General features: G+C 71.6%; 94 protein-coding genes and 2 pseudogenes (2 of these 96 only partly in view). 45 read left to right on the forward strand and 51 right to left on the reverse strand.

The features are described from left to right. Together ACFYNL_RS19690 and ACFYNL_RS19695 are read right to left on the reverse strand one after the other, a co-directional pair. On the reverse strand, nt 1-1004 hold the 5' portion of the coding sequence (locus tag ACFYNL_RS19690; protein WP_388804881.1) for a sulfite oxidase. Its footprint begins 178 nt before the window's first position; only the first 1004 of its 1182 coding nucleotides appear in the window; the start codon lies at nt 1002-1004; its stop codon lies beyond the left edge, outside the window. A 213-nt stretch (nt 1005-1217) separates the two neighbouring features. Then, nucleotides 1218-1718 carry a DUF5709 domain-containing protein gene (locus ACFYNL_RS19695; protein ID WP_388804884.1) on the reverse strand — a complete coding sequence of 167 codons (501 nt, stop codon included), beginning with the start codon at nt 1716-1718 and terminating at the stop codon, nt 1218-1220. A gap of 310 nt (nt 1719-2028) precedes the next feature. On the opposite strand from ACFYNL_RS19695, the gene ACFYNL_RS19700 reads away from it, so the two are divergent. Together ACFYNL_RS19700 and ACFYNL_RS19705 are read left to right on the forward strand one after the other, a co-directional pair. Next, nucleotides 2029-3501, forward strand: coding sequence for an APC family permease (locus ACFYNL_RS19700; protein WP_388804887.1), 1473 nt, complete (start codon nt 2029-2031; stop codon nt 3499-3501). 11 nt (nt 3502-3512) lie between these two features. Next, nucleotides 3513-4484 carry a hypothetical protein gene (locus ACFYNL_RS19705; RefSeq protein WP_388804890.1) on the forward strand — a complete coding sequence of 324 codons (972 nt, stop codon included), beginning with the start codon at nt 3513-3515 and terminating at the stop codon, nt 4482-4484. A 416-nt stretch (nt 4485-4900) separates the two neighbouring features. Here ACFYNL_RS19705 and ACFYNL_RS19710 read toward each other — a convergent pair whose 3' ends face one another. Together ACFYNL_RS19710 and ACFYNL_RS19715 are read right to left on the reverse strand one after the other, a co-directional pair. Then, nucleotides 4901-5845, reverse strand: coding sequence for a lysylphosphatidylglycerol synthase domain-containing protein (locus ACFYNL_RS19710; RefSeq protein WP_388804893.1), 945 nt, complete (start codon nt 5843-5845; stop codon nt 4901-4903). After that, nucleotides 5842-7338 carry a hypothetical protein gene (locus tag ACFYNL_RS19715; RefSeq protein ID WP_388804896.1) on the reverse strand — a complete coding sequence of 499 codons (1497 nt, stop codon included), beginning with the start codon at nt 7336-7338 and terminating at the stop codon, nt 5842-5844. The genes ACFYNL_RS19710 and ACFYNL_RS19715 overlap by 4 nt, the downstream gene beginning before the upstream one ends. A gap of 214 nt (nt 7339-7552) precedes the next feature. Here ACFYNL_RS19715 and ACFYNL_RS19720 point away from each other — a divergent pair, with 214 nt between their 5' ends. Continuing rightward, the gene (locus ACFYNL_RS19720) at nt 7553-8236 is read left to right on the forward strand and encodes a nucleoside/nucleotide kinase family protein (protein WP_388804900.1); all 684 of its coding nucleotides are present in this window, start codon (nt 7553-7555) and stop codon (nt 8234-8236) included. 9 nt (nt 8237-8245) lie between these two features. Here ACFYNL_RS19720 and ACFYNL_RS19725 read toward each other — a convergent pair whose 3' ends face one another. The 6 genes from ACFYNL_RS19725 to ACFYNL_RS19750 all read right to left on the reverse strand — a co-directional run bounded on the left by ACFYNL_RS19725 (nt 8246) and on the right by ACFYNL_RS19750 (nt 14986). Continuing rightward, nucleotides 8246-10078, reverse strand: coding sequence for a hypothetical protein (locus tag ACFYNL_RS19725; RefSeq protein ID WP_388806224.1), 1833 nt, complete (start codon nt 10076-10078; stop codon nt 8246-8248). A gap of 26 nt (nt 10079-10104) precedes the next feature. Continuing rightward, complete coding sequence (locus ACFYNL_RS19730; protein WP_388804903.1) at nt 10105-10335, reverse strand: hypothetical protein; 231 nt, start codon at nt 10333-10335, stop codon at nt 10105-10107. 2 nt (nt 10336-10337) lie between these two features. Then, nucleotides 10338-11240: a carbohydrate ABC transporter permease gene (locus tag ACFYNL_RS19735; protein ID WP_388804906.1), complete on the reverse strand. Its 903-nt coding sequence runs from the start codon at nt 11238-11240 to the stop codon at nt 10338-10340. Beyond that, a complete protein-coding gene (locus tag ACFYNL_RS19740) occupies nt 11237-12148 on the reverse strand; it encodes a carbohydrate ABC transporter permease (protein ID WP_388804909.1) in 912 nt (303 codons plus the stop codon). Before ACFYNL_RS19740 ends, ACFYNL_RS19735 begins: the two co-directional genes overlap by 4 nt. Before the next feature lie 119 nt (nt 12149-12267). Further along, nucleotides 12268-13590 (reverse strand): ABC transporter substrate-binding protein, encoded by a 1323-nt coding sequence (locus ACFYNL_RS19745; protein ID WP_388804913.1) that lies wholly within the window; start codon nt 13588-13590, stop codon nt 12268-12270. A gap of 274 nt (nt 13591-13864) precedes the next feature. Next, nucleotides 13865-14986, reverse strand: a complete 1122-nt coding sequence (locus ACFYNL_RS19750) for an ROK family protein (RefSeq protein ID WP_388804916.1) — start codon at nt 14984-14986, stop codon at nt 13865-13867. Between the two features lie 311 nt (nt 14987-15297). Here ACFYNL_RS19750 and ACFYNL_RS19755 point away from each other — a divergent pair, with 311 nt between their 5' ends. The 5 genes from ACFYNL_RS19755 (at nt 15298) to ACFYNL_RS19775 (ending at nt 21893) form a co-directional block, all read left to right on the forward strand. Then, nucleotides 15298-16206: an N-acetylglucosamine kinase gene (locus tag ACFYNL_RS19755; protein WP_388804919.1), complete on the forward strand. Its 909-nt coding sequence runs from the start codon at nt 15298-15300 to the stop codon at nt 16204-16206. A gap of 199 nt (nt 16207-16405) precedes the next feature. Beyond that, the gene (locus ACFYNL_RS19760) at nt 16406-18328 is read left to right on the forward strand and encodes a phosphatase PAP2 family protein (protein WP_388804921.1); all 1923 of its coding nucleotides are present in this window, start codon (nt 16406-16408) and stop codon (nt 18326-18328) included. Nucleotides 18329-18424: 96 nt separating this feature from the next. Beyond that, nucleotides 18425-20125 (forward strand): ArnT family glycosyltransferase, encoded by a 1701-nt coding sequence (locus ACFYNL_RS19765; RefSeq protein ID WP_388804924.1) that lies wholly within the window; start codon nt 18425-18427, stop codon nt 20123-20125. A gap of 81 nt (nt 20126-20206) precedes the next feature. Beyond that, a complete protein-coding gene (locus ACFYNL_RS19770; protein ID WP_388804927.1) occupies nt 20207-21130 on the forward strand; it encodes a MurR/RpiR family transcriptional regulator in 924 nt (307 codons plus the stop codon). Between the two features lie 394 nt (nt 21131-21524). Then, nucleotides 21525-21893 carry a hypothetical protein gene (locus ACFYNL_RS19775; protein WP_019757057.1) on the forward strand — a complete coding sequence of 123 codons (369 nt, stop codon included), beginning with the start codon at nt 21525-21527 and terminating at the stop codon, nt 21891-21893. Between the two features lie 115 nt (nt 21894-22008). On the opposite strand, the gene ACFYNL_RS19780 is transcribed toward ACFYNL_RS19775, so the two are convergent. Both ACFYNL_RS19780 and ACFYNL_RS19785 read right to left on the reverse strand, forming a co-directional pair. Further along, on the reverse strand, nt 22009-22836 hold the full coding sequence (locus tag ACFYNL_RS19780; RefSeq protein ID WP_388804931.1) for a cellulose binding domain-containing protein: 828 nt from the start codon (nt 22834-22836) through the stop codon (nt 22009-22011). Nucleotides 22837-22995: 159 nt separating this feature from the next. Continuing rightward, a complete protein-coding gene (locus tag ACFYNL_RS19785) occupies nt 22996-23829 on the reverse strand; it encodes a hypothetical protein (RefSeq protein WP_388804934.1) in 834 nt (277 codons plus the stop codon). A gap of 157 nt (nt 23830-23986) precedes the next feature. Between ACFYNL_RS19785 and ACFYNL_RS19790 the strand changes: the two genes are divergently transcribed. Both ACFYNL_RS19790 and ACFYNL_RS19795 read left to right on the forward strand, forming a co-directional pair. Next, entirely contained in the window at nt 23987-24727 is a 741-nt protein-coding gene (locus ACFYNL_RS19790) for a TetR family transcriptional regulator (RefSeq protein WP_388804937.1), read from the forward strand. A gap of 188 nt (nt 24728-24915) precedes the next feature. Continuing rightward, nucleotides 24916-25329 (forward strand): Zn-ribbon domain-containing OB-fold protein, encoded by a 414-nt coding sequence (locus tag ACFYNL_RS19795; RefSeq protein ID WP_388806226.1) that lies wholly within the window; start codon nt 24916-24918, stop codon nt 25327-25329. Here ACFYNL_RS19795 and ACFYNL_RS19800 read toward each other — a convergent pair. Then, the gene (locus ACFYNL_RS19800) at nt 25311-25481 is read right to left on the reverse strand and encodes a hypothetical protein (protein ID WP_388804940.1); all 171 of its coding nucleotides are present in this window, start codon (nt 25479-25481) and stop codon (nt 25311-25313) included. The genes ACFYNL_RS19795 and ACFYNL_RS19800 overlap by 19 nt on opposite strands. 324 nt (nt 25482-25805) lie before the next feature. On the opposite strand from ACFYNL_RS19800, the gene ACFYNL_RS19805 reads away from it, so the two are divergent. Then, nucleotides 25806-28607 (forward strand): hypothetical protein, encoded by a 2802-nt coding sequence (locus ACFYNL_RS19805; protein WP_388804943.1) that lies wholly within the window; start codon nt 25806-25808, stop codon nt 28605-28607. Nucleotides 28608-28927: 320 nt separating this feature from the next. Here ACFYNL_RS19805 and ACFYNL_RS19810 read toward each other — a convergent pair whose 3' ends face one another. Beyond that, entirely contained in the window at nt 28928-29320 is a 393-nt protein-coding gene (locus ACFYNL_RS19810) for a PPOX class F420-dependent oxidoreductase (protein ID WP_388804946.1), read from the reverse strand. 91 nt (nt 29321-29411) lie between these two features. Continuing rightward, on the reverse strand, nt 29412-30590 hold the full coding sequence (locus tag ACFYNL_RS19815; protein ID WP_388804949.1) for a MalY/PatB family protein: 1179 nt from the start codon (nt 30588-30590) through the stop codon (nt 29412-29414). A gap of 371 nt (nt 30591-30961) precedes the next feature. Here ACFYNL_RS19815 and ACFYNL_RS19820 point away from each other — a divergent pair, with 371 nt between their 5' ends. Continuing rightward, complete coding sequence (locus tag ACFYNL_RS19820; protein ID WP_388804952.1) at nt 30962-32326, forward strand: S1 family peptidase; 1365 nt, start codon at nt 30962-30964, stop codon at nt 32324-32326. Between the two features lie 285 nt (nt 32327-32611). Here ACFYNL_RS19820 and ACFYNL_RS19825 read toward each other — a convergent pair whose 3' ends face one another. Both ACFYNL_RS19825 and ACFYNL_RS19830 read right to left on the reverse strand, forming a co-directional pair. Continuing rightward, a complete protein-coding gene (locus ACFYNL_RS19825; protein WP_388804955.1) occupies nt 32612-32797 on the reverse strand; it encodes a hypothetical protein in 186 nt (61 codons plus the stop codon). Between the two features lie 100 nt (nt 32798-32897). After that, a complete protein-coding gene (locus ACFYNL_RS19830; RefSeq protein ID WP_388804958.1) occupies nt 32898-34058 on the reverse strand; it encodes an ROK family protein in 1161 nt (386 codons plus the stop codon). A 185-nt stretch (nt 34059-34243) separates the two neighbouring features. Here ACFYNL_RS19830 and ACFYNL_RS19835 point away from each other — a divergent pair, with 185 nt between their 5' ends. Continuing rightward, nucleotides 34244-35446, forward strand: a complete 1203-nt coding sequence (locus tag ACFYNL_RS19835) for a Gfo/Idh/MocA family protein (RefSeq protein WP_388804962.1) — start codon at nt 34244-34246, stop codon at nt 35444-35446. Nucleotides 35447-35487: 41 nt separating this feature from the next. On the opposite strand, the gene ACFYNL_RS19840 is transcribed toward ACFYNL_RS19835, so the two are convergent. Both ACFYNL_RS19840 and ACFYNL_RS19845 read right to left on the reverse strand, forming a co-directional pair. Next, complete coding sequence (locus ACFYNL_RS19840) at nt 35488-36189, reverse strand: L,D-transpeptidase family protein (protein ID WP_388804965.1); 702 nt, start codon at nt 36187-36189, stop codon at nt 35488-35490. Between the two features lie 164 nt (nt 36190-36353). Then, nucleotides 36354-37151 (reverse strand): SDR family NAD(P)-dependent oxidoreductase, encoded by a 798-nt coding sequence (locus ACFYNL_RS19845; protein WP_388804968.1) that lies wholly within the window; start codon nt 37149-37151, stop codon nt 36354-36356. Nucleotides 37152-37200: 49 nt separating this feature from the next. Between ACFYNL_RS19845 and ACFYNL_RS19850 the strand changes: the two genes are divergently transcribed. Then, nucleotides 37201-37749, forward strand: coding sequence for a hypothetical protein (locus tag ACFYNL_RS19850; protein WP_388804971.1), 549 nt, complete (start codon nt 37201-37203; stop codon nt 37747-37749). On the opposite strand, the gene ACFYNL_RS19855 is transcribed toward ACFYNL_RS19850, so the two are convergent. The 3 genes from ACFYNL_RS19855 to ACFYNL_RS19865 all read right to left on the reverse strand — a co-directional run bounded on the left by ACFYNL_RS19855 (nt 37740) and on the right by ACFYNL_RS19865 (nt 40517). After that, on the reverse strand, nt 37740-38654 hold the full coding sequence (locus ACFYNL_RS19855; RefSeq protein ID WP_388804974.1) for an SDR family oxidoreductase: 915 nt from the start codon (nt 38652-38654) through the stop codon (nt 37740-37742). The two genes, ACFYNL_RS19850 and ACFYNL_RS19855, sit on opposite strands and share 10 nt — an antisense overlap. Before the next feature lie 145 nt (nt 38655-38799). Further along, complete coding sequence (locus tag ACFYNL_RS19860) at nt 38800-39429, reverse strand: MBL fold metallo-hydrolase (RefSeq protein ID WP_388804977.1); 630 nt, start codon at nt 39427-39429, stop codon at nt 38800-38802. Continuing rightward, entirely contained in the window at nt 39429-40517 is a 1089-nt protein-coding gene (locus ACFYNL_RS19865; protein ID WP_388804980.1) for an S-(hydroxymethyl)mycothiol dehydrogenase, read from the reverse strand. Before ACFYNL_RS19865 ends, ACFYNL_RS19860 begins: the two co-directional genes overlap by 1 nt. 192 nt (nt 40518-40709) lie before the next feature. On the opposite strand from ACFYNL_RS19865, the pseudogene ACFYNL_RS19870 reads away from it, so the two are divergent. Next, nucleotides 40710-42462, forward strand: a pseudogene (locus tag ACFYNL_RS19870) (ABC transporter ATP-binding protein). A gap of 393 nt (nt 42463-42855) precedes the next feature. On the opposite strand, the gene ACFYNL_RS19875 reads toward ACFYNL_RS19870, so the two are convergent. Then, complete coding sequence (locus ACFYNL_RS19875; protein ID WP_388804983.1) at nt 42856-43098, reverse strand: hypothetical protein; 243 nt, start codon at nt 43096-43098, stop codon at nt 42856-42858. A 170-nt stretch (nt 43099-43268) separates the two neighbouring features. Between ACFYNL_RS19875 and ACFYNL_RS19880 the strand changes: the two genes are divergently transcribed. Beyond that, nucleotides 43269-43634 carry a nuclear transport factor 2 family protein gene (locus tag ACFYNL_RS19880; protein ID WP_388804986.1) on the forward strand — a complete coding sequence of 122 codons (366 nt, stop codon included), beginning with the start codon at nt 43269-43271 and terminating at the stop codon, nt 43632-43634. 105 nt (nt 43635-43739) lie between these two features. Here ACFYNL_RS19880 and ACFYNL_RS19885 read toward each other — a convergent pair whose 3' ends face one another. Further along, nucleotides 43740-44924 (reverse strand): alanine--tRNA ligase-related protein, encoded by a 1185-nt coding sequence (locus tag ACFYNL_RS19885; protein WP_388804989.1) that lies wholly within the window; start codon nt 44922-44924, stop codon nt 43740-43742. Between the two features lie 338 nt (nt 44925-45262). Between ACFYNL_RS19885 and ACFYNL_RS19890 the strand changes: the two genes are divergently transcribed. The 4 genes from ACFYNL_RS19890 to ACFYNL_RS19905 all read left to right on the forward strand — a co-directional run bounded on the left by ACFYNL_RS19890 (nt 45263) and on the right by ACFYNL_RS19905 (nt 47601). Continuing rightward, nucleotides 45263-46396, forward strand: a complete 1134-nt coding sequence (locus ACFYNL_RS19890; RefSeq protein WP_388804992.1) for a YihY/virulence factor BrkB family protein — start codon at nt 45263-45265, stop codon at nt 46394-46396. Nucleotides 46397-46487: 91 nt separating this feature from the next. Beyond that, complete coding sequence (locus ACFYNL_RS19895; protein WP_388804995.1) at nt 46488-46904, forward strand: phage holin family protein; 417 nt, start codon at nt 46488-46490, stop codon at nt 46902-46904. Continuing rightward, nucleotides 46901-47338, forward strand: a complete 438-nt coding sequence (locus ACFYNL_RS19900; protein ID WP_388804998.1) for a DUF3618 domain-containing protein — start codon at nt 46901-46903, stop codon at nt 47336-47338. Before ACFYNL_RS19895 ends, ACFYNL_RS19900 begins: the two co-directional genes overlap by 4 nt. After that, the gene (locus ACFYNL_RS19905; RefSeq protein WP_388805001.1) at nt 47335-47601 is read left to right on the forward strand and encodes a DUF4235 domain-containing protein; all 267 of its coding nucleotides are present in this window, start codon (nt 47335-47337) and stop codon (nt 47599-47601) included. The genes ACFYNL_RS19900 and ACFYNL_RS19905 overlap by 4 nt, the downstream gene beginning before the upstream one ends. Before the next feature lie 29 nt (nt 47602-47630). On the opposite strand, the gene ACFYNL_RS19910 is transcribed toward ACFYNL_RS19905, so the two are convergent. Both ACFYNL_RS19910 and ACFYNL_RS19915 read right to left on the reverse strand, forming a co-directional pair. Continuing rightward, entirely contained in the window at nt 47631-48764 is a 1134-nt protein-coding gene (locus tag ACFYNL_RS19910; RefSeq protein WP_388805004.1) for a CU044_5270 family protein, read from the reverse strand. Next, a complete protein-coding gene (locus ACFYNL_RS19915) occupies nt 48757-49290 on the reverse strand; it encodes an RNA polymerase sigma factor (RefSeq protein WP_388805007.1) in 534 nt (177 codons plus the stop codon). The genes ACFYNL_RS19910 and ACFYNL_RS19915 overlap by 8 nt, the downstream gene beginning before the upstream one ends. 105 nt (nt 49291-49395) lie before the next feature. Here ACFYNL_RS19915 and ctaD point away from each other — a divergent pair, with 105 nt between their 5' ends. The 3 genes from ctaD to ACFYNL_RS19930 all read left to right on the forward strand — a co-directional run bounded on the left by ctaD (nt 49396) and on the right by ACFYNL_RS19930 (nt 52714). Beyond that, entirely contained in the window at nt 49396-51042 is a 1647-nt protein-coding gene (ctaD, locus tag ACFYNL_RS19920; RefSeq protein ID WP_388805010.1) for a cytochrome c oxidase subunit I, read from the forward strand. Then, the gene (locus ACFYNL_RS19925) at nt 51039-51389 is read left to right on the forward strand and encodes a hypothetical protein (protein WP_388805013.1); all 351 of its coding nucleotides are present in this window, start codon (nt 51039-51041) and stop codon (nt 51387-51389) included. Before ctaD ends, ACFYNL_RS19925 begins: the two co-directional genes overlap by 4 nt. A gap of 113 nt (nt 51390-51502) precedes the next feature. After that, nucleotides 51503-52714: a glycosyltransferase gene (locus tag ACFYNL_RS19930; protein ID WP_388806228.1), complete on the forward strand. Its 1212-nt coding sequence runs from the start codon at nt 51503-51505 to the stop codon at nt 52712-52714. Nucleotides 52715-52798: 84 nt separating this feature from the next. Here ACFYNL_RS19930 and ACFYNL_RS19935 read toward each other — a convergent pair whose 3' ends face one another. After that, on the reverse strand, nt 52799-53461 hold the full coding sequence (locus ACFYNL_RS19935) for a TetR/AcrR family transcriptional regulator (RefSeq protein WP_388805016.1): 663 nt from the start codon (nt 53459-53461) through the stop codon (nt 52799-52801). Between the two features lie 182 nt (nt 53462-53643). Between ACFYNL_RS19935 and ACFYNL_RS19940 the strand changes: the two genes are divergently transcribed. Then, nucleotides 53644-54894, forward strand: coding sequence for a YncE family protein (locus ACFYNL_RS19940; RefSeq protein WP_388805019.1), 1251 nt, complete (start codon nt 53644-53646; stop codon nt 54892-54894). Nucleotides 54895-55002: 108 nt separating this feature from the next. On the opposite strand, the gene ACFYNL_RS19945 is transcribed toward ACFYNL_RS19940, so the two are convergent. From ACFYNL_RS19945 to ACFYNL_RS20010, 14 genes are all read right to left on the reverse strand, one after another. Then, entirely contained in the window at nt 55003-56865 is a 1863-nt protein-coding gene (locus ACFYNL_RS19945) for a cellulase family glycosylhydrolase (protein WP_388805022.1), read from the reverse strand. Nucleotides 56866-56938: 73 nt separating this feature from the next. Further along, complete coding sequence (locus ACFYNL_RS19950; RefSeq protein ID WP_388805025.1) at nt 56939-58963, reverse strand: GTP-binding protein; 2025 nt, start codon at nt 58961-58963, stop codon at nt 56939-56941. A gap of 235 nt (nt 58964-59198) precedes the next feature. Beyond that, on the reverse strand, nt 59199-59468 hold the full coding sequence (locus tag ACFYNL_RS19955) for a ferredoxin family protein (protein ID WP_388805028.1): 270 nt from the start codon (nt 59466-59468) through the stop codon (nt 59199-59201). Between the two features lie 89 nt (nt 59469-59557). Beyond that, nucleotides 59558-60799: an NAD(P)/FAD-dependent oxidoreductase gene (locus tag ACFYNL_RS19960; protein ID WP_388805031.1), complete on the reverse strand. Its 1242-nt coding sequence runs from the start codon at nt 60797-60799 to the stop codon at nt 59558-59560. A 46-nt stretch (nt 60800-60845) separates the two neighbouring features. Beyond that, nucleotides 60846-61796, reverse strand: coding sequence for a DUF1702 family protein (locus ACFYNL_RS19965; RefSeq protein ID WP_388805034.1), 951 nt, complete (start codon nt 61794-61796; stop codon nt 60846-60848). After that, nucleotides 61793-62800, reverse strand: coding sequence for a DUF1702 family protein (locus ACFYNL_RS19970; RefSeq protein ID WP_388805037.1), 1008 nt, complete (start codon nt 62798-62800; stop codon nt 61793-61795). The genes ACFYNL_RS19965 and ACFYNL_RS19970 overlap by 4 nt, the downstream gene beginning before the upstream one ends. After that, complete coding sequence (locus ACFYNL_RS19975) at nt 62797-64107, reverse strand: cation:proton antiporter (protein WP_388805040.1); 1311 nt, start codon at nt 64105-64107, stop codon at nt 62797-62799. Before ACFYNL_RS19975 ends, ACFYNL_RS19970 begins: the two co-directional genes overlap by 4 nt. A gap of 33 nt (nt 64108-64140) precedes the next feature. Beyond that, nucleotides 64141-65061 (reverse strand): DUF1702 family protein, encoded by a 921-nt coding sequence (locus tag ACFYNL_RS19980; protein WP_388805043.1) that lies wholly within the window; start codon nt 65059-65061, stop codon nt 64141-64143. Further along, the gene (locus tag ACFYNL_RS19985; protein WP_388805046.1) at nt 65058-66014 is read right to left on the reverse strand and encodes a DUF1702 family protein; all 957 of its coding nucleotides are present in this window, start codon (nt 66012-66014) and stop codon (nt 65058-65060) included. Before ACFYNL_RS19985 ends, ACFYNL_RS19980 begins: the two co-directional genes overlap by 4 nt. Further along, the gene (locus tag ACFYNL_RS19990) at nt 65998-71637 is read right to left on the reverse strand and encodes a type I polyketide synthase (protein WP_388805048.1); all 5640 of its coding nucleotides are present in this window, start codon (nt 71635-71637) and stop codon (nt 65998-66000) included. The genes ACFYNL_RS19985 and ACFYNL_RS19990 overlap by 17 nt, the downstream gene beginning before the upstream one ends. Further along, nucleotides 71630-72517: a thioesterase II family protein gene (locus ACFYNL_RS19995; RefSeq protein ID WP_388805051.1), complete on the reverse strand. Its 888-nt coding sequence runs from the start codon at nt 72515-72517 to the stop codon at nt 71630-71632. The genes ACFYNL_RS19990 and ACFYNL_RS19995 overlap by 8 nt, the downstream gene beginning before the upstream one ends. After that, nucleotides 72514-74238 carry an NAD(P)/FAD-dependent oxidoreductase gene (locus tag ACFYNL_RS20000; protein ID WP_388805054.1) on the reverse strand — a complete coding sequence of 575 codons (1725 nt, stop codon included), beginning with the start codon at nt 74236-74238 and terminating at the stop codon, nt 72514-72516. The genes ACFYNL_RS19995 and ACFYNL_RS20000 overlap by 4 nt, the downstream gene beginning before the upstream one ends. After that, a complete protein-coding gene (locus ACFYNL_RS20005; protein WP_388805057.1) occupies nt 74235-75929 on the reverse strand; it encodes an NAD(P)/FAD-dependent oxidoreductase in 1695 nt (564 codons plus the stop codon). The genes ACFYNL_RS20000 and ACFYNL_RS20005 overlap by 4 nt, the downstream gene beginning before the upstream one ends. Next, entirely contained in the window at nt 75922-77769 is a 1848-nt protein-coding gene (locus ACFYNL_RS20010; protein WP_388805060.1) for a tryptophan 7-halogenase, read from the reverse strand. Before ACFYNL_RS20010 ends, ACFYNL_RS20005 begins: the two co-directional genes overlap by 8 nt. Before the next feature lie 382 nt (nt 77770-78151). Here ACFYNL_RS20010 and ACFYNL_RS20015 point away from each other — a divergent pair, with 382 nt between their 5' ends. Next, on the forward strand, nt 78152-78529 hold the full coding sequence (locus tag ACFYNL_RS20015) for a nuclear transport factor 2 family protein (protein WP_388805063.1): 378 nt from the start codon (nt 78152-78154) through the stop codon (nt 78527-78529). A gap of 94 nt (nt 78530-78623) precedes the next feature. On the opposite strand, the gene ACFYNL_RS20020 is transcribed toward ACFYNL_RS20015, so the two are convergent. After that, nucleotides 78624-79535 carry a BTAD domain-containing putative transcriptional regulator gene (locus ACFYNL_RS20020; protein WP_388805066.1) on the reverse strand — a complete coding sequence of 304 codons (912 nt, stop codon included), beginning with the start codon at nt 79533-79535 and terminating at the stop codon, nt 78624-78626. Nucleotides 79536-79714: 179 nt separating this feature from the next. Between ACFYNL_RS20020 and ACFYNL_RS20025 the strand changes: the two genes are divergently transcribed. Continuing rightward, a complete protein-coding gene (locus tag ACFYNL_RS20025) occupies nt 79715-80560 on the forward strand; it encodes a TetR/AcrR family transcriptional regulator (protein ID WP_388805069.1) in 846 nt (281 codons plus the stop codon). Nucleotides 80561-80624: 64 nt separating this feature from the next. Here the strand turns inward: ACFYNL_RS20025 and ACFYNL_RS20030 are convergent, their stop codons facing one another. Continuing rightward, nucleotides 80625-81494, reverse strand: a complete 870-nt coding sequence (locus ACFYNL_RS20030; RefSeq protein WP_388805072.1) for a BTAD domain-containing putative transcriptional regulator — start codon at nt 81492-81494, stop codon at nt 80625-80627. A 685-nt stretch (nt 81495-82179) separates the two neighbouring features. On the opposite strand from ACFYNL_RS20030, the gene ACFYNL_RS20035 reads away from it, so the two are divergent. From ACFYNL_RS20035 to ACFYNL_RS20075, 9 genes are all read left to right on the forward strand, one after another. Next, complete coding sequence (locus ACFYNL_RS20035; protein ID WP_388805075.1) at nt 82180-82608, forward strand: VOC family protein; 429 nt, start codon at nt 82180-82182, stop codon at nt 82606-82608. A 17-nt stretch (nt 82609-82625) separates the two neighbouring features. Continuing rightward, nucleotides 82626-82955 (forward strand): SCP2 sterol-binding domain-containing protein, encoded by a 330-nt coding sequence (locus ACFYNL_RS20040; RefSeq protein ID WP_388805078.1) that lies wholly within the window; start codon nt 82626-82628, stop codon nt 82953-82955. A gap of 22 nt (nt 82956-82977) precedes the next feature. After that, nucleotides 82978-83763 carry a class I SAM-dependent methyltransferase gene (locus ACFYNL_RS20045; protein ID WP_388805081.1) on the forward strand — a complete coding sequence of 262 codons (786 nt, stop codon included), beginning with the start codon at nt 82978-82980 and terminating at the stop codon, nt 83761-83763. A gap of 36 nt (nt 83764-83799) precedes the next feature. After that, nucleotides 83800-84132: a YciI family protein gene (locus tag ACFYNL_RS20050; RefSeq protein WP_388805084.1), complete on the forward strand. Its 333-nt coding sequence runs from the start codon at nt 83800-83802 to the stop codon at nt 84130-84132. Nucleotides 84133-84170: 38 nt separating this feature from the next. Further along, nucleotides 84171-86666: a DHA2 family efflux MFS transporter permease subunit gene (locus ACFYNL_RS20055; RefSeq protein ID WP_388805087.1), complete on the forward strand. Its 2496-nt coding sequence runs from the start codon at nt 84171-84173 to the stop codon at nt 86664-86666. Between the two features lie 14 nt (nt 86667-86680). Continuing rightward, nucleotides 86681-87022, forward strand: coding sequence for a TfoX/Sxy family protein (locus tag ACFYNL_RS20060; RefSeq protein ID WP_388805090.1), 342 nt, complete (start codon nt 86681-86683; stop codon nt 87020-87022). Then, nucleotides 87012-87710, forward strand: coding sequence for a DUF2461 domain-containing protein (locus tag ACFYNL_RS20065; protein WP_388805093.1), 699 nt, complete (start codon nt 87012-87014; stop codon nt 87708-87710). The genes ACFYNL_RS20060 and ACFYNL_RS20065 overlap by 11 nt, the downstream gene beginning before the upstream one ends. A gap of 87 nt (nt 87711-87797) precedes the next feature. Next, nucleotides 87798-89651, forward strand: coding sequence for an asparagine synthase (glutamine-hydrolyzing) (gene asnB, locus ACFYNL_RS20070; protein WP_388805096.1), 1854 nt, complete (start codon nt 87798-87800; stop codon nt 89649-89651). Between the two features lie 660 nt (nt 89652-90311). Then, the gene (locus ACFYNL_RS20075) at nt 90312-91415 is read left to right on the forward strand and encodes an XdhC family protein (RefSeq protein ID WP_388805099.1); all 1104 of its coding nucleotides are present in this window, start codon (nt 90312-90314) and stop codon (nt 91413-91415) included. 71 nt (nt 91416-91486) lie between these two features. Here ACFYNL_RS20075 and ACFYNL_RS20080 read toward each other — a convergent pair whose 3' ends face one another. Further along, nucleotides 91487-91987 (reverse strand): metallophosphoesterase family protein, encoded by a 501-nt coding sequence (locus ACFYNL_RS20080; protein WP_388805102.1) that lies wholly within the window; start codon nt 91985-91987, stop codon nt 91487-91489. Nucleotides 91988-92204: 217 nt separating this feature from the next. On the opposite strand from ACFYNL_RS20080, the gene ACFYNL_RS20085 reads away from it, so the two are divergent. Together ACFYNL_RS20085 and rfbC are read left to right on the forward strand one after the other, a co-directional pair. Beyond that, nucleotides 92205-94142 (forward strand): glycosyltransferase family 2 protein, encoded by a 1938-nt coding sequence (locus tag ACFYNL_RS20085; protein WP_388805105.1) that lies wholly within the window; start codon nt 92205-92207, stop codon nt 94140-94142. 4 nt (nt 94143-94146) lie between these two features. Next, complete coding sequence (gene rfbC / locus ACFYNL_RS20090; RefSeq protein ID WP_388805108.1) at nt 94147-94758, forward strand: dTDP-4-dehydrorhamnose 3,5-epimerase; 612 nt, start codon at nt 94147-94149, stop codon at nt 94756-94758. A gap of 26 nt (nt 94759-94784) precedes the next feature. Here rfbC and ACFYNL_RS20095 read toward each other — a convergent pair whose 3' ends face one another. The 5 genes from ACFYNL_RS20095 to ACFYNL_RS20115 all read right to left on the reverse strand — a co-directional run bounded on the left by ACFYNL_RS20095 (nt 94785) and on the right by ACFYNL_RS20115 (nt 101056). Beyond that, nucleotides 94785-95588, reverse strand: coding sequence for a class I SAM-dependent methyltransferase (locus ACFYNL_RS20095; protein ID WP_388805111.1), 804 nt, complete (start codon nt 95586-95588; stop codon nt 94785-94787). Next, nucleotides 95575-96456 (reverse strand): dTDP-4-dehydrorhamnose reductase, encoded by an 882-nt coding sequence (rfbD, locus tag ACFYNL_RS20100; protein WP_388805114.1) that lies wholly within the window; start codon nt 96454-96456, stop codon nt 95575-95577. The genes ACFYNL_RS20095 and rfbD overlap by 14 nt, the downstream gene beginning before the upstream one ends. Further along, complete coding sequence (gene rfbB / locus ACFYNL_RS20105) at nt 96453-97442, reverse strand: dTDP-glucose 4,6-dehydratase (protein ID WP_388805117.1); 990 nt, start codon at nt 97440-97442, stop codon at nt 96453-96455. Before rfbB ends, rfbD begins: the two co-directional genes overlap by 4 nt. Continuing rightward, nucleotides 97439-98506 (reverse strand): glucose-1-phosphate thymidylyltransferase, encoded by a 1068-nt coding sequence (locus ACFYNL_RS20110; RefSeq protein ID WP_388805120.1) that lies wholly within the window; start codon nt 98504-98506, stop codon nt 97439-97441. The genes rfbB and ACFYNL_RS20110 overlap by 4 nt, the downstream gene beginning before the upstream one ends. 96 nt (nt 98507-98602) lie before the next feature. Then, nucleotides 98603-101056, reverse strand: coding sequence for a SpoIIE family protein phosphatase (locus ACFYNL_RS20115; protein WP_388805123.1), 2454 nt, complete (start codon nt 101054-101056; stop codon nt 98603-98605). A 188-nt stretch (nt 101057-101244) separates the two neighbouring features. Here ACFYNL_RS20115 and lanKC point away from each other — a divergent pair, with 188 nt between their 5' ends. The 4 genes and pseudogenes from lanKC to ACFYNL_RS20135 form a co-directional block, all read left to right on the forward strand. Beyond that, nucleotides 101245-103848, forward strand: a complete 2604-nt coding sequence (gene lanKC / locus ACFYNL_RS20120) for a class III lanthionine synthetase LanKC (protein ID WP_388805126.1) — start codon at nt 101245-101247, stop codon at nt 103846-103848. A gap of 63 nt (nt 103849-103911) precedes the next feature. Beyond that, nucleotides 103912-104028: a SapB/AmfS family lanthipeptide gene (locus ACFYNL_RS20125; RefSeq protein ID WP_019759682.1), complete on the forward strand. Its 117-nt coding sequence runs from the start codon at nt 103912-103914 to the stop codon at nt 104026-104028. Nucleotides 104029-104121: 93 nt separating this feature from the next. Beyond that, the gene (locus ACFYNL_RS20130; protein ID WP_388805130.1) at nt 104122-105813 is read left to right on the forward strand and encodes an ABC transporter ATP-binding protein; all 1692 of its coding nucleotides are present in this window, start codon (nt 104122-104124) and stop codon (nt 105811-105813) included. 380 nt (nt 105814-106193) lie between these two features. Then, a pseudogene (locus ACFYNL_RS20135) lies at nt 106194-107897 on the forward strand (ATP-binding cassette domain-containing protein); the annotation flags it as partial. A gap of 279 nt (nt 107898-108176) precedes the next feature. Here ACFYNL_RS20135 and ACFYNL_RS20140 read toward each other — a convergent pair. Next, nucleotides 108177-108785: a LuxR C-terminal-related transcriptional regulator gene (locus tag ACFYNL_RS20140; RefSeq protein ID WP_388805133.1), complete on the reverse strand. Its 609-nt coding sequence runs from the start codon at nt 108783-108785 to the stop codon at nt 108177-108179. Nucleotides 108786-109152: 367 nt separating this feature from the next. On the opposite strand from ACFYNL_RS20140, the gene ACFYNL_RS20145 reads away from it, so the two are divergent. Beyond that, nucleotides 109153-111303 (forward strand): SpoIIE family protein phosphatase, encoded by a 2151-nt coding sequence (locus ACFYNL_RS20145; RefSeq protein WP_388805136.1) that lies wholly within the window; start codon nt 109153-109155, stop codon nt 111301-111303. A gap of 81 nt (nt 111304-111384) precedes the next feature. Here ACFYNL_RS20145 and ACFYNL_RS20150 read toward each other — a convergent pair whose 3' ends face one another. Further along, the gene (locus ACFYNL_RS20150) at nt 111385-112713 is read right to left on the reverse strand and encodes a S1 family peptidase (RefSeq protein ID WP_388805139.1); all 1329 of its coding nucleotides are present in this window, start codon (nt 112711-112713) and stop codon (nt 111385-111387) included. 186 nt (nt 112714-112899) lie between these two features. On the opposite strand from ACFYNL_RS20150, the gene ACFYNL_RS20155 reads away from it, so the two are divergent. The 3 genes from ACFYNL_RS20155 to ACFYNL_RS20165 form a co-directional block, all read left to right on the forward strand. After that, complete coding sequence (locus tag ACFYNL_RS20155) at nt 112900-113313, forward strand: PaaI family thioesterase (RefSeq protein WP_388805142.1); 414 nt, start codon at nt 112900-112902, stop codon at nt 113311-113313. Nucleotides 113314-113790: 477 nt separating this feature from the next. Next, nucleotides 113791-114006: a type A2 lantipeptide gene (locus ACFYNL_RS20160; protein ID WP_194049189.1), complete on the forward strand. Its 216-nt coding sequence runs from the start codon at nt 113791-113793 to the stop codon at nt 114004-114006. A gap of 139 nt (nt 114007-114145) precedes the next feature. Next, nucleotides 114146-114768, forward strand: partial view of an HlyD family efflux transporter periplasmic adaptor subunit gene (locus tag ACFYNL_RS20165; RefSeq protein WP_388805146.1) — the 5' portion only. Its footprint extends 184 nt past the window's final position; only the first 623 of its 807 coding nucleotides appear in the window; its start codon is at nt 114146-114148; its stop codon lies beyond the right edge, outside the window.

Genomic DNA, 114768 nt, shown 5'->3' on the forward strand with positions numbered 1-114768 from the left:
TCCGTCGCCGTCCAGCTGTGCCGCCAGTGCCGCCACGCCCACCGGTGCCCGGCGTCCGCTTCCAGCTCGGCCTCCTCCCAGGTCCGCCCCGCGTCCACGCTGACCTCGACCCGTGTCACCGGTGCGTACCCGGACCAGGCGCGCCCCTCCAGTGGCACCGTCCCGGGCCGCACCACACGGGCCCGGGACATGAAGTCGGGAAAGCCGGGCGGGACGAGCAGGGCACGCGGCGCGATGCGCGTGACCGGCTCACCCACGTCCTCGGGGCGGTCGCGCAGCCGATACGCCACGGTGTGCTGGAAGCCCGTGAACGGCACGTCGGTGACGGTGATCTCGCGCAGCCACTTCACCTGGGCCATGCCGTACCAGCCGGGCACGACCAGCCGCAGGGGGTGGCCGTGCTGCGGGGGCAGGGGGGCGCCGTTCATGGCGTACGCCACCAGCACCTCGGGACGGCTGCCCGCGGCGACGTCCATGGGCAGGGCGCGCTGGTAGTCCTGCTCGACGCCTCGCTCCACACCGTGGTCGGCTCCGGAGAAGACCACGTCCACCGCTTCGGTCTCGGCGCCGGCCTCCGCGAGCAGCAGACGCAGCGGTACGCCCGTCCAGTCGGCGGTGGCGACCGCCTCGACGAGCCAGGGCTGGCTCACCGGCCGGGGTGTCAGCAAGGCTCGTCCGTTGCCCGCGCACTCCAGTGTGACCCGGGTGGTGACCTGCGGAAATGCCCGCAGTCCGGCCAGATCCAGGCGCAGCGGGCGGCGGACGCGGCCGCCGACGGTCAGATGCCAGGGGGTGCCGTCGGGGACGTACGGGATGTCGTAGTGGGTGAGGACGTAGTGCAGGCCGGGCGGGGTGACGTCGTGCCGCAGGGCTTCGAGGGGCAGCCCGTGGTTACGGGTCGCGAGCGCGAGTTCGTCCCGGCCGATTCCCTCGTCGGGAGCGGCCAGCCGGGCCGGTGCGCTGGTGTCGGCGAGCCGACGCCACGCAGCCGCGTTTCCTCCCATACCCGCATTATCGACCCGTTTGCGCCGGGGGCGCCGGTTCGTGCCACCGGCCGGGCGCCGCCTCACCGGAGCAGGCGCGGCCCCTCCACCGCCTGCCACCGCACTCACGGGACGGCTGCCCGCCGCCCTCTCCGGAAGGGGCTCCTCCGGTTCACAGCGGACGGCCGGTGACGGGGCGCGGCGGCACGGCCGAGACCAGCTGGTCGCCCCGGGTCAGGGCTCCTCGTCGCCCTCCGGCAGCCGCGTGTCGTCGACGACGTGCATCGCGGCCTCCTCCGCTCCGGCCGCTCCGCCGTCGATGCCCCGGTCGAACGCGACCTCCTCCTTCGTGGTGTCGCGGTGTGCGCCCTCGTCCGGGGCGACCAGGCGGCCCGCGCGCTCCTCGCCCGCCTCGGGGTCGACGGGTTCGCCCTCGCCGCCCGGCAGGTCCCCGACATCGTCGCCGATGGGCTCGGTGACGTCGGGGAGCTCCTGGGAGAGGCGTTGGTCGAGGGTCTCGCCGTCGTGCTGCTCGGCGGCCGTGGTGCCGTGCCGGGTGACCCCGAGCGGCTTCTCCGGCGGGGAATAGCCCTCGTCGAGGGTGTCGTCGTAGGTCCGCTCGTCCAGGGCGTCCTGCAGATCGAGCGGCGCCGCGTCCTCCTGCTCCTCGTTGCCCGCGGTGGGCTGGTACGCGTCGTCCGCCATCGGCTCGGCGGGCGTGTGTTCGGTGCCCATGGCTGCCTCCCTCACTCGAGCGCGCCGGATGGTCGGGCGCTGTGCATGTCCTGGACGCGTTTCCCGTTGCGGCCCGTCCAACCCCGTGGGATCCGGGCGCCCTTGAAGGCTCAATGAGTGGGGCTATCATCACTCGCACACACGGCGTGACCGTACGGCGACGCTACGGCGTACCGTGTCCGCCACCCCGTTGTGCCGCCCCTGCCCCGAGGTCACCCCTCTGCGGTTCGTGGCGTTGTTCCACCCACCCCCCACACGGCACCGGTGCCGGTCCGCCCGCGCGCCGTGCACGACGGAAAGCAGCGCATCCATGAGCGACAACAGGGGCAGAGGGCTGCAGGCCAATGCCCTCGGTACGTTGGACACGGTGGTGATGGCCGTCGCGGGCAGCGCCCCGGCGTACTCGATCGCCGCGACCACCGCGGTCCTCGTCGGCACGGTGGGCCTCGCCAGTCCGGCCGCGCTGCTCTACTGCGCGATACCGATGCTGGGCATCGCGCTGGCGTTCAGCTACCTCAGCAGGATCGACGTCAACGCCGGCGCCAGCTACTCGTGGGTGGGACGTACGCTGCACCCCTTCCTGGGGTTCATCAGCGGTTGGGCGCTGGTGATCTCGGCGACCATCTTCATGGTGGCCGGTTCCCTGCCGGCCGGCGCGCTGACGCTGGCCCTCTTCGACGAGGAACTCGCCGACGACACCGCGCTGTCCACGCTGGTCGGGGCCGGGTGGTTCCTGCTCATGCTCATGGTGGTGCTGGGCGGCGCCCGCCTCACCGTTCGCGCCCAACTCGTATTGTCCGGTGTGGAACTGGCCATACTGGCCCTGTTCGCCGTGCTCGCCCTCCTCCACTCGGACGGTGCCCGGGCGTTCGACTGGTCCTGGCTCGGCTTCGGTCACTTCGACGGGGTGACGGGCTTCGCCTCGGGAGCGCTGATCGCCGCGTTCTACTACTGGGGTTGGGACGTCACCAGCAACCTCAGTGAGGAGACCCGCAACAGCCGGCGTACGACGGGACTCGCGGGCCTCATCGGGGTGGGCATCGTGTTCCTGCTGTTCGAGGTGTTCACGATCGCGGTGAACGTCATCCTCTCCTCGAAGCAGATCCAGGACAACGACGCCAACGTGCTTGCGGTGCTGGGCGAGGAGGTCTGGCCCGGCTGGGGCGGCAGGCTGCTGATCGTGGCGGTCATGCTGTCCACCATCGCCACCCTGGAGACCACGCTCATCCAGGTCACACGGTCGCTGTTCGCGATGGGCCGGGACCGTACGATGCCGGCCGCGCTGGGCCGGGTGCACCCCCGCTGGAACACGCCGTGGGTGGCGGTCGCGGTGGTCGGCGTGGTGGCGCTGACGATGCTCGTGGCTTCCAACGCCCTGGGCACGGTGGGCGAGATCCTCTCCGACGCCATCTCGGCGATCGGACTGCAGATCGCGGTCTACTACGGGCTGACGGGCCTCGCCGTGGTCGTCGCCTACCGCAGGATGCTGCTGAAGTCGGTCGGGAACTTCGTCCTGGGCGGTGTGTGGCCGCTGTCGGGGGCCCTGTTCATGTTCTGGGTCTTCTTCGAGTCGCTGGGCGAGCTGAGCGGTTCCGCGATCGCGATCGGCATCGGCGGGCTGGCGGCGGGGCTGGTGCCGATGCTGTGGTACTGGCGGCAGGGCAGCGACTACTACCGCCCGGCCGAGCTGGACGCCGCGCGGACCATCGAGGCGGACTACGTGCCGGCCGGTGCCGGCCGCTCCGACTCCCTTGTCCACGAGGGCCCTCCCACCGACTTCTGAGGGGACCCGCCATGGCGCGAGGAAGCTCCAAACGCGACTTCACCCCCGTCTTCGACCCCGACTGCGGGGACGCCGCCCTGACCTGTGCCCGCCAGGACATCGTCATCGGCCGCTGGCAGGGGCTGCGGGAGCTGCTGCGGACCACCGGACCCGACTGGCCGGCGCGCGGGCACCGGATCCGGCTGCTCGCGCAGGCCTGTGCGGGCAGTTCGACGGTGGAGTCGTGGCTGGCCGCCGAGCCGCACAGCGCCGACGCGCTGGTGCTGCGGGCGGCGACGGAGACGGCCCGGGCGTTCCATGTGGCCATCGCCGCGGGCCGGGGCGTACCGATCGACCAGCAGCGCATCGACACCGCGGTGCTGTCGTGCCTGCGGGCCGCCGACGCCTGTCCGGAGGATCCGACGCCGTGGATCTCGCTGATCTCCGTCGCGCGTCTGTACCCGGCGGGTGTCCGGCGGCAGGAACTGGGGCGCTGGTGGGACGAGTTGCACCGGCGCGACCCGTACAGCGTGGAGGGGCACCTGCAGGTGCTGCACTACTACTCCGCACGCTGGCACGGCAGCCACGGCCTGATGTACGACTTCGCCCGCGACGCGGCCGGTGTGGCGCCCCCCGGCTGCCCGCTCCCGGTACTGGTGCAGTACGCCCGGGTCGAGGAGTTCCGCTATGCGCTGGACGCGGCCAGGGGCCGGCACGCCTCCATGGGGCTCGGCCAGCACTGGAGCAACGACGGCGCCGTCAGTGACGTACGCCGGACCTGGCAGCGCTGGATCACGGGCCGCGCCGATGGCGACATCGCGCCCGGCGAGGTGCGCGACCTCAACCACCTCGCGCACGCGGCGTGCCAGGCGGGCATCCACGACATCGCCGAGGCGCTGCTCGGGCTGCTGGGGCGCCGGGCGACACGGGCGCCGTGGGCGTACACCGGCGATCCTGAGAAACAGCTCGTCAGGTGGCGCAAGGAGGTGGGGATGCGCGGGTGACCCGGCTCGGGTGCCGGCGGCCGACGGGTCGGATCCGCGTCCGTGAGCACCGTGGCCGCCACCCGGTCGGGCCCGAACCGGTGCTCGTCACCTGAGGGGTCGTCGGGTGGGCCACGGCGGTGGGCTTCCCGACGTCCTCGCCGTGAACGCCGCGTCAGGACGCCGTGTCCGGTCCGGCCGGGCGGCGACGCCGGAAACCCGGTCGAGGCTCACAGGGCTCCACGCCTGACCAGCACCCCGAGCACGACCAGCCCCGGAACCAACGGCAGCCACACCGTCAGCAGCCGATAGCCGAGCACCGCGGAGGCGGCCGCGACGGCCGGGGCACCGGCGGCGGCGAGGGCCAGGGCGAGACGCCGCGTCAGGACGCCGTGTCCGGTCCCTCCGGGCGGCGACGCCGGAAACCCGGTCGAGGCTCACAGGGCACCGCGCCTGACCAGCACCCCGAGCACGACCAGCCCCGGAACCAACGGCAGCCACACCGTCAGCAGCCGATAGCCGAGCACCGCGGAGGCGGCCTCGACGGCCGGGGCACCGGCGGCGGCGAGGGCCAGGGCGAGCGCGGCGTCGAGGGAACCGAGTCCGCCCGGTGTGGGCAGCAGGGCGGCCGCGGCGCCGGCGACGAGATGGAGCAGCGCCACTTGGGCGGGTGGCAGGGGAAGGCCGACCGCGCGGGTGACGGCGCCGAGCGCGACGCAGTGCAGCGTGGCGAAGGCGAGCGAGCCGCCCCACAGTGCCGCCGTCCTGGCCGGCCTGGCGTGGATCGCCCCGAGGTGCGCCCGCAGCAGCGTCAGGGCCCGTCGGCACCGTGCCGCCGCCGGCGCGGCCAGCAGGGCGAGTACGGCGAGGACGGTGAGGCACAGGGCGACCAGGTGGCCGGCGTCCACGGTCGGGACGCTCAGCACGCCGGGGCAGGCAGCGACGAGTACGGCGATCAGGGCACCGCGCGCGACCGCGCCGGCGGTGCCCTTGACGGCGATCGCGGCGGCCGCCCCGGCGAACGGTATGCCGCAGCGCGTGAGGAAGCGCAGGTTCACCACCCCGGCCCCGAGCCCGACGGGCAGCACATGGTTGGCGGCGGAGGCGGCGAACTGCGCCGCAAGGAGCCGTCCCGGAGGGAGTCTGCCGAGCACCGCGCCCTGCTGGGCGAACGCCGAGCAGGGCCATGTGGCGACCGTCGCGGCGGCGGCCGCCAGCAGCCACCCCTGGTCGGCGACGGCCAGTCGCGCCGCGCCGGTCTCCAGTACCGGCCAGTGCCGCCGGGCCAGCCAGGCCACGGCCGCAAGAACGGCGAGCGTGAGGGCGATGTGCCAGTGGATCTGTCGGCGCTGGGCCGGTGGGAGGATCTGTTCCGGCGTCATCCCGGTCCGCCCGCGCCCGGTGTCGGCGCGATGCGGACCTCAAGGCCGTCGAGGCGGTGCAGCTCCCAGGCACGGGCGTACCGGGGCGGTGTGCCGCCGGGCTCGGTCAGCGCGCCGACCGGGACGCTGCGAGCGGTCCGCAGGATCTCGGCGGTGGTGGTGTTGGCGTTGTGGCCGCGGGTCGCTGCGGAGTCGCAGCCCGTGTAGTAGGCGACGGGGATGGCCTCCTGCCCGGTGAGCAGACAGGGCGAGCGTACGCCGAGGCGGTTCAGTTCGGCGGCGGAGCGGGCCCATGCCTCCCGGTCGGCGGTCGTGCGGTCCACGGTGCGGTGCAGGACGGCGTACTGCACGGCCAGGTGTCCGGCCAGCCCGAGCGCGATCACCGTGGCGGCCATCGGGCGCAGGCGGCCGGCCGGCCCGGTGGCCAGGTGCCACAAGGCGTCCGCGACCGCGAGGGCGAGCAGGGCGTAGGCGGGCAGCAGGAAGCGGGGCGCGGCGTATCCGATCAGGAACAGGTACGGGAAGGCGGCCGTCGCGGCGCAGGCCAGCGGGATCAGGGTGCGGGTGGTTCGCCGGGCTCGGAAGGCGACGGCGAGGCCGTAGGCGGCGAGCAGCGGGAGGACGAACCACCAGGCGTAGACGACCGGGTGGGGCATCTCCCCGTTGCACGGCCGGCACAGGGCACTGCCGACCAGGCTGCGCAGTTGGTCGTCGACGGCGAGGTTCCAGCCCAGTCCGCCCTGGATGCGGGAGGCCTCGTGCAGTCGCTCCCGCAGGCCGCCGTAGCTGAGGAACGCCTCGATCACCCACGGGACGCCACCGGCCGACAGGCCCACCGCGAGGGCCGCGCCGGGCCGCCAGTGCCGGCCGACCAGCACGACGACGATCAGCGGCAGTGTGACCCAGACGGCGTCGGTGGGCCGCATCCACGCCATCAGCGCGGCACCGGCCAGGACGCCCCACAGGGCGCGCCGGTCGTGGCGGTCGCCGAGAGCGCGCAGGAAGCAGCCGACGCAGGTCAGGGCGCCGAAGGCGACCCAGAGGTTGGGCATGGCCTGCGGACCGTAGAAGAGGGTGACCCACAGGGTGGCGAACAGGGCGCCCGCGCCGGCCAGGACGCGGGGCGGGAAGAAGCCGCGCCAGGCACGCAGGGCCAGGTACAGGCCGAGTGCGGACAGGACGGCGAGGTAGACGCGCAGCAGCGTGGTGGACGACGACCAGGAGGCGACGGGCCACGCCAGCAGCGAGACGCCACGCGAACGTGGGGCGCTGAAGAAGGCCGCCGGTGCCTCGGTGCCGACCTGGCTGACGTACACCACCTCGTCCCAGCCGAGGCCCAGCGTGGGCCGTACGAGGAGGAGTTGGGCGAGACCGAACGCCCCGGCCACCGCGGCGAGCAGTCCTGCGCCGGGCGCCCGCCCGGACCCGCCGGACACGGTCGCCCGGAAGCGCCCCTCCATGCGCATCGGCATGGGCTTCGTGCCGTGGGTCATCGTCCACCCCTCTCCCTACGTGACGTAGGGTTTCTCGGTCCACCGTCGGCCAGTTGACAGCGATAAGTAGGGAAATAGCACCGTAAACACGCACAAACTAACCCGCAGCGAATGATCATGCAGTGCGGGATTCAGCCAAGTGCCTGAGGGCCGGTGGCCTGTTGTGCCCGGCGCGGAAGCCGGAAGCAGCCGTCCGGGTGACAGACTCGGCTCTGTGGCCGCCCTGACTTTCGACGTCCTGCTCACCTGCGCCCGGTCCCTCGCCCGGGACGGCCGCCGTGCCGTCCTCGGGATCGCCGGCAGTCCCGGTGCGGGCAAGTCCACGCTGGCCGAACGCCTGGTGCGGGAACTGAACGGTGCCGGGGAGCGATGGGTCGCGCATGTGCCCATGGACGGCTTCCACCTCGCCGACGTCGAGCTGGACCGGCTCGGGCGCCGGGACCGCAAGGGTGCGCCGGACACGTTCGACGCGGCCGGGTACGCGGCGCTGCTGAAGCGCCTGCGCGAGGAGGCCGACGACGGCACCGTGTACGCGCCCGGCTTCGAGCGGGTTCTGGAGCAGCCGCTCGCGGGCGCCGTGCCGGTGGAGCCGACGGACCGGCTCGTGGTGACCGAGGGCAACTACCTGCTGCTGGACACGGGGGCCTGGGCGCGGGTGCGGTCGCAGCTGGACGAGGTGTGGTTCTGCGAACTGGACGAGGCGGAGCGGCTGCGGCGGCTGATCACCCGGCACGAGCGGTTCGGCAAGTCGCACGAGCAGGCGGTGGCCTGGGTCATGCGCTCGGACCAGCGCAACGCCGAGCTGGTCGCCGCGACCAGGGACAGGGCCGACCTCGTGGTGCCGGCCACGGCCCTGCCCGGCCCGCACGAGCCACCGGCCGCCCGAGCGCGGAGCTGAGGCCCCGTCCTACCCGGCCCGCAGGGTCAGCTCGGGTTCCCCCCGCGCGTCGCCCGCCGCCTCGCCGATCACCGCCGTGAACGCCTCGGTGCGCACGGTCAGCGCTCCCCCGTCTCCTGTGAAGGCGGGCGCGAACGGCCCCTCAGGTCCGTACCGTACGGCGAAGACGTGCAGGTCCTCGGGGGCGCCGGGGGCGGGGTCGGCTTCCAGGGCCGTCGAGCTGACCAGGTGGCGCCAGCCCTCGTCGGGGTTGCCGTAGCCCCGAGGGTCGGCCGCGAGGGCGAAGGCCGCCTGCTCCTGGGTCCGGTCCGCGCGGGCGTCGAAGTGGTCCACGCCGTCCGACCGCGGGTGGGTCAGGCGCAGCCCGCCCGCCGAGGCGACCTCCGCGTGAGCGGTCCTGCGCACCCGGTCGCCGTCGTCGCAGGCGTAGGGCAGGCCCGCGAGCAAGTAGGGCGTGCCCGGGAGCCGCTCCACCGCGACCGTCGCCCACAGGCTCGTGCCGTCGGTGACGTACAGGGACCGGACATGGCGCAGGACGTGGTCGCGGCCGACGACCGGCTTGGTGACCAGCTTGGCGGTGAGGCCGTCGGCGCTGACGTCGCGCACCCGGACCTCGCCCATGGGGCGGCACAGCAGGAAGCCGTCGACGACCGGGCCGAAGCCGTGCTGCCGGTTCACGGCCGCGGGCAGGTAGTAGGTGCCCGCCGCCTCGACCAGCGACGGGGTCATACGACTGTCGAAGGCCACCGAGACCGTGCCGGAGCGCAGTTGGTGGCGGGCCGGGACCGGGGACGGGTCGCGGTGCCAGCGGGTGGGGTCCTGGATCTGCCAGACCAGCATCCAGGCGAAGTGGCCGTCGAGTCCGCCGTCCGGCTTGACCGCGTGCCGGCCCCAGCGGGTGTCGCCCCGGTAGCGGCCCAGGTCGGAGCCGATCCGGGCGCTGAAGTAGCGCAGCCCCAGCACCGACTCGAAGCCGCTGTGCTGCTCGCTGTAGCGCGGCCCGCCGTTGTCGAAGCCGCCGACCGTGAGGCGGGCGTCGATGTAGCGGGCGAGGGCGTCACCGTCCTCGGCGAAGATCTCCTCGCCGCTGATCCGGTGGGCCTGGGCGAGGAAGGACAGGGAGATCGGGCCGTAGTTGTTGTCGTACGCGCCGCCGTGCTCGGGGGGCAACAGGGCGCCGCGGTCCGCGACCCGGTGGGCTCGGATCTCCTCGACGTACAGGGCGAGGGCGCGCGAGCGCACCGGCCGTGCCTGCTCCGGGGGGAGGTGGCGGGCCAGCATCAGACCGCCGACGACGCAGCCGATGGCCTGGTTGGCCGCCTCCTGCGGGTTGAAGAAGGTCGCCTCGGTGAGCCAGCGCCAGTAGCCGTGCGCCACCTCGACGAGTTCGGCGCGCTGCCCGTCCTCGACGAGGCCCTCCGCCAGGTCCAGCACGTCGACCGCCTGGAGCAGCGCCCACACGGTGCTGGGCCAGTCGCCGATGGGGTGGGCTCCCGCCTCCGGCACGTAACGGGCGTACGGCAGACCGGTGTGGCGTGCCCTGAGGTTGGGGTAGCCGGGGTTGTCCTCGGTGTACACCCGCTCGCGCAGATGGAAGGCGAGGCTGCGGCGCACCGCCTCGGGCAGCCGCGGGTCCTTGCCGCGCTGCCAGGCCAGGGCGAGGAGCGAGGTGACCCCCAGGGAGGTGTCGCCGACGTCCTCCCCGCAGTCGGGGTGTTCGAGGCTGCCCTGCGGCGTGAGCCGGGCGAGGGCCTCCTCCACGACGCCGGCGAGGACCGCGTCGTACGCCTCGGGGGTGTCGGGAAGGTCGTGCAGGGCGCCGAGCTGCCGGGGCAGGTACACGGGAGGGGACGTGAGGTGCACGGGGATCAGCCCTTCATGCCTGAGACGGCCGTGGTGCGGTTCGTCGGGTTCGCGCGGCGGGCGCGGGCCGAGTCCGCGAACCGGTAGGCCGCGACCAGGGCCTTCACCCGCCGCGCCGGGCCCCGGGGCGGCACTCCGGCGGGTTCCTCGTCGGGGCCCGCCGCCGGCGGGGTGGTCGGCCGGTCGGCGGCGCGGGCCGCCGCGCGGACGCACTCGTGGTCGAGCGGGACGGGCAAGGTCAGTCCTTCAGTCCTGCGTTGATGTCGGCGTTCATGACGTAACGCTGGAACACCAGGAAGACGACGATCAGCGGGATCATGGAGATGACCGATCCGCCGAGCACCACCGACCAGTTGATGTTCTGCGCCCCGACAAGGCTCTGGATGCCGATCTGCACGGTGAACTTCTCGGGGTCGTTGAGCATCAGCAGCGGCCAGATGTAGTCGTTCCACCGCCACTGGAACGACAGGATGGCGAGCGTCAGCATGATGGGCCGGGAGATCGGCACCATGATCCGCAGGAAGATCGACAGCTCACGGGCGCCGTCGATGCGGGCGGCCTCGATGAGCTCGTCAGGCACCGTCAGGAAGAACTGGCGGAACATGAAGCAGCCGGTCGCGGTGAGCACGGCCGGGAGGATGATGCCGGCGAGCGAGTTGTACAGGCCGAGGTCGCGGACCACCAGGAACTGCGGGGCGAGCATGACCTCGGACGGCAGCATCGTGGTGGCCAGGATGCCGACGAAGAAGACCTTGAGCCACTTGTTGTCGTACTTGGCCAGCGCGTACCCGGTGCAGCAGCTGACGCCCACCGTGAGGATCGTCGCGATCACGCACACGATGGTCGTGTTGACGAAGTACTGGGAGAAGTTGGCGCTGTCCCACGCCGTCTTGTATCCCGACACGGTGGGGTCGTGCGGGAACAGCGTCAGCGGGAGGGAGAACAGGTCTCCGGCCGGCTTGAAGGAGCTGAGGACGAACCACAGCACCGGCACCGCGTAGAGGGCCGCCAGCACCCACAGCAGTGTCGTCGCGGGCACCGCGCGCCGCAGCCCGCCGGCGGCCGCGCCGCGGGGCCGCTTTCCTGGCACGGCCCGTACGGAACCGGCGTCGACCTTGCGCGGCGTGTCGGTGGTTGTCATCGGTTCTCCACCCGTCGGTTGACGATCAGCTGGATGATCGCGACGGCCATCAGGATGAGCATGAGCACGAAGGACGCGGCGCTCGCGTAGCCGATCTGGCCCGCCTTGAAGCCGGTCTGGTAGATGTACTGGACAAGCAGGTTGTTCGACGTTCCGGGTCCACCGTTGTTGAGAGAGGCGAACAGCGGATACTCCTTCATCGCGTGGATCGTGTTCAGCAGGATGACGATGAAGGACGTGGGCGCGATGCTCGGCAGGGTGATGCTGATGAACTGGCGCCACGGACCGGCGCCGTCGAGCGCGGCCGCCTCGTAGTACGACGCCGGTACGTTCTTGATCGCCGCGATGAACAGCAGCATGGAGAAGCCCGTCCAGGCCCAGGATGCCGCCACCACGACCACGATCAGCGACAGGTCCGCGTTCGACTGCCACGGCACGGCACTTCCGCCGAGCTTCTCGATGAAGTAGTTGACCAGTCCGAAGTTCTCACCGAACAGCCACCGCCACAGGACACCCACGACGATGGGTGACAGAAGCCACGGGATGAAGAAGAAGACACGGGCGACCGACACGCCCTTGGCGTGCTTGCTCACCAGCACGTTGGCGATGAGCAGCGAGAACACGAAGTTCAGCGGGACGAAGAGCACGGTGTACAGCAGCGTGCGGGTCAGCGCGTCGTAGAAGGTGGAGTCCCCGACCAGGTTGCTGTAGTTGTCCAGTCCGACGAACTGGAACGCCCCTACGCCCGTGTAGTTGGTGAAGGAGTAGACGAGCCCGATCACCGCCGGCCAGAGGAAGAACAGCGCGAAGAGCACGACGTTGGCCGCGATGAGGACGAGCGGCGCGAGGGTGTACTTGCTGCGTCTCCTGGGCGGGCTCACGGACACGTCCGAGGCGCGTTTGGTCATCTTCCTGACTCCGTGCTGGTGGAAGGGATTCCTGTGGGCTCATGGGCCCGGCGTCACGAAGGCGCCCGAGGCCGGGCAGCGGGGTGGGGGCACCGCCGCCCGGGCCTGCCGGCCTGCGCTCAGCCGCCGACCTGCTGGTTGTAGCCGGCCACGATGTTGTCCAGCGCCTTCTCGACCGACTGCTGGCCGTTGATCGCCTTGCCGAGCTCCGCCTTGGTCGGGTCCTCGGTGAGGGTCTTGCCCTTCAGCGCCCAGCCGGTCTGCGCGGTGTTGAAGTAGCCGGAGATGGGGGCGTAGCGCGGGATCGACTCGTTGTACAGCTTGAACGCCGCCTGCGCCGCCTCGGACTTGAAGGGGTACTCGGGGTTCAGGCCGCTCTCGACCGGCAGGAACCCGGACGCCTCGCACAGCTCGCGGTAGTTGTCCGGCTCGTACAGCCAGGACATGAACTTCTCCGTGGCGGTGGCCGCGGCGCCGTTGTTGTTGAAGCCCACCATCATGCCGCCGCTGTTGACGTCGCTGGCCTGCACCGGCTGGGCGGGGGTCGGGACGCTCGCCCACTCGAACTTCTTGATGCTGTCCGCGAAGGAGGCGACCTGCCACACACCGGACCAGTAGGCGACCACGTCACCGCTCTGGAACATGGCGGACGGGTCGGCGCCGCTGGTCCACACCGACTTCGGCATGGTCTTGTCGTCGTTCAGGCCGACGAAGTACTTCACGGCCTTCTTGGTCGCCGGGTCCACCGAGAACGTGCCGGAGGAGTCGGCGTGCACGTACTTGCCGCCCATCTCGTACACCATGGCGCGCAGTCGGGACGGCGACTGGTCGAAGGTGAGGGAGTACTTGGCATCGGTCTTCTCGCGGACCTTGTTCGCCGCGGCGATGAACTCGGTCCACGTCCAGGTCTTCGACGGCGACGTCGGGAAGGAGACGCCCGCCTTCTCGAACAGCGACTTGTTGATGAACAGGCCGGACGCGGTGACGTCCGAGGGGATGGACAGCACCTTCCCGGACGAGTCCTTGGCGATGAAATTCTGATTGATCTTGTTGGTCTTGTCGTCGGCGATGGAGCTGAGGTCGATGAGCTTGTTCGACCAGATCGGGTCCAGCTTCGGCACTGCCGCGACGTCGGGCAGCGAGTTCGCCTGCGCGGCGTTGCGCAGCTTCGCGTCGTAGCCGTCGTAGGGGATGTTGACGAGCTTGACCTTGACGCCGGCTTCCTTCTCGTACTGCGCCACCATCTTCTTCCAGCCCGCGTCCTGCCCCGGGACCGTGGAGATCCAGAAGGTCAGCGACTTCGAGGTCCCGCCCGAGTCGGATTCCGACCCGCAGGCGGAGAGCAGCAGGGCACCTGCCGTGGCCACGGCAGTCAGGGGGACGAGGCGGCCTATGCCGCCGCGGCCGAGTCGGCGGGAGCGCCGCACACCCACAGTGGTCATCTTCGATCCCTTTTCGTGGTTGGGGACGGAGCACGGCGCCGACCGAGGCGGCACGGGTGCATTTTGCAGGAGAAGGTGCTTTCCGAGGGCGCGGCCTCGCCCGGCCGCATCATCCTGACGGGTGAGGGTCCCCGGCCGCTGTGGCCGCCGCCGCACAAGCACGCCCTGGTGCGGTTGCCGTACGTCGAGTACGGGCGGGACGCTCGCCCGAGCCGACGTCCCGGTCGGCCTAGAAAGCGCTTGTCCGGACATTGGCAGAAGCGGGTGGAGTCCGTCAATGCTTCACCTGGACCGCACCGGTCACGGTTTGGATTCCATGCGCCACGGCCAAGCGGGTGGCTCCCACGACGGTGCCGGAGTCGCCGAGAGCACTGCTGACGACCTCGGTGGGCCAGCTCAGCCGGCCCAGCTCGGCCCGGACTCCCGGCACCAGCTGCGGGTTCGACCCCACGGCACCGCCCAGCACGATCATGCCCGGATCCAGGACGGCGGTCACGGCGGCGGCCAGGCGGCCGATGTCGGCGGCGTGCCGGTCGACGACGGCCCCGGCCGTGACGTGCCCCTCACCGGCGAGGGCGAAGAGCTGCTCGGCGGTGTCGGGGCAGAGCCCGTCGGCGTCCGTCCATGCCTGTGCGGTCCGGCGCAGCAGGGAACGTACGCCTATGTGCTCCTCCAGGGCCTCGTGGCGCGGTTCGCGACCCTCGCCCCACGGGTAGGGCAGCCGGGCCACCTCGCCGGCCGCGCCGTTCGCGCCGCGCAGCACCTGGCCGCCGACGACGATGCCGAGACCGATGCCGACGCCGATGCGCAGGTAGCCGAACGTCTCCCGGCCGCGGGCGGCGCCCTGGTGCAGTTCGGCGAGGGCGGCGCAGTTGACGTTGTTCTCCAGGTGGACGGGGACACCCGGCGGCAGGGCGACGGTCATGGCGTCGAAGACGGGGCCGGCCTTGGCGGTCGCGGGCCGCATGCCGGTGCGGTCCCGGTCCCAGGTGGTGACGTCACCGACGGCGGCGACGACGACCCGCAGCGGGGCGTTCGCGGGCAGCGCGTCGAGGACGTCGCGCACGGTGTCGGCGGCCTCGTCGCGGGAGCCGGTGCCCTGGGCCAGCAGGGTGCCGTCCAGGGCGCAGCCGCGCACCTGGGTCCGGGTGGGGCCGAGGTCGACGGCGAGTACGGCGCCGGCGGCCGGGCCCAGCCGGTAGACGGCGGCGGAGCGGCCGGTGGCACCGGAGGCGGTGCCGGAGTGCGCGGCGAGCCCGGCGGCCTCCAGTTCGGCCACAGCGGTGGAGACGGTCGGCTTGGACAGGCCGGCGCCGGCCGCCAACTGGGGGCGGGTCGCGGTGCCCGCCGCGGCCAGCACCGCGAACACCGCACGCGCACTCTCGCTCAGGTCCATGCTCTCCCCAGGTCGTGCCGTGGCGGACGTACCGCCCGAAGTGATCGATCGGGCACCGGGAATCCGCGGCCCTTGACGCGCACCCTACTTCGTTAGTTAACTTCCTAACGAACTCCTGCGGTACTCGCCTGCCGCACTCGACAGAAGCCCGTCCCGGGGCTTCCCGACCACCTTCGGCGCGGGTCCACGCCGCTCTCCCGCGATGTGCGCCCGGGCCGGTCCGTGGCACCTCGCGAGAGGTGCCGCTCCCTGCCCGCCCGGACGCGGTTCGCCCACCGTCGCAGCTCGGACGCAACGACGAAAGAGGATCCGTGCCGCACACCCCCCACCCGCCCACGCTCCTGGTGGGCGTCGACGTGGGCGGCACCAAGACGCACCTGCGCGCCTACGCGGGGGACGTCCTGGTCGCCGACCACGTGCGCACGAGCAGCGGCTGGCAGCCGCACGACCCCGTGGCCGCCGCCGGCTGGCTCGCCGCGCTGGTCGCCGCAGCCCTGCCGACGGGTGTACGCCCGACCGCTCTGGCCGTGGGCGGACACGCCTGTGAGACGCCCCGCCAGTGCTCCCGGATCCGTACCGCGCTCCGACTCCACTTCGACGCGCCCGCGTCGGTGGTGGGCGACGCCGAACTGCTCGTGCCGGCCGCGGGGTTGGACAAGGGTGTCGGCCTCGTCGCCGGCACCGGTTCGGTGGCGGTGGGACGGCTGGCCGACGGCACACCGGTCCAGGTCGGCGGCTGGGGGGCGGTCCTCGGGGACGAGGGCGGCTCCGCCGGACTCGTCCGTGAGTCGGCGCGTGCCGTGTGGGCGGCGCACGACCGCGGGGAGGAACCCGACGCGCTCGCCCGCGGGCTGGTCGCCGCCTTCGGCGTCTCCGAAGTGCCCGAGCTGGGAGCGGCGTTGGAGGGTGCCGGGGCCATGTCGGCCGAGTGGGGCCGGCATGCGCCGGCCGTGTTCGCGGCTGCCGAGGCCGGTTCGGCACTCGCCCGAGCGGTGATCGCCGAGGGCGGCCGTTCGCTGGCCGCGCTGGTCGCACGACTCGCCGTGCGCGGGGTCCCGGTGGACGACGTCGTGGTGGCCGGCAGCACCGTTCTCGCCCAGCCCGTCCTGTACGACGCGTTCACCCGCGCTCTCGCCGAGAGTGTGCCGGGAGCGCGGACTTCGCCGCTGCGGCAGCCCCCTGTGGAGGGGGCGGTGGCACTGGCCCGTTCACTTGTGTGACAGCCGCCGGACGTCGGGCCATCCCGCGTCCGACACAACCGGCCCGTACATCTTCGCTCGTACGACTCGATCTTCCGTGCCCGGTGCATGTCCACGCACAGCGGGCGACGCGCCCAGCGCTCCGGCGCGGCGGGCGGTCGGGTCGATCACATCGCATCCCCTCCCGGCCGTACGGCCGAAGAACTCAAGAGAGGCTCGCATGCCGTCATCCGCCGGGCACCAGGCCACCCCGTCCATGAACAGAAGGCGCTTTCTGGCGACATCGTTCGGTGGTGGGGCGGCCCTCGTGGCCGTCCCCGCCTTCGCCGGCTGGCTTCCCACGGCGGACGCCAAGTCCGCCGTGCGGGCCGCCGCCTTCGTGGACGACTACAAGACCAACGTCCTCGCGAACCAGACGCCCGAGACCAATGCGGTCGTCCGCGCGCTCGGCGGGTTCGCGCGGATCTGGAAGACCGGCGGCGCCTGGAACACCGGGACCCCGCTGATGCCCGAGGTGCTGCGCGCCAACGTCCGCTACTGCGCCCGGATCACGGCCGGGCGCACAAGCGCGCAGGCGAAGGAAGCGTTCATCATCGACCGTCAGCACCAGAGCTACTCGATGATCGCGGGCCTCGGTCCGCTGGCGGACCTGTACAGGTCGGGCGCCAAGGCGGTCACGTCGATCACCAGCGCCCCGGACGGCACCCCCGCCGGGAAGATCAGCGACGCCGTGCCCGCCGACGCGCCGCCCGGTTCCGCGCTCGGCGCGGGGTCGCACGACTCGGAACTCGGCACGGTGGCCAGGCTGGTCGACACCCTGCGCGGCAACTTCGCCTCCAGCAACCCCGCCAAGTTCGCCTACCAGTACCCGCGTCCGTGGCGGATGAACGAGGACAGCGAGGTCGTCGACACCGGCCGGAAGGACGCGTTCGGCTACCCCGTCTACGAGTCGGAGGTGATCGTCGCCCCGCAGCTGCTGCGGCAGCGCAGCGAGAACCCGGCCGAGGACGGTGGCTTCCCCAGCGGACACACCAACGCCGTCCACCTGGCCGCCCTGGCGTACGCCTACGCGGTTCCCGAGCGATTCCAGGAGCTGGTGACCCGCGCCTTCGAGCTGGGCCACACCCGCATCATGGCGGGCATGCACTCCCCGGTCGACGTCATCGGCGGCCGCATCATGGCGACGGCCCTCGCCGCCGCCACCCTCGCCGACCCGGCCAACGCGGAACTCAAGGCGGCAGCACGGGCCCAGGCGCTGGCCTACTTCCTGGAGCGGACCGGCACGACCGCCGACACCCTCCACGCCTACGCCCACGCGGCCGGCCCCGGCACCGACCCGTACGCCGACCGGGAGGCCAACGCCCGCACGGTCCGGCCGAAGCTGACGTACGTGCTGCCCCGGTACGGCCGGGACAAGCCCCTGTCCGTGCCGAAGGGCGCCGAGGTGCTGCTGGAGACACGCCAGCCCTATCTGAGTGCGGACCAGCGCCGCGAGGTGCTGCGCACGACGGCGGTGCCCGGCGGCTACGTCCTGCTGGACGGCTTCGAACAGTGGGGGCGACTCGACCTGTTCACGGCGGCGGACGGCTACGGCGCCTTCGACTCCGATGTGACCGTCACGCTCGACGCGGCGGCCGGGGGCTTCAAAGCGGCGGACGCCTGGCGCAACGACATCCGCGGCGAGGGCGGTCTGACCAAGCGCGGCACCGGCACGCTCACACTGACGGGCCACAACCGGTACCACGGCGGCACGGTCGTCGAGGACGGCCTTCTGGTCGCGGCGTCGGCCAACGCGCTGGGGCAGGGCGACGTGCGGGTGACGGGCGGCACGCTGCGCGCCGGCAAGGTGCTGCGGATACGCGGTTCGTACGCCCAGGAGGGCGGCGCCCGCCTGGAGCTGCTGCTCCGCAAGAACCACGGCCCGGCCCTGGAGGTGTCCCGCCGGGTCCTGCTGGGCCGGGACAGCGTGCTGTCGCTGCGCCTCGACGCCGAGCGCCCGCCCGTCGCGGGGAGCACGGTCCCCGTCATCGAGGCACGGCAGCTCCGCGGCCGGTTCGACCGGGTGGAACTGAACTCCGACACGCTTCGAGCCGTACCCGTCTACACGGCGGACGGTCTGTCGGTACGACTGCTGGAGCGGTGACGCCGCCCGGCGGCGGGAGTTGATGCAGAGTAGGCGCATGACCGGCTCCGGATCAGCTCCCGTCACCGCGGGGCCGACGACACCGCGGAGGGGACGATGACGCTCGAACGACAGCCGGCCCCCGCCCCGGCGCCGCACACGCGAACGGGTGCCGCCGGTGCCCGCGCCCAGGAACACCCCCTGGGACGGGCCCGCCGCTTCGCGGCGGTGCTCGTCCCGCTCCTGGTGGCCCTGCTGCTCTGCCAGATGGCCGTCGCCATGGTGACCACGGCGGTGCAGCAGACGCCGACGATCGACGAGCCGGTGTACGTGGGCACGGCGGCCGAGTACCTGCACGAGCACCGCCTGCGTCACAACCCCGAGCACCCCCCGCTGGGAAAGCTGGTCATCGCCGTCGGGGTCGCCGCGGCCGGCCCTCATGTCGATCCCTCCTTCCGCGGTGACCAGGGCGAGCTGGGGCGGCATCTGCTCTACGAGTCCGGGAACGATCCCTGGCGGCTGATGCTTTTCGCCCGCCTCCCGGTGATCGTCCTGACGCTCCTGTTCGGACTGGTCGTCTTCGCCTTCGCCCGTGAACTCGCCGGTAGCGCGGGCGGGTTGGCGGCGCTCGGTCTGTACGCCTTCTCCCCCGACGTCATCGCGCACGGCTCGTTGGCCACGCTGGACATGCCGGCGGCCGGGTTCGCGCTGACCTCGGCCTGGCTGCTGTGGCGGGCACGCCGGCGGCCACGGTGGTGCGTGCCGCTCGCCGGGGCGGCGCTCGGTGCGGCCCTGGCGACGAAGATGAGCACGCTCGCGGTGGTTCCCGTGCTGCTGGTGCTCGCGACCGTGTCCGTGTGGTGCGCGAGGCCGCCCGCCGAGTCCCGCCGCAGGGCACTCGGCCGGGCGGTCGTGGGCGCCGGCGTCGTGGCGCTGACCGCGGTCGCCGTCGTATGGGCGTCGTACCTGGTGGTCGATCCGCGGCTGCGCTGGACGCCGGAACAGCATGTGCCCGTCGTGCACGGGCTGCGGGGGCTCGCCGTGGAGCTGCTGCCGTTCCCGGAGGCGTACCGGGACGGGATGAGGATCCAGTTCGGCTTCGAGAACCACCCGTGGCAGGGCTTTCTCTTCGGCCGCCTCTACACCGGGTCGCTGTGGTACTACCTGCCGGCCGCGCTGCTGGTGAAGACACCGCTCGGCATGCTGGCCCTGTGGGCGGCGGGTGCCCTCACGCTGGTGAGCGTACGGCGGCTGCGGCCCGCGGCACCGTACCTGCTGCTCCCCAGCGGCGTGCTGCTGGCCGCGGCCATGCTCGGGTCGCGGGACTTCGGCACGCGGTACGCCCTGTTCGTGCCGCTGTTCCTGGCGGTGGCAGCGGGCTGTGTGCTCACGGTGCGACGGCGGTGGGCACCGCTCGCGGTGGGGGCGCTGGTGCTGTTCGTCGCGATCAGCTCGGTGCGGACGTACCCGTACTACCTGCCGTACTCCAACGAGGCCTTCGGCGGTCCGCACAAGACGCGTCTGCGGCTGCACGACTCCAACGTGGACTGGGGTCAGGACCTGGGCCGGCTCGCCGACCGGTTGCGCGAGCGGTACCCGGGTGAGCGGATCTGGCTCGTGTACAAGGGCTCCGGGGTGCCGTCGTTCTACGGGATCCGGGCCGCCGACCCGCGCCAGGTGCCCGTTCGAGAGGTGCGCGGGCTCCTGGTCGTCTCGGACTCCGCGGCGGCCAAGGCGACCGGGCGGCTGGCCGAACTGATCGACAGCAGTCGTCCGATCGACGCGGTCGGCCACTCGATCACGATCTATCACCGTTGAGCGTCGACCCTCTTCGCGCACTTGGTCGCCACAGTGTGTGAGCTATGTTGAAGCACTGTGGGAGACAAAGGAGGCGCACCGGTGCCATCGCCTCAGCAGGCACGCGCACAGGCATCCGCAATCACTTCGGGCAAGACGGTCCCGGAGGTCGAGGCATCCCCGACTTCCCAGCTCAGGACGCTTTTCGATCAGCCGAGGCTGTCGCCGGGGCAGCGGCGCATCGCCCAGTACCTGATCGAGCACATCACCGAGGCGGCGTTCCTGTCGATCACCGACCTGGCGGAGCGGGTCGGCGTGAGCCAGCCTTCGGTGACACGTTTCGCGGGCGCGGTCGGCTTCAGTGGTTACCCGGCGCTACGGGAGAGGCTCCAGGCGATCGCCCTGGGCGCCCTCGCCGGAGGCCCGGCACCGGCCGAGGAGAACGGCGCCAACGAACTGCAGTCCGCGGTGGACGCCGAGATCGAGAACCTGGAGAACCTGCGGCGTGACTTCGCCGACCCCGACCAGGTGATCGACATCGGCCGCAAGCTCTCCCGGTCGACCCCGCTGACCATCCTCGGACTGCGCATCTCCGCCTCCCTCGCCGAGTACTTCGCCTACGCGGCGCGCCGCATCCACCCGGACGTGCGACTGGTGACCCGGGGCGGCAGCGTCGCCTATGACGCGTTGCTGCAGTCACGCGAGGCCGGCGGCACCTGGGTGCTGGCGTTCTCCATGCCCCGCCACGCCCAGGAGACGCTCACCGCGGTGCGGGTCGCACGCAGTGCCGGGCTGCGGGTGGCCCTGGTCACCGACCTGGCGCTCGGCCCGGTCGCCGACACGGCCGACGTCGTCTTCGCCACCGGCACCGGCTCCCGGCTGGTCTTCGACTCCTACGCCGCCCCCGGCGTGATGGCGGCCGCGCTGCTGCAGGCCATGACCGACGCCGACCCGGAGCGCACGCAGGCGCGGCTGGAGGAGTACGAGCACATCTCCGACCAGCACCAGTTCTTCCTCCGGGACTGATCCTTCACGGCGTCCCCACATCAGGACGCGTCTCCCCACACACCAAATCCCACCGCAGGGGCATCATTCAGTTCAAAGCGCGCATGAATGTTTTCATACGTCTTGCAAAGCGGACGGCATATATAAATACTGCACACGCAACATCCGCCCGCAGAAAGCAGCCGGTCCGCTCATGCGCACGTCACCCCATCCGTCGTGCGAACTCCGCCTGCCTTCCGGGCTCCTCAACGGACAACGAAGTCGCCGTCTCCTACCCGCGTCGGCGCTGACGTTGTTCGGTCGGGCATCGCATGCGCGAGCGCCCGTGGCGGCGGCCCCGGTCATCCCCTAGGCCGGGGCCGCCCCGACTCCGTCGGACACCCCGAACGACGCCGCACACCGGAAGCGATGGACCATGCCCCTGACGACCACGCGCATCACCCCGGATTGGCCGTGCCAGGTCAAGACCCCCGGTTCCTATGACTGGGAGCGGTCGGCGGCCAAGTGGCTGCGCGAGCTGGTGCCGGCCCGCTACGCCAGCTATCCGGCACTCATCCGCCACCCCGTGCTGCTCGCCCGCCACGCCCAGATACAGGTACAGAACGAGATCCGGGTCGCCCGCACCGCGCTTCAGACCGCGCGCGCCGACCTGCCCGCGCTCGGCATGCCCGAGTCGGTGATCGAGCACACCATCAAGATGTACGCGGCGGAGGTGATGCAACTGCAGCACATCGCCCGCAGTGTGCGCGCCGTCTCCCGCGCGCTCGTCGACCACGGCCGCTGATCCCCTCCCGCCTCCACATCCCGCGCCACGTCCACCGGACCGCACACCACCGGCCTCGGAGCGCGGTCCCGGGACCGCGGGCCGTGCGTCGGTGCCGCGGACTGTCGGGCGGCCGTCAGGAGCCGTCGGCCGTCGCCGCACAGCTGACCTTCGCCGAGGGGGCGCCGGTCGCGGCGGAGGCGTCGGCGATGAAGCCGAACGTGACGCTCGCACCGGGCTCCAGCGCACCGTTCCACGACGCGTTGGCGACGGTGACCGCGCCCTCGCGTGCGGTGCCGAGGGTGCCGTCCCAGACCTGGGTGAGGCGGGCGCCGTCCACCGGTTCGACCGTCGCCGTCCAGCCCGAGGCGGCAGCGGCGGGGGCGTTGGTCACCGTCACCTCGCCCTGGTAGCCGCCCTGCCAGCTGTTGACCGTTCGGTAGGACGCGGTGCAGGCGGGCGGGGCGCCGGGTGCGGCGCCACCGGGCGCGCCGTCGCCGGGCCCACCGTCGCCGGGCCCGCCCGAGGCCGTCGGGGCGGGTGCGGCGGAATCGGAGCCCGTCGCGGACCGACCGGGCGCGGCCTCGGCCGACACGCCGTCGCCGCGCTCCGCGAACAGCAGAGCACCGCCGAAGCCCACGACCGCGGCCGCCGTGACGACGGCGACGGCGAGGGTGGTGTGGTGCGATCGTCGGCGGGTGGCGGGATCCGGGCCGAGGTCACCGCCGCGCGGTCTCGGCGCTTTTCTCGCACCGGCGGTCATGTGCTCGGCGACGGGCGGCAGTTCCTGTGTGGCGTCCTCGGCTTCGGAGGTCGGCAGGGGCACGGACTCGTAGTCGCCGCGCTCCTGCTCCAGTTCCCTGAACAACTCCGCGAGGGCGTCGGTGCGGCGCGGGCGCAGGACGCGGATCGGTTCCAGGGCCGGTTCGTCGTCCGGTTGTGCGGGATCGGGCCGTGTGGGCACACCGCTCTCCTTCCGTCCCGTGTTCACGAGGCTCGGGGCTTTGCCGCCCCCCGGAGTGATACGGGGCCGCCGTCCCACCGGTTCAGCGCGGCCCTTCGCCTACGGCCGGTGCGGCGAGGGGCCATGGCCGCCTTCGAGTCGCGGGACGCTCGGCAGCGCTCAGGCCCCCGCGGCGAGGAAACCGTGCAGGGACGTCCGCATCGCGGCGACGAAGGCGTCCCTTCGCCTGTCGTCCAGGGCGTCCAGGGAGAGATAGGGGTTGAGGTCCTCCAGCTCGACCAGGAGCAGCTCACCGCCCGGCGCACGGCAGGCGTCGACGCGCTGGATGCCGTGCTCGATGCCGTTCCACTCGATGAAGCACCGGGCGAACTCCAGGTCGTCGTCGCTGGGTTCGTACGGTTCCAGCTGCCAGCGGCGGTCGGGGTGCGGCGCGTGCAGGGCGTACTGGAAGGCGTGGTCGACGTAGTAGAAGGAGACCTCGTAGGCGAAGTCGACGCACGGCTGGACGAGGACGTCCCCGGTGACCAGCTCACGCGCCTCCTCGGCCGGCACGATCCGCAGCCCGATCGAGTCGGCGCCGAGTTTCGGTTTGACGACGTACCGGCCGGCCTCGGGCAGCAGGTGCAGGTCCTCGACACGGTCCACCGTCGGGATGACCGGGTACCCGGCGGCGGTCAGGTCGAGCAGGTACTGCTTGCCGGCCATGTCCGCCCTGCCGGAGAGCGGGTTGTACACACGTACCCCCGCACCGGTCGCCCGCCGCCGGAAGTCGTCGTAGGCGTCCTGGTACCCGAGGACCGGTCCGCTGTTGCGGACGACGACCGCGTCGAAGGCGTCCATGAGCGCGGCAGCGTCCCCGGGGTGGCACAGGGCGATGTCGAACGCGTCCCGCAGACGGGAGGTGAGGAAGACGTCCTCGTCGCAGTAGCGCCGCCCGCGGGCCTGGTAGGCCAGGTCGGTGACGTACAGCAGGCGAGGTCGGACGGGCGGCATGCGGGCTCCTCGGCGGGGACGGCAGCCGATCGTATGCGGACCGGCATCCGCCGAACAATCGCCGACGTCACCACGATCTCGCGACCGGCAGCACTCAGTTCCCTCCTGACACAGCACTGAGTGCCATCTGCGGCGCTCTGGTGCTACGTTCCCGTCCATGAGCTCCAGCAGCGCGGCGCCCGGCCGCGGCGAGAAGACGGATGCCGCGGCGGCGAAGCCCCCGATGCGGGAGGCCCTGGTCGCGGCGGCCTTCCAGTTGTTCCTGGAGCGGGGCTACGAGCAGACGACGGTCGACGACATCGTGGCGCTCGCCGGTGTGGGGCGGCGGTCGTTCTTCCGGTACTTCCCCTCCAAGGAGGACGTGGTCTTCCCGGACCACGAGCGGTGCCTCGCCGACATGACGGCCTTCCTGGCCACGAGCGGCGAGGAACACGAGCCGGTGCGCCGGGTGTGCGACGCGGCCCGGCTGGTGCTGCGGATGTACGCGGAGAACCCGACCTTCTCCGTGCAGCGCTACCGGCTCACCAAGCAGGTGCCCGGACTGCGCGCCTACGAGCTGTCGGTGGTGTGGCGCTATGAGCGCGCCCTGGCCGAGTACCTGCGCGAGCGCTTCGCCGGCCGGCCCGACGGGACCCTCCAGGCCGACGTGATCGCCGCCGCCGTGGTCGCGGCGCACAACAACGCGCTGCGCTCCTGGCTGCGTTCGGACGGGCAGGGCGACGCGAGCGCCGCGGTGGACCACGCCCTGGGATACGTGCAGTCCGCCTTCGGTGCCGCCCCGACCCCGCGCCCGGCCGGTGACGGGCAGCCCGACGACGTGGTGGTCGTGGTCTCCCGGCGCGGGGCGCCGCTGTGGCGGGTCGTCCAGGAGATCGAGACCACGCTCGGACGGGACTGAGCGGCCCGCCTCGTCGGCACGGGCGCTCCCCCGAGGTCACCCGCCAGATTAGGGGTACGGAGTGCCTTTACGAGTGGCACTGAGTGCCATACTCTGTGGGCGTGCACGGTGGCACGTGAACCGCGCACATCCGTGCACGGATGACCCGCGCACGTGGGATTCCGGCCGAGTGCAGGGAGTTGACCAGCGTGTACCACCACTCAGGAACCGTTGCTCGCCAGTCCGCCGGCTTCGGGGCGGGGGTCCTCGACCCCGCGGCTCCGGACACGGAGGCCATGCTCTTCCAGCGCTGCACCTGGTGCGGCACCGCCATGTACCACCGGCTGCTGTGTCCGGTGTGCCAGGGCAGTGACCTGCGCACGGAGCGCAGCGAGGGCATCGGGACGGTCCGGCACTCCACGGTCGTCCACCGCAACACCCCCGCCGCGCGCAATGTGTCGCTCGTCGAGATGGCCGAGGGGTTCGTCGTACGCGGCCGGGTGATGGGTCCGCCCATCGGCATCCACAGCGGCGACCGGGTCCGGCTGTCCACGGCGAAGGACCCGGTCCGGGGCGAGCCGGTGTTCCAGCTGATGGACGAGCCCTACCGGGCCTGGACCTGAGCGGCGCCCGGCCCCAGGCCGCCTGAGCGCTCCCCGACGCCGGGCACCGACTCCCGCACGGCGAAGGGCCGTCCGCTCTCGAAGCACGGGGTGGCGGCGAGCAACGACGGCGCGCCGTCGCGTACGGCGGCCGTGGGGTGGGCGATCGGCACCCCTCGAAGGCCGCCCCGGCGGACGCAGCGCGCGCCGGAAACCGCCCGCCTGCTCGGCGGCCGTGTTCCCGTGCGGCACGCCGCCGGCGGAGCCGGCCCGGGTCGGCGGCGGTTCTCCTCACCTCCCCGCCGGTACGTCGTCGTCGCGCCGCCGGCACAACAAGACGCCGTCCTGTCCGGCGTCCGGTTCAGCACGCGGACGGTGTCGTCGGCGGCCGGACTTCTGAGTCGACTCCCTTCACAGGCAACGCACATGTACCTCCTGCCCGTCCTCCCGGAGTGAGAGCCCCGGGGCCGTCCCGGGGCGTGCGGAAGGAGGGGCACGTGATCCGTGCCCGGCGACGGGGGTCACCCCGCGCGAGCAGAGTCGGAGTGTGGGCGAGGGTCACCGCGGTGGCGTTACTCGTGGGCGTGGGCGCCTCGCCGGAGTGGGCTCAGGCGCAACAGGCCCCGGAGGGACGGTCGTTGGGGAAGACCGCCGACGGGAACGGCGGTCTTCCGGCGGACTGGAGCATCACCGGTGACGGGGCCGCGCGCACGCTGCAGTGGCGGTCCGACGACCGGGTGCCCATGGGCGACGCCCGCGTGGAGTTCTACGCCGGCGACCGGCTCCTCGGCCGGCCCGAGCCCGCGAAGGACGGGCGCACGTTCCGGCTCCGCCTCGACGGCGTACGGCTGGATTCGGTGGGCGACCTGCAAGTACGGGCCGCGGGACGCAGGTTGGACGCGCCCGGTGCCCGCTCCGGCGCGCGTTCGGCGGTGACCGTGCCGCGGCGGCTGCCGGCCAACGAGGTCGATCCCGGCAAGCCGGGCACGTACCGGACGGTGACGGGCGAGTACGACCTCGACCCCGTACGGCTGCCCGGGTTCCCCGCGCCGGTCGAGATGCGGGCCGTGGTGGTGGCGCCCGAGGACGCCGACGGCACTCGTCCGCTCGCCCTGTTCCTGCACGGACGTCACGTCACCTGCTACACCCCGCAGGGCGAGATCACCGGCGACTGGCCCTGCGCCGACGGCGCCAAGCCGGTTCCCAGCCACCGCGGCTACCTGCGCGACCAGCGCCTGTTGGCCTCCCAGGGCTATGTGACCGTCTCCATCTCCGCCAACGGTGTCAACGGGCAGGACTGGCAGGCCGAGGACGGTGGCGCCCAGGCCCGTTCCTCGCTCGTTCGGCAGCACCTCGCCCGCTGGGCGGACTGGTCCGCGAACCCGGACTCCGCTCCGGCGGCCGTACGCCGTGCGCCCAGGGCCGATCTGTCGCAGGTGCTCCTGGTGGGGCACTCCCGGGGTGGCGAGGGCGTCAACCGGGCCGCGATGGACAGTCTCTACCCGCCGCCCGCGCAGCAGGACGGGTACCACGGCCCGGTGCGGTGGCACATCCGCGGCAACGTCCTCATCGGCCCGACGATCTTCGGTCAGAACCCGGTCGCCGATGTGCCGTCGCTGACGATTCTGCCGGGCTGTGACGGCGACGTCTCCGACCTCCAGGGTCAGGTGTACGTCGACGGCACGCGCCGCGTCAGCCGCGGAGCCGCACTGCACAGCGCGGTGTACATGGTGGGCGCCAACCACAACTACTTCAACAGCGAGTGGACGCCGGGGCAGGCCGAGGCGCCCGCCGAAGACGACTTCTGGCACGACGATGAGCGGCCCGACCGGGTCTGCTCCCCCGGCACCCGCACCCGGCTGACCGCCGACCAGCAGCACCGGGCCGGCGCCACCTACATCGCCGCGGCCGCCCGGCTTTTCGTCGCCGGGGACGACCGGGTGCGCCCGCTGCTCGACGGCACGGGCCGCCGGGCGCCCTCGGCCGATCCCGCGCAGGTCCTCACCCACGCGGTGGGCGCGGGTCGCGGCGCCGGGTTCCTGCCGGACAGCAGGATGGCCGTACGCGGGGGCCGGCTGTGCTCGGCCGTGGATCCCTCGCCCGCCAAGGCGTGCCTGTCGGAGGAGAGGGACGGGCCCTCACCCCACTTCGCACGCTGGGAGACCGACCGTGAGCCGGGCCGTCGCGCGGTAGCGCTGCGCTGGTCCGAGGCGGGGCACCCCGTTCGTATACGACCCGACCGGCCGCAGTCCCTGGCAGGCGCGAAGGCGCTGGCGCTGCGCGTCATCGTGCCGCCGAACACCACCGGGACGCGGCTGGACGTCACCGTCACCGACACCACGGGACGCCGGCGGACCCTCGGCCGGGTCAAGGTCGACGGGCTGCCGGGTACGGACCGCACCGCCTCCTACTGGGCACGTGAGGTGCGGGTGCCGGTCGGGGCGGACGACGCGGCCGCACTCGACCTGAGCCGTGTCAAGTCCCTGACACTGACGCCGCGCACGGGATCCGGCCGGGCGTGGCTGATGGACGCCTGGGCCTGGCGGCCGGGCACACCGGACGTGCGGGAGGCCCCGCTGTCCCGGGTCGACGTCGGCCGGCTGACCGTCAAGGAGGGCAACGCGGGGACGCTGACCCACCAGGTGCCCGTCCGGGTCTCGGGGCAGGCCGGTGGGCAGGTACGGCTGTTCGTCGTCGACCCGGTCACGGGCAAGGTCACCGACCGGCTGGTGACGGTCCGGCCCGGCACGCACGCCATCGACGTACCGGTGAAGGTCGAGGGCAACGGCCGCTACGGGTACGACGTGGCGCACGACGTGTTCGTGAAGGCGGTGCGCGACTCCGTGGTGGGCGCTCACCTGGGCGGGGTGACCGTGGAGAACGACGACCCGAAGCCCTCGATCTCCGTGACGCCCGTCGCCGACCGGGTGACCGAGGGGAAAGCGCTGAAGTGGCGCGTCTCCCTGTCCGCGGTGGCCGACGCGGAGGTCGGCGGGCAGCTCGCCGTGCTTCCCGTCACCGGAGGCCGGGAACTGTCGACGAAGGACGTCGACCCTGCCTGGCTGGAGGAGAACGCGGGTGTGTCCCCGGATCCGGAACGGCCGCTGTCCAAGCTGGACGGCCTCTATCTGTGGGCGGCCGTAGAGCCCGGCCGGACCAGCACGGAGGTACGGCTGCCGACGGTCGCGGACCGGGTCGCCGAACCGGCCGAGTCGGTGCGGTTCCGGCTGGAGGACGAGTTCGGTGAACCGCAGCCCGGCGCCTCGGAGATGAAGGGCACGGTGCTCGACGCGTCGTGATCCGCTCACCGGGGCGGCGCGGGGGTGACGCGGTCACCGCGGGCGACGGTCGCCGTCCGCTCCCCCGGTGAGTTCGTCGGGCCGCGCACGGCTAGGGCCTGTTGCGAAAGTGGCGCCTGCCGCGCGACGCCCGGCACGCACTCTCGCCGCACCGCCCGAAAGCCCGAGTACGCCCAGTACGAGGGCTTCCGGGCGGCACGCCGAGAGCACGCACCGGACGCCGCGCGGCCGCCCTTCGGGCGACGACGCCACTTTCGCAACAGGCCCTAGTCGTCGCCGTGCGCGGCCCGGCCGTTCGGTGCGGTGCCACCGCCCGCGCCTCAGTCCTTGGGCGACAGGGTCACACGGATGCCGACCGTGCCGTTCACGCCGCGGCGCAGTCTGCTGCCGAGGAGTGTGAGCCGGCCGGTGATCCCGTACTTGCGGGCGATGAGCGCGCGGTAGCGGGCGCCGGTGGCCTCGTCGCAGATCTCGGCGGTGGCGGGGATCTGCTCGCCGGTCGGCTTGCCCCGCAGGTCACAGGGACCCACGAGGACGTCCGAACGGGCCCGGATGCGCTTGACCTTCCACGAGTCGGCGACCGTCCACACGCCCAGCGCGTCGCCGTCGCGCACCACCCAGACCGGAGTGGGGACACCCGTGCCGTTCTTGCGGTAGGTGGTGATGAGCAGGTACTTGCCCGAGCCGAGCAGGTCGAGCGACGTGTCGTCCATGGCCGGAAGTGTAGGCAGGCGGGTGGGGGCGCCGCTCCGGGCCCCCACCTCCCCGTCCGGCCGGGTCCGGGCGGCCGTCCGGGGTGAGCGGTCAGGCGAGGGCCGCCGCCATCCGCCCTACCCCTTCCTCGATCAACTCCGGCGACGTGGCCAGGTTCAGCCGTACGTGCCCCGCGCCGCCGGTGCCGAACGGGATGCCGGAGTTCAGCGCGACCCTCCCGCGGCGCAGGAAGACCTCCGCGGGGTCGTCGCCGAGGCCGAGGGCGCGGCAGTCCAGCCAGGCCAGGTAGGTGGCCTCGCCCGGACGGTGGGTGATCGCGGGGATGTGCTCGGCCAGGAGGTCCGAAAGCAGGCGCCGGTTGTCGTCGAGGCCCGCGAGCAGGGCGTCGAGCCAGCCGATGCCGTCGCGCAGGGCGGCGGTGTGGGCGATGACGCCGAGGTGGCTCGGTCCGTGGCTGACCACGTCGGGCAGCCGGGCCAGGTCGGCGGCGGCCGCAGGGCCGGCGACGGCCAGGGCCGCCTTGAGGCCGGCAAGGTTCCACGCCTTCGAAGCCGACATGACGGACAGTCCGCTCTCGCCGCCCGGGACGCTCAGATACGGCACGAAGTCGACGCCCGCGGCGGTGAGCGGTGCGTGGATCTCGTCGGCGACGACGCGGACGCCGTGGTGGTCGGCCAGGGCGGCCACGGCGGCCAGTTCGTCGAGGGTGTGTGCGGTGCCGGTCGGGTTGTGGGGGCTGCACAGCAGGAAGGCCGCGCGTCGGCCGCCCGAGGTCGCGCGCCGGAACGACGCGTCCAGGGTGTCGAGGTCGATGCGCAGGTCCGCGCCCAGCGGGGCTTCGACGACCTGTCGGTCCATGTGCGCGACGAACTGGTAGAACGGCGGGTACACGGGCGAGTTCACCACGACGGGATCGCCCGGATCGGTGACCAGCTTGAGCATTTCGACCACACCGAGCATCACGTCGGGCACGATGACCGTCCGCTCCACGGCGAGCCCGGCCCAGCCCCATCGCTTGTCCGCGAAACCGGCGAGCGCCTCGGCGTAACCGGTGCCCGTCGGGTAGCCGGTGTCGCCGAGCGCGAGGGCGTCGGTCAGAGCGCGTACGACGGGTTCGGCCAGCGGTACGTCCATCTCGGCCACCCACAGCGGCAGCACGTCGTCGGGGTAGGCGCGCCACTTCACGCTCGTTCGGCGTCGCAGGTGGTCGAGGGTGAGGGCGCGAAGGGGGTTCGGTTCACCGGACGTGGCGTGCGGGATCCTGGTCATGGGGCACAAGATAGGGGGCTGTGCGGCTGCCGGGAACGGCGAGTACGGGACGGTGACGGCCGCGGGCTCCACCTCCGACGCGTTCGCCCCGCCGGCGTGCGGGCTGCTGTCCGTGGGTCCGGCAGCCGGTCAGGTACGGGAGCCCGGGGCGGATCGGCACACGACTCGGTCCCCGCGTGCGGCCGGCGGCCTGCCCTCCGGGCTCGCCCGCGGGATCCCGCGGCGGGGCCCGGCTCGGGCGGCGACCCGAGCAAGAACGATCAGCCGTGCGGTGAACACGGGCGCGCCGGGCCACGTATGGAGAGAGGGTGCTCAACCACGGGAGGGCCCCGCGGCGTTGACGCCGCGCTGTACTGGTTCGGGAGCCATGCATGAGGCACGCACGACGACGTCTCGTCCGGCGAGTGACACGGCTGGCGGCCGTCGGCGGACTCCTTCTCGGGGGAACGATGGTCACACGGGCCGTGGCGAGCGAGCCTCCCGATACCACCGTCCCGCGCACCTACGCCACCTCGGCCGCCGACGCCGGCAGCGATCTCGTCTCCCGTCTGGGCACGTCCCGTACGGCGGGCAGTTGGCTAGGTGCCGACGGCAAGCCGGTCGTCGCGGTCACCGACGAGAAGGCGGCCGACGAGGTCCGCGAGGCCGGCGCCGAGCCGAAGATGGTCGACCACAGCATGGACGAGCTGAAGTCGGCGACGTCCGCGCTGCGTTCGGCGCCGCGGGTGACCGGCACGGCGTGGGTCATGGACTACCGGTCCAACGAGGTGGTCGTACGCGGTGACAGCACCGTCTCGGCAGGGGACTGGTCCCGGATGACGAAGCTCGCCGAGGGCCTCGGCGGCTTCGTGCGCATGGAGCGCACCGAGGGGACGTTCACCACGCGGCTCAACGGCGCGCTGCCGATGCTGTCGACGGCCGGGCGTTGTTCGGCCGGTTTCAACGTCACCGACGGGAAGCGGGACTTCATCCTCACGGCCGGGCACTGCGGCCCGGACGGTTCCGTGTGGTTCGCCGACAACCAGGGCCGCCGGCAGCTGGGTCAGACCATCGAGCAGAACTTTCCCGGCGGTGACTTCTCGCTGGTCCAGTACGCGAGCGGGGACGCCGGTGCCGGGGCGGACGTCGTGTCGATCGGGGACGGCAAGGGCGTGCGGATCACCGGCGCCGCCGATCCCGCCGTCGGACAGCGGGTGTTCCGCAGCGGCAGCACGACCGGGCTGCGTGACGGCGAGGTGACGGCGCTCAACGCGACGGTCAACTATCCCGAGGGGACGGTGACGGGGCTCATCGAGACGAACGTGTGCGCCGAACCCGGGGACAGCGGGGGGCCGATGTTCTCGGAGGGGGTCGCGCTGGGGGTGACGTCGGGCGGCAGCGGGGACTGCACCGCCGGCGGTACGACGTTCTTCCAGCCGGTGACGAAGGCGCTGGCCGCGCTCGATCTGAAGCTGATCGTGGCGGCGCAGAACGGCGGGGGGCAGCAGGGCGCCGCGCCGGCTCCCTCGGGAACGCAGAGCGCGATCGAGCCGGGTGGGGCCTCGCCCGGCTCGTCGGCCCCGGTGACGGGCGTGGACGCCTCGACGCTGCTGTCCCGGCTCGCGGACCCGAAGAACGTCGGTCCCGGCCTGCTCGTCGTGGCGGGCAGCCTGGTCGCGCTGGTGGCGACCCGGTTCATCCGCGCGGAGCAGGACCGCAAGGCCTACCAACGTCATTACTCGGCGACCTGGGGGTGACCGGTGTCGCCCCGCCGACCGAGGGTCAGCAGGGCGACGACCACCGCCGCGCAGCGCGGACAGGGGTACGGACGTTACGGCGCTCACTGGAACGACGGTGCTCGTGGCACCCCGGCTCAGGGAGCGGTGAGGAAGTGCGTGCCGCCTGCGAAGTCGACGATGCCGTAGCGGGCGGCGGAGGTCGGTGCCAGAAGGGGCACCCATCGGATCAGGGGTGCCCCGGGACGGTCTTGCGATGCCTGACGAGGTGCGCCGAGGAGGGGGCGGGGTCGCCGAGGCGGGTGGTCAGGCTGCCTTCACCTGCTGCGGGACCGCGGCGGCCCACTCCAGGACGAGGCGCTGGTACTCCTCGCGCTGCTCGACACTCAGTGTCCCGCCCGACCGGCGCCACAGCGCCCGGATCTCCTCGTTGACCTCGTCAGCCGAGCGATCGGAGGCGATTTCAACACTGGTGGACATGTTGTGAAGCATACGACCCCCGAGGTGAAGGCCGCGTGAGCAAGTAAGAGCAAAGCGGGCATAACGGACAGTGGTGCTGATCACGTCCATGTACCCGCACGGGCGGCCGAGTTCACGCGTCCGCAGCGCCCAGCACCAGCACCTGGATGGCCAGAACGGCGGCGCCGCGCGCCCAGTCGTGAAAGTCGGACACCTTGGTCTCCAGGTCGACCGGCGCCGCGAGCGGGTGCCGGAGCGAGCGGATGGTCTTCGTCACGGTCTCGTCGGCGACGTCCATGAGCCCGACTCCCTCCCCGGCGAGAAGGATCTTCTGCGGCAGCGCGAAGTTCGCGATCTGGGCGACCAGCGTGCCCAGTGCGCGGGCCGCCTCGGCGATGACACGGGCGGGCATCGGCTCGCCCGCCGCCGCGAGCTCCAGGATCTCCTCGTAGGTCAGGTCGCGACCGGTGGCGGCCCGGACCTGGTAGCGGATGTTGGGGATGGCCAGCAGGGAGGCGGCGCTGCCCCGCTCCCCGTCGGGAGTGAGCGGACCGTTGGGATCGACGATCCAGTGACGGCCGAAGCCGCGGTCCTCCTCCGCGTACGGCACTCGCCTGCCGCCCAGGACCAGGCCGTACCCGATGCCGGCGCCGATGGTGAGGACGACGAAGCGGTCGAGCCCGCGACCGGCGCCGAACCACGTCTCGGCCTCGACGAGGGCGGCGACGTCGTTCTCGACGACTACCGGCAACCCCGTGCGCTCCTCGACCAGGTGGGCCAGCGGGACGTCGCTCCAGCCCAGGAACGGTGACTCCGCGACCACGGCACGGTCCTCGACGAGACCGCCCACACCGATGCCGATACCGGCGAGCCGAGGGTGATGGCGGGCGAGTTCGCCGGTCATCCGCCCCAGCAGGTCCGCCACTTCGACGGGGGCGTGGGTGGTGAGGGGGCGGTCGTAGCGGGCGACGATCTCGCTGCGGAGGGTGGTCACGACGCCGTAGACCATGTCGTCGGTGATCTTGAAGCCGATGAAGGAGCGCGATTCGGCGACGACGTCCAGCGGTTGCGACGGACGACCCTGACGCGCCTGCGCACACGAGCCCGCTTCGGGCACCTCGATCAGCAGTCCCGACTCGATCAGGGGCTTGGTCAGCCGGGTGAGGCTGCCCGCGGACAGATCGAGCCGCCGGGCGAGCTCGGTGCGCGACAGGGGCCCATCCAGGAGCACCTCGATCGCCACCGAGCGTTCACCGGGGCTGAGGGGGATCCAGCTGGCGGCTGCTGCGGTCATGGTCGTCAGGCTCCCACACGGCGTAGACGCCTCGTTTTTTCCTCTCCAAAAATAACACGAGCTAATGGACGGCAAACATGGCCGAGCTGAGGGGTCCGCGAAAGAAGAAGACCACCCCTTGACGGATGAATTCTTCCACTACGAAAGTAAGTCACCTGATCCTGGACCAGTGAAGGGCATCCCCCATGACGTTCTCCCTCGGCATCGTCGGCGCCGGGCAGTTCTCGGGCCAGTTCGCGAAGCTGTTCCTGGCCCACCCCGGTGTCAGCGACGTCTACGTCACCGACCTCCTGCCCGAGCGGGCCGAGCAACTCGCCGCCGCCGAGAGCCTCACCGGCACCTTCCCCTCGTACGAGGCGATGCTGGAGTCGAAGGCCGTGGACGCGGTCGCCATATTCACCCAGCGCTGGACGCACGGCCCGCTGGTCGTCCAGGGCCTGAACGCGGGCAAGCACGTGTACTCAGCGGTCCCCATGGCGATCACCGCGGAGGAGATCGCGGCGATCATCGACGCGGTCAAGGCGACCGGCCTGACCTACATGATGGGCGAGACCAGCCAGTACAACCCGGCCACCGTGCACGCCCGCAACCAGATCGCCGAGGGCGCCTTCGGACGGCTCTTCTACGCCGAGGGCGACTACGTCCACGACATGGACCTGGGCTTCTACGAGGCGTACCGGTACAGCGGCGGCGAGGGGTGGAAGTCGACCGCTAGCTATCCCCCGCTGCTGTACCCGACGCACTCGGTGGGCGGTGTGCTCGGTGCCTGGCAGACGCATGCCGTCAGCGTCTCGGCGATCGGGGTCGTGGACGATCGGGGCGACGGTGTCTTCGACCGGAGCGTGAGCCGGTTCGACAACGACATGTCCAACGCGACCGCGCTGTTCGAGGTGGCGGGCGGCGGCTCGTTCCGTACGAACGAGTTCCGGCGGGTCGGCTACCCCTCGCAGATCAGGGAGTCCCGCTTCCGCTTCTTCGGCACCGAGGCGAGCATGGAGCAGCTGGCCACGGTGGCCCTGTGGCAGGACAAGAACGGGGTGCAGGACATCAGCGAGCTGCTGGAGCCCAAGCCCACGATGTCCCCTGACGACCCGTCACTGCAGCACATCGCACCGGATCTGCGGGCTGCCTTCACCTCGGGTTCGGCCCCCGTGCACGACCGGTCGCGGCTGCCCCGGGCGTTCGACCACTTGCACAACGGTCACGAGGGCAGCCACCACTTCCTCGTCGACGACTTCGTGACCGCCGTCAACACCCGCACCCTGCCGTCGGTGAACGCGTGGGTGGCGGCCCGCTACACCCTGCCGGGCATCGTCGCCCACGAGTCCGCGCGGCAGGGCGGGGTCAGGCTGGCGATCCCGGACTTCGGGGACGCCCCCGCGCTCTGACGTCCCGGACGTCCCGGAGCGGACCGGGTGCCCGTGCCTCGTCAGGTGCCCGGCTTGCGGCCGTACACGTAGACGTCGTCGCCGTTCTTCAGCAGCGACCAGTACTTCTTCGCGTCGGTCTTGGTCATGTTGACGCAGCCGTGCGAGCCCGGCGGGTTCCACATGCTGACGCCGACCTGGTGGAACGCCTGGCCGCCGTCGAAGAACTGGGCGTAGGGCATCGGCACGTCGTAGATGCTCGACACGTGGTCGATGTTGCGCCAGTAGATCTTCTTCAGACCGGTGCGCGTCTCGTAGCCGTTGCGACCGGTGCGCACCGGTACCGGGCCGTGGACCAGCCTTTCCCCGTCCTGGATCCAGCTCAGCTGGAGCGTGAGGTTCACGCAGGCGATGCGGCCCTTGTTGACCGGGCACTTGCCGTCCCTGTTGGGGTTGTTCCCGACGGCCTTCTGCTTGTTCATCAGGTCCATCACGCCCCAGGTGACGGGCCCCGCGTAACCGGCGTTCGGGGTGATGCCGTGCTTGGTCTGGAAGGCCTGGATGGCCTTGCAGTCGGCGGCGGACTGCTTGCCGTCGACCGGGCGGCCGAGGAACTTCTCCACCTTCTTCTGATAAGGACCGGCTTGGGTGGTGCAGCTCGGAGCCGCTTGTGCCGGTGCGGCGGCGAGTGTGAGGCCGAGCGGCGCGACCAGCCCCGCGGTGATGCCGAGTGCGACGGCTCGCCGTCTGCGTATGTCCCCCATGCCCGGACCCTTCCCTAGCGTGTGTCTGTGGCGTGTCTCTGTGGACTTCAGCCAGGTAGACCCTTGTACGGGGGGCTCGGTTGTGGCCCGGAGCGGGCTGTGACCAAACGGTGAAGTTCGCCGGGCACCGGGGCGTGGCGCGGCGCACCGCGAGACCGTGCGTCTCAGTCGTCGTCGGGGTGCCGGACCGCCGTCCGGAAGCCGGTGTTCACCGCGGTGAGGCCGCCGTCGACGGTGAGAGTGGTGCCGGTGATCCAGGCCGCGTCACGGGATGCCAGGAAGGCGACCGCCGCGGCGACGTCCTCGGGTTCGCCGACCCGGCCCAGGGGGTACAGCGTGCGGATCTCGTCGAGTTCCTCGTCCCGTCCCTCCCAAGCCGAGGTGCGCACCGTCCCCGGAGTAACCAGGTTGACGCGGACACCGCGGGCCGCGGCATGGCCGGCGAGGGTGCGGGTGAGGGAGCCGAGGCCGGCCTTGGCGGCGCTGTAGGCGTGGTTGCCGAAGTCCTGGAGGCCGTTGACCGAGCCGATGTTCACGACGGCACCGCGCCCGCCGGCGGCCAGGTGCGGGAGGGCGGCCCGGCAGCAGCGGTAGGCGCCGGTCAGGGTGATGTCGAGGTCGCGGGCCCACGCCTCGTCCGGTCCGTCCTCGAACAGCGGGGTGTCCGGGGTGCAGGAGGCGGCGCTGTTGACCAGGACGTCGAGGGAGCCGCAGGCGTCGACGGCATGCGCGACGGCGGCCTCGACCGACGCACGGTCGGACACGTCGCACACCCGTGCCCACACCGCGTGCCCCTCCCCCCGCAGTCGTGCCGCCGTCTCCTCGGCCTCGGGCCCGTCCCGGTCGGTCACCAGGACCGTCGCCCCCTCCTCGGCGAACCGTCGGGCGGTGGCGGCGCCGATACCGCGGGCCGCGCCGGTGATCATGACTCCGTGACCTGCGAAGCGCGTCGTGTCCGTCATGGCCCGACCGTACTGCCACGACGATCACCCGGACGGATAACGTTCCTCCATGTCGGTGTTCCTTCAGCAACTCCCCGCGCTCATGGGCGTCGTGATCGGCGCGCTCGGTTCGTACGTGGTGGTCGTGCGGGGCGATCGGATGAGGTTTCGGCGTGAGCAGGCGGCGCGCTGGGAGGAGCGACGGCTCGCGGTCTACGCCGACTACGCGCAGTCGGTGAAGACGACGGTCACGGTGACGTACCGGGTCGCCGCCGCACTGGGCATCGACCCGCACCCGGATCCCCTCACCCTGGAAGAGGCCAAGCCGCTGCTGGCCGAGGCGACCTCGCGCCGGGACCCCTCGGGCGAGGCGCTGCTCATGCTGGGCAGCCCCGCTGTGGTGGACAGGGCACGGGCCTGGGTCGTGTCGGCGATGGACATGGAGCGGTTCGTGCGGGAGGAGAGGCGGGATCCGGAGGTGTGGCGGGCGCTCCTGGAGCGGCAGCGCGACGGACGGGAGGGGTACTACACGGCCGTGCGGGAGGATCTCGGCCTGCCGCCCGGCCACTCCGCGCGCTGGCCGCTCCCGGCGGCCGACCCGGTTCCGCGTCAGCGGTAGCCGGCCGTGTCCGCCGGCTTCCCCGCGTCCTGCACCTCCACGACGTACCGCCAGGCGTCGGGGCGGCTGCCGTCCAGGTCCGTGAAGCCGTAGACCCGGGCGAGCTGCCCGGCGGAGAGGGATGCGCCGTTCCAGCGCGCCACGTCGGGGTCGGCGGCGAGGGCGGCGACGGCGCGGCCCACGTAGCGCGGGGTCTCGGAGATGGCGAAGTGCGGGACTCGGTCGAGGGCGTCGCGCCAGTTGTCCTCCCGTACCCCGAACGCCTCCAGCATCATCTCCGAGCGCAGCCAGCCCGGCGTCAGGGCGACGGCCGTCGCGCCGCGGGGTCCGAGTTCGTGCCCGAGGGAGAAGGCCATGCGCAGGACGGATGCCTTGGCGAGGTCGTAGAAGAAGGAGTTGCGGTAGTGGTCGCGGTTGTAGTCCGCGGTGCCGTCGGTCATCTCGACCACCAGTCCGCCGGGCCGGCGCAGGAGCAGGGGCAGGGCGTGGTGGTTGGTGATGGCGTGGGTCTCGACGGCGAGCCGGAGCAGCCGGAGCCCCTTGTCGAGGTCGTGCTCCCACACCGGGCTGTCCCAGGCGAACAGTTTCTCGCCGCCCCAGATGTCATTGACGAGGATGTCGAGGCGGTCCTGTTCGTCCTCGATACGGTCGACCAGCGTGCGTACCTGTGCGGGGTCGAGGTGGTCGGTGGGTACGGCGACGCCGTGGCCGCCGGCCTCGGTGACCAGTTCGGCGGTCTCCTCGATGGTCTCGGGGCGGTCGTACTCCGAACGCCGGCCGCGCGTGCTGCGTCCCGTCACGTAGACGGTGGCGCCGGCCGCCCCGAGCTCGACGGCGATGCCGCGTCCGGCTCCCCGTGTCGCCCCGGCGACGAGTGCGACCCTGTCCTTCAGCGGTTGTGCCATGTCCGGCCTCCCGTACCCGTGTGAGCGTGGTCGCTCTTGAGGGTGCCGGGTAAGCCGGACATCTTCTGTCCTCTTTTGCAGAGAGTTCGTCCAAGCGGCGGAAGGGGCGGGCCGAGCGGCTCGCCCTCGCGCTCCGCCCTTCGCCTCAGTGGCCCCGGTCGATCCACTCCTGCAGGTGCGGGGCCTCCGCGCCGATGGTGGTGGCGTCGCCGTGGCCGGTGAGGACCCTGGTTTCGGGGGGCAGGGACAGCAGGCGGGTACGGATCGAGCCGATGATCGTCGGGAAGTGGGAGTAGGAGCGGCCCGTGGCGCCCGGACCGCCCATGAAGAGGGTGTCGCCGGTGAAGACGACACCCAGACCGGGGTCGTGCAGGCACACCGCGCCCGGCGCGTGGCCCGGGGTGTGCATGACCTTCAGGTCGGCGCCCGCGGCCTCGATGATCTGCCCGTCCTGGAGGTGGGCGTCGGGCTCTCGGTCCCGGTGGGTCTGCTTCCACAGCGGCAGGTCGTCGGGGTGCAGCCAGATCGTGGCGCCGGTGCGGTCGGCCAGGGCGGGCGCCGCGTCGATGTGGTCGTTGTGGGCGTGGGTGCAGACGATGGCGGTGAGGCGGCGGTCCCCGACGGCCTCGGCGATGGCGTCGGCGTCGTGGGCGGCGTCGATGACGACCACCTCGTGGTCGTCGCCGACGAGCCACACGTTGTTGTCGACGTCCCAGGTGCCGCCGTCCAGGGTGAACTGCCCGGAGGTGACGAGGCGTTCGATACGGGCGACCATCACAGCATCACCACCGAGCGCAGGACGTCACCGTGGTGCATCCGCTCGAACGCCTTCTCCACCTCGCCCAGTTCGATGGTCTCGGTCACGAACGCGCCCAGGTCCAGGCGGCCTTGCAGATGCAGGTCGATCAGCATCGGGAAGTCACGGGACGGCAGGCAGTCGCCGTACCAGGACGACTTCAGCGCTCCGCCTCGTCCGAAGACGTCCAGCAGCGGCAGCTCCAGCTTCATCTCCGGGGTGGGTACGCCCACGAGGACGACCGTGCCGGCGAGGTCACGGGCGTAGAAGGCCTGCCGGTACGTCTCCGGGCGGCCGACCGCCTCGATGACGACGTCCGCGCCGAAACCGCCGGTCAGCTCCCGGATCGCCTCGACCGGGTCGGTCTCCTCGGAGTTGACGCTGTGGGTGGCTCCCATGGACCGCGCCTTCTGCAGCTTGCGGTCGTCGATGTCCACGGCGATGATCTTCGCGGCCCCGGCCAGGCGCGCCCCGGCGATCGCCGCGTCCCCGACCCCACCGCAGCCGATCACCGCGACCGTGTCGCCGCGTCCGACGCCGCCGGTGTTGATCGCGGCGCCGATCCCGGCCATCACGCCGCAGCCCAGCAGGCCCGCGACCTGCGGGGCCACCGACGCGTCGACCTTGGTGCACTGCCCGGCCGCGACCAGGGTCTTCTCCGCGAAGGCGCCGATACCGAGGGCCGGGGAGAGCTCCTGGCCGGTGGCGGCGAGGGTCATCTTCTGCTGGGCGTTGTGGGTGGCGAAGCAGTACCAGGGGCGTCCGCGCAGACAGGCCCGGCACTGGCCGCACACCGCACGCCAGTTGAGGATGACGAAGTCGCCGGGCTCGACATCGGTGACCCCGCTGCCCACCGCCTCGACCACACCCGCGGCCTCGTGGCCCAGCAGGAAGGGGAAGTCGTCGCTGATGCCGCCCTGCTTGTAGTGCAGGTCGGTATGGCACACCCCGCACGCCTGCACCTTCACCACGGCCTCACCCGGCCCCGGATCCGGCACCACGACCGTCTCCACCCGCACCGGCTCGTCCTTGCCCGGTGCGATCACGCCGCGTACTTCCTGCGCCATGGCGCTCCACCCTTCCCTCGGCGGCTCTCCGTCCACTTCCGACCCTAGTCGTGGCCGATCGGTAAAGGCACCGAACCCTGTCCTTCACATCATCCGGCCAGGACGGCGGCACGTCCCGCGCCCGAAACCGGCACGCCCGCGCGGACGGTCCGACGTAGCCTGAGTGCTCCCGTCCGACTCCGAAGGAGCGCCGTGAGCCCAGCCCAGCCGCCCACCGACCAGCCCGCGTGGCGACTGCTCCTCGCATACGTACGCCCGCATCGGTGGGCCCTGCTGACGGGCGCCGCGCTCTCGCTGGTCACCGGCGCGACTGGGCTCGTCCTCCCGTTGGTGGCACGGGAGTTGATCGACGACCTGTCCCACGACCGGGCCGTCACGGGGGCGCTGCTGCTGATGTCGGCTCTGGTCGTGGCCAACGCGGCGTTGGGAGCGCTCGGTTCGTACGTGCTGCGGCGGACCGCCGAGTCGGTGGTGCTGGGCGCGCGGCGCTCCCTGTCGTCGTATCTGCTGCGGCTGCGCATCACCGCCGTCGACCGCAGTGAGCCGGGCGATCTGATGGCCCGCATCACCTCGGACACGACGCTGCTGCGCGAGGTCACCACCGACTCGCTGGTGGGCCTCGGCACCGGAGGGCTCACGCTGGTGGCGACGGTGGTGATGATGGGCCTGGTGGATCCGGTGCTGCTGGCGGTCACGCTCGGCGTGATCCTGGGCGCCGGCACCGTTCTCGGTGTGATCGTGCCGCGCATCAACAAGGCGAGCCGGCAGGCGCAGGACGCGGTCGGGGTGATGGGTGCCTCGCTGGAGCGGATCCTCGGCGCGTTGCGCACGGTGAAGGCGTCCGGCGCCGAGCACCGGGAGGAACGGACCCTGCACGAGGCGGCACAGGAGTCCTGGCGGCAGAGCGTGCGGGCCGCCAAGTGGTCGGCTGCGGCGGGCAACACGGCCGGGCTGGCCATGCAGATCGCCTTCATCACGGTGCTCGCGGTGGGCGGGGCTCGGGTGGCGACCGGGGCCATCGACATCGGCACGCTGGTGGCGTTCCTGCTGTTCGTCCTATCTGATGTCGCCGATACAGCAGGTCGTCGGCGCGATCACGCAGTACCAGACGGGGTCGGCGGCGCTCTCCCGCATCCAGGAGGCGCTGCGGCTGCCCGCCGAACCGGCCGCCGCGGCGGCGCCGTTGCCCGCTGCCGGGGCCGAGCCCGCCGCTGTGGCCTTCGAGGACGTCCGCTTCCGGTACGCCGACGATCTGCCGTACGTCCACCACGGCGTGACCTTCGCGGTCCCCGCGCAGGGCATGACGGCGTTCGTCGGCCCCTCGGGGGCGGGCAAGACGACCGTGTTCTCACTGATCGAGCGGTTCTACGACCCGGAGGCCGGGACGATCACCCTCGACGGACGGGATCTGGCGGACTGGGAGCTGCCCCGGCTGCGGTCCGCCATCGGCTATGTGGAGCAGGACGCCCCGGTCCTGTCCGGTTCGCTGCGGGACAACCTGCTGCTGGGCAATCCCGAGGCGGACGACGACACGGTCGCGCGGGTGCTGAAGACCACGCGCCTCGACGACCTGGTCGCGCGGCTGCCGGGCGGGCTCGACACCCTGGTCGGGCATCGCGGCACCAAGCTGTCCGGAGGCGAGCGGCAGCGTGTCGCCATCGCCCGCGCCCTGCTGCGCCGCCCTCGGCTGCTCCTGCTCGACGAGGCCACCTCGCAGCTGGACGCGGTGAACGAGGCGGCCCTGCGCGACACGGTCGCCGATGTGGCCCGTACGACCACGGTTCTGGTCGTCGCGCACCGGCTGTCGACGGTGACGATGGCCGACCGGATCGTGGTGATGGACGCAGGCCGGGTACGTGCGGTGGGCACGCACCGCGAACTCGTCGCGCGGGATCCGCTCTACGCGGAGCTGGCGGCGACGCAGTTCCTGGCGACGGCCGGCTGACGGCGCCGGGACGGCGAGCGGCACGGTCCCGGTGCCCCTCCCGGGGGGGGCGGGGGTCGGAAGCCGGTGCCGTCCGGTAAGGGGCGCAGGGCTCCGACGGCGGTCCCCTGAGCCGATGCCGGGACGCGGCCCGTCGCGAACGGGGGCGGGTCTCCTCGCGGGTCTCCTCCTGGCCGGTCGGCTGGGCACCCCGAAGGACGTGGTGGCCCGATGGCGGTCCCGCCCGGCCTCCCCACCCGCCCACGTGTCGGCCCCGCTGGGTGGAGGGGACGTCACTCTCGGCGCATCGCTCTCGGCCCATCGCTCCCGGCACCTCGCTGCGGGCACACGCGAAGGGCCGTCCGGCGCGATCCCGGACGGCCCTTGCTGTGAGTCGGTGACGCGGCGGTGTCCTCAGAGCCGGTTCAGCTGGTTGATGTGATCGAGGTGACCCAGCTGCTGCGAGACCCTCGGGACCCGGTGCTTGTGCTGCTCGGGGATCCCGGTCGTCGCGAGCGAGTCGAGCGCGGTGATCGGGTTCAGCTGGGGTCCCGCGTTCCGGGTGTCCGCGTGGGCCGGGGCCGCCAGCGGCGCGGCGAGACCGGTGAGGCCTGCGGCGAGACCAACGGCGGCGGCGAGAATCGGAGTTGAGATCATGTTCCAGGAACGGAAGGGCGCCGCCGCCGGACACGGCCACCCCGCGGGGCTCACCCGTCAGGCCCAGCGATCGGGCTGCGCTTGCCGAGTCCGACGGGGCGGAGGAGTCTCTTCATCAGAGGTCCTCGCGGCCACTCCTCGCCGTGCCGCGGGCCTCGCAGGAGGTCACCATGGGCACCACCACGAACCCGTCGTTCGACACCGAGACCCTGCGCCGGGGCATCGAGGGACAGACCCCGGACACGCTGCTGTCGCTGTACGCCGACGACGCCGAACTGCGCGTCGTCAACCGCAACTCCCAGCCCAGCCACCCCAAGGTGCTGCGCGGCCGCGGCGAGATCGCCGACATGCTCGGCGACGTCTACAGCCGCGACATGACGCACAAGCTGGAGGGGTGCGTCGTCCAGGGGGACCACGCGGCCTACAGCGAGTCCTGCGAGTACGCGGACGGGGTGCGGGTCCTGTCCGAGTCGATGATCACGCTGCGCGACGGCAAGATCTCCCGGCAGATCCTGATCGAGGCGTGGGACGAGTAGGGGGAGCCTCCGAGGACGGGGGGCCGGCGAAGCCCGAAGCCGCCGCGGACGCGAGCCGCCGAAGGTCCAGGTCTCCCCGAGGCGACCTGGACCCTGGGCCCACGGTCAAGGGATGCGCAGCGTCACGACCAGGTCGCGTGGCAGGCCGTGGGTGTCGTGCAGGTAGCGGTAGTCCTCGTCGCTCAGCGGCCCGTCGAACCGCGGCCCGTCCAGCACCCGGCGCCCTCGCTCCAGGAGGCGACCGAAGCGCCGTTCCTCCTCCACGAGCACCTGGCGCACCTCTGAGGAGCCGCGGGGCTGCCGGAAGTGGTCCAGGGTGTGCCCGAGGAGTTCCTCGGGCAGGTCCGACAGGGTGCGGGAGGGGTCGTCGCGCCACAGGGTGGTCAGGGCACGGCGGATCAGCCGGCGCAGGACATAGCCGCGTCCGGTGGGAGAGGGACGTACGCCGTCACCGATGACGACGATCCCTGAGCGCAGGTGGTCGCAGACGAGCCGTCGCGGTGTCTCCCCCAGGTTCCACAGAGGCGGCAGCAGCCTCGTCCACGGTTCGAACAGGTCGGTGTCGTAGACGGAGTCGTGTCCTTGGAGGACCGTCACCAGTCGTTCCAGTCCCATGCCCGTGTCCACACAGGGCTGTTCGAGGGGTTGGAGGCCGCCGTCCTCAAGACGTCGGTAACGCATGCTGACGTGGTTCCACACCTCGACCCACCGTGGGTCGGTGGTGGGGGTGCCCTGGGGCGGGGTGCCGGGGTTCCCGGTCCAGACGAAGATCTCCGAGTCGGGGCCGCACAGGCCGACGGGACCGTGCGACCACCAGTTGTCGTCGCGCGTCAGCTCCACGGGCAGCCCCAACTCCTGCCACTGGCGCAGCGATTCATGGTCGGGGCCGACCTCGTCGTCCCCGCCGAAGACGCTGACGTGCATCCGCTCCCGCGGGATGCCGAATCCGTCGTGCAGCAGCTCGTACCCCCAACGCAGGCTCTGGGTATGGCCGTAGTCGCCCAGCGACCAGGAGCCGAGCATCTCGAACACGGTCAGATGGGTACGGTCGCCGACCTCGTCGAGGTCGGTGGTGCGCAGACAGCGCTGGACGTCGACCAGGCGCCGTCCCTGTGGATGGGGCCGGCCCTCCAGGTAGGGCGTGAGCCGGTGCATGCCCGAGGTGGTGAAGAGCACCGGGTCGGAGGGCGGCGGCAGGAGCGTGCCGCCGCTGACGGGCTCGTGTCCGCGTTCGCGGAAGAAGTCGGTGAAGGTGCCGAGGATCTCGTCGGTGGTCGGTGTGGTGGTCATCGCGGTTTCCTTCGGGTCATGGGGACCGGAGAGGACCGCGGAACGGGTTTCGACCTGGGAGAGAAGGAAGGCGCACACCGACGGTCCGTTTCCGGCCGCCGGGGGGATGGGGTCAGGCGTCGGCAGCCGAGGAGCTGGTCGCTCGCGCGGCTGCGGTGCGGATGTGCCTGGTGACCTTCATGGGAGCGACGGTAACAGGGCGTATCGAGGGTGTCGCCGGATTTTCCCGCCGCCCGTCGCCGGATTTCCCCGCCGCCCGTCCGGCCGGAGCGGCTGACCCGCGATTTACGAGAGCGTGGCCGCGCGTGAGCCCGAGGAAGTGGGGATACCCGGGGCCCATGAACCGACTTCTCAAATCCAGGCACAAGGAACACCAAGGGCGGAACAGCCCGTCACCGCCGTCCGGCACCGAGCACACAGGCCCCGACCGGGCGCCCGCCGACCGGGCGGAGCCGGAGGCATCCGGCACGTCGGAGGACTCGCAGGAGTCGTTCGGGCCGGATCCGCAGGTGGAGGAGCGGGCGCCCGACACCCCGGGGGAACTGCCCCGGCGGGCATGGGGCGCGGTGCTCAAGGGCACGCTGCGGGAGTTCAAGGACGACGAGCTGACCGACCGCGCCGCGGCGCTGACCTACTACGGGGTGCTGTCGCTCTTCCCTGCCCTGCTGGTGCTGGTGTCCATACTCGGCCTGGCCGGCAGATCCGCCACGAACGCGGTCCTGGACAACATCAACAAGCTCGCGCCCGGCTCGGCCAGGGACATCCTGACCGGCGCGGTCGAGCAGTTGCAGGGCAACAGCGGCGTCGGGTCCGTGATGGCCGTCGTGGGTCTGGTCCTGGCGGTGTGGTCCGCCTCCGGCTATGTCGCCGCCTTCATCCGCACCGCCAACGCCGTCTACGACATGCCCGAGGGGCGTCCGATCTGGAAGGTCCTGCCCGTCCGGCTGGGCGTCACCGTCGTCCTGATGGTGCTGGCCGTGCTCAGCGCGCTGATCGTCGTGTTCACCGGCGCCCTGGCCCGCGAAGTCGGCTCCACCCTGGGCATCGGCGACACGGCCCTGACGGCCTGGGCCATCGCCAAGTGGCCCGTCCTGGCCGTCCTGGTGACCACCATGATCGCGATCCTGTACTGGGCCACACCGAACGCCAAGGTGCGCGGCTTCAAGTGGATCACCCCGGGCAGCTGTCTCGCGCTGCTGATCTGGATGATCGCCTCCGCGGGCTTCGCGTTCTACGTCGCCAACTTCGCCTCGTACAACAAGACCTACGGCACGATGGCGGGCGTGATCGTCTTCCTGATCTGGCTGTGGGTCGGCAATCTGGCCATCCTGCTCGGTCTGGAGTTCGACGCGGAGGCCGCCCGGCAGCGCGCGATCGCCGGCGGGCACCCGCCCGAGGAGGAGCCCTACACCGCCCCGCGCGACACCCGCGCCTGGGACGAACAGGACCGGCGCCGCCTGCGTGACACATGACGCGGCCGCGCGGTACGGCAGGGCGACGCCCGGGTACCCGGCGTCACAGCCCATCCGCGAACCCCATCCGCAAGGGGAGAAGGTGACCCTTATGACCACCCTGCAACCGCGGTACCGCTCCCGCTCCGACGCGTCGGTCGGTGAACTGGTCCAGGAGGCCTCCCGGGAACTGACCGACCTGGTCCGCGCCGAGATGCGGCTGGCCCAGACGGAGATGACTCAGAAGGGCAAGCGCCTGGGCATGGGCGGCGGCATGTTCGGCGGTGCCGGACTGGTCGGCTTCCTCGCCCTGCAGGCGATGGTCGCCACCGCGATCGCGGCCCTCGCCGTGCCGCTGCCGGTGTGGGCCGCCGGGCTGATCATCACGGGGGGGCTGCTCGTCGTCGCCGCGGTGATGGCGGCGGTGGGCAGGGCGAAGGTGCGCCAGGCGACCCCGCCCACACCCGAGCAGTCCATCGACAGTGTCAAGGCCGATGCGGCCGAGATCAGGGAAAGGGCACAGCGATGACCGGTACCGGTGGCGCCACGCCCGGCAAGGGCCCCGACGAACTGCGCGAGCAGATCGAGCAGACCCGGGAGGAACTGGGCAGGACCGTGGAGGAGCTCGCCTCCCGGGCCGATGTGAAGAGCCGTACCCAGGAGAAGGCCCACGAGGCCAGGGAACAGGTCGGCCACACGGCCGCCGACGTCGCGCGGCGGGTGCGGGAGAAGGTGCCGCAGCCGGTGCAGGACAAGGCCGACAGGGCCGCGCACCGCGTCCTGGACACCGCGTCCCGGGCCGGCCACATGGTGCAGGACAGGACGCCCGAGCCCATCCGGCAGCGGACCGACCGCGGCCTGCGGACCGCACGGCAGCACCCCGGTGCCCTGCTCGTCGGGACGGCCGCGGTGGGCGGTGCCGTCCTGCTGGCACGCCGTCGTCGCGCGGGAGCCCATCGATGAACAGCGCAAAGATCGCCTACAAGCCCGTGGGTCTCGCCCTCGGGGCCGTCAGCGGCATGCTGGCGGGCGCGGCCTTCAAGCAGACGTGGAAGATGCTCGGTCACGACGAGGACGCACCGGACGCCACCGACGAGGACCGCACCTGGAAGGAGGTCCTGACGGCGGCGACCGTCCAGGGCGCCATCTTCGCCGCCGTGAAGGCCGGGGTCGACCGCGCCGGAGCCACGGCGACCCGCCGCCTGACGGGTACCTGGCCCGGCTGACCACGCGGCAGGGCGCGGCGCGAGTCGCGTCAGCGCATCCAGGCGCTGTACTCCATCACGTCCCCGGCCTCGACGCCGTACTCCGGCTGGTCCGCGGTGAAGGTGGTCTCCAGGCCGAGGACCGTGCCGGTGGCGGGGTCGAGGACGAGCATGCGCCGGATGCCGGAGGCTTCGTACACGTACGCCTGCCCCCGCCTTCCCAGCCGGTCCGTCACCTGCCCGGCCGGCCGCAACCCCTCGGTGTCGGCGAGGAGTCCGGCGAGCGCGGCGGTCTCGCGGGCGCCGAGGGTCCAGTGGTCCAGCAGGACCTGGACGGCGTCCAGCAGGCCCGCCGCGTCCATCGGGTCGTCGCTGTACCGGGTCTGCTGGAGGTAGGCGCGCAGCCCGGCGGCGTCGTGCGGCGGCGGTGACTCGGGCGGGGCGTCGCTCCAACTCGGCGGGTACGTCCGCCTGCTGAGGACGTGGCCGTCCTCGACGAGACGCGGTTCGCCGTCCGTCTCGCGCAGCACCGGCCGGCCCGGATGCCTCGGGTCGGTCGCCACCACCAGCTCGGTGCGGCTGTCGTCGGCGTGCCAGCGCACGATGCGCTCCTCGGGGAGAGTGATCGGCGGCTCGTCCTCGCTCATGCCGAGGCTCCACGACTGCACATGGGTGCCCTTGCGCAGGGCCGGTGACCCGTCGGCCGCGGCCGCCGCCGCCCGCCGTGCCACGGCGTCGAGGGCTACGGGGGTGGAGTCGGCCCGCACGACCAGCGGGCGGGGCGCGGCGACCGCGGGCGCGGTGGTCTGTGCGGTGAGCAGCAGCGCCGACACCAGTGCGGCGACGACCGCCGAGGCCGCGAGGCCCCATGCCATACGGCGGCCAGGGGGTGTCGCGAAGGCCCTGTGGGGTGCCCGCGCTGTCCGGCGGGTGCTCTCGGTGTGCCGGACGAAAGCCCTCGTACCGGGCGTGGTCGGGGTTTCGGCCGGTGCGGCGAGAGGGCGTGCCGGGTGCCGCGGGTGCTGTGCGGGACGGTCGAAACGCCGCCTGGGCTCGGTGGGGCTGCCGTGCAGCAGCCGGGCGAGGTGGCGTTCGGCGCGGTCGTCCAGGGGTCCGTCGGCGAGGTGGCTGCCGTCGGCCGGCACGGGATCGGCACGGCGCAGGAGTTCGAGTTCGTCAGCCATGGCCGTGTTCCTTCGATGCGGTCGCGGGTGTCATGCGGTCGATCTCGGCTCTCAGGCGCCGGCGGGCGCGATGCAGCCGCATCGCCGCGGCCCGGCTGCCGCAGCCGAGGACGACGGCGATCTCGTCGACGCCGAGTTCCTCCCAGGCGGTCAGCCGCAGCACCTCCTGGTCCGCCGGGGAGAGCCGGGCCAGTGCCTCGTGCACCCAGGCGCCTGGTGACTCGGCGTCCGGACCGGCCTCGATGTGCCGGCCGTGTGCCGTGTCGTCGTTGCCGAGCCGGTCGACCAGCCGTCGCCGGCGCCCGAAGCCGCGTACCGCGTTCGCCAGGCAGTTGCGTGCCACGCCGTACAGCCAGGGCAGCGGGGCGGCCGGAAGGTCGTCCCGGCGCCGCCAGGCGACGGTGAACACCTCCGCCACCACTTCCTCGACCTCACTCATGCGCCCGTCCAGTCGCCGCGCGACATAGCGGCTGACCGCCCAGTAGTGCTCGCGATAGGCAGCGGCGAAGATCTCGTCGTTGCTCATGTTCCGTCCATGTCCGGCACCCGCCGGATCGTCACACCCTCTTCCGTGATCCTCGTCGCCCCCGGCAAGTGTGACGTCCGGACGGTGGGCGGACACAGACGGGGCGTGAAGAGGATCAGAGACATCGAGAGCGTCAAGGCCGTCCGGTGGTTGACGACCACCGACCACAAGACGATCGGAACGCTCTATTTGGTCACGTCGTTCGCGTTCTTCGTGATCGGTGGCGTGATGGCGCTGCTCATGCGCGCCGAGCTGGCCCGGCCTGGTCTGCAGATCATGTCGAACGAGCAGTTCAACCAGGCGTTCACGATGCACGGCACGATCATGCTGCTGATGTTCGCGACGCCGCTGTTCGCCGGCTTCGCGAACTGGATCATGCCGCTGCAGATCGGCGCGCCCGACGTGGCCTTCCCGCGGCTGAACATGTTCGCCTACTGGCTCTACCTGTTCGGCTCGCTGATCGCGGTCGGTGGCTTCCTCACCCCGCAGGGCGCGGCCGACTTCGGCTGGTTCGCCTACTCCCCGCTGTCGGACGCGGTCCGCAGCCCGGGCGTCGGCGCCGACATGTGGATCATGGGTCTGGCCTTCTCCGGCTTCGGCACCATCCTCGGCTCGGTCAACTTCATCACCACGATCATCTGCATGCGCGCCCCCGGCATGACGATGTTCCGCATGCCGATCTTCACCTGGAACGTGCTGCTGACCGGTGTGCTGGTCCTGCTCGCCTTCCCGGTGCTGGCCGCGGCGCTGTTCGCGCTGGAGGCGGACCGCAAGTTCGGCGCGCACATCTTCGACTCGGCCAACGGCGGAGCGCTGCTGTGGCAGCACCTCTTCTGGTTCTTCGGCCATCCGGAGGTGTACATCATCGCGCTGCCGTTCTTCGGCATCATCAGTGAGGTCATCCCGGTCTTCTCCCGCAAGCCGATGTTCGGCTACATGGGTCTGATCGCGGCGACCATCGCGATCGCGGGTCTGTCCGTGACGGTGTGGGCGCACCACATGTACGTCACCGGCGGTGTGCTGCTGCCGTTCTTCGCCTTCATGACGTTCCTCATCGCCGTACCCACCGGCGTGAAGTTCTTCAACTGGATCGGCACCATGTGGAACGGCTCGCTGAGTTTCGAGACCCCCATGCTGTGGGCCGTCGGCTTCCTCGTCACCTTCGTCTTCGGTGGTCTGACCGGCGTCATGCTCGCCTCACCGCCGCTGGACTTCCCGACGTCCGACACCTATTTCGTGGTGGCCCACTTCCATTACGTCATCTTCGGAACCGTGGTGTTCGCGATGTTCGCGGGCTTCCACTTCTGGTGGCCGAAGTTCACCGGCAAGATGCTCGACGAGCGCCTCGGCAAGATCACGTTCTGGACGCTGTTCATCGGCTTCCACGGCACCTTCCTGGTCCAGCACTGGCTGGGCGTGGGCGGGATGCAGCGCCGGATCCCCGACTATCTGGCGGTGGAAGGACTGACGGCCCTCAACACGCTGTCGAGCGTGTTCTCCTTCGTGCTCGGCGCGTCGATCCTGCCGTTCTTCTACAACGTGTGGAAGACCGCCAGGTACGGCAAGCCGGTCGGCGCCGAGGACCCGTGGGGCTACGGCCGCTCCCTGGAGTGGGCCACGTCCTGCCCACCCCCACGGCACAACTTCGTGGCGCTCCCCCGCATCCGGAGCGAGTCCCCGGCCTTCGACCTCCACCACCCCCTCGTGGGCGCCGACGCCCCCGGGCCGGAGCGGGAGTTGACGAGCCGATGACCGCCATGGAGGAGTCGCGCACGCTGATCAACGACATCGAGGGCCATCTGCTGCTCGCCGCGGCCCGGGCCGAGGGACGGGCCGCGGCCGCCCGGGTCACGGACCCGCTCGACTGGCTGACGGACGGTCAGAGGGAGTTCCTGGAGGGTCGTTTCGAAGCGGAGTACCTCGTACTCGCCCGTGACTCCTGGCAGCGCACGGCGGTGCGGGCCGGGGCCCTGCGGGAGGAGTACGAGGAGGTCTACCGCGGCCTGCGACGCCGTCTGCTGGCCGGCTGCCTGCTGGGGTGGGTCGTGACGGCCGTGGGCGTCGTGATGGTGTGCCTGAGCCAGGCCACCGCGACGTGACGGTCCGGCCCCTCGCGTCTCGGCCATTGCGTCCCACGGACGGGCCACCCTTCGCCATCGTCGGTGCACACGGCGCTCCGCGCCGCCATACTGGCCGGGTGCGCGTAGCGATCATGACGGCGGGCTCCCGGGGCGACGTGGCCCCGTACACCGGGCTCGGGCACGCCCTGGCCCTGGCCGGGCACGAGGTCATGCTGGTCACGCACGGCAGCTTCGAGCGGTTGGTGACGCGAGCGGGTCTACGGTTCCGTCCGCTGCCGGTGGACCCGCGGGCGGAGTTGGAGTCCGCGCGCGGGCGGCGCCTGCACCGCAGCGCCACCGGCGTGGGCAAGCTGGTGCGCGTGGTGTCGATGGCGCGGAGCCTGGCCGGGACGATGACGGACGACATGCTCGCGGCCGCGCGGTCCAGCGACGTCCTGCTCCTGGCGGGCTCCACCGCACCTCTGGGCCGTGCCATCGCCGAGGGCCTGTCGCTGCCGAGTCTCGACCTTCCTCTGCAACCCCTCGCACCCACGCGGGAGTTCGGGCCGCCGATGCTGGGTGGCGGATCCTGGGGCGGCCTCGGCAACCGTCTCGCCGGGCACGGTGTGAACCTGGCCGTCGAGCGCGTCTTCTCAGCGGCCGTACCGGACGTGCGGGCGACGCTCGGACTGCCCCGTCGCGGCTCCCGCGGCGCGCGAACGGGACGCGCGCTGCACGGTTTCAGTTCTCTGGTCGTGCCCCGCCCTCACGACTGGCGACCGGGCCTGGAAGTGGCAGGTTACTGGTGGCCGTACGACGGTGACGCTCAACTGCCCGGTGAGCTGGAGGACTTCCTCGACGCCGGCCCACCGCCGGTCTTCGTGGGCCTCGGCAGCGCGACCGTGCCCGATCCGGCTCGGCTCAGCGCCGAGGTCGTCGGTGCGCTGCGCCGGGCCGGGCTGCGCGGGGTGATCCAGCGGGGCTGGGGCGGCCTGGAGGGCGCCGGGGACGACGTCCTGACCATCGGCGAGGTGGCGCACTCGGTGCTGTTCCCGCGGGTGGCCGCCGTGGTCCACCACTGCGGTGCGGGCACGACGGCGGCGGGGCTGCGCGCCGGTGTGCCCGCGGTGCCCGTACCGATCCAGTTCGACGAGGGCTTCTGGGCCGCTCGCCTGGTGGCGCTGGGCGTGGCACCCCGGGCCGTGCCGCTGAGGACGTTCTCGGAAGAGGCCCTCGCGAGGGCACTGCGCGATGCGACCGGCGACCCTTCCCACGGCCGTCGTGCCCGGGCTCTCGCCGCGAGGCTGGCCGCCGAGGACGGTGTGGCTCCCGTCCTCGCAGCGGTGAACCGGCTCGGCGGCTGAGCCCCCCGGCTGCCGCCGCCGACGACCCGGTCGCCCCGGCAGCGCGTCCTCGGGTCAGGGCCGTCCGCGCCCCGCTCCCCCGCCTCACACCCCGCCCGACCCCGGCGCCGTGGGCTGCAGGATCCCGAGCAGGATGCGGACGAGTTCGTCGACGACCTCGTCGAGTGTCGCCTCCACCCAGCCCGCGCTCCAGTCGTGCAGCAGCCCGTTGACACTGCCGATGAAGGCCGTCACCGCGAGTCGGTAGTCGCGCGGCGCCGCCTCGCCGCGGGCGACGGCGGCCGCCGCTTCGGCGCAGACGAGTTCGACCCAGCGCGCCCGGCGGGCGAGGCGCTGCTCCTCCAGACGCGGGCTGACGCCGATGATCTCCACGAAGGTGATGCGGATGCGGCGGGGGTCGGCGGTGACGTTCGCGGCGTACGCGCGGAAGATGAGTGTGGCGCGCTCGGCGAGCGGCAGGCCCTCCGCGTCGGCGACCGCGGTCAGGACGGCTTCCTCGGCCCAGGCGTTGACCTGGAGGTGGAGGGCAGCGAGGACGTCCTCCAGGGTGCGGAACTCCTCGTAGAACTGGCGTGTCGACAGGCCCGCGGCCTCGCTCAGCGCCGCGACGGTCGTGCCCCGGTAGCCCGGGTGGTCACCGAACAACCGCAGTGCGGCGTCCAGGAAGCGGCGGCGCCGCTCGGCCTGCCGTTCCTCGGCCGACTTGCCGCCGTAGCGGCCGGTGGGCGCCTTGAGCCTGCCCGTCACACTGTCCTCCCGCCACCTTGCCGACCCGACGGCCAATTTTGTCGTGTCCGCGGTCTTGTGGAGAAGGGCACCCCATCCTTACTTTTCAGTAAGTTGATTCTGAAAGCAATGGTGTTCAGATTCTCCCTTCTGCTTTGGCATGCCCAGTTCATGAGACCCCACCTCAGAGGAAGAGAGCAGTCATGCCTGCCATCCGACCCAGGCACCTGTGCTCCGTAGCCGCCGCCCTCGCCCTGACCGTCGCAGCCGCTCCTGCCGCCACAGCAGCCGACTCCTCCGCAGCCGCCCTGCGCGAGGTGCTGTTCGTCGGCAACAACTGGGACGGGACGGCCGATGTCCTCAAGTCTTCCGGCGACTTCGCGAAGATCGGCCGTATCGACGTCATCCCCGACAAGGACGAGAGGATGGCGGCGATCAACGCCGACCCGATCAAGTGGATCTACTTCATGGCGATCCGCAACAGCGTCGGGGAGGGCCACGACCAGTTCGTCGACGACATGTACTCCACCCCGGACGGCAGCGCGATGGTCGTCTCCCGGCCGAGCTTCGCCGACGTGGTCTCCATCGACCTCTCCACCGGAGACCTCAACTGGCGCTTCCCCGTGTCCGGTTACCGCGCCGACCACATGGCGGTCTCTCCCGACGGCAAGCGGGTCGCGGTCTCGGCCTCGACCTCCAACACCGTGCATGTGCTGGACATCGACACCGGCAAGGAACTGGGCAGGTTCGCCACCGGCGACAAGCCGCACGAGAACATCTTCACCCAGGACGGCAAGTACATCTACAACATGGCGATCGGCGACGTGAACACGCAGACCGACGCCCCCTGGCTGGACTGGACGAAGGGCGACCGGCGCGTCACCGTCGTCGACGCGTCCACGTACAAGCAGGTCAAGGTCATCGACATGCGCCCGCGCCTGGACGCCCTCGGCCTGAAGGACCACTCCGACGCGGTCCGGCCCGCCGTGTTCTCGCCCGACGAGTCGAAGCTGTACTTCCAGGTGTCGTTCTTCAACGGGTTCTTCGAGTACGACCTCGCCACCGACAAGATCACCCGCACCAAGACCCTGCCGAAGAACCCGGCGACCAGCGACGACCGCACCACCTTCGTCAACGACTCGCGCCACCACGGTATGTCGATGAGTCCCGACGGAAGCAAGCTGTGCGTGGCGGGCACGATGGACGACTACGCCACCGTGGTCGACCGCGCCACCCTCCAGGAGGGCCCGCTCGTCACCGCCTCCAAGCCCTACTGGGCCACGGTCAGCGGTGACGGCAGGTCCTGCGTGGTCTCCGAGAGCGGCACCGACCAGGTCACCGCCATCGACTTCGCCACCGGTCGCAAGCAGGTGTCGGTTCCGGTGGGCGACCACCCGCAGCGGGTGCGGCTGGCCCGGGTGCCGGCCGGCTGGACCGGCCCGTCCGCGGGCTGATCAGCCCAGGGCCTTCAGGGACCTGCCCCACGGAGTAGCCCGTTGACTCACCTGCCCTTGCGTCGGGCCCCGGCGTGCGGCCTGACGCAAGGGCAGGGGCGAACGGGGCTACTTGCCGATCGTTCGCGCGGCCCACGCGGTGAGCTCGGACCGCGCGGCCTCCAGGCGATCGGCCGACGGGGCGCTCGCCCCGTTCGTCACCAGCGCGTAGTGCAGGGCGCCGGAGTCGGTGTCGGTGAGCAGCAGCCGACGGCTTCCCGTGCCGCCCGGTTCGGCGGCCACGCCGACCGGTGTCGCCGCGGTGTAGGACGGCGGCGCGTGCACGGTCGCCAGGTCGGAGACCACCGTGGTGGACCCGGTCGGGAAGGACGCCGGAAGATGCAGCTCGGTGGGCGCGGAGCCGTCGTTCGAACGCCACACCAGCAGCGCGTACTGACCCGTTGCCACCAGCCGCGCCACGTTCGGCAGGGAGCTGGGAACCGGGTTCCAGGTCAGGGTCGTGCCGCCGTCCCGGGAGCGGTCCTCGTAGGTGAAGGCGACCGTGGTGCCGGACGTGGCGCTCGGGTAGACCCGGTCGAGCAGCCGGGCGTCCTGGCGCAGGACCGGCGTTCCGGAGTCGTCGAGGCGTACGGCGGACAGGTCCTCGTCGTTCCAGGCGTCGCCGGCGGTGAGGACCTTGTCGGGGTTGCCGTTCATCAGCTCGCGGTGGCGTCCGTTGTAGATGTCCCACTGCCACTGCGAACCGGAGAGCACCGGGCCGGAGCCGGTCGGCTTCGACCACCAACTCGCGCCGGGCACACGGGAGTCGAGGGCCTGGTACATCGCCTTGAGCACGGTGGGCGCCTTGTCGGAGACCGGCCCGGCGAGCGGGTGGCCGAACTCGCTGACGATCGCCGGTGTCCGGGCCGCCGTGGCGCGGTCGCGGAGGGCGCCGAAGTCGCCGGCGTACTGGCCGTCGGCGGCCTTGCCCCACATGAAGACGCCGGAGATGGCCTTCTGGTCGTAGAAGTGGGTGTTGAAGACGTACCGCGGCCCGAGCGGGCCCGCGTCGAGCAGTCCGCCCTCCTGCCGCTGGAAGTCGAGGTTGGCGTTCCAGAACAGGTTCGGCTCGGCGAACAGCGGCTTGTCCTGCCACCCGGCCGCGTCCATGCGGGCCCTGAACCTCTCGTAGAAAGGCCACAGGACGTCGCGTTCCCAGGTGCGGCTGGTCTGGCCGGAGTCGTAGCGGCCGGCGTGCGGTTCGTTGTAGGGGTCGAAGCCGACGACGCCCGCGAACTGCGCGGCGGACGTGTGCTGCTCGACATACGCCATCACCTTCTCGGCGGTGGTGAGGAACGCGTCCTGCAGGCCGTGCTCGTTGTGCCAGAAGTCGTACGACGCCTGCTTCACGGCCTCGTTCTGGGTGATGTTCTGGCCCCAGAAGAGGCAGATACCGCAGGACTCGTCCGGGTAGTCGCCGGCGTCCACGGCCCACTTGGGGGCGCCGTCGCCGGTGTACCAGCTGTCGGGGTCGAACAGGTGGCGGGAGTAGAGGTCCTGGTGGAAGTCGGGGTAGACGCGGATGCCCGCGTCCAGGAAGGCGCGGATCTGGGCGGTGGCGGCGGCCAGATACGCGGTGTCCACCTTGCCGCGCTCGGGTTCCGCGTACGCCCAGGAGAGCAGGAAGCGGATCGAGTTGCCGCCGCCGAGGGCGCGCAGCGCGGTGGCGGACTTCTTCGCGTCGGCCACCGAGGCGAACGGCAGACCGCCGTTCTCGGCCAGCTTGGTCTCACCGGAGACGTTGTAGCCGCGCAGCACGACCTCGCGGCCGTGGCCGTCGGTGAAACGGCCGTTCTGCACGGTGAGGGGCGTTTCGTCGAACCAGAGGGAGCCGGGGAGGGGGGCGGCGGTGGCGGGAGAGGGGCCCGCCACCGTCAGGGATCCGAAGAGGACGACCAGGACGACGAGCAGACGCGTCCGTAAGTTCCGCATGTCCACTACAGTCCGGCGATTTCAGGACACAGTCAACACCGCTGACTCTTGAGTAAGTTCTGGCTCGGCCGTCTCAACCGCTCACTCTGCGCGTCAGGTTGAGCAGGTACTCCTTCCGGTTCAGCGGATTGAGGTCGGTACGGCGGCGCTCCGGGACCGTGCCGCGCGGGGCGGGCGCGTAGTGGTCGAAGGCGCTCTCCAGCTCCCCCTCGCCGCGGGTCAGCCCGGGCAGCTGCTGCTCCAACTCGTGCACATGGGCCGCGGGCACCGAGCCCTCCAGTACGCAGGAGGTGCCCCGCGTCTCGGTGCTCTGCGGCACCGCGCGCAGCCTCGCCAGCACCGGCAGCAGGGCCGCCAGGGTGTCGACCGGGGCCTGGACGCGGAACCGGTGCAGGGGCTCGTGGACCTCGGTGCCGGCCCGTCGCAGGGCCTCGACCAGGACCAGCGGGGTCAGCCCGCGGAAGTCGTAGCCGGTGCTGGACATGCTCTTGTCGAAGCCCTGATGGGCGTGGCTCTGGCGGGGCGCGTAGCCGGAGTGGGTCATGGTCACCGTGCAGTCGGGGATCTGCCAGCCGTGCAGTCCCTGGCCGAGGGTCTCGCGCACGGTGTCCTCGACGGCCTTGAAGAAGGCGTACGGCATCGAGCCCAGCTCCACCTCCAGCCGGAAGTCCACGCCGGACCCCGCCGGCGCCGGGTCGACGCGCAGGCCGACCGTCGCGAGGAAGGGGTTGTCGTCCTTCTTCTTGAACTCGACCGCCGCACCCGAGCCGACCGGCCGCTCGACGCACAGCGGAGTCGTCCCCTGGAAGGTGACGTCCAGCCCGAACTCGTCGGCGAGGGTGGCCTGGATGACCTCCTTCTGCACCTCGCCGTAGAGGGAGACGAAGGTCTCCTGCCGGATCTCGTCGTGACGCAGGTCGATCAGCGGGTCCTGTTCGGCGAGCCGGGTGAGGGCGCGGTGCAGCGCCCGCCGGTCCGTGCCGGCGGCCGGGACGACGACCGTTTCGAGGGTGGGCGGGGCGAAGAACTGCCCGAGGGCCTTGCGCGGTTCGCCGATCGGGTCGCCGATCCTGATGTCCGTCAGCCCCCACAGTTTGGCGATCCGCCCTGCGGGGACGGCGTCGCAGCGGACGTCCGTGCCCCGGTCGAAGACGCTGATGGCGGTGATCCGGCCCTCGGCGCGGACGTCGCCGGGTCCGTCGGTGCGAGCGGACGCCTGAGCGGTTCGCGGTCCGCCCTGCGTGCCGAAGGGGATGCGGTCACGGGTGCGCAGCGTCCCGGAGAACATCCGGGCGTACGCGACCTTCTCCCCCGCCGGCCCCCGCTCGACCTTGAAGACGGTGGCGGAGAGCGGCCCTTCCGGGTCGTCGTCGGCCGCGGGCAGCAACTGCCTGACGCCCTCGACGAGCGCTCCGACGCCGGCGCCGGTGACGGCTGAGCCGAAGTACACGGGGTGGACGAGGGCCCGCCGCGTCTGGTCGGCGAGGGCTGCGTGCAGGCGGTCTCGCGACACCGTGCCGTCGACGTACGCCGCCACCAGTTCGTCGTCGTGGTCGGCGAGGACGTCGAGTGCCGACGGTCCGAGACCGGGGACGAAGCGGGCGTCGCGGGTGCCCAGGCCCTCGGCCGTGCCCATCGGTACGACATCCGCCGTCAGCCGCTCGGCCACGGCCGCGAGGACGGCGTCGTACCGCGCGCCGCGCCGGTCGATCTTGTTGACGAAGACCAGGGTGGGGATGCGCAGCCGCTGCAGCGTGCGCATCAGGATCCGGGTCTGCGGCTGGACCCCCTCGACGGCCGAGACGACCAGCACGGCACCGTCCAGCACACCTAGGACCCGCTCGACCTCGGCGATGAAGTCCGGGTGGCCGGGGGTGTCGATGAGGTTGACGGTCACGTCGTCGAGCGCGAACGAGACGACGGCGGACTTGATGGTGATGCCGCGCTGCCGCTCCAGCGCGAGGGAGTCGGTCTGTGTGCTCCCGGCGTCGACGCTGCCGATCTCGTCGATCACGCCCGCGGTGTGCAGCAGGCGTTCGGTCAGGCTGGTCTTACCGGCGTCGACATGGGCGAGGATCCCGAGGTTGAGCATGTGCACGAAGCGTCATGTCCTTCGATGAGGGGGTCGTTCCTTCCTGGGGGGACATGAACGCAGTGCGCATTACCGCTCCTGTGTGTGTGACGACGGGTCTCTTCGAGTTCAGCAGGACCGCCCCCGCACGGGCAACGGATTTTCCCGAGGGCACCACCTCGACGCCGGCTCCCACCGCCCGCGCCGAGCCGGGCGACATCGTCGCCATCCCTGACTCGGCGCGCTCCTGTGCGGCAGGGCGTCAGGCCGTGCGGGCCGCGAAGAAGTCGCGGTTCACGGCGATCGACCGCTCCGACTCCTGCGGGACGTCCTCCTCGGGGTAGATCGCTTCCACCGGGCAGACCGGTTCACAGGCACTGCAGTCGATGCACTCGGTCGGATCGATGTAGAGCTGCTCGTGCTTCCCGAAGGACGGCTCGCCCGGGCCGGGATGGATCGCGTCGGCGGGGCACGCCTCCCAGCAGGCGGTGTCCTTGGTGCCGACGCAGGCTTCGGTGATCACATAGGTCATGGGAACCTCCGGCTTGGAAGGGATGGGCCGCACCGCGTCCGGGCCGCGACCCCGTCGGTCGACGGAGCGACTGCGTCCGCCGCGCCGGGTCAGGGCCCGGCAGGTACGTCCGCAGCGCTGAGTCCCATGAGCGCGGACAGGTTCTGCGGGGAGAAGAACTCCGCCCAGGGGACGGTGTTCTGGATGACTCCGAAGAACCGGTTGACGGCGTCCTGGTTGCCGCGCATCGCGGCGAGCACGTCCTGGAACGCGGGATCGAACGGCTCCATCGCGGCGTGGTCCACGATGAAGTCGTACAGGGGCTTGAGTGCCTCGTTGCGGCGGTACTCGTAGGTGCGCAAGGCGGTTTCGAGAGGCATGCGTCCGCTGAACCCGGCGTCGAGGGCCTGCGCCAGCAGCTCGGCGTCCCGGAACGCGTCGGTGATGCCCTGAGCGGTGATCGGGTCCTTGTGGACGCCCGCGTCCCCGACCAGGGCCCAGCCGGGCCCGAAGGGCTTGCGGAAGAAGTTCGGGCGATTGCCCGCTCCCATGAACCGGTGTGCCAGGCGCCCGGTCTCCAGGCGTGCCCCCAGTCCGGGAGCGATGTCGTCGACCGTCTTCAGGTACCGGGCGTGCACATCCGCCCTGAAATCGGCGAAGTCGCGCTCGGGCCGCTCGACGAACACGGCGGCCTGATCGTCATGGGTCGGGAACGCGATGACGGTGCCCCCGGGGCGGGTGTAGAACTCCAGGCCCATGAGTTCCACGTCGTCCCAGTAGGTGTAGTAGCCGAAGGCCTTGGCCGGAACCACGTGGTACTCGGGCGCCGAGACGGTCTGGGCCACGATCGACCGCAGGCCGTCCGCGCCGACCACCATCCGGGCCCGCTCGGTGATGGTGGTGCCGCTGGCGCCGCGTCCCCGCACCCCGACGACGGTGCCCTGCTCGACGAGTACCTCCTGTACGGAGAATCCTTCGCGAACGACGGCGCCGGCCGCCGCCGCGGCATCCACCAGGATCTTGTCGAGGACGGTGCGCTTGGGGGCGTAGATGGCGGCGAATCCGTCCTCGTCCGGATAGGGGAAGCCCTCCAGGGTGAAGTGGCCGTACCTGTCGAAGCACAGGTCGAGGACGATGTTCGTCACGGCCGGGCAGCGGGACGCCTCGATCTGGCCGAGCAGCCCCCAGCGCCGGAGCTGGGCGCTGCCCGCAACAGTGATCATGTGAGTGGAGACGGTGTCGCTGGGGAAGGTGGCCCGGTCCAGCAGGAGCACGCGGTACCCCTTCCTGGCGAGCAGCATGGCGGTGGGTGCGCCGGACACGCGGGCACCGATCACGATGGCGTCGTACACGGCCGAATCCCTTTCCTCGTGCTTCGTCGGGGCGTGCGCGGGTCGTTCACCGGGGTCGCCCGGCAGGGCGCCGGGCCGCGAACCCGTCCTCGATGCGCCGGCGCCAGATCTCGTAGCGGGGTTCCACGCTGATCACAGGGAGATCGCGGGCCGCTTCCTCGACGACGTCGGCCGCCTCGGCGGCGGACGCTTCGCAGAAGACCCGGCAGGCGAGATCCGTGTGCGCGGCCGGGTTGCCCGCGATGCGGCGTCCCCACGCCGCCGTCGCCGCACCCCGGGCCAGTTGTGGCCGGAAGGCGCGGGCCTGGGCGAGGACCGAGCGCAGCGCGGCCTCGTCCACGCCACCGCCGTACGCCGATGCCAGGCCCACGCCGCTCCACAGGTCCGCGTGCCGCTCCGGTCGGAACCCGGCGACGAGACCCGTGACCCGGTCGACCACCCCGCCGCTGGAGAACCACAGCGCGCGGCCCACTCCCTGATCGAAGAACCGGCGCCCGTACTCGGTCAGTCGGGTCGGTACGGCATGCCGCTCGACGTAGCGCCGGCGTTTGAAGAAGGCCTCGTGGAATCCGTAGCCGTCGGCCGTCACCCAGCCCAGCAGCGGGTCGAGGTGCGCGAGCCGGCTCTCCGGGGTCCGCCTCAGGCGGGCGTAGGCGAGTCCCGCACCGACGTAGACCGGGTACACATGGCGGGCGCCCGGCCCCGCGACGAAGGCGTCGAGCCGTCGCCTCCAGGGCGCCACGGCGTCCAGGGCGGCCAGCCCCATGCCCGCGCCCTCGTAGGCGAACCCCTGCAGCGAGGGTTCGACGGCGTCCAGACGCGAGGCGAGCGCGGGGAGCCCGGGGTCCTCCAGAGCCGCGTGGTAGCCCTCCATGAGGGAGGTCGCCACCGGGGCGAACCGTTCCCATGCCTCGGGGGCGAACCCCGGCCGGGAGAACACCGCTTCGGCGGACGGGATGCCGAACAGCCGCCTGCGGACGGCTCCGAGAGTGGTCATGCGCCGGCTCCTCTCACGTCGGGGGCGGTTGTCGCGGTGCCGAGCCAGGCGGTCCGGATCTTCTGCCGCCACCGCTCATAGGCGGGCCGGGGGTCCCAGCGGTCGTCGGCCCCCGGCCGTTCCAGGCGTCGGCCGGCCTCGTGGGCGACGGCGGCCACCGCCTCACCTCCCCTGCCCCACACGGCCTCGCAGGCCAGGTCGGTGTGGGGGGCGGGCAGCCCGGACTGCTCACGGAAGATCGACGCGACCGCGGTGCCCGTGGCGAGGTCGGCCCCGTGTTCACCGGCCGCTTCCAGGAGTGTGACGACGGCTTTGCGGTCCATGACACCCGCGGCGTAGGCGCAGGCCAGACCGATGCCGCTCCAGACGTCCCCCTGCCGCCGGGACGGGAAGGAGTTCACCGTGTCGATGATCCGTTCGACGTTCGCGCCGGTCGAGAACCACAGGCTGCGGCCCAGTCCCTGGTCGAAGGCGCGCGAAGCGTATCCGTGGATCCGGCGCGGGACCCGGTGCCGCTCGACCGTGTCACGCCAGGAGAAGAAGCCCTCGTAGAAGCCGTAGCCGTCCATCACCAGCCAGCGCAGGAACGGATCCTGACGGGCGAGGAAGCGCTCGGGGCGGACGGGGACGCGCGGCAGGACGAGTCCCGCGCCGATGAGGACCAGGCACCGGTAGGGGGCGCCGGGCCCGTGGACGAACGCAGGCAGCCGCTTGGTGTACGGGGCGATGCTGTCGAGCAGCATCAGCCCCATGCCGGCGCCCTCGTAGGCGATCCCCCGCAGTTCGGGCGGCGTGGCGTCCAGCCGCGGGACCAGGTCCTCGTGCCGGGGGTGGTTCATGGTCAGGTAGAAGCTGTCCACCAGGGTGCGAGCGACCGGCTCGAACATGAGCCAGGTCTTGTCCATGTCCTCCTGAGCGCCGAAACGTTCAGCCGCCATCTTGGGGAAGGCGTCGGCGGACAGCGGGAAGAACGGCTTGAGCAGGGAGCCCAGTGGCAGGCTCATCGTGACCCCCCTCCCGCCTCGGCGAGGCTGGCGGCGGTCTCCTCCGGGGTCCCGGCCACGGGAGTCGGCTGCGTACGGAACCGGCCGTAGACGAGCTCGAACAGCGGAGTGGCCATGAGCGTGGTCGCGATGGCCATGAAGACCAGGATGGTGAACAGGGTCGGGGTGATCAGTCCGGCCTGGAGGCCGATGTTGAGCAGGATGAGCTCCATGAGGCCCCGCGCGTTCATCAGGCTTCCCAGGGCCAGTGCCTCGCGCTGCGGTTCCTTGTTGAGCCGGGCCGCGAACCAGCAGGCGACGCCCTTGCCCAGGACGGACACCAGCAGGATGAGCAGCGCCACTCCCCACAGCGTGATGCTGTTGACGAGGCCGATCTCGGTGTTCAGGCCGGAGAACACGAAGAACAGCGGCAGCAGCAGGTGCACGGTCAGCGGCTCGAAGGCCCGCCGTACACGCTCGGCGAACACACCGCGGGGCATCGCGGCACCGAGGATGAAGGCTCCGAACACCGCGTAGATCCCGACGTAGTCGGTGAACCACGCCGCCAGCATGAGCAGCATAAGCACCAGCGCCAGGACGGGCGAGCTGACGCCGCCCTCCCGCTCGGCCCTGGTCCCCAGCCGGCTCAGCAGCCGCCTGCCCACGGTGAGCACGAAGACGGCGTAGACGATGCCACCGCCGATGGCCAGGAAGGCGATCTGCATGTCGTTCTTGAACACGGCCAGCACGACGGCGAGCAGGCACCAGGAGATGGCGTCGTCCGTGGCCCCGGCCGCCAGGGCGAGGGTGCCCAGCGAGGTACCGGTGAGACGGCGCTCGAAGATGATGCGGGCGAGCATCGGAAAGGCGGTGATGGCGATGGCCGAGCCCATGAACAGCATGGCCTGCCACGACTTGACGCCTTCGGTGAAGAACTTCCCGTCGTCCTGGATGAGCAGCATCGCGGTCAGCGCGCCGAGTGCGAGCGGTGCGAAGACCCCGGACAGGGAGATCGACACGGCGCTCGGCACCCGGTGCCGGATCAGACCGGTGTCGAACTCCAGGCCGACCAGGAACATGTACAGCACCAGTCCGACCTGGGCGACCACGTAGATCATGGTCATGGACGGGCCGGTGGGGAACAGTTTGTCCTGCCACTCGGGCATCAACAGGCCCAGCAGGGACGGCCCGAGCAGGACGCCGGCGATCATCTCGCCCACGACCTGCGGCTGGCCCATCCTGCGGACGAGCAGGCCGACCACGCGGCAGGCCGCGAGGATGGCGGTCAGTTGCAGAAAGAAGAGGATGGCGATTTCCGAGTTGGACACGGGGCCCCCGATGTCTGGGACGGTGGTGTGACGTCAGGCGAACTGCCGGCGGATACGCCGGCGCCAGATCTCGTACGCCGGTTCGACGTCGTCGGTGGGGAGATCGACCAGGGCCGCGGCGGCGATCTCCGCTGCCTGGTGACTGTCGGTTCCACAGATGACCTTGCAGGCCACCTCGTTGTGCTCGGCGGGGTTGCCCACCTGGTGCCGGGCCCTGGCCGCGACCACCACTCCTTCGGCGAGCCGGCCCCGGTGGCGGTCCGCGCGGGTCCGCAGGGCCTCGACGCCGGGTTCGTCGACGCCGCCCGTGTATCCACAGGCCAGCCCGACGCCGGCCCACAGATCGCCCCGTCGTGCCTCGGGGAACGCCTCGATGGTCGCTCCGATCCGCTGGACGTCCGCACCCGTGGCGAACCAGATGCTGCGCCCGAGGCCGTGGTCGAAGACGCTCAGCGCGTAGCCGCTGAGATGCCTGGGCGTGGCGCGCTCCTGGACATGGCGGCGGTAGGCGAAGAAGCCCTCGTGGAAGCCGTACCCGTCGAGGACGGCCCAGCCGAACACGTCGTCGCGCAACCGCCGGCGGAACGGTTCCGGGTTGCGGCGCAGCCGTGCCAGGCCCATGCCGGCGCCCAGGTAGACCGCGAAGACGTACTCGCTCGCGGCCCGGTCGACGAAGCGACGGGTGCGCTGCTTCCACGGCAGCAGGTGGTCCAGGGCGGCGAGCCCGACCCCCGCTCCCTCGTACGCGAAGCCCCGCAACTCCTCGGGATAGGCGTCCAGCTTGGGGACCAGGGCCGCCTCCCGGCGGTTGAGGAGCGTGAGTTCACAGCACTCCGTGACGGTGAACACCACTCTGCTGAGGCGCTCCGCGCCGGCGCCCGTGCCCACGGAGGCGGGAAGGTCCGACGGGGTGACCTCGAACAGCGGCCTCATCACAGCGCCCAGCACACTCATGCCGTGTCCCCCTTCGTCGAGGGCACGGCGGCGAGGTCGGCCTCCAGCCGCCGCTGGAGCGTGTCGTAGGCGGGTGCGGACCGGGTGTCGGGCAGGTCCTCGAAGGCCCGGTCGACCGATCGGGCGGCCTCCTCGGCGCAGACACCGCACAGCACGGCACAGGCCAGTTCGGTCTCGGGTGTCAGGTTTCCGGCCCGGAGTCGGCCCTTGGCCACGAACGCCGTTCCCACGGCCATGCGCGACGTGTACCGCCCGGCCGCTCCGCGCAACGCCTCGACCGTGGGCCTGTCGACACCGCCGACGTACCCGCAGGCCACACCGATGCCCAGCCAGAGATCGGGGTGCCGGTGTGCCGGGAACGCGGCGATGGCCGAAGCGATCCGGCCGACGTCCGCGCCCGAGGTGAACCAGATGCTCCGGCCCACACCCTGGTCGAAGACGCGCCGTGCGAAGGGCGACAGATGTACGGGAACCTGCTGCCGTTCGACGAACCGGCGTCGTTTGAAGAAGCCTTCGTGGAAGCCGTACCCGTCCATCACCAGCCAGCGCAGGGCCGGATCGGTCAGGCGCCGCATGAAGGGTTCCGGTTTGCGGCGCAGTCTGGCCAGCGCCTCCCCCGCCCCGATGTGGACCATGTAGATGTGCGGCTGCCCGGGTCCGGCCATGTAGGCCTGGAGCCGTGACCTGCCCGGCAGGAACAGGTCCAGGCCGGTCAGTCCCATGGCGGCGCCCTCGTACGCGTAGCCCCGCAGTTCCAGGGGCGTGCGGTCCAGGCGGGGCACGAGATCGTCGAAGCGGCTGCCGTCGAGGACCGCGTGATAGCCGCCGACGGCGGCGCGGACGGCGGTCTCCAGATGCTTCCACGTCGGGGTGTCGCCGCGGCTGAAGGCGGTCGCCTCCGCGTCCGAGACGCCCATCACGGCGCGTCGCAGTCTGCTAAGCGACGGTGTCATTGTTCATCGCTCCCGTCGGGTTCTCGGAGGGGTACTCCAGTTCATCGAGGAGTTGTTCGAGTTCGTCGGGCGGGATCTGGGCGAGCAGGGCGGCGAGTTCCTCCTCCTGCGGCCCCTCGCCGGACGGGGCCGGGTGGGGCGTGGCCGGCTCGGTGAGAGCCGGGTCGCCGGACTTCTCCAGGGCGAGGAGCGGCAGGATCCGGGTGGCGAGGCCGAGGACGGTCACGCCCTGGAGGAGATCGAGGACCGAGACGTCGGCCCGCAGGGTGGCGTCGATGCGGTGCTTGATCTCGACGGCCATGAGCGAGTCGACGCCGAGGTTGCTGAGGTTCTCCTCCTGGCCGAACTCCGCCGGGTCCGACTTGAGCACCAGCGCGACGATCTCGTGCAGGTGCTCCGCGAGCGCGCCCAGGCGGTCCGCCTGCGGCGTGCGGCACAGGGCGTCGAGCACGGCGTCGGCGTCGGCCGCCTCGTCCTCGCGGTGCGCGTCGCCGTGTCGCGTGCCGAGTTCGGCGAACAGCGGCGGGAGCTGGCCTCCCGTCGAGGTCGCCCGGGCGGTCGCCCAGTCGGCCGTGATCGCCACCACATGTGCCGGGCGCTGTCCGATGAGGCGGCCGAGGATCCGTGTGCCGGCTTCGGGAGTGATCAGCTCGATGCCCCGTCGCGCGTACATCTGCTCCAGGCCCAGCTGTTCCACCATCCCGACCGACCAGGGCCCCCAGCCGATGCTCAGGGCGGGCAGCCCGAGGCACCGGCGGTGGTGGGCGAGCGCGTCGAGAAAGGCGTTCGCGGAGGCGTAGTTGGCCTGGCCCGCGGACGCGATGACGGAGCCGACCGAGCCGAAGAGGACGAAGAAGTCCAAGGGGGTGGCGGCGAACAGGCGGTGCAGCAGCCAGCCGCCCTCGACCTTGGGGCGCATGACGCGCTGGAAGGTGTCCCGGCTCATCCGGAGCATCAGTTCGTCCTCGACGACACCGGCGACATGGACGACGCCTGCGATCGGGGGCCGGCGCAGCCGCTGGTGTTCGGCGAACCACGCGTGCAACTGCGCCTCGTCGGCGGTGTCGACCGCGGCGTGGTGGACCCGCACCCCGCGGCCTTCGAGGTGGAGCAGTTCGTCGACGATGTCGCGTCGGGGGTGGTCGGCCGGCAGGTCGTGCCAGGCGTCGCGCGGGGGGAGGGGGGTCCGCCCCATCAGGACGAGATGGCGGGCACCGCGGTCGGCCAGGAACCGGGCCACCAGACGGCCGAGCGCTCCCGCGCCGCCCGTGACCAGGTAGGCCGCGTCCTCGCGCAGGGTCGTCGGGAAGGCCGGGGTGAGGTGGTCGCCGGCCGGCGCCAGGCGGGCGACGTACCGGTCCGCCCCACGGAACGCCACCTGGTCCTCGCCCCGGTGTGCGGTGGTCTCCTCGATGAGACGGCGTGCCTGCTCCGCCACCGGGCCGGCATCGAGGTCGACGAGGCCGCCCCACATCCCGGTGAACTCCTGGTGACCGACGACCCTGCCGATGCCCCACATCGGGGACTGGGCGAGGGCGAGGGGCCGGGGGTGGTCCCCGACCGCCTGGGCCGTCCGGGTGACCAGCCAGACGCGCGGCAGCCGCTGGGTGACCTCGGCGGAGAGCGCCTGCATCAGATGCAGGACGGACAGCGCACCGTGGTCCTGGGCGTCCCTCAGTGCCGTGACCGGGAGGTCCTCACCGAAGGGCAGATCGAGGCTCCACAGGTGCAGGACCCTGCCGATCTCGTCGTGCTGAGCGATGTCACGCAGCAGCAGCTTGTAGTGCTCGGCTTCGGTGGGGTCGATCACGTAGCCACCGGCCGGGGTGCGGGCGGGCTCGGGCACGTCGCCGGGGGCCACGGTGAGGACGCGTCGTCCGGCCTCCGCGAGGCGCCGGGCCACCTCGGTGCCCACCCCGGCGGTGTCGGTGAAGAGCACCCAGGTGCCCGTCGCCTCGTCGTCCCACGCGCTCCCGCTGTCGGCGTCCGGCTCCCCTGTGTCGTCGCGCGGCGACGAACGCCACTGCACCTCGTAGAGCCCTTGGTCGATGCGTTCGGGTGTCAGGCTCGCCGCGGCGTCGAGGGACTGTGCCCGGAAACCGCGGATGTCGACGAGCACCCGTCCGTCGGCGTCGCAGAGCGCGATGTCGCTGACGATGACGAGGGCGTCGGCCCGGGCGACCTCGGCGACCACGTACATCTCGTCGGCCGGGCGCCCGAGGACCGCGACGCTGTCGACGCCCACGGGCAGATAGGGAGTGGCCGGGAGCGTCCCGTCCGTCACTCCCGGTGCGGCGGCGGCGAGCAGGACCTGGAACGCCGCGTCGATCAGGCTGGGATGGAACCGGTACGACCCCAGCTCGTCCCGGACGCAAGGGGGAACCGTCACCCGCCCGACGGCACGCCGGGGGTCTCCGGCGATCTCCTCCACCGCTTGGAACGCCGGCCCGTACTCGAAGCCCATCTGCTGGACGAGGTCGTCGAACTGCGCGCGTGAGACGTGCCTTTCACAGGCGCCGCGCGCACCGGCGAGGTCGAGGGCGGTGCGGGTGGCCGCGCGCCGGCCGATCCGGGCGGTCGCGTGCAGCGTCCATGTGCGGTCGCCGCCGGGTGTGGCCGCGAAACCGGCGATCTCGACCCGGCCCGAGTCCTGGTAGAGGGTGGTGCGCACCCGCGGGTCGGCCGCGTCGGGGAGGACGAGTGCCTTGCGCAGCTCCAGGTCTTCGAGGGTGTGGTCCCCCTCGCCGTACACCTCGCCGGCGGCCGACAGGGCCAGTTCGATGAAGGCGGCCCCGGGAAGGACGGTGTTCCCCTGGACGCGATGGTCGACCAGATAGCTCAGGAGCCGCGGGTTGACCTCACGCTCCCAGGTGGGGTGGACGGCGTTCATCCGCTGGCCCAGCAGGGGGTGGACCTCGGTGTAGTGGCGGTCCTCCCGGGCCTCCGCCGATTCGTTCCAGTACCTCTTCGCCTGCCAGGGGTAGGGCGGCAGGGCCAGCAGGCGTGCGTCGTCGCCGTACAACGCCTCCCAGTCGATCTGGTGGCCATGGCTGTACAGGGCGCCGAGGGAACCCAGAAGCACCGCGTCGTCGGGTTCGTCGCGGCGCAGGGACGCGAGGACGAGCCCGTCCTGCTGCTGCTCCGCCAGCAGTTCACGCATGGGGCCGGCCAGCACCGGATGGGGGCCGAGTTCGACGAAGTCGGTGTAGCCGTCGGCCAGCATCTGGCGGAAGGCGGCCGCGAACAGGACCGTGGCACGGACGTTCTGCCACCAGTAGTGGGCGTCGGCGCTGCGGCCGTCGATGCGCGTGCCGGTCACCGTCGAGTACAGGGGCAGGACGGCGGAGGCAGGGCGCAGGTCGGCGAGTCCCTTCTCCAGATCGCCGCGCAACGGGTCCATGCAGTGGCTGTGGTACGGCACCTTCACGTTCAGGAACCGGTGGAAGACCCCGAAGGTCTCCAGCTGGGCCGCCATGCTCTCGAGGATCGCGGTGTCCCCGGCGAGCGTGACCGCGGTCGGGCTGTTGACGGCGGCGACCGAGACCAGGGGCCCGGCGTCCGCGACAGCCTGGTTCAGGGTCTCGGGGGTCATGCCCACCGCGAGCATCCGACCGGTCCCCGTGGCCCGCTGCTGGAGACTGCTGCGGTAGTAGTTCACCTTCACGGCGTCCTCGAATCCCAGCACGCCGGCCAGGTACTGCGCGGCGACCTCGCCGGTGCTGTGGCCGACGATCCCGTCGGGTTCCACGCCCCAGGAGCGCCACAGCTCGGCCAGACCCAGCTGGACCGCGAAGTTGGCCGGCTGGGCGACCTCGGTCTCGGCCATGCGGGACCGCTCCTCGGGGGCGAGGAGTTCGTCGAGCAGCGACCAGCCGGTGTACTTGCCCAGCTCCTCGTCGCACCGCTCGACCATGTCCCGGAAGACGGGCTCGGTCTGCAGCAGTTGCCGTGCCATGGCCCACCACTGCGGACCCATCCCCGAGCAGACGAAGGCCAGTTTCCGCTGTTTCCCGGCCTGGACGCGGCCGTATGTCACGCCGTTGGTCTCGCGGCCCGCGTGGAAGGCGTCCAGCTTCTCGGCAGCCTCGGCCGCGCTCGCCGCGACGACCGTCAGCCGGTGGTCGTGGTGACTGCGCCGCAACGCGCGCGTATGGCCGACGTCCCGCACGGCGTGCCGGGTGTCCGACAGCACGTCCCGCAGGGCGGCCGCCATGTCCGACAGAGCCTCCGGGCTGCGGGCGGACAGCGGCACGAGGTGACGGCGGTGGTCGTCGGCGTACGGCGCGACCGGTGGCTCGGCGGGAGGTCCTTCGAGGACCACGTGGGCGTTCGTGCCACCGAATCCGAAGGAGTTGACCCCCGCCAGGCGTGGCCCGGGTACGTCCGGCCAGTCGCGCGGCTCCGTCTGGACGTGGAGCTGAAGGGCGTCGAACGGGATGGCCGGGTTGGGTGAGCGGTGGTGCAGCTGCCCGGGGATACGGCCGTGCTTCAGGGACAGTGCCGTCTTGATCAGGCCCGCCACTCCGGCCGCCGCCTCCAGGTGCCCGATGTTCGTCTTCACCGACCCGATGACCAGGCGCTCACCGACGGGACGCCCTTCGGAGAAGACCCGCCCGATGGCACCCGCCTCGACGGGATCCCCCACGGGGGTTCCGGTTCCGTGCGCCTCGACGTACTGGACCGTGTGCGGCGCGACGCCGGCCTGTCGGCATGCCGTGCGCATGGCGGCCTCCTGGGCGTCACCGTTGGGGACGGTGATGCCGTTGCTGTGTCCGTCCTGGGACACGGCCGTCCCCCGGATCAGCGCGTAGACGGGGTCCTTGTCCGCCAGCGCTCGTGCCAGTGGCTTGAGGACCACGACGCCGGCGCCCTCGCCGCGCGCGTAACCGTCGGCAGACGCGTCGAACGCCTTGCAGCGGCCGTCGGGGGACAGGAATCCGCCCTTGGACTCCGCGATGGTCATGTTGGGGGCGATCATGACGTTCACGCCGCCGGCCAGGGCGAGTGAGCACTCGCCGCTCCACAGGCTCCGGGCCGCCAGGTGCACCGCCACCAGCGATCCGGAGCACGCGGTGTCCACGGCGAGGCTCGGTCCCCGGAAGTCGAAGGAGTACGACAGCCGGTTGGCCAGCATCGTCATCATCATGCCGGTGGCCGAATGCGTCTGGAGTTCGTAGCGGCTGTGGACGCCGTAGTTCTGGAGCAGTTGGTAGTCCAGGGTGAAGCCGCCCATGAAGACGCCCGTGTCGCTGCCGGCGAGACGGTCGGACACCTGTCCGCCGTCCTCCAAGGCCTCCCACGCGACCTGGAGCAGCAGACGCTGCTGGGGGTCGAGCCAGATCGCCTCGCGGGGGGCGATACCGAAGAACTGGGCGTCGAACTCGTCGATCCGGTCGAGGAATCCGCCCCGCCGGGTGGTCATCTTGCCCAGCTTGGCGCCGTCCGGGTCGTGGAACTTGCCGATCTCCCAGCGGTCCGGGGGCACGTCACGGGTGGCGTCCACTCCGGTGCACAGCAGTTCCCAGAAGGCGGCGGGTGTGGTGGCTCCGCCGGGGAAGCGGCAACCGATTCCGATGATGGCGATGGGTTCGCGCGCCGCGTCGTCGGTCGACCGGTCAGTCATGGCACCGTTCCCCTTCCTCCGTGCGAGCGGCGGCCGCCCTCAGTTCCCGGGAGAGTTCGGCCAGCAGCAGGTCCCGCGAGCCGTGCAGGAAGAAGTGCGAGCCCGGGAGGACGGCGAGCCGGAACGCACCACCGGCCTGCGCCCGCCACATGTCCAGATCACTTCGGCTGACGCGTACGTCCTGGTCTCCGCCGAAGACCGACACGGGCATGGTCAGGGGAGGTTCGTCGCGGTAGCGATAGGTGTCGCACAGTTCGAGGTCGGCCCGGAGCATGGGCAGAAGGGCCCGCATCAGCTCCCCGTTGTCGAGTACCTCCGGGGGCGTACCCTCCGTGCGCAGCACTGTCTTCAGCACTTCGTCGGGCATGTGATGGATCCTGATGTTGGGGTTGGGCAACTGGGGTGCGCGGAACGCCGCGAGCAGCAGCCGGGACGGCTGTGGTGCCCCCGCGCGGCGCAGCCGCCTCGTGAGCTCGAACGCGACCAGCGCGCCCATGCTGTGTCCGAAGAAGACGTACGGCAGGTCCAGCCGCGGCAGCACGGCTTCGTACAACGCGTCGACCAGCGGTTCCAGACGCCGCAGGGCGGATTCGCCCACCCTGGACTCCCGGCCCGGCAGTTGCGCCGCCCACAGGTCGACGTCGGCGGGCAGGCCCTCACCCCACGAGCGGAAGACCGAACCCCCGGCGCCGGCATAGGGAAAGCAGAACAGCCGGAGCGCGGGTTCGGCGGCGGCGGAGTGCCGCACGAACCAGTCGGCCTCCTTCGGGGACTCGTACGGCCGTCCGCGCAGCCGCTGCAGCAGGCGGGCCCGCTGGTTCTCGGGCAGGCTCGCCAGGCGTTCACGCAGGGCGCCGGCCTCGCCCGGCACGCCGGTCACCGGGACTCCCCCGTGCCGACGGCCTCACCGGCCGGGCGGAGCCTGATCCACTGGTCGTCGAGCGGCGCCGACTCCTGTTCGCGCAGATGGACCTCCACGAGGGCCATCAGGGCCTCGTCGGCCCGCCAGCGTCGTGCCTGCTCCCGCTTGGCCCGGTTCCAGGGCTCGGCCTCGAACTCCTCCAGCACGGTCGCCACCAGCTGGCCCGACAGGCGCTCGATGAAACGGATGTTGGCCTCGAACTGCGTGGCCAGGTCCGCGTCCGCGAGGCCCGCCGTCATGCCGATGTGCAGGCGGCCCATGAAGTCGAAGTCGTAGAAGCGCACGAAGGGTGCCTGGTCGCGGGGTTCGTCGTCGACCGCGCTCCACTCCCGGAAGAAGCGCTGCACCTCCCGGCTGGCCGCGCTGAACCGGGCCAGACCGACGACCATGTCGGGGCGGTCGCCCAGGTGCCGCAACACGTCGTGGAAGTACAGCAGACCGGGGACGGCCCAGTACACGGCGGTGTCCCAGATGACCTTGGTGAGCATGACCCGTGCGTTGCCCATCAGGGCGTACTGCTTCTCGTAGATGCTGAGCCAGCCTTCGGCGATCAGCAGGAACACCTGGTTGTGGATCGCCGCGCGTTCGCCGACGTCCTCGCCGTCGAGCGCGTGCGTGATCAGGTCGGTGATCAGGCTGTTGCTGATCGCGATCAGGTCCAGCCCCGGGGAGTACAGGGGGTCCAGGAAGACGCCCGCCTCCCCGGCGAGGCACCAGCGGTCGGCGGAGAAGACCTGCTCGCAGCTGTAGGCGTAGTCCTTCATGACGCGGAAGTCCTGCAGCTGGTCGCGGTGCTGCCGGACGATGCCGGCGCACTGCGGCTCATGACGGTCGAACCACTCCAAGGCACGCTCGAACCGGTTGAGTTCTTCGAAACGGTGGAGGTCGGGGTCGGTCACGATGCCCACGCTGGTGGATCCGGAGGCGAGCCTGATCAGCCAGACCCAGTAGCCCGGGCCCATCAGGTGGTTGGTGGACAGCTCCCGTCGGCCCTCCTCGATCCGCGCGTGCCAGTCGGGGTCGTCGGACCACTGGTCCACGTCGATGGGACAGCCGACCCGGAACCAGACGGCGTTGGCCCGGTGCCCGACCTTCTTGGCCAGGCCGAGCCGTCGTTTGAGCAGGGAGGCCCGGCCGGTGGCGTCGACCACCCACCTGGCGTGCAGCTGCCGGGTGGCGCCGTCGTCGGTGCGGACGTGGAGCCGGTGGTGATCGGCGCCGGGCAGCAGGTCCACGCTCTCGACCTTCGTCCCGGGCAGGAACCGCACGCCGCGGGTGGCCAGTTCCTGCCCCAGGGCGTTCTCCAGGCGGCCGCGGTCGAGCTGGTAGGTGCCGACCGCGCCCGGCGGGCGGACGGAGTGGCCGAGTTCGACACGGCGGGTGATGTCCTGGTTGCCGTCCTTGGAGAAGAACATGCGCAGCCCGTACTTGTTCAGCTGCTGGGCCTGCAGGTGCGCTCCGAGCCCCAGGACCTCCCGCAGGTAGTAGCCGGCGATCTCCACGGTGGACTCGCCGACCTTGTGCGTGGCCTCCGGCACCGGGTGCCCCTGGCGTTCCAGGACCACGATCCGGGTGCCGGGCCGCTGTCCCAGAAGTTGCATGGCCAGGGTCAGCCCGGCGGCTCCGCCACCGACGACGGCGACGTCGACGAGGTCGTCCCGCGCTCCGCTGCCGCTCATGGCGTCACCGCCGTGGCCCGGCTGCCGAGGGTGATCCACGCGCTGTCGATGGGGTGGACGGGGTCGCGCTCCCGGTACCGTTCGACGGCTTCCTGCAGCAGTGCGTCGGAACGCCACTCCTCGATCCGGGACTTGGCCGCGTCGTCGGCGCAGCGCCGCTCAAGGAGTTCGATGACGGTGGCGACCAACTGGCCCGCGAAGTGCTCCAGCAGGTCCACGTTGCGCCCGAACTGCTCCTCCAGCGCGTCGTCGTCGAGGCCCGCCGCCATCCCGTTGTGCAGATCCACGATGAAGTCGAGCAGGCTGTAGGGGTCGGCGAACACGTCGGAGGCGGGCTCGTTGCCGAGCAGGTGCCATTCCCTGAAGAACTGCTGCACCCGGGTGTGGAGCAGCCATGTGCGCTGGAGGTTGGCGAAGGCCGCGGGGCTGTCCCCGAGGCGGCGGAACTTGTCGTGGAAGAACAGCAGGCCCGGTACGGCCCAGTAGATGATCGTGTCCCAGATGACCTTCGCCACCATCACCTGCGGGTCGCCCATGAGCGGGTACTGGCCCTCGTAGGCGACCAGCCAGATCTCGCTGAGCACCAGGTAGACCTGGTTGTGTGCGACGGCCTTCTCCCGCACGTCCTCGCCAAGTCGGTCCCGTGAGACGAGATCGGTGATGAGGCCGTTACTGATGGCCATGAGGTCGCCGCCGGAGGAGTAGAGCGGGTCGATCGAGACCCCCGCCTCCCCGGTCAGGCACCACCGGTCCTCGGAGTACACCTGGGTGCAGCCGTAGGCGTAGTCCTTCATGACACGGAAGTCCTGGATCTTCTCCCGGTGCCGCCGCACCTCGGCCGCGCACTGCGGCTCGTGCTCGGCGAGCCAGTCCAGGGCCCGCTCGAGCGTGTTGAACCCGTCGAAGGAATGCGCCTCGTCGTCGGCGACGATGCCGATGCTCGTGGAGCCCGACGCCAGCGGGATGAGCCAGACCCAGTACCCCGGGCCCATGAGGTGATTGGTCGACAGCCGGCGCAGACCGCCCTCGACCCGGGACCGCCACCGCTCGTCGTCGGACCACTGGTGCACGTCCACCTCGTGCTCGATGCGGAACCAGGAGGCGTTCGCCCGGTGACCGACGGGCCTGGCCAGGTTCAGCTTGCGCTTGAGCAGCCCGGCGCGTCCCGTCGCGTCGACGACCCACCGTGCCCGCAGCGCCTGCCCGTGCCCTCCGTCGAGGACGTGGACGATGTGGTCGGCGTCGCCGTCGGCGAGTTCGACGTCACGGACTTTGCAGCGCTGGCGGAAGTCGACGCCGAGGCCGGTGACCATGGTGCCGAGCGCGTTCTCCAGCCGCCCGCGGTCGAGCTGGTAGGAGGCCAGCGGAGCCTCGCTGATCTGGCCGTACTCGACGCGTCGGGCGATGTCCTCGTTGCCCGCGTGGGTCAGGAACATGCGCAGGCCGAACTTGTGCAACTGGTCCCGCTCCAGGTGCTCGGCGAGTCCGAGGACGTCGCGCAGATAGTGAGCCTGGACCTCGACGCTGGACTCGCCGACCTTGTGGGCGGCCTCGGGCACCGGGTGCTGTTGCCGTTCGAGGACGGTGACCCGCAGTTCGGGGTCGCTGCGCTTGAGCTGGAGGGCCAGGGTCAGTCCGGCGATGCCACCGCCGAGGATCGCCACGTCGAAGCGCCCGAAGACGTCAGACATAGCTCACCTCGCTGCTCTGCTGTTGCATACTGTCCGCTCCATCGGGTTCATGACCTGCGGGGTTCTCCCCCGAGCGGGACGGGCGCAGGGCGATCCAGCCCTCGCTCGTGGGGTTGTGGTGCCGCTCGCGCCGGTGGGTGGCGATCAGGTCGGTGATCAGGGGGTCCCGCTGCCAGGCCTGGACCTGGGCGATGACACGGTCGTCGTACCGGTCGCCGTGGGCGTCGATGACCGCGGTGACCAGTTGTCCGGCCAGTTGGGCCAGGAGCCTCGCGTTGTCCGAGAAACGCTCGGGGAACTTGCCGCCCGGCAGGTCGTCGGCCATGCCGGCGTGCAGCTGCACCATGAAGTTCAGTGGGGAGTACAGGTCGACGAACCCAGCCTCCATGGGGGCGTCGTCGATGGCCGCCCACTCACGGAAGAACGCCTGGACCCGGTTGCTGAGGTCGGTGAGACGTTCCAGGTCGGCGGCGACGGAGGGGCTGCCCGCCACGGTGCGGAACTTGTCCTGGAAGAACAGCAGTCCGAAGACGCCCCAGTAGAAGGCCGTGTCCCAGATGACCTTGGAGGACATCACCCGGGCGTTGCCCATCAGCGCGTACTGGTTCTCGTAGACGGCGAGCCACATGTCGGTGACGCGCCGGAACAGCGCGTCGTGCACGGACGCCAGGGCCGAGACGTCCTCGCCGTCCAGGGACCTGGTGACGAGATCGGCGATCAGTCCGTTGCTGATGGCGATCATGTCCAGGCCCGGGGAGTAGAGCGGGTCGAGGAAGATCCCCGACTCTCCGGTCAGGCACCAGCGGGCGCTGCCGTCGTAGACCTGGCCGCAGCTGTAGGAGTAGTCCTTCATCACACGGAAGTCCTGGATCCTGTCGCGGTGTTCCTCGACGGCGCGGGCGCACTGCGGTTCGTGCTCGGCGAGCCAGTCCAGGGCCCGTTCCAGGGTGTTGAAGTCCTCGAAGCGGTGCCGGCCGGCCTCCGCGACGATGCCGATGCTGATGGATCCGGAGGCGAGGCGGATGAGCCACACCCAGTAACCGGGCCCCATCAGATGGTTGGTGGACAGTTCCCTCCGGCCCTGACGGATCCGGGCGTGCCATGCCTCGTCCTCGCTCCATGTTCCGAGGTCGATGGGGTGCCCGACCCTGAACCAGGCCGCGTTGGCCTTGTGACCGACGTCCTTGCGGAGGTCGAACCGGCGCGGCAGGAACCGGCCGCGCCCGGTGGCATCGATCACCCAGCGGGCCCGGACGCTGTGTTCCTCGGTGTCCGTGCGCAGCTGGACCTCGTGGTGGGACCCGTCGGCCGAGAAGACCACGTCGACGACCCTGCTGCCCGGGAGGAACTCGACGCCCACCCGCGAGCAGGTCGCGCCGAGCTCGTTCTCCAGGCGTCCGCGGTCGAGTTGATAGGTGGCCAGCGGCGGGAAGACCGAACTGCCGAGTTCCACCCGCTCGGCGATGTCGGCGTTGTCGTCGCTGCTGAAGAACATGCGCAGACCGAACTTGCGGATCTGCTGTGTCTGAAGGTGTTCGCCGAGTCCGAGGATGTCCCGCAGGTAGTGGGCGGCGATCTCCACGGTCGATTCGCCGACCTTGTGCGTGGCCTCGGGCACGGGGTGGCGCTGCCGCTCGGCGACCAGCACCCGGATGCCCGGCCGCATCCGGCGAAGGTGGAGTGCCAGAGTGAGGCCCGCGGCCCCGCCTCCCAGGATCACGGCGTCGTAGTGGCCGGGCCTGGAGGTGCCGTCGGCGACACGCGCCCGGAGCTTCTGAGCGAGCAGGGCCCGCTTCTCGGCAGACAGGTCGGATATGCGATGTCGTGCTGGTCGGGTCATGCATCCCCCTTCATCCCAAATGACTATCGGTGGCGGGATTACGGAGGACTTACTTCACGTGCAAGCTGACGGTCTCGTCCTCTCCTCGCCCCGGGGGCGGCTCGCTGACCTCGGCCGACCGCCACGGACGGACGGCGCCCCGGCCGTGCGCGCGGCGGTCCGCGTCACCGTTCCCGCTGCCGCCGCACTGGCGCGATTCCTGCCGGACACCTGCGGTCGGCGGAACCGCCCGGTGGCCTGAGGAGGCGGCTGCACAGCGGACGTCCGCAAAGTGACGGCCCGGGGGCGTGTCCCCGGCGGGGCCAACCCGGTTGGGCAGGCAAGGCGCCCGGCGCGCAGCCGGCCGCCGACCGATTCGTCTTCTCACCGCAAGGAAGCCGCCATGACCGACACACCCAGCCCAGCCCTGGAGACCGCCCTCGCCTACCACCGGGCGTGGACCGGTCACGACTTCGACCGGGCCATGACCTACATCGACGACGACATCGTGTGCGAGGCACCGTCCGGGCGCCTTCAGGGCGCCGAGGCATTCCGGGGGTTCATGGAACCCTTCACGCACATCCTCACCGAGTCGAGCCTGATGGCCGCGTTCGGGGACGAGAAGACGGCGCTGTTGATGTACGACACCAAGACGCTCCCGGTGGAGAGTGCTCCCGGGGCCGAGTGTCTGACGGTCCGGGACGGCACCATCACGCACATGCGGATCATCTTCGACCAGGCTCCGTTCCTCGCCGCCGAGGCGCGGGCGGCCGGGTCCTGACTCCGCGGTGGCCCTGGCGCGGCCGACGGCACCGGCAGGCGCAGGCACGCTGCCGTCCGGTGCCGGTGAAGCGTCCGGCCGCGCCGCCGGCTCCTCAGGCCGGAGCGGTCACGCTCTGGCGCATCGCGCCGGGGGCCGGCCGTGCGCAGACCCGTCCGTCCCGTGGCGACGTCTGCATGATCTGTTCCCGCAGCGCCAGAAGGTGGCTGCCCGGCGCGGCACCGAGGTCACGCTCAAGGGACCGCAGGAAGAGCGACAGCTGATCCAGGGCGTACGCCGGCCGGCCGAGTTGGAGATGAGCCTCCACGATGGTGATCACGGCGAGTTCGTTGTACGGGTCCAGCCGCAATTTCTCGTAGGCGTACTCCAGCGCCTCGTCCAGCTCACCTCTCGCGCCGTGGATCTGGATCAGGCGGAGCAACGCCTGCGAGGAAAGCCCTTCGTACTGCCTCCGGTAGGGCACCAGCCACTGCTGCTGGGTCTCTTCGCCCTCCAGGAACCGGCGGACGGTGTAGGCGGCGACCCTGCTGTAGTAGAAGCAGGCACGACGCGCGTCCCCGCGGGCGTCGCAGGCACGCGCCTGCTCGAAGAGCCGCTCCACCTCGTGTGCGTCGCTCCACCAGTTGTCGTCGGCCTCGAAGCGGTAGAAGTTGGTGCCGCTGCGATGGATGTAGGAGGACTCCTGCCCCGGCCGCAGATCCGGTTCGAGCATCCGCCGCAGACAGTGCATGCCGACATGGAAGCCGCTGGCCGCCTTGTCGGGGGCGGTGTCCTGCCACGCGAGGTCGATCAGCTGGTCCATGGACACGGGCTTGCCCGGGTTCAGCAGGAACCACTTGAGCAACATGAGTGCCTTCTCCCGGCGTTGCCGACGCCGGCCGAGCACCTCTTCCCCCTTGAAGACCCGGAAGGGCCCGAACAGGTAGGCCCGGTAGGTGGCCTGGTGCTCCCGGTCCCGCGGATGGCTCCACTCCGGCTCCGGAAGCAGGGCTGTCCCCGATGTCATACCGCGCACGTTCGCCCTCCCCGTTTTGTTCAACAGCGATCGTGTATGGGTATTGGGTCAGTTACTACCGTTAACGGTGAATGGTGTTCACGAGCGTTGTCAAGCGTTACCGTGGAACCGGCAGCTGAGCAAACCTGCCTTTCTGCGCGCCTTGACGGTGAAGGACTTGGAGGTGCCGGATGAGTCAGGTCGATCCCGGGCGTGTCGAGCCGCCACGGCCGGCGCTGAGCCGACGGGAGCGTCTTCGGCAGTCCACGCTCGACGAGATCGTCCAGGTCGGCCGGTCGCTGTTGCATGAGGGCCGCGAGGTGACGCTGCGTGCCGTGGCGTCCGAGATGGGCTTCACCGCGCCCGCGCTGTACCGGTACGTCGGCAACGTCGCCGCGCTCAACCAGCTGCTGTCGAACGACATCTTCGCCGAGATCGTCCGCGAGATGGCGGCGACGGCCGAGCCCTACGGCGACGACGACCCCGCCGCGCAGATGGTCGCCGCCGCCACCGCCTTCCGCTGCTGGGCGCTGCGGCACAGCGACGAGTTCCAGCTGGTGTTCCACACCAACTCCCTGTCCGGGGAGCACGTCACCCGGTCCGAGGGCGGCAGGACTCGGCATCCGCTCGCGCCGTCCGGCGCGCAAGGCACCTTTGAAGGGGTCCAGAGGTTCGCCGAGTTCTTCGGGGGGATCTTCGTCAGGCTCTCGCAGCAGCGACCGTTCCCCGTACCCCCGTCCGATGAGCTCGACGACGCCTTCGCGGCGGTCCACTCGCCGGGCGGTGACGGCAGGCCCGACCTCGTCGGGCTTCTCGGCAAGGACGGGCTCGGCCTGATGTGGCTGTTCGAACTGTCCTGGGCACAGCTGTACGGCATCGTGACCCTGGAGGTCTTCGGCCACATCCGTCCTCAACTGGTCGATTCGGGGGCACTGTTCACCGCAGTGATGCGGGAGATCGGCAGTCGTGCCGGCATGGCCGACGACTGGGACCGCCTGGCCGAGATCAGCCGGGAGGTGGCGGCCCGCGGGGCGTGACCGAGCCGGGCAGCGGCAGGTGAGGGGCCACCGCGCGTCGGCGCGCCACCACCGGTGCGGCACTTCATCGCACCCGCCTCACCCGCTCCCACAACGCCCGGAGTGCGGGGCTGGGCGGCACACCGAGATCCTCCCGCAGGAGGCGGACGAACTGCTCCAGCTGCGCGACGGCTCCGGTCAGGCTGCCCTGCTGAAGATGGATCTCCACGGCGGCGGTGGCCGCCTCCTCCGCGTAGGGGTCCCGGTCCAGAACCCTCAGGGCACAGGTCAGCGCCTCATACAGGTGGCCGGCGCGGCGGTGCAGGCGTAACAGCTCAAGCAGGGCCTCCTCGTGGCCGCGCTCATGAGCCGCGCGAAATGGCGCGAAGGCGTCGTGGTACACGTCCTCCGGCAGAAAGCCCCGGTCGTAGTGGGCCAGCAGACGCTCGTAGGCCGCTATGGCCGCCGGCGTGTCGCCCGCTCTCCGTGCGGCACACGCCGACTTCGACAGCACGGCGACGTCGTCGGCGTCGGTCCACCAGGCGCCGGACGGATCGAACCAGTAGTGCCCGCCCGCGTCCGACCGGATGAACCTCGACGGCTGCCTGGTGGCGAGTTCGGGCTCCAGGATCCGGCGCAGGGAGTGCTGTGTCACGTGCAGCCGGTTCGCCCGGTCCCCCGAACCGCCGGGCCAGAGCACGTCCGAGAGCTCGCTGTCGCGGAACTCCTGTCCGGGGTTGAGCAAGAACCACTTGAGCAGGGTTCGCGCGCTGGCGCGCCCCCTGCGCGCGTCCCCCAACGGGGCGCCCGCGCGATACACCCGGAACGGGCCGAAGAGCCACGCCTCGTACTCCTTGCGCACTCCGGCCGGCCCGCCGGTACCGGCCTGCGCTGCGCCGCCGCTCCCTGTGGACCCGGCGCCGGGCGTCGACGCGGCCCCTGGTGATCGGTCCATTCTGTCCCCCGTACCCTTGAACGGCACCGCGGTCGCCCGTGGTTCCCCTGGCGGCCCTGACCGAAACGCCCGGTCTACACGCTGTGCATCCCCCCGCGGACCACGCCTCGGGGATTCCCGGCCTGCCGCGTGGGCCGCCCTCAGTCGTGACCAGGCATGCTGCCAGCAGCAAGCGAAAGCCGTAGGGTCTCGATTCAGCCACCTTGCTCCCGCTGTAAGTCGTCTGTAACCGCCCCGCCGGAAGGTCCCTTTCTGCCGTCTTGGGGAGGGACACATGAGCCGAGGGCCGGGGTATGGGACGCCCAGCGTGCTCACCGCGACCCGGGAGCTGCTCGAACAGGCGCTCCGTGGGCGGCTCGGTCTCGACCGGGTCGTCTCCGATCACGACGCCGGCGCGCAGCCCCGCGCCGACAGCGGCGCGCCGGCCGTGGACGGCGCCGCCCATCACCTCTACGCCTTTCTCCGGTTGGCCAAGCCCCGAGACGCGTTCGCAGCGCGAACGGGCTCCCGGCCCAAGGGAACCGCTCCTTGTTCGCCGGCCTCCGCACCGGCCCGGCCTCGCACTTCGCGATCGGTGGGACCACTTTCCCGACCCGTAAGCGATCGGTAAGTCGCCGGGACTAGCTTCGCCGGGCAGCCCCAGAGGCTGTCCACCCCCCGGCCCCCTCCGAGAAGGGAATCCACCGTGCTCTCGCACCTGGACGCGGTGACCATCATCGCAAGCGACGTGGAACGCACCAAGGCCTTCTACACGGACCTGCTCGGCTTCCATGTCGTCCCGCAATTCACCGCCCCCGAGGGTGACTTCGTCTGGCTGCGCTCCGAGAAGCGCTCCACCAGCATCATCATCCAGGACGTGGCGACCAGGGCCGACAAGCCCACCCAGGCGGACATCCCGGAGGCCAGCGGAGGGCTCATGCTCGGCTTCGCCGTGGACGACGCCGAGGTGGCCCACAAGTCGGCCCAGCAGGGTGGCTACGAGATCCGGACGCCGGTCGTCGACATGGGGTCGGGCCGCACGTTCGGTGTGAAGGACCCGGAGGGCAACTACCTCCAGCTGTTCGATGTCTATCCGCAGGTCGCAGAGATCCAGCGCCAACTCGGCCTGGACTGACCACAAGGAGCCGACCGATGTCCATGACCGTCGGAGAGCTGTTCGAACACCTGTCGACGCGCTTCAACACGGAGGCCGCGGCAGGCCTGAACCGGACCCTGCAATGGAACATCACCGATGAGGACCCGGGCGTCTGGGCCTTCGAGATCAGGGACGGCCAGGGCCGTCTGATACCGGGCGGGGTCGACGCGCCCGACACGACCTTCGTGACCAGCAGCGAGACATGGGTCGCGATCGCCGAGGGCCGCCAGGACGCGATGCGGGCCTTCATGACCGGAAAGCTCAAGGTCAAGGGCGACATGATGCTCGCGATGAAGGTGCCCAAGCTCTTCGAGACCGGCGTCTGACACCTGACGGGGAGTTGACGACGTGCAAAAACAGGCTGAGCACGAGAGCGATCCCGAGAAGGTCCGCCTGGAACAGGTGGCGGCTCTCACCGACCCGGCCACCATCCGCTACCTCGACCAGGAGATCGGGGTACGCGAGGGATGGACCTGCGCCGAAGTCGGGGCGGGAGCGGGATCCATCGCACGATGGCTGTGCGACCGGGTCGGTCACTTCGGCAAGGTTCATGCCATCGACATCGAGACCGCGTACATGGAAGGGCTGTCCGCGCCGAACCTCGAGATCCGGCAGCAGGACATCACAACGACACCGCTGGACGAAGGCGCCTACGACCTCGTCCACTCGAAGATCCTCCTGATGCATCTGCCGGACCGGGAGCGCGTGCTCGGCGAGTTCGCCAAGGCGCTCAAGCCCGGGGGGTACCTTCTGGTCGAAGAGGCCGACATCCGCAGCATCCAGCGGGTCGATCCGCCCTCTCCGCTGCTGACCCGGGCGGCCACCGCGCTGGAGACCTTCTTCTACTTCGGTGGCGCCGACCCCGGCTACGGAATGAAGCTCCTGCCCGCGTTCCGCCGTACCGGCCTCAAGTTTCTGGGCACCGACTGCCAGCTCACCGCGGTGCAGGCAGGCACTCCGCAGATGCAGACCATCGTGCTGAGTCTGGCGAAGCTGGCCCCCATGATCACCAAGGTCGGGCTGATGGGCCAGAAGGAGATCGAGGCCGCCTTCGACCAGCTGCAGCAGCCCTCGGACACGGTCCTGTACACCCCGATCACCGTTTCGGTCTGGGGCCGGCGGACCGAGGACTGACCGCCCGCTCCGGCGGCGCACGGAAAGGACACCGCATTGCTGTACGCAGTCATCGCCCATGACAGCACCGACCCCGGGACATTCGAACGGCGGATGCTCGTCCGCCCGGCCCACATGGCCAACGGCGAAAAGATGATGGCCGACGGGAGCTTCCTCTTCGGCGGGGGAATCCTCGACGGCGCCGGAAAGATGACCGGCGGAGTTCTGATCGTCGACTTCGAATCCCGCGAAGAGATCGACGAGTGGCTGAAGAACGAGCCGTACATCGTCAACAAGGTGTGGGACCGCGTGGAGGTGCACCCCTTCCTCGTACCACCGCAGTTCCTCAGTCTCTTCCCCAAGTACCAGGAGCAGCCGGCCGCCGGCTGAGCCCCTCACCACGCACCTTCTCAGGGAGCTCGCGCACCATGGAGACAACATCACGCAGCAGCAGGGCCCTGACGCTCCTGGTCACCAGCCTGGGGACGTTCATGGTTCTGCTCGACGGGTCCATCATCTTCGTCGCCCTCGGCGAGATCCAGAAGGATCTCGGCGCGGAGATATCGCAGCTCCAGTGGACCGTGGACGCCTATACGCTGCCATTCGCCGCACTGATGCTGACGACCGGCACCCTGGGTGACCGGCTGGGCCGTAAACGGGTGTTCCTCACGGGGCTGGTCGTCTTCGTCGTCGGTTCCGCCCTGTGCGGCTTCACGGACGACTTCAGTGTGCTCGTCCTCGGCCGGGTCCTGCAGGGGATCGGCGCCGCGGCCATCGAGACCGGAAGTCTCTCCCTGCTCGTGTCGACCTTCAGCGAACCGTCGAGCCGGGCGAAGGCGATCGGGATCTGGACCGCCGTCTCCGGGGTGGCGCTCGCCCTCGGCCCGCTGTTCGGCGGCGTGCTGATCGAGTCCTTCAGCTGGCACGCGATCTTCCTGATCAACCTGCCGGTCGGCCTGCTCGCCCTCGTCCTCGGCGTGCGGTGGCTGACCGAGTCCCGCAACCCGGGCGCCGGCCACCTCGACGTCCCCGGGCAGATCCTCGTGACCGGCGGGCTGTTCTGCCTGATCATGGGGCTGATCCAGGGCGAGCGCGAGGGATGGGGCTCGCCGATGATCGTGGGCCTCCTGGTCGGATCCGTGCTGCTGCTCGGGGCGTTCCTGGCCGTGGAGATGCGAAGCCGGGAGCCGATGCTGCCGCTCGACCTGTTCCGCAACCGCACCTTCGCGGTGTCCAGCGTCATCGCGTCGCTGCTCGGTTTCATCATCGTCGGCGCCATGTTCTTCATGGCCCAGTACTTCCAGACCGTGCAGGCGCATTCCGCGCTGGAAACGGGTCTGCGGCTGCTCCCGCTGACCCTGGGCATCTTCTTCTTCTCGCCGCCGGCGAGCACCATCGCCGGCAAGCTCGGGCCGCGCATCCCGATCATCGTGGGCGGTGTGCTGGTGACAGCCGGCTTCCTGCTGCTCACGACGGTCGAACCGGCGTCCGGATTCGGCTCGGTGTGGTGGAAGCTCGGGCTCGTCGGAGGCGGCATCGGATGCATGTTCGCGCCGCTGACACTGGCCGTGATGGCGTCCACGCCTGCGGAACGGGCGGGTCTGGGTTCTTCGATGATCAACACCACGAGGATCGCGGGCTTCACCGCCGGCGCGGCCGTCCTGGGCACCGTCGTCGTGACCGTGTTCAAGGACAAGGTCGTCGAGGCTCTCACCGGAATGGGCGTGGCCGCAGGTGCCGGGCACCAGATCGCGGAGCGTATCGGCGGGTCGGGCGCGAGTGCCGGTCAGGGGGCCGGGGCGCTCCCCGACCTGCCCGTCGACCGGGCCGAGTTCACCTCGGCGGTTCAGCACTCCTTCGTCGACGCCGTCCACGTCGCGTTCCTGATCTGCGCCGGCTGCACGCTCCTCATCGCCGTGCTCGCCGCGGCGCTGATGACCCGTGGGCCGGTGGCGGACCCGGTCGCCCTCTCCGCGGCGGGAGGCGGTACCGACGGGCCGGACGGGAAGACGGCCGACGTCCGACACGAGGGCGAAGGCGGCACGCGCTCCGATGCCGCGGGACCGTCCTCGGTGCTCGTCGGGACCGAGTGGCTGGCCGAGAACCTGGGGCGGCCGGGGATCGTCGTCGTCGACTGCACGGTGAACCTCCGGCCGCTGCCCGAGGGCGGTGTCGATCTCGGCCCGGGCCGCGACGGATATCTCGAAGGCCACATCCCCGGTGCCGTGTTCGCCGACCTCCTCGTGGAACTCGCCGATCCCACCGCGCCCAAGCCCTTCGCGCTTCCGCCGGCCGACGTCCTGGCCGCCGCGGTGGAACGGCTCGGTATCAGCGACGGCGACACCGTGATCCTCTACGACCGGGCGCACACCGCGTTCGCGACCCGGCTCTGGTGGATGCTTCGCTGGCTCGGCCACGACAACGCCGCGGTGCTCGACGGAGGCTGGAGGAAGTGGATCGCCGAGGGCCGCCCGGTGAGCCAGGAGGTTCCCCGGGTGAGTCGCGGCAGCTTCACGCCCCGACCGCGTCCCGGACTGTTCGTCACCCGGGAGCAGGTGCAGAAGGCCATCGACGTCCCCGGGATCTGCCTCGTCAACGCCCTCTCGCCCGAACAGCACGCCGGCCACATCCCGGTCGCGCACGGCCGCACCGGCCACATCCCCTCCAGCGTGAACGTCCCGGCGGCGGCGCTCCTCGACCCGGACACCGGCTGCTTCCTCCCGCCCCGGCAACTCGCCGCCCGCTTCGAGGCGGTCGGTGCCACACGGGCCCGGCAGGTCGTCGCCTACTGCGCGGCGGGAGTGGACGCCACCATTGACGCGTTCGCGCTGGAGGTGCTCGGAGTGCGCGACGTCGCTCTCTACGATGACGGCCTCGTGGAATGGAGCGGCGATCCGGCGCTGCCCCTGGCCACCACGATCTAGGAGGGCAGTCGAGCATGGCGTACGACCAGGAACTCGCGGATCGCATCAGGGAAGCCCTCTCCACCCAGAGGCAGGTGCGCGAGGTGAGGATGTTCGGTGCCCTCGCCTTCATGGTCAACGGCAGCATGGCGGCCACGGCCGACGCGGACGGCCGCCTCATGGTCCGCTGCGACCCCGACCGGGCCGAGAAGCTGCTGGAACGTGAGGGCGCCGACTGGGCGGAGATGCGCGGCAAGCCCATGGGCAAGGGGTGGATCGTCGTCGCCGATCACGGCATCGAATCGGACGAGGCCTTCGACGGCTGGATCTCGGAGGCCCTGGACTACAACAGGAAGGTGAGCGGTAGTGACGACTGAGAAGGGTGCGCGAGTCACCCCACCCTTCGAGGGGTTTCCGCCAGCGCTGTTCACCTTCCTGGAAGGTCTGGAGAAGGACAACTCCAAGACGTACTGGGAGGCGCACCGGGCCGTCTGGGAGGAGTCTGTGAAGGAGCCGGTGAACCGGCTCATGGCCGACCTGGAGGACGAGTTCGGGCCGCTGCGCACCTTCCGGCCCAACCGTGACGTCAGGTTCTCGCCCGACAAGTCCCCGTACAAGACATGGGTCGGCGTCACCACCAGCGACCGGGCCGTGGGGGGCGTCGGAGCCTTTCTCCGGCTGGACGCCGACGGCATGCGGCTGGCCGGCGGGGCCATGGCCCTGGCCCCGGACCAGATCAAGCGGTTCCGCTCCGCCATCGACAACGCCGGGTCGGCGGCGGAGTTCGAGGGCATCCGCCGGAAGCTGACCGACGAGGGACTGCCTGTGGAGCCGGGTGCGCATCCCGTGCTCAAGCGGGTTCCCACCGGCTTCGCCCCGGATCACCCTCGCGCCGAACTCCTGCGCTGGAAGGGCGCGGTGGTCATCAAGGAGTACGAGCTGGCCGACTGGATGCACCAGCCCCGGGCCATCGAGGTGGTGCGCGAGATCTGGACGGCCACCCGGCCGCTGAAGGAGTGGATCGACACGCACGTCGGCGAGACGGAGGCGCCCCGCCGCCGCTGACCGGGCGCGGCGCAGCCCAGGGGACCCACGAGCGGGTGAGTGAACGGGACACGCGGGATCTTTCTGCAGACCACAGGAGGACGGCAGATGTGTGGCATAACCGGTTGGGTCTCGTTCGACCGTGACCTCACCCGCGAGCGGGAGACGCTGGACGCGATGACGCAGACGATGGCATGCCGGGGCCCCGATGCCTGCGGCACGCGGATCGAGCGACACGCGGTTCTCGGTCACCGCAGGCTCGCCGTGATCGACCTGCCCGGTGGAAAGCAGCCGATGACGGTGGGGACGCCGAACGGAGAGGTCACGCTCGTCTACAGCGGCGAGACCTACAACTTCGTCGAACTGCGGCACGACTTGGTCCGGCGGGGAGAACGCTTCGAGACGGCCAGTGACACCGAAGTCGTGCTGCGCGGCTATCTGCGCTGGGGCGAAGCCCTCGCCGAGCGGCTCAACGGCATGTACGCGTTCGCGATCTGGGACGCGCGCGAGCAGAAACTCGTGATGATCCGCGATCGCCTGGGGATCAAACCGCTCTTCTACTACCGCACACCCGACGGCCTGCTGTTCGGCTCCGAACCGAAGGCGATCCTGGCCAACCCGCTCGCCAGGCGAGTGGTCGACTCGGACGGACTGCGCGAGTCGCTCTCGTACTGCTTCACGCCCGGGCACGCCATCTGGTCGGGCATGCAGCAGGTCGAGCCCGCCACCGTGGTCACGGTGGACGCCGGCGGCCTTCGCGAGCGCACCTACTGGAGGTTGGAGACCCGTCCGCACACGGACGACGTGACGACCACCGTCGCACGTGTCCGCGAGTTGCTCGACGACACGGTACGGCGGCAGCTCGTCGCGGACGTGCCGCGCTGCGTGCTGCTGTCCGGCGGCCTGGATTCCGGCACCCTCACCGCGCTGTCCGCCGCCCACCTGGGACAGGAGCGGGTGCGCACGTTCGCAGTCGACTTCATGGACCACGCGGAGAACTTCAAGTCGGACGACCTGCGGGACACACCGGACGCGCCCTACGTGAAGGACGTCGCGGCGCATGTCGGCTCGGAACACGCCGACATCGTGATCGGCCCGAAGACACTGGCCGACCCCGAGATCCGCAGGGCTGTGATCGGTGCCCGCGACGTGCCGATGACGATGGGCGACATCGACTTCTCGCTGTATCTGCTCTTCAAGGAGATTCGGCAGCGGTCGACCGTGGCACTGTCCGGCGAGGCGGCGGACGAGATCTTCGGCGGGTACAAGCACATGCACGTCCCGCAGATCCAGCAGGCGCACGCCTTTCCGTGGATCGCGCTCAACATCGGTGCGTTCGACAAGGACGGCACGGGTCTGCATCCGAAGGTGTGGTCCGCGCTCGAGCTCGACGAGTACCGGCGGGAGGCGTACGCGACCGCTCTGGGCGAGGTCGAGCGGCTCGACCACGGCGACGCCTTCGACGCCGAGGACGACTTCGAGTACCGCATGCGCATCATGATCCACCTGCACCTGACGCGGTTCATGCGGTACCTCCTCGACCGGAAGGACCGGTTGAGCATGGCACTGGGTCTTGAGGTCCGGGTCCCGTTCTGCGACCACCGGATCGTCGAGTACGTCTACAACGCGCCATGGGCGTTGAAGACCTACGACGGCCGGGAGAAGAGCCTGCTGCGCGGGGCCGTCAAGGACAGGCTGCCGGAGTCGGTCCTCTGGCGGCCCAAGAGCGCCTATCCCTCGACTCAGGACCCCTATTACGCCGAAGAGCTCCAACGCCAGGCCAAGGAACTCCTGAGCAACCGAGGTCACGGGGTCTTCGAGTTGATGAGCCGGGACTGGCTGAACAGCGCGACCGGGAGGGACTCCGCCGGAATGGACCGGCTGACCAGGCTCGGTCTGGAGCGGACCCTTGACCTCGCCACGTGGCTGGATCTCTACCGCCCCGAACTCAGGCTCCCCTAGGACGAGCGGCTGGGAGAGCGCTGACGCGGCGGTGACGGAGCCGGACCGTTCCCCGTCGGCTGCACCCTCGCCGTCATGGACGGCACCGTCTCACAGACGTACGACGTCTCCGTCGACCCGGCTCTGCGCGGCCGCCGGCCGATCCGCTGGCTCGCGGCCGCGCAACTCGTCCCTCTCGTGGCGGCAAGGTCGACCAGCGGCGCCGCACGGGCGCCGTGCACACGACCGCCGAGGTGCTGGTCGGCCGGGAAACGCCGGCTGCGCGCAGGGCTATGCCGCTGGACCCGCCGTGGGCCCGGGGCAAGCACCGACAGCGCGGTGACCCGGGGGCCAAGGCCGGTCCGTCGGTGACCGGCGCGGCTCGCTCACCTGCCTGGGCGGCCACGCGAGGGGCGACGGCGGTGTTACGCGGGGCGGGCCCGGCGCCTGGCAGCCCCGGGGCTCGTACGGTGATCACGCCCCGTTCCATGTCCGCCGAACCCGACCGCGGTCTGCGGGCCCCGCTCCTGCGCATATGACCGACGCTGCCGCAAGGTCGATACTGCCAAGAGCGGGGACCCGACCGGAACGCGCCCGTCGCCGGTCCGTCCACCCCGCTCTGAACTGGAAGGACACGGGTCGAAGGCTCGTCCACCGGTCGCACCAGGAGGTGTCGGCGACATGCGTGAGATTCTCCCGGTGATCAGCGACTGGTACGCGGCCCGTGCCCCGTTCGGGCTCGCCACGGTCGTCGCCACGAGCCGCAGCGCCCCGCGCGACCCCGGCGCCGCGATGGCGGTGGGGCCGGATGACGAGGTCGTGGGCAGCGTGTCAGGTGGCTGTGTGGAGGGAGCCGTCTTCGAACTCGCGCGGGAGGTCGTGGCGAGCGGGCAGGCTCGGCTGGAGACCTTCGGGTACAGCGACGAGGACGCGTTCGCGGTGGGGCTGACCTGCGGCGGCGAGATCACCGTGCTGGTGCGTCCCGTGACGGCCGAGAGCGACCCGTCGTTCGGCGAGGTCGCGGAGTCGGTCACCGCGGGCCGTCCGGTGACCGTGGCGACGGTGACCGACGGGCCCGCGCCCCGCGGGGCGGCGCTGGCGGTGTGGCCGCACCGGGTCGCCGGGACGCTCGGCACCCCCGGTCTGGACGCGGCGGTCACCGCCGACGCGCGCGGTGAGCTGGCCCTCGGGGCCACGGGCCGCAGGCACTACGGAGCGCACGGCGAGCGCCGTGAGGACGCGGTCACCGTCTTCCTGCACTCCTTCGCACCGCCGCCCCGCATGCTGGTCTTCGGCGCGATCGACTACGCGGCCGCGGTCGCCCGGATCGGTGACTTCCTCGGCTACCGGGTCACGGTGTGCGACGCCCGCCCGGTCTTCGCCACACCCAAACGCTTCCCCGCGGGCGTCGAGGTGGTCGTGGACTGGCCGCACCGCTATCTGAGCGGAACCGACACCGACGAGCGCACCGTGATCTGCGTCCTCACCCATGATCCGAAGTTCGACGTGCCGCTGCTGGAGGAGGCGCTGCGCCGGCCGGCCGCGTACATCGGGGCGATGGGCAGCCGCCGTACGCACGACGACCGGACCCGCCGACTCATCGAATCCGGCCTGACCGAGGGCGAGTTGGCCCGGCTGCGCTCGCCGGTCGGGCTCGACCTGGGCGCACGTACGCCCGAAGAGGTCGCCGTGTCCGTGGCCGCGGAGATCATCGCGCTGCGCTGGGGCGGCAGCGGCACGCCGTTGACGGGGGCCACCGGCGCCATCCATCCGCGGCCGCTGTGAGTACGGGGCGTCCGCGGTCGCCGTCGCCACGCCTCCCGCGGTGCGAGCGCCGACCAGGCGGCGAGGACCCGTCAGCGACGCGGCAGCCGGTGCAGCTCCACGTCCGTGAGGGCGCCCTCGGCGACGGTGGCGGTCATGTAGGTGCAGTGGGGCTGGCGGCGGCGGTCGGTCGGGGAGCCGGGGTTGAGCAGGCGCAGGCCGGTGGGGGCGGTGGTGTCCCAGGGGATGTGGCTGTGACCGAAGACCAGGACGTCGAGGTCGGGGAAGCGGGCCGCGCAGCGCGCCTCGCGGCCCTGGGCGGGTCCGGTCTCGTGGACCACGCCGAAGCGCAGGCCGCCGAGCTCGGCGTACGCCACCTCGGGGAGACGGGCGCGCAGCTCCGGTCCGTCGTTGTTGCCGTGGACCGCCACCAACCGGGGGCAGCGGCTCTCCAACAGGTCGAGCGTGGCCACGTCGACCCAGTCACCGGCGTGGAAGACGACGTCGGCGCGCGGGAGTTCGGCGAGGAGCGGGGAGGGCAGCTCCTTGGCGCGTCGGGGCAGGTGAGTGTCGCTGGTCAGGAGCAGGCGCACACCGTCAGGCTACCGTGCGCGGTTGTCTTCGGCCGCGGTCGGCAGGCCGTGGACGCCGGCGCCGTGGGGACCGTACACGCCGTAGGGGCCGGAGACGCCGTAATGGCCGTAGACGCCGTGTTCGCCCCGTGGACAAAAGCCGTGACAGGGTTAGGATTTGGCCACGAGTGCCGAAATCTGCCGCCCACGCACAGCGACCCCAGGGAGCGCGGAGCCGATGCCGGTCAAGGTCAGCGTCGTCGTCCCCGTGTACAACCCGGGGGCTCATATCGAGGACTGCATCGCCTCGCTGCTCAGGCAGTCGCTCCCCCCGGACGCCTACGAAGTGATCTTCGTCGACGACGGTTCCACCGACGGCACGCCGGCCCTGCTGGACGCGCTCGCCGCCGCGGACCCCCGGGTGACGGTGCTCCACCAGGAGAACTCCGGCTGGTCCGGCAAGCCCCGCAACGTCGGTGTCGCCGCGTCCCGGGGCGAGTACGTGATGTTCGTGGACAACGACGACCACCTCGGTGACGAGGCCCTGGAGCGGATGTACGACTACGGCGTGGCCAACGGCGCCGATGTCGTGGTCGGCAAGATGGCGGGCAAGAACCGCGGCGTGCCGGTGGAGCTGTTCCGCCGCAACCATCCGCGTGCCACCGTCGAGAACGCGCCGCTGATCGACAGCCTCACCCCGCACAAGATGTTCCGCCGCGCCTTCCTCGACGACATCGGTCTGCGCTTCCCCGAGGGCAGACGACGCCTGGAGGACCACGTCTTCGTCACCGAGGCGTACCTGCGCGCGAGCAATGTCTCGGTGCTGAGCGACTACGTCTGCTACTACCACGTCCGGCGGGACGACTCCTCGAACGCCGGTTTCCAGCGCTTCGATCCGGGCGGCTACTTCAAGAACCTCCGGGAGGCCCTCGACGTCGTCGAGCGGTACACCGAGCCGGGGCCCCTGCGCGACCGGTTGCTGAGGCGCTGGCTGCGGGTGGAGATGGTCGAGCGGATGCGCGGACGGCGGCTGCTCGCCCTCCCGGCTGACTACCGCCGGGAGTTGTTCGAGGAGATCCACCACGTCGTCGTGGAGCGTTTCGGGCCGGGTGTCGCGGCCGGGCTCCAGCCGACGCAGCGCGTCGTCGCGGCGCTGATCGCGGCGGATCGGTACGACGACGTCGAGGCGTTCGCCGAGTGGGAGGCCGGCGTCGCCCTCACGGCCGCCCCCGAGCACGTCACGTGGCGGGACGGCACGCTTCGGGTCGGTTTCACCGCCGAGTACGCCTGCGGCGGCGAGCCGATGACCTTCGCCGCCGACACGGCCGGTACGCGGCCCGGTGATCCGCCGGGAGAGCTGCCCGCGGCCATCGCCTGGGTGGGCGCCGACACCCTCGCGCGCTTCGGTGCCGCCACGGCCGACCTGCTGCTGCGCGAGCGCACCGGCGCCGCCCAGTACTTCCAGCCGGTGGAGTTCACCCGGGAGAAGGTGCCGGTCGGGGACGACGGCGGCCGGGTCCGGCTGGTGCTGCGCGCGACCGCCGCCGTGGACCCCGCGACCCTCACGCGTGACGGCCTGTGGGACGCCGTCGTCCGCGTCAAACTGGGCGGTTGGACCAAGGAGTGCCGTCTCGGCCCCGCCCCCCGCACGCACCGTCCCGCCCCACCCGCGGGTGTCGTCGGCGGCCATGTGATCCTGCCGTACTGGACCGCGCCCCACGCGAACCTCGCTCTCGACGTCGACCGCGCGACCCACCGCCTCGGCCTGGGCGTCCTCGCGCCGGACCAGGTCACCGCCGCCGGCGACCGCCTGCGCGTCCCCCTCCCGCTGCACGTCCCCGACAACGGCACCGAGGTGTCGCTCCGGCTCACCTCGTCCGGCACCGCACACACCGTGCCCGCCACCCTGTCCCCGCACGGCTCCGGGGCGCTCCTGGACGCCGTCCTGCCGCTCGGTGGGCTGCGGCGGGGGACCTGGCGGGTCGCGCTCGGCGTGCCCGGCCCGCGCCGTCTCGCCCTGCCGTTCGCGTTGCGTGCCGGGGCGGGCGGGGTGCGCGTGGTGCGGGCCCCCGGTTCCGGTCCGCCGCGGCGGCTGGTGTGCGGGGCACGGCGCAGGCTCGGCACGCTCCTGCGGCGCGTCGCGACCCGGCTGAGGGCCCGGGCAGGGAGGGGGTGACGGGATGCGTCCTTTGGGGATCGAGGGCGCCTGGGTGCTGGAGCCGGAGGTGTTCCCCGACGACCGCGGCACCTTCCACGAGTGGTACCGCGGCGAGGAGCTGCGCGAGGCCACGGGCCACGTCCTGTCCCTCGCCCAGGCCAACTGCTCGCTCTCCCGCCGAGGTGTGCTGCGGGGCGTGCACTTCTGCGACGTGCCGCCCGGGCAGGCCAAGTACGTGACCTGCGTGCGCGGCGCCGTCCTCGACGTGGTGGTCGACGTCCGTGTCGGCTCCCCCGCCTTCGGCCGCTGGGAGGCCGTGCGCCTCGACGACACCACCCGGCGCGCCGTGTTCCTGGCCGAGGGACTCGGGCACGCCTTCATGGCCCTCACCGACGACGCCACGGTGGTCTACCTGTGCTCGACGGGATACGCGCCGGAACACGAACACGGCGTGCAGGCGCTCGACCCCGGGCTGGGGATCACCTGGCCGGAGCACGTCCGGCCGGTCCAGTCCCCCAAGGACGCCGGGGCGCCGTCGCTGGCGCAGGCACGGGAGGCGGGCCTGCTCCCGTCGTACGAGGTCTGCACGGCCCACTACGAGCGGCTGCGCACGGGGCGTCCCGCCCAGCCCTGACGCCGGCGTCCCGGGCGGCGTGGAGGTCACTCGCCGGAGGCGACCCGCTGGAGCGCCGTCCGCAACGGCTCCCACCCCCGTGAACGTCGCACGCCGAGCCCTCGGGCACGCGCGAGGGGCCGCCAGAAGCTCGCGCCGAGCAGTGCCTCCGGGGCCACCGCGCCGGCCCGGTCCAGGATCGCCTCGGGCACCTTCTGCGGGTCCGGCGCGTCGTACTCGGCGACGATCTCGTCGTACCGGTCCCGCAGCACCGTGTTGCGGGGGTCGGCGCCGAACACCACGAGCTGCCCGGTGGGCCGGGTGTCGACCAGGACCGTCGCCAGGTCGGGCCGGTACCGCCCGAGGATTTCCGCGATCTTGTAGACGTCCCCGGTCCAGGCCCCGGTGTGCCGGTCTCGCGCCGCCTCGTCGACGGTGCGCGGCAGCATGTCGTCGAAGACGATGACGCTGGTCCAGTCGGAGTGCCGCTCGATGTTGACGAAGTCCCGCAGCGCGTACTCGAACAGGTGCATGCCGTCGATGAAGGACAGGTCCAGGACGGTACGGCGCCAGTACCCGAGCGGGCTGCGGCCGCGGCGCAGGTTGCGCAGCGGGTGGCGGCCGCCCCTGAGGTGGACGAGCGGGTTGTCGCGGGCGAAGAAGTCGTCGCTGGTGGCTTTGACGAGGTGGACGTCGCAGCGGATCTCGGTGACGACCTTGAAGGCGGGGTCGACGGCGACGGTGGGGACACGGGAGAGTCTGAGGCTGCGGCCGTCGTTGACGCCGATCTCCAGGTAGTTGCGGTTCCCGCTGACCTTGTGCAGTTCCTTGAGGAACTCATGGCGTTTCACGAAGGGTCTCCTCGCGGATCAGGGGCAGTGCTTCGTGCAGGGCGGTGCGCCAGTGGCGTGGGGGCGGGAGGCCGAGCCGCGGTGCGCGGTCGTGGGCGAGGACGCTGTACGCGGGGCGGGGAGCGGCCCGGCGGAACGTTTCGCCGGTGACGGGGCGCACCCGGTCGGGATCGGCGCCGAGGAGTCGGAACACCTCGCGGGCCAGGTCGTACCAGGTGGCCTCGCCGGAGTTGGTGATGTGCAGGACACCACTCGCGCCGGTGCCGACCCGTGGACCGAGGGATGCGATGGTCGCGGCGACGTCGGCGCTCCAGGTGGGCCGGCCGCGCTGGTCGACGACGACGTCGACGGTGTCTCCGCGGGCCTCGGACTCGATCATCGTACGGACGAAGCTCCGGCCGTGGACGCCGTACAGCCAGGCGGTGCGGACGATCGCGCTCGCGTCCGGGAGTTCCTCCGACACCCCGCGCTCCCCCGCCAGTTTGGTGCGGCCGTAGGCGGTGCGGGGGCGGGGTGGCCGGTCCTCGCGGTACGGGGTCGAGGCGTCGCCCGCGAAGACGTAGTCGGTGGAGACATGGATCAGGCGGGCCCGGTGCGCGCCGCAGGCACGGGCGAGCAGGCGCGGGCCTTCGCCGTTGACGCGCAGGGCTCGTTCCTCGTCCGTCTCGGCGTCGTCGACGGCCGTGTACGCGGCGCAGTTGACGACGAGTTCGGGGTGGTGGGTGGTGAGGGCGCGGTCGACGGCGTCGGCGCTGGTGATGTCGAGGGCGGCGTGGCCGAGGCCGGTGACCTGCTCGCCGCGGGCGAGGAGTGCCTCGACCGTGTCGCGGCCGAGCATGCCGCCCGCTCCGGTGACCAGCCACCTCATCCGGGCACCTCGCCGACGCGGCGCTTGAGGGGCTCCCACCAGGCGCGGTGGTCGCGGTACCAGGCGACGGTTTCGGCGAGGCCGGACGCGAAGTCGTGGCGGGGCCGGTAGCCGAGCTCGGTGCGGGCCTTGGTCCAGTCGACCGAGTAGCGCAGGTCGTGGCCCTTGCGGTCCTCGACGTGCCGCACCCGGTCGGGATCCGCGCCGCAGGCCGCCAGCAGCAGGGCGGTCAGCTCCCGGTTGCTCAGTTGCGTGCCGCCGCCGATGTTGTAGACCTCGCCGGGCCGGCCCTTGGTGCGGACGAGGTCGACGCCGTGGCAGTGGTCGTCGACGTGCAGCCAGTCGCGGACGTTGCGGCCCTCTCCGTAGAGGGGGACGTGCTGCCCGTCGAGGAGGTTGGTGATGAAGAGCGGGACGACCTTCTCGGGGAACTGGTGCGGACCGTAGTTGTTGGAGCAGCGAGTGACGCGGACGTCCAGGCCGTGGGTGCGGTGGTGGGCGAGGGCGAGCAGATCGGAGGAGGCTTTGGACGCGGAGTAGGGCGAGCTGGGCCGCAGGGGGTGTTCCTCGGTGGCCGAGCCGGTGGCGACGGAGCCGTAGACCTCGTCGGTCGATATGTGCACGAAGGGTTCGACGCCGTGGCGCAGGGCCGCGTCCAGCAGGGTCTGGGTGCCGACCACGTTGGTGAGGACGAAGTCGTCGGCGCCGGCGATCGAACGGTCCACATGGGACTCGGCGGCGAAGTGCACCACCTGGTCCGCCTCGGCCATCACCTTGTCGACCAGGGCGGCGTCCTGGATGTCACCGTGTACGAACCGCAGCCTGGGGTGGTCGAGTCGGAGGTTCTCGAGGGTGCCGGCGTAGGTGAGCTTGTCCAGCACCGTGATCCGTGGCGCCTCGGGCGCGTCCGGCGCGTCACGGGCGAGCAGGGTGCGGACGTAGTGCGAGCCGATGAAGCCGGCGGCGCCGGTGACGAGGAGGTTCATGTGTGGATCTGCACCTTGCTGTGGTCGCCGAGGACGAGGCGGTGGGCGCTGGGGACGCTGGGCGCCGGGGTGACCTCGACGTGCCGTCCGATGAGCGAGGACTCGATGCGGCCCACCCCGTCGATGGAGGCGTCCCGCAGCACGATGGAGAACTCCAGTTCGCTGTCGGTGATACGGCAGTTCTCCGCGATGGAGGTGAAGGGGCCGACGTAGGAGTCCTCGACGAGCGTGCCGGAGCCGACGACCGCGGGGCCGACGATGCGGGAGTTGACGACGCGCGCCCCCTCCTCGACGACGACGCGTCCGACGGTCTCGGAGGCGTCGTCGACGTCGCCGTCGATGCGGCGTGCGAGGTTCTCCAGGACGGTCCGGTTCACCTCCAGCATGTCGGCGACGTTCCCGGTGTCCTTCCAGTAGCCCTTGATGACGGTGCAGCGCACGTCGGCGTCCGTGTCGATCAGGTGCTGGATGGCGTGGGTGATCTCCAACTCGCCGCGCCAGGACGGCGTGACGGCGCGCACCGCCTCATGGATGGCGGGGGTGAACAGGTAGACGCCGACCAGGGCCAGGTCGCTCTTGGGGTGCCGCGGCTTCTCCTCCAGGCCGACGACCCGGCCGAGATCGTCGAGTTCGGCGACGCCGAAGGAGCGCGGGTCCTGAACGCGGGTGAGCAGGATCTGCGCGTCGGGACGGTGGTCGCGGAACTCGTCGACGAGATCGGTGATTCCGCCGACGATGAAGTTGTCACCGAGGTACATCACGAAGTCGTCGTCGCCGAGGTAGTCACGGGCGATGAGGACGGCGTGGGCCAGGCCCAGTGGTCGTTCCTGAGGAATGTAGGTGATCTCCAGGCCGAACCTGGTGCCGTCGCCGACGGCGTCCTGGATCTCGTCGGCGGTCTCGCCCACGATGACGCCGACATCCGTGATACCGGCCGCTGCGATGGATTCCAGCCCGTAGAAGAGCACGGCCTTGTTCGCCACCGGCACGAGCTGTTTGGCCGAAGTGTGCGTGATCGGCCTCAAGCGCGTACCGGCGCCACCGGCCAGCACGAGAGCCTTCATCTGCTTCACCATAGCCCCGGTCGGCCGGATTTGAGCGTGCCGGGATTGGCTTGTTCTCAACTGCCTTGCTCTACGGCGGTTCGCCGGATTCCGGCCTCAGCCGCCCGGCGCGATCTCGCTCCACACCTGCTTTCCGCCACTGACCGGCACCGTTCCCCAGGCCGCCGACACGGCCTCCACCAGGAGGATGCCGCGGCCGCCGGTGGCCTCCCAACTGATGCTGGCCGGCTTCACCGGGGTGCGGGGCGAGGAGTCGGCGACGGCGACGCGCAGCCGGTCGTTGACGAAGGTGAGGTCGAGGCGGACCCGGCCGTCGGTGTGCACCAGGGCGTTGGTGACGAGTTCGCTGACGACCAGCAGGACGGTGTCGGCGTCCCTCGGCGGCACGCCCCAGGTGCGCAGGGTGCGTCGGGTGAAGCGGCGGGCGTGGGCGACGGCCTCGGGGACGCGCCAGACGGTCCAGCTCTCGCGCAGCGGGCGTACGGCCATGCCGTCGTAGCGCATCAGCAGCAGGGCGATGTCGTCGCTGCGGCGGGCCTCCACGAGCAGGGCGTCGGCGACGAGACCGAGGTGGGCCGGGTCGGACCGGGCCAGTTCGCGGGCGAACCGGTCCATGCCCGCGTCGATGTCGGCGTCGGTGGACTCGACCAGGCCGTCGGTGGTGAGGGCGACGACGGTGCCGGGCCGCAGGCTGAGCGGGCTCATCGGGAACCCGGCCTGTCGCAGCACGCCGAGCGGCGGGCCGCCCTCCGCCTCCACGATCTCCGTGGCGCCGTCCGGGTGGCGCAGCACGGGCGGCGGGTGTCCGGCGCGCACGCACCAGGCGGCGCCCTCCTCCAGGTCGACGTCGAGGTAGCAGCAGGTGGCGAAGAGGTCGGTCTCCAGGTCCATCAGGAGCCGGTTGGCATGGTGGACGACCACGTCCGGCGGGTGGCCCTCGGCCGCGTAGGCGCGCAGCGCGGTGCGCATCTGGCCCATGAGGGTGGCGGCGGCCGCGCTGTGGCCCTGGACGTCGCCGATGACCAGCGCCACATGGTTGTCGGGCAGCGGGATGACGTCGTACCAGTCGCCGCCCACCTCCAGGCCGGCCGTGGTCGGCAGATAGCGGGCGACGGCCTCGGCGCCGGGCAGCCGGGGCAGCCGGCGGGGCAGCAGCTGGCGCTGCAGCATGCCGACGAGTTCGTGCTCGGCGTCGAAGGCGTGGGCGCGCAGCAGGGCCTGGCCGGCGAGGCCGGCGGAGGCGGTGAGCAGGGCGCGTTCGTCGGGTCCGAACTCGTGCGGGGCGTCCCAGCCGATCACGCACGCGCCGGCCACCCGGCCGTCGGCGGGCAGCGGCAGGACGGCGAGGCCGCCGGGGCCGACGTCGGCGAGGGCGGGTTCCAGCGTGGTGCCGGCGGGCCAGATCTGGGCGCGGCCCTCGCGCAGGACGGCGGCGAGGGTGGGCATGGCGCGCACGGGGGCGTCGGGCCATTCGGTGCGCCACTCCTGGCGCCACAGCTCGGGCCAGGACTCGGGGGCGGGTGGGTCCAGGACGGTGACGACGAGCCGGTCGTTCTCCAGCTCGGCGAGCGCGATACGGTCGGCGCGCAGCGGCTTGCGCAGGGCGCTGACCACGGCGTGGCTGACGTCCCGGACCGTGCCGGCGGTGGCGAGGGCGGCGGCGAGGCGCTGGACACGGGCGACGTCGGTGACCTCGGAGCGCAGGGTGGAGGCGTCGGCGACGGTGCCGACGAGGCGGGCCGGGAGCCCCTCGCCGCCGGGCAGGAGACGGCCGCGCAGCCGGAGCCACTTCGGCGGGCCGGCGGGTTGCAGGACCCGGAACTCCAGCTCGCGGTCGCCGATGGACATGTGGTCGGCCTCGACGACGGACATCAGTGACGGCAGGTCCTCCGGGACGGTTCGGCCCAGCAGGGTCTCCACCTTGCCGTCGAACTCCCCCGTCCCGAGGCCGAACAGCGCCAGGATGTGGTCGCCGACGTCGAGGCGGCCGGTGTCCATGGCGAGGCTGAACGCGCCCGGCGCCAGTTCCCCGGGCTCGGTGGCAGCGGGCCGGGCGGGGAAGGCGACGGCTTCGGCGATCAGCTCCAGGCACGCACGGTCGTCTGGGCCGAAGCCGCCCGGGTTCTCGCTGACGGCCACCAGGCATCCGCCGTCGTCACCGCGGCGGGCGGGGAGCGCGGCCAGGTGGAAGTCCGGCGACGGTGTCCGTCGCGAGTCCGCGGAGCCGGCGAGCTCCCGCGGGGTGAGCCACACCGGATGGCCGGTGCGGTGGGCGTCGGCGAGCGGGGAGCGTCCGGCCAGGGCGTAGCCGTCGCGCAGGCCGTAGAGGGTGCGGGGCACGCCGACGGACTCGATCAGGCACAGCAGCTCGCCGTCCTCGCTGGGCGTGTACACGGCGGCGAAGGAGGACCCGCCGAACACCAGTGCCTGTTCCAGGACCCGGCGCAGTCGCTGCGGTGAGTCCGTGTCGACGGCGAGCGCCTTCAGGGCGCCTTCTGCCCGCAGACGCCTCCCGCGTCCGGCAGCGCCCTCAGTGACCACGTCCGCCATTACAGCGCTTGTGAGCCAGGTGCGCAGCCCCTGTGTGCATTCGGTGCGGCGTTGACGAGGGTGGCGCTCGAAAACCTCCGAACAGTTCTTGACGCATGCGTTCCGCACGGTGATCTCGTGACAGCCGTGACTGTGCGTGCCCTCCCCCGCACTGGAAGTCTCGGCGTCGGAGCCACGGAGGGGGAGGCATGGACAAGCGGTACGAGGTGTACGCGCTCGCCGACAGGCACTTCTACGAGACGCCTGAACGCATGTCCCAGGAGACTCGGGGCACCGCGCTCTACGAGACGGCGCGGCGCGGGGTGCCGGAGGGCTGGGACGCGACGCGGATCGGCGACTGGCTGGCGCTCACACCGCTCACCGCGGACGGGACGCCGGTGTCCGGTCCGGCTCAGGGCTGGAAGATCCACGCCTCGGCCACCCGGGCCGACGCCGAGCGGATCGCCGCGATCGTGTGGGACTACTGCGTGCCGCGGCGCATCCCGTTCAAGTTCGTGCCGGGCCCGCACCTGCTGCATCTGCGCAACACCAAGTACGCCGCCCGTGACACCAGCGGCAAGTTCGTCACCCTCTACCCGGCCGACGAGGAGCAGCTGCACGTCGTGCTGCGCGAGCTCGGCGAACTCCTGAAGGGCTTCGAGGGGCCGTACATCCTCACCGATCTGCGGTGGAACGAAGGCCCGCTCTACGTCCGCTACGGCGCGTTCGCCCGCTCCTTCGTCGTCGACGAGCGCGGCTCGCTCGTGCCGGCGGTGCTGGACGGCGAGGGCAACCGGGTGCCGGACCGCCGGGCGCCCTCCTTCCAGGTGCCGGAATGGGTGACGCTCCCGGCGTTCCTGGAGCCGCATCTGGCGGCACGCAACACCACGACGGTGGGCGAGCTGCCGTACCGCATCGAGAAGGCACTGCACTTCTCCAACGGCGGGGGGGTGTACGCGGGCACCGACACCCGGGACGGGCGGCGGGTCGTGCTGAAGGAGGGCCGGCCGCACGCGGGGCTGGCCGCCGACGGGGCCGACGCGATCGCCCGGCTGGAGCGGGAGAAGGCCGCGCTGGAGCAGGCGGCGGGGACGGGGGTGGTGCCGGAGGTGCGGGACTGGTTCACACTGGGCGACCACCGGTTCCTCGTCATGGACTTCGTCGAGGGACGCCCGCTGAACTCGTTCTTCGCCGAACGGCATCCGCTGCTCACCCCGGACCCCGACCCGCGGGCGGTGGCCGACTACACGGCGTGGGCGGTGCGCATCCACGGGGCCGTCGAGCGGGCGGTCGAGGCGGTGCACGCGCGCGGGATCGTCTTCAACGACCTGCATGTCTTCAACATCATGGTGACGCCCGACGAGGAGTCGGTGGTCCTGCTGGACTTCGAGGCGGCGGCGCCCGTCACCGAGCAGGGCCGGCAGGTGGTCGCCCATCCCGGCTTCTTCGCCCCGCCGGACCGCAGGGGCGTGGACGTCGACCGGTACGCGCTGGCCTGTCTGCGGCTCGCCCTGTTCATGCCCGTCACCACGCTGTTCGTGGTCGACCGGGGCAAGGCGGCCCATCTCGCCGAAGTGATCCTCAGTCAGTTCCCGGACGTGCCCAGGGAGTTCCTGGACGAGGCGGTCACCGAGATCACCCGCGGCAGCACCGTGCGCGCACCGTCGTTCGTGACGCCGGGCGACTGGCCGTACAGCCGCGACTCCATGATCAAGGCGCTGCTGGCCTCGGCGACGCCGGAGCGCGACGACCGGCTCTTCCCCGGTGACATCACGCAGTTCTCCGACGGCGGCGGCCTCGGCCTCGCGCACGGCGCCGCGGGCGTCCTGTACGCACTGGACGCGGTCGGTGCCGAACGCTACGACGAGGGCGAACGCTGGCTGCTGGAGCGGACGGCGCCCCCGCCGACGGGCACCCCCCTGGGGCTGTACGACGGTCTCGCGGGCGTCGCCCATGTCCTGGACCGGCTCGGCCACCGGCAGCGCGCCCTCGACCTGGTCGAGCGGATCCTCGGGGAGCGGTGGCAGAACCTCTCCTCCGACCTGCACGGCGGCCTGGCCGGACTCGGCCTGGTGCTGGGCGAGTTGGCCCGGACGACCGGTGAGTCGGAGCTGCGGGAGCGTGCCGCGGAGGTCGCCGGCATCCTCGTACGTCGACTCGCGCAGCCCCTGCCGGACACGCCCACGCGTCGCCGGGCCGGGCTGATGCGCGGGGCGAGCGGGCCGGCGCTGTTCCTGCTGCGGCAGTACGAACGCACCGGTGAACCGGAGCTGCTGGACGCGGCCGGGGTGGCGCTGCGCCGGGACCTGGAGTGCTGCGTGACGCACCCGAGCGGCTCGCTGGAGGTCGACGAGGGCTGGCGGACCCTGCCGTACCTCGGCGACGGCAGCGTCGGCATCGCGATGGTCCTGGACGACCACCTCGCCCACGCCCCCGACCCGGACGGCGAGTTCGAGCGGGCCAGGGCCGGGATCCTGACCGCCGCCACCAGCCGTTTCTACGTGCAGCCGGGCCTCCTGCAGGGCCGCGCCGGAATGATCCTGCACCTCGCCCGCACCGACACGCCGGGAGCGACCGGCGAACGGCTCGCCGAGCAGATCGCCGGGCTCGGCTGGTTCTCCATGGACTACCAAGGTCAACTCGCCTTCCCGGGCCACCAGATGATGCGTCTGTCGATGGACCTGGGCACCGGAACGGCAGGGTGCCTGCTGGCGCTGGGAGCGGCCCACGCGGCCCCCGGCGACCCGGCCACCGCACACCTGCCGTTCCTGCCGCCGCTCGGGCGGCCCTCACCACGCGGTTCCGCACTCTGACGGAGCCGTGACACAACCCCGTCCCCACGGATGGACGACACCGATAAGGAAGGAAGTAACGCCATGGCACTTCTCGACCTGCAGGCGATGGAGTCCGACGAGCACACCGGAGGCGGCGGCGCCAGCACGCTCAGCCTGCTGTCCTGCGTCAGCGCGGCGAGCCTCACGCTCTGTCTCTGACGAGCACCGGTGCCCATGGCTCCGGGCGGTCCGCTTCCCACGTGGGAGCGGCCGCCCGGGGCCCGCACGCGTCGAGGGTGAGGCCGCCGCCGTATGACACAAGCCGTCAGGTCACTCACCGGGCCGCTCGGTCCGGCCCCCGCCCGCATCCTGGCCCTGTGCCTGGTGAGCACGGCCGCGACCGGTGCGGGTCTGCTGCTGCCCGCCGCGCTGGGCCACACCCTTGATCTGCTGCTGGCGCGGGCCCCGGCGACCCGCTGGGTGCTGTACTGCGCCGCGATCGTCCTGCTGCTCGCCCTGCTGGACGCGATCGAGACGGTGCTGACCGGTACCGTCGACGCCCGTACCACCGCCTGGCTGCGCCGGCGTCTGACCGGGCATGTGCTGGCCGTCGGCCCGCGTGCCGCCACCCGCTTCGGGCCCGGCGACCTCGTCGCCCGCCTCGTGGGCAACGCCGCCCAGGCCGGCACGGCACCGACCGCCCGCGCCGCGCTGCTCGCCGCGCTGGCCGGTCCCGTCGGCGGCATGGTGGCCCTCGCGCTGATCGACCCGTGGCTCGCGGCCGTGCTGCTGGCCGGGGCGCCCGTACTGGCGCTGCTGCTGCGCGCGTTCGCCCGTGACACCAGGGAGTGCGCGACGCGTTACCAGCAGGCGCAGGGCCGGATCGCGCGGGCCCTCGCCGAAGCCGTCCGCGGGCACCGCACCATCGAGGCGGCGGGTACGGCCGAGCGGGAGACGGCACGGATCCTGCGGCCCCTGCCGGAGCTGTCCCGGGCCGGGCACCGCATGTGGCGGGTGCAGGGGCTGGCCGCGGGCCGGTCGGTCGCCGTGGCCCCGCTGCTCCAGCTCGCGGTCGTCGCCGTGGCCGGTGTCCTGCTCGCCCGGCAGCGGCTGACGGTCGGCGAGGTGCTCGCGGCCTCCCGGTACGCGGTCCTCGCCACCGGGGTCGGCGTCCTGGTCGGACAGCTCGCCGGTCTGGCCCGGGCCCGCGCCGCGACGGGGCGCCTGGACGAGGTGCTCACGGAGCCGCCGCCCGACTACGGCGAGCGTGACCTGCCCTCCGGGCCCGGCCGGCTGGAGCTGCGGGGTGTGCGGGCCGTACGCGGGGACCGTGCCGTGCTCGACGGGGTCGACCTCGTGGTGCCCGGCGGGACGACAGTGGCCGTCGTGGGCCCGTCCGGCTCGGGCAAGTCCCTGCTCGCCGCGATCGCCGGACGTCTGGCCGAGCCGGACGCGGGCGAGGTGCTGCTCGACGGGGTGCCGCTGCGCGACCTCACCCACGGCGCGCTGCGCCGCGCCGTCGGATACGCCTTCGAACGCCCCGCGCTGCTGGGCGGCACGATCGAGGAGGAGATCGGCCTCGCCCTGCCGTCCCCCGCCCCCGAACGGGTCCGGGAGGCGGCCCGTGCCGCCCACGCGGACGACTTCGTACGCCGCCTCCCCCACGGGTACGCCACCGCCGTGGCCGATGCCCCGCGCTCCGGCGGGGAGTCCCAACGCCTCGGTCTCGCGCGGGCGTTCGCGCACGGCGGGCGGCTGCTGATCCTCGACGACGCGCTCTCCAGCCTCGACACGGTGACCGAGGCCCGCATCAACGAGGCCCTGGCGACCCCCGGTCCGCACGGTGGTACCCGGCTCCTGATCGCCCACCGCGCTGCGACCGCCGCACGCGCGGACGCGGTGGCCTGGCTGGAGGGCGGCAGGGTGCGGGCGGTGGGGCCGCACGAACGGCTGTGGCGCATCCCCGAGTACCGGGCGGTGTTCGCGGACGGGGAGCCGTCATGACCGAGGGCGTGTACCGGCGCGGCCGGCGCTTCCTGCTCGAACGGTGGCGGGTCCTGGTGCGGCTGACGGGCTGGTCCGTGCTGGAGACCGGGCAGACCTTCCTCACGGGGTACGCGCTCGCCCGGGCCCTGGACGAGGGTTTCCTGGCCGGGCGGCCCACGACCGGACTCGTCTGGCTCGGGGTGGCCGGACTCGGTGTGCTCCTCGGGGCGTACGGCACGGCGCGGGTCTACGGTGCGGTCGCCGCGTTGGCCGAACCGCTGCGGGACCGGCTGGTCGCGCGGGTCGTCGTGCGCGGGGTGCGGGAGGCGGACGCCGGGGCGCTGTCCGGGCTGACCCAGCAGGTCGAGATCGCCCGGGACACCTTCGCCGGGCTGGTGATGGTGTCGCGTTCGTTCGTGTTCACCTCGGCCGGCGCCCTGGTGGGGCTGGTGTCGCTCGACCCGCTGCTCCTGCTGGTCGTCGGGCCGCCGCTGGCCGCGGGCCTGGGCCTGTTCGCGGCGACGTTGCGGCCGCTCGCCCGGCGTCAGGAGGCGTTCCTCGTCGCCGACGAGGCGCTGGCCGACGGGCTGGCCACCGTCTGCCCCGGACTGCGGGACATCACGGCGGCCGGCGCGCAGGAGCGGGTCGCCGCCGTCACCCGGCGCCGGATCGACGCCGAGCTGCGGGCCGCCTGCTCCCTGGCCCGCTGGGGTGTCCTGCGGGTGGCCTCCCTCGCCCTGGGCGGTCAGTTCCCGATCGTGCTGCTCCTGCTCTGCGCGCCCTGGCTCCTCGCCCACGGAGTCACCGCCGGCGCCCTGGTAGGCGCCCTCGCCTACGTCACCCAGTCCCTGCTCCCGGCCCTGCACAACCTGGTCCACGGTCTCGGCACGAGCGGCTCACGGCTGGTCGTGGTCCTACGGAGGCTGACCCGTGAGCCCGAGACCGGGGCGGGGCACCTCACCGACAGCCCTGACGCGGGAGCGGGGCACTCCGCCCACGGCCCCGACGCGGGGGCGGGGAACATCAGCGGCGGGTCCGACGCGGGGCCGGGGCGCCCCACCGACAACCCCGACGCAGGACCGGGGAACATCAGCGGCAGCCCCGACGCAGGACCGGGACACCCCACCGACGGCCCCGACCCGCGACCGGGACACCCCACCGACGGCCCCGACCCGCGACCGGGACACCCCAGCGGCGGGTCTGAAGCCGGAGATGGGCGCGCCGTCCACGGTGCCCCCGCCGGGAACGGTCGGCCGGCCGGCGAACCCGCGGCCGCCGGGGCCGGACGCCTCACCGACACAACTCCCCCGGCAGCCCAACGGCCACCCCACCAACACCCCGCCGAGCATGGCCGACGCGCCCACGAAGTACTCCGTGGGGCCGAAGGACCGGCCCGCGAACCCGTCTCAAGGACCGGGCGGACCCCACCCGAGCGTTCCACGGGGCCCGGGGTCGCCCACGGGTCGGAGTCCCACGCCCGCCCCTCCGACGAGACCTCGGCCCGCCTGCCCCGCCCGGACCGCGAACCCGCGCCTTCCCGCACCCCGGTCGACGAACCGGCCGCCTGCCCGCTCACCCCGGTCGACGAACCGGCCGCCTGCCCGCTCACCCCGGTCGACGAACCGGCCGCCTCCCCGCCCCCCGCCGACGAGCGCGCCCGTCCCGCAGGCCCTCCCCTGCTCTCCCTGACGTCCGTCAGCTTCGCCTACGGCCCCACCGCCGCCCCCGTCATCGACGACCTGGACCTCGCCCTGCCGACGGGCGCCCACCTGGCCGTCGTGGGTGCGAGCGGTATCGGGAAGTCCACGCTCACCGCGCTGGTCGCGGGGCTGCTGGAGCCGGGCCGGGGAGAGATCCGGCTCGGTGGGCATCCGGTGCCGGGGTCGCGGGCCGCCGCGCTGCGGGTGCTCATCCCGCAGGAGGCGTACGTGTTCACCGGCACGCTCGCCGAGAACCTGGGGCATCTTCGGCCGGACCCCGTGCCCGAGGCGGAGCTGCTGGCCGCGGCGGAGGCCGTCGGCCTGCTGCCGCTGCTGCGGTCGCTCGGCGGGCCCGGGGCGACGGTGGATCCGGCTGCGCTCTCCGCCGGGGAGCGGCAGCTCGTCGCCCTGACCCGTGCCTATCTCTCGCCCGCGCCGCTCGCCCTGCTCGACGAGGCGACCTGCCATCTGGACGCGCGGGCCGAGGAGCGTGCGGAACGGGCGTTCGCGGATCGGCCGGGCGGCACCCTGGTCGTGGTCGCGCACCGCATCAGCTCGGCGCGGCGCGCCGACCGGGTGCTGGTCATGGACGGGCCCCGAACGGCGTACGGCACCCATGAGGAGCTGCTGAGCCGCTCGGCCGCGTACCGCGAGCTCGTGGGCGGCTGGACGCACGTGCCGTCACAGCCAGCCCTCGCCCTGCGAGATCCGGATCGCGTCGATGCGGTTGCGGGCCCCGGTCTTGCGGGTGATGGCGGCCATGTAGTTGCGCACGGTCCCGTGGGACAGATGCAGGCTTCCCGCGATCTCCGCCACCGAGGCTCCCTCGGCGGCGAGGGATAACACGCTCAGTTCCCGCCGGGTCAGGGGCATCTCGGCGGCCTTGAGGAACCCGAAGCCCAGCGAGTCATCGACAAAACGTTTCCCTTCAGCCACCCGCCGGATCCCGCGGACCAGGTTCTCGGGCGAGCCCTCCTTGTCCACGTATCCGAGCGCCCCCGCCTCGGCTGCCCGCTTCAGCAGACCCGGTCTGTGGGAGCCGGCGAGCACCAGCAGCCGTGCCGCCGGGCGGCCCGCCTCGCGTGCGCAGAGGTCGCCGAGCGGCGGGATGCCGTACGCGTCCGAGCAGTCCAGATCCGCCGCGCAGACCGTCGGCCGCACGGCCCGCAGACGGACCGGCGCGCTGCGCCACGAGGCGTCGTGCACCTCAAGGCCCGGTTGTCTGCGTAACCAGTCCGCCAGCACCGATCTGACCAGACACGCGTCATGCACCAAAAGCACCCGGATCACTACCCCGCCCCTTCGGCTCGCCCTGCACCGGTTCCGTGGTGAGAAACGCGTGCCCTATTGTTCGCGTCCCGCACCATCTGCGGGCGCGAAGATCCGGCCATCAGGGTGCGCGGGGGCGCACGCATGGCGCCCGTACGCGGCCCCGCGCTTCAGGTTCGGGGGCATGGTCCGGGCCCGAAGGGGTATGCGCCGCACTCCCCGCCCCGGCCGCGGGTACGCGTGCGCCGTGCATGATCCCGCCGCCTGTGAGGCCCTTGTGCGCTCGCCGTGCGCGAAGGGCCGTGAAGGGGGAGATTTGAGCCCTGGGGCCCGGTTCCGGCGCGTTGCCGGCGGCGCGGGTCCACGGGACGCGCCCAGGGACGAGGAGGTGGTCGGCGTGTCCGAGGGACAGACGGCCGCCCAGGCGCAGACGGCCGCGCGCACGCGGGTCGGCCGGCCGCTGCTGTCACTGGCGCTGGCGTCGATGATGGACGAGGTGCACGCGCACTCCGGTGCCGTGTATCTGCTGGCCGCCGATGAGCCGGTACTGGAGATGGCGGTGGTCGCGGGCCTGCCCCGGGCGTTCTCGGCGCCATGGGAGCGGGTCGGGCTGAGCGCGCCGATCCCCGTCGCCGAGGCGGTGCGGGAGCGACGGCTCGTCTGGGTGCGGGGCGAGGACGACATGGCCGCCCGCTATCCGCGTATCGCCGTCGTCCTGCCCTATTCGTTCGCCCTGGCCGCGCTGCCCGTGGCCACCGAGACCACCGCCTACGGTGCGATCTTCGTGACGTGGCCCGGCTCGCACCCCCCGGAGCTGTCGGAGCGGGACCAGGACCATCTGGAGGCTGCCTGCCGACGGCTCGCGGTGCGGCTGGAGCGGGCCAGGGAGGACAGCCGTCCGCCGCTGCCCGAGCCCGATCTGATCGCCGGACCGGCGTTCAGCGGCGCGGCCGGCACCCTCGGCACGGTGGAGGCGGCACGGATGGTGTCGCGGCTGCCGTACGGGTTGTGCTCGCTGGATCTGCACGGCCGGGTCAGCTTCGCCAACGCGGCGGCGGCCGAGCTGATCGGCGTCCCGGCCAACCGGCTGCTCGGCAACCAGCTGTGGGCAGCGGTGCCCTGGCTCAACGACCCCGTGTACGAGGACCGCTACCGGGCGGCGCTGATGAGCCAGCAGACGACGTCGTTCGTGGCGCTTCGCCCGCCCGGCGACTGGCTGTCCTTCCGTATGTATCCGAGCACGACCGGGCTGAGCGTCCGGATCAGCAGGGCCCGCGCGGTGGCCGAGATGGCCCGCGGCGGGCCTCCGCCCGGTGACGCGCCGGCCCGGCTGGTGACCATCTCCCAGGTGCTGAGCCTGGCCGGGGCACTCACCGAGGCCGCCGGCGTCCAGGACGTGGTGCAGCTGGTCGCGGACGAGATCGTGCCGGCCGTCGGCAGCCAGGCCCTGGTCGTGCTGGGTTCACGGTCCGGCCGACTGCATGTGCTCGGGCACCGCGGCTATCAGGATCCGCAGGTCGTGGAGCAGTTCGACGGCATGCCGCTGACCGAGCAGACCCCGGGCACCCATGCCCTCACCACGGGCGTGCCCGCGTTCTTCGACTCCCGGCAGGAGCTGGAGCGGCTGTATCCGGCGCGGCACGCGACCCCCGACGGTTTCGCGGCCTGGGCGTATCTGCCGCTGATCGCCTCCGGCCGGCCGGTCGGCACCTGTGTGCTGGCCTACGCCGAGCCGCACGCGTTCCCGGCGGACGAACGGGCGGTCCTGACCAGCCTGGGCGGGCTCATCGCACAGGCGCTGGAACGCGCCCAGCTCTACGACGCCAAGCACCAGCTGGCGCACGGGCTGCAGGCCGCCCTGCTCCCGCACTCGTTGCCGCCGCTACCCGGCGTCGACGCGGCCGCGCGCTATCTGCCCGCCACGCAGGGCATGGAGATCGGCGGCGACTTCTACGACCTGGTGCCGACCGAGCGAGGGCTGACGGCGGCGGTGATCGGGGACGTGCAGGGGCACAACGTCACCGCGGCCGGTCTGATGGGCCAGCTCCGCACCGCCGTGCGGGCGTACACCACCGTCGGACAGGCGCCCGAGGACGTCATGCGCAGCACCAACCGACTGATGCTCGACCTCGGCGCGGATCTGTTCGCCAGCTGTCTGTACCTGCGCCTCGACCCCGAGCACGGGAAGGCGGTGATGGCACGTGCCGGGCATCCGCCGCCGCTGCTGCGACGGCCGGACGGGCGGGTACGGGTACTGGACCTCGCGGGCGGCCCGCTGCTGGGCATCGACGGCTCACCCACCTATCCGACGACGGAGGTCGATCTCCCGCCGGGCTGTGTGCTCGTCCTCTACACCGACGGCCTGATCGAGTCCCCCGGCCTCGACATCGAGGACGCCCTCGCCGACCTCGGCCAGGTCCTCAGCGAGGCCGGTGAACGTCCCCTGGACGAGTTGGCCGACCTCCTCGTCCGGCACAGCGCCTCGACGCGGGAACGGATCGACGACGTGGCGCTGCTGTTGCTGCGGGCGCGGGAATGAGGGTCCCGCCCGGGCACGAAGCGGTCCGACCCTCCCGCCGGAGGGCCGGACCGCGTGTGTGCTCTCGGCGGTGCCGGTGTGTCAGTTCACGCCGACGCCGTTGCCGATGATCTCGCCGAGGCCGTTGCCCGTGCCGTCGGCGTTCCCGTTGCCGACTCCTTCACCGGCCTGCTCACCGGCACCGGCCTCCTCACCGGCGCCCGCTTCCTCGCCCGCACCGGCTTCCTCGCCCGCGCCGGCCTCTTCGCCCGCACCGGCGTCGTCACCCGCGCCCGCGCCGCCGCCCGCGGCGCCACCACCGCCGAGGGTCGCGCCGACCGCCTCCAGGGCGGTGGTCACCGGCTGGAAGAAGGTCTCGCCGCCGACCGTGCAGTCACCGCTGCCGCCGGACGTCAGGCCGATCGCCAGCCCGTCCTGGGTGAACAGGGAGCCGCCGCTGTCGCCGGGCTCGGCGCAGACGTTGGTCTGGATGAGCCCGGTGACCGTGCCCTCCGGGTAGTTGACGGTGGCGTCGAGGCCTGTGACCTGACCGTCGTTCAGGCCCGTGGTGCTGCCCATCCGGAAGACCTGGAGGCCCACCTCGGCATCCGCGGCCTGGCTGATCGGGACGGTCTGGTCGCCGACGTTGACCTCGCTCGGCGCCTGGGTCGCCGGGTCGTCGTACTTCACGAGCGCGAAGTCGCCGGCGCCGGGGAAGGTCGACTGGTCGACGGTGGCGATCGGCTGGCCGCCCTGCGTGTCGGACCACTCGTTGCCGCCGAGCGTGCAGTGACCGGCGGTCAGGAAAGCGGGAGAGCCGTCGCCCGCGGTGACGTTGAATCCGGCCGAGCAGCGGGAGCCGCCGGCGAAGATGGCGTCGCCGCCGGAGAGGAACGTCTTGAAGGTGCCGGCCGACTTCTTGATGGTCGCCATGTCCGAGCCGAGGCCCTCGACGGTCGACTCCAGCTGGTCCCACTTGTCGCCGGTGACCGTGGAGTCGGCGGTGACGAGGATCTTGTTCGTTCTGGGGTCGACGGCCCACGCGGTGCCGGGGATGGTCGCCTCGGACTTCAGGGTCTTCGCGCCGGCGTCGAGTTCGGCCAGGCTGTTGTCGACCTCGCGGACCTTGGCGCCCGCCTTCTTCGCCTGCACGATGACGTTGTTGTTGTCGCCGGGGACGACGTTGACGACCAGCTGCCGGCTCTCGGCGTCGTAGTACGACCCGGCGAAGGCGTCGCCCAGCATGCCCGCGAGCTGCGAGGCCAGATCCGAGGCGTCCGCCGCCTTCAGGGTCTTGGGAGCGGCGGCGTCGGCCGACGTGCCGTCCTGCGACGCGTTGGCGTTCGGCAGCAGGATCGCGGCCGCTCCGAGCGCCACCACGCTGCCCGCGGCTATCGCGGCCTTGCGCTTCGGAATTCGCTTGTGACTCAAACTTCTCGACCTCCTGGGGGACGGGGTCAGTGCCGCCTTGTTCGGCAGCTGTTCGGGGCGCCTGGTTGGCAGTTGGTACGCACGGGTCGCACGGGGCGTTCAATTGCTTTTGCACGCGCCTCACTCGGCACACCGAATCGGCCAAGGACCGCACCCCAGGGCCCGGCGGCGGCAACAATCCCCCATATGACGATGACCACCGCCGAAGCCGACAAGATCCTCTCCGCCAACTTCGCCCCCTGGGTGCTCGCCCTCGGTCTGTCCGTACAGGCCGTCGGAGATCATCGCGCGATCCTGCGACTGCCCTGGTCGGACGCGCTGGCCCGGGAGGGCGGTGCGCTGTCGGGGCAGGCGCTGATGGCCGCCGCCGACACCGCGACCGTGATCGCCGTGTCGGCGGCGCGCGGGGCGTACGGGCCGATGACGACGGTGCAGCAGTCGACGTCGTTCCAGCGCGCGGTGACCGGTTCGGATGTCCTGATCGAAGCGGTCGTCACCAAACTGGGCCGCCGGATGGCGTTCGCCGACATCACGCTGACCGACGAGGGGTCGGGGGAGATCGCGGCGCGGGCGAGCACGGTGTACGCCCTTCTGGGCTGACACGATCCGCCATCGGTCAGTGACGGTCCGTCGTGAACATCGAGCGGAATCCTGGCTTCAGGGAATCTGCACATTCAATGCTCAACGAAGTCACGGCGGGCCGGGGTTCTGCACAGGGGAGCTACCGGCGGTCACCCCCTTGAGGGGGGTGTGTCCAATTCGCCGCCGCGAGGTCCGAAGTTCCCCGCCCGGACGCAACAGCGCGTCGGCGCCGATGCTGTGACGCATGTGAAGAAGTGTCCGACACGACGTGACCGCATCTGCACGGATGACGGCGTTCGTGGACCCAAATACCCAGGTGAGGGCATGGGTTGATTGGAAGCCCCCGCCCGCAGCGTGCTTTGATCCATCGCACCGCGGGGGCCGCGAACGGCTTTTCGGAAACGGGCGCCGGGTGCCCGCGGTCGCGGCCGTCATCTGTCCCCAGAGGGGGCCGCTCCCCCTTGTGAAATACCCATCAGGAAGGGAAGTTCCATCATGAACTCCACCCCCCAGGTTGAGACCGTCGAGATCTCCGACGCCGAGCTCGACAACGTCTCCGGCGGCCTGCAGGTCAACGCCGTGAACGGTGCCCTCGACGCGGTCAACGGCATCGCCCCGGTCTCCGGCCTGGTCGACACGGTCGTCGGCACCGTGGAGGGTGTCACCGGCCTGCAGACCGCTCCGGTCACGAACCTGGTCGCCGGTCTCTGATCGCGCCTTCGTAACCGCTGAGTCCCGGAGCCTTTCCCCGGCTCCGGGGCTCTTCGGGTGCCACGAACCCAACGGCACCGCCCCGCGACACGACCGGCCACGCGCCGGTCTCGACTCATCCTCAGGTGAGGGAAGTTCCGTGCAGTTCCGCCAACAGGCCCTCGCCAAACTCCAGTCGCCGGAGGAGCTCGACCTCCCGGTGCGCTTCGCCCGCCCCCAGGGCTGGCTGGTCCTGTGCGTGACGGTGGTCGTGATGGCCGCGGCGTCCGTGTGGGCCATGACCGGCTCGGTCGCCTCCACCGTCGGCGCGCCCGCGATCCTCACCCACGGCCAGGGCAGTTACCTTCTGCAGAGCCCGGTCGCCGGCCAGGTCACCGCGGTCCTCGCCGAGCAGGGCCGGCGGCTGCCCGCGAACTCCCCCGTCGTGAAGGTCCGTACCGCCAGGGGCGAGACGGTCGTCCGCACGGTCGCCGCGGGCCGGGTCACCGCGCTCGCCGCCACCATCGGGCAGATCATCTCCACCGGCGCGAACGTCGCCGCCGTCGAGAAGGTCGCGCACGCCGAGGACCCGCTGTACGCCACGGTGTACGTCCCCGCGCAGAACGCGGCCTCCATCCCGGACGAGGCCGCCGTGGACCTCACCGTCTCCTCCGTGCCCACCCAGGAGTACGGCGTCCTGCGCGGCCGTGTGAAGTCCGTGGACCGCTCCGCGCAGTCGGCACAGCAGATCGCCGCGTTCCTCGGTGACAGCCAGCTGGGCGA

Origin of the sequence: Streptomyces sp. NPDC007808 (assembly GCF_042868655.1) — a bacterium.
Lineage (GTDB): Bacteria > Actinomycetota > Actinomycetes > Streptomycetales > Streptomycetaceae > Streptomyces.

Excerpts from the sequence above, each read along its gene's own strand:
- ACFYNL_RS19745 (WP_388804913.1), bottom strand. The coding sequence starts at position 13,590 with ATGACCACTGTGGGTGTGCGGCGCTCCCGCCGACTCGGCCGCGGCGGC.
- ACFYNL_RS19855 (WP_388804974.1), bottom strand. The coding sequence starts at position 38,654 with ATGGCACAACCGCTGAAGGACAGGGTCGCACTCGTCGCCGGGGCGACA.
- ACFYNL_RS19835 (WP_388804962.1), top strand. The coding sequence starts at position 34,244 with ATGACGTTCTCCCTCGGCATCGTCGGCGCCGGGCAGTTCTCGGGCCAG.
- ACFYNL_RS19885 (WP_388804989.1), bottom strand. The coding sequence starts at position 44,924 with ATGACCACCACACCGACCACCGACGAGATCCTCGGCACCTTCACCGAC.
- ACFYNL_RS19955 (WP_388805028.1), bottom strand. The coding sequence starts at position 59,468 with ATGACCTATGTGATCACCGAAGCCTGCGTCGGCACCAAGGACACCGCC.
- ACFYNL_RS20075 (WP_388805099.1), top strand. The coding sequence starts at position 90,312 with ATGCGTGAGATTCTCCCGGTGATCAGCGACTGGTACGCGGCCCGTGCC.
- ACFYNL_RS19915 (WP_388805007.1), bottom strand. The coding sequence starts at position 49,290 with ATGAGCAACGACGAGATCTTCGCCGCTGCCTATCGCGAGCACTACTGG.
- ACFYNL_RS20005 (WP_388805057.1), bottom strand. The coding sequence starts at position 75,929 with ATGTCTGACGTCTTCGGGCGCTTCGACGTGGCGATCCTCGGCGGTGGC.
- ACFYNL_RS20015 (WP_388805063.1), top strand. The coding sequence starts at position 78,152 with ATGACCGACACACCCAGCCCAGCCCTGGAGACCGCCCTCGCCTACCAC.
- ACFYNL_RS19895 (WP_388804995.1), top strand. The coding sequence starts at position 46,488 with ATGACCACCCTGCAACCGCGGTACCGCTCCCGCTCCGACGCGTCGGTC.
- ACFYNL_RS19945 (WP_388805022.1), bottom strand. The coding sequence starts at position 56,865 with ATGCGGAACTTACGGACGCGTCTGCTCGTCGTCCTGGTCGTCCTCTTC.
- ACFYNL_RS19820 (WP_388804952.1), top strand. The coding sequence starts at position 30,962 with ATGAGGCACGCACGACGACGTCTCGTCCGGCGAGTGACACGGCTGGCG.
- ACFYNL_RS19970 (WP_388805037.1), bottom strand. The coding sequence starts at position 62,800 with ATGAGCCTGCCACTGGGCTCCCTGCTCAAGCCGTTCTTCCCGCTGTCC.
- rfbD (WP_388805114.1), bottom strand. The coding sequence starts at position 96,456 with ATGAGGTGGCTGGTCACCGGAGCGGGCGGCATGCTCGGCCGCGACACG.
- ACFYNL_RS19715 (WP_388804896.1), bottom strand. The coding sequence starts at position 7,338 with ATGACCCACGGCACGAAGCCCATGCCGATGCGCATGGAGGGGCGCTTC.
- ACFYNL_RS20025 (WP_388805069.1), top strand. The coding sequence starts at position 79,715 with ATGAGTCAGGTCGATCCCGGGCGTGTCGAGCCGCCACGGCCGGCGCTG.
- ACFYNL_RS19850 (WP_388804971.1), top strand. The coding sequence starts at position 37,201 with ATGTCGGTGTTCCTTCAGCAACTCCCCGCGCTCATGGGCGTCGTGATC.
- ACFYNL_RS19705 (WP_388804890.1), top strand. The coding sequence starts at position 3,513 with ATGGCGCGAGGAAGCTCCAAACGCGACTTCACCCCCGTCTTCGACCCC.
- ACFYNL_RS19905 (WP_388805001.1), top strand. The coding sequence starts at position 47,335 with ATGAACAGCGCAAAGATCGCCTACAAGCCCGTGGGTCTCGCCCTCGGG.
- rfbB (WP_388805117.1), bottom strand. The coding sequence starts at position 97,442 with ATGAACCTCCTCGTCACCGGCGCCGCCGGCTTCATCGGCTCGCACTAC.
- ACFYNL_RS19765 (WP_388804924.1), top strand. The coding sequence starts at position 18,425 with ATGACGCTCGAACGACAGCCGGCCCCCGCCCCGGCGCCGCACACGCGA.
- ACFYNL_RS19930 (WP_388806228.1), top strand. The coding sequence starts at position 51,503 with ATGACGGCGGGCTCCCGGGGCGACGTGGCCCCGTACACCGGGCTCGGG.
- ACFYNL_RS19760 (WP_388804921.1), top strand. The coding sequence starts at position 16,406 with ATGCCGTCATCCGCCGGGCACCAGGCCACCCCGTCCATGAACAGAAGG.
- ACFYNL_RS19785 (WP_388804934.1), bottom strand. The coding sequence starts at position 23,829 with ATGCCGCCCGTCCGACCTCGCCTGCTGTACGTCACCGACCTGGCCTAC.
- rfbC (WP_388805108.1), top strand. The coding sequence starts at position 94,147 with ATGCGTCCTTTGGGGATCGAGGGCGCCTGGGTGCTGGAGCCGGAGGTG.
- ACFYNL_RS20110 (WP_388805120.1), bottom strand. The coding sequence starts at position 98,506 with ATGAAGGCTCTCGTGCTGGCCGGTGGCGCCGGTACGCGCTTGAGGCCG.
- ACFYNL_RS19740 (WP_388804909.1), bottom strand. The coding sequence starts at position 12,148 with ATGACCAAACGCGCCTCGGACGTGTCCGTGAGCCCGCCCAGGAGACGC.
- ACFYNL_RS19865 (WP_388804980.1), bottom strand. The coding sequence starts at position 40,517 with ATGGCGCAGGAAGTACGCGGCGTGATCGCACCGGGCAAGGACGAGCCG.
- ACFYNL_RS19840 (WP_388804965.1), bottom strand. The coding sequence starts at position 36,189 with ATGGGGGACATACGCAGACGGCGAGCCGTCGCACTCGGCATCACCGCG.
- ACFYNL_RS19860 (WP_388804977.1), bottom strand. The coding sequence starts at position 39,429 with ATGGTCGCCCGTATCGAACGCCTCGTCACCTCCGGGCAGTTCACCCTG.
- ACFYNL_RS19735 (WP_388804906.1), bottom strand. The coding sequence starts at position 11,240 with ATGACAACCACCGACACGCCGCGCAAGGTCGACGCCGGTTCCGTACGG.
- ACFYNL_RS19910 (WP_388805004.1), bottom strand. The coding sequence starts at position 48,764 with ATGGCTGACGAACTCGAACTCCTGCGCCGTGCCGATCCCGTGCCGGCC.
- ACFYNL_RS19985 (WP_388805046.1), bottom strand. The coding sequence starts at position 66,014 with ATGACACCGTCGCTTAGCAGACTGCGACGCGCCGTGATGGGCGTCTCG.
- ACFYNL_RS19710 (WP_388804893.1), bottom strand. The coding sequence starts at position 5,845 with ATGACGCCGGAACAGATCCTCCCACCGGCCCAGCGCCGACAGATCCAC.
- lanKC (WP_388805126.1), top strand. The coding sequence starts at position 101,245 with ATGGACAAGCGGTACGAGGTGTACGCGCTCGCCGACAGGCACTTCTAC.
- ACFYNL_RS19990 (WP_388805048.1), bottom strand. The coding sequence starts at position 71,637 with ATGACTGACCGGTCGACCGACGACGCGGCGCGCGAACCCATCGCCATC.
- ACFYNL_RS20060 (WP_388805090.1), top strand. The coding sequence starts at position 86,681 with ATGGCGTACGACCAGGAACTCGCGGATCGCATCAGGGAAGCCCTCTCC.
- ACFYNL_RS19700 (WP_388804887.1), top strand. The coding sequence starts at position 2,029 with ATGAGCGACAACAGGGGCAGAGGGCTGCAGGCCAATGCCCTCGGTACG.
- ACFYNL_RS20160 (WP_194049189.1), top strand. The coding sequence starts at position 113,791 with ATGAACTCCACCCCCCAGGTTGAGACCGTCGAGATCTCCGACGCCGAG.
- ACFYNL_RS20155 (WP_388805142.1), top strand. The coding sequence starts at position 112,900 with ATGACGATGACCACCGCCGAAGCCGACAAGATCCTCTCCGCCAACTTC.
- ACFYNL_RS19940 (WP_388805019.1), top strand. The coding sequence starts at position 53,644 with ATGCCTGCCATCCGACCCAGGCACCTGTGCTCCGTAGCCGCCGCCCTC.
- ACFYNL_RS19965 (WP_388805034.1), bottom strand. The coding sequence starts at position 61,796 with ATGACCACTCTCGGAGCCGTCCGCAGGCGGCTGTTCGGCATCCCGTCC.
- ACFYNL_RS20010 (WP_388805060.1), bottom strand. The coding sequence starts at position 77,769 with ATGACCCGACCAGCACGACATCGCATATCCGACCTGTCTGCCGAGAAG.
- ACFYNL_RS19825 (WP_388804955.1), bottom strand. The coding sequence starts at position 32,797 with ATGCTTCACAACATGTCCACCAGTGTTGAAATCGCCTCCGATCGCTCG.
- ACFYNL_RS20040 (WP_388805078.1), top strand. The coding sequence starts at position 82,626 with ATGTCCATGACCGTCGGAGAGCTGTTCGAACACCTGTCGACGCGCTTC.
- asnB (WP_388805096.1), top strand. The coding sequence starts at position 87,798 with ATGTGTGGCATAACCGGTTGGGTCTCGTTCGACCGTGACCTCACCCGC.
- ACFYNL_RS19875 (WP_388804983.1), bottom strand. The coding sequence starts at position 43,098 with ATGATCTCAACTCCGATTCTCGCCGCCGCCGTTGGTCTCGCCGCAGGC.
- ACFYNL_RS20125 (WP_019759682.1), top strand. The coding sequence starts at position 103,912 with ATGGCACTTCTCGACCTGCAGGCGATGGAGTCCGACGAGCACACCGGA.
- ACFYNL_RS20030 (WP_388805072.1), bottom strand. The coding sequence starts at position 81,494 with ATGGACCGATCACCAGGGGCCGCGTCGACGCCCGGCGCCGGGTCCACA.
- ACFYNL_RS20085 (WP_388805105.1), top strand. The coding sequence starts at position 92,205 with ATGCCGGTCAAGGTCAGCGTCGTCGTCCCCGTGTACAACCCGGGGGCT.
- ACFYNL_RS19890 (WP_388804992.1), top strand. The coding sequence starts at position 45,263 with ATGAACCGACTTCTCAAATCCAGGCACAAGGAACACCAAGGGCGGAAC.
- ACFYNL_RS19900 (WP_388804998.1), top strand. The coding sequence starts at position 46,901 with ATGACCGGTACCGGTGGCGCCACGCCCGGCAAGGGCCCCGACGAACTG.
- ACFYNL_RS19790 (WP_388804937.1), top strand. The coding sequence starts at position 23,987 with ATGAGCTCCAGCAGCGCGGCGCCCGGCCGCGGCGAGAAGACGGATGCC.
- ACFYNL_RS19810 (WP_388804946.1), bottom strand. The coding sequence starts at position 29,320 with ATGGACGACACGTCGCTCGACCTGCTCGGCTCGGGCAAGTACCTGCTC.
- ACFYNL_RS20000 (WP_388805054.1), bottom strand. The coding sequence starts at position 74,238 with ATGAGCGGCAGCGGAGCGCGGGACGACCTCGTCGACGTCGCCGTCGTC.
- ACFYNL_RS19830 (WP_388804958.1), bottom strand. The coding sequence starts at position 34,058 with ATGACCGCAGCAGCCGCCAGCTGGATCCCCCTCAGCCCCGGTGAACGC.
- ACFYNL_RS19980 (WP_388805043.1), bottom strand. The coding sequence starts at position 65,061 with ATGAGTGTGCTGGGCGCTGTGATGAGGCCGCTGTTCGAGGTCACCCCG.
- ACFYNL_RS19815 (WP_388804949.1), bottom strand. The coding sequence starts at position 30,590 with ATGACCAGGATCCCGCACGCCACGTCCGGTGAACCGAACCCCCTTCGC.
- ACFYNL_RS19750 (WP_388804916.1), bottom strand. The coding sequence starts at position 14,986 with ATGGACCTGAGCGAGAGTGCGCGTGCGGTGTTCGCGGTGCTGGCCGCG.
- ACFYNL_RS19695 (WP_388804884.1), bottom strand. The coding sequence starts at position 1,718 with ATGGGCACCGAACACACGCCCGCCGAGCCGATGGCGGACGACGCGTAC.
- ACFYNL_RS19880 (WP_388804986.1), top strand. The coding sequence starts at position 43,269 with ATGGGCACCACCACGAACCCGTCGTTCGACACCGAGACCCTGCGCCGG.
- ACFYNL_RS20055 (WP_388805087.1), top strand. The coding sequence starts at position 84,171 with ATGGAGACAACATCACGCAGCAGCAGGGCCCTGACGCTCCTGGTCACC.
- ACFYNL_RS19775 (WP_019757057.1), top strand. The coding sequence starts at position 21,525 with ATGCCCCTGACGACCACGCGCATCACCCCGGATTGGCCGTGCCAGGTC.
- ACFYNL_RS20115 (WP_388805123.1), bottom strand. The coding sequence starts at position 101,056 with ATGGCGGACGTGGTCACTGAGGGCGCTGCCGGACGCGGGAGGCGTCTG.
- ACFYNL_RS20130 (WP_388805130.1), top strand. The coding sequence starts at position 104,122 with ATGACACAAGCCGTCAGGTCACTCACCGGGCCGCTCGGTCCGGCCCCC.
- ACFYNL_RS19925 (WP_388805013.1), top strand. The coding sequence starts at position 51,039 with ATGACCGCCATGGAGGAGTCGCGCACGCTGATCAACGACATCGAGGGC.
- ACFYNL_RS20020 (WP_388805066.1), bottom strand. The coding sequence starts at position 79,535 with ATGACATCGGGGACAGCCCTGCTTCCGGAGCCGGAGTGGAGCCATCCG.
- ACFYNL_RS19845 (WP_388804968.1), bottom strand. The coding sequence starts at position 37,151 with ATGACGGACACGACGCGCTTCGCAGGTCACGGAGTCATGATCACCGGC.